Raw genomic sequence first — 111,718 nt, forward strand, 5'->3', positions numbered from 1 at the left:
CTCGCGAACGGGGCGGTTCTCGTTCCTCGTGCGCAAGGGACCGAGTCGCTCGATCGAGGTCCGCTACGCCGGGGCGCCGCAGGTCCGTGGCGCTACGCGGGTCGTCGGGCTCAACGTTCGAGCCAAGACCTCCGTGCGACCAAACCGACGGTCCTTCGTGAACGGGGAGTCGGTCCGCTTCCGCGGCGCGATCGCCACGGGGCGGATCCCGAAGGCCGGGAAGCTCGTCGAGCTCCAGGTGCTCGTCCGCGGACGCTGGCGGACATTCGCGACGACGCGCAGCGGGCCGAAGGGCACGTGGCGCTACGACTATCGCTTCGACGGCACGAAGGGCCGGGTGACCTTCCGCTTCCGAGCGCGCGTCCCGCGGGAAGCCGGCTACCCCTTCGTCACGGGGGATTCGAGGATCGTGAAGGTTCGAGTTCGCGGGTTGTAGGGGAGAGAATGTCGTCGTCGACGCTATGGGACATGGGAGGCATCACATGATCGATCGACTCAAGACAAAGCTGAGCTACGCCAACGTCACGGCAACGGTCGCGCTGTTCGTGGCGCTCGGTGGCTCGTCGTACGCGGCGATCACGCTGCCGCGGAACAGCGTCGGCGACAAGCAGATTCGTGCCGGGGCTGTGCGCAGCAGCGAGGTCAAGGACCGCTCGCTAGGGCTCCGTGATCTCAGCCTCTCGGCTCGTTCGTCGCTGCGGGGGCAGCGCGGCGATACGGGCCCGGCAGGTGCTCAGGGGCCAGCGGGCGCTGCCGCCGCGAAGTACTTCGCGGTGGTTCAGCCGAGCGGGACGTTTGTGCGAGGCAACGCGACGAGTGGCGGCAAGGGCTCGACGGTCGGGAGTTACACCGTCGGCTTCTCTGGTCCTGTTAGCGCGTGCGCCTTCTCGGCAACTCTGGCGTCAAGCGACGGCGCCCCGGCACCAGCAGGGCGGATCACCGTCGGGGATGTCGGCGGGGGCGTTGGTGTCCAGACCTATGACGCTGCTGGCAACCCAGCTGACCTCGGATTCCACCTCACCGTTCACTGCTGACGCTTACCGCCAGTCGAAGCGGAAGGCTGGGGAAAGACGGAGTAGTCGTCCTCGGACAGCATCTCGCCGGATTCGAGCGCGCGCGTCGCGATCAGTCTGAATGGTCCGCGCTCGTTCGTCCCGAACACCCGCCCGCTGACATGGTCAGCCATTCGAGCCAAGCTAGCGCGCAGCTCTCGCGCGTCGTCCGCCGACAACAGGAAGGGCCCGTCAAAGTAGGTCGCGGGGCCGCGTAGCCTCGTGATGGCGTTGAGGAGCTGAGCGAACTCGGCAGGGCAGTTCTCGAGATTCGCCCATTGGTTGTACGTTCGTTGGGTCGACTTATGCGACTTCCGGTTAAGCACGTGTCGAACGGTCGGGCCACCTCAATTCTCTACGTGGGTTGCTCTTCGGATGTGCGCGCACGCGCCCAGCCAACGTTGTGCTCATTGCTACAGAAGGATGGCGAAGCCACCGGACGGCCCTCTCGTCGATCCTGCGGCCGACTGGCGCTCTCTGCTCGGCCGGACAGTTCGCGTCTGCGGCCTTCACGGTGGAGGCTGGCGCCGGCGCGCACAACCCGGCTGACCCCCGCTCGGAGCAATCGGGTTGGGCATCTGCGCTGACCGTCATTCAGCGTTCAAAGTCCTTGAGCTAGCTGGTCCCGAGACCGGGGCAGCGGGTCACCGGAGAGCGGGTTAGCGAGGATGTCCCGGTCGCCGTGGAACTTCTCGGCGGCGGTTCGGTGATCAGTGAGCGGGTGCGAGCGTAGCGGCCGGCTCGGGGGTCGTGGTGGACATGGTCGGCGAGGCGGTTGCGGAGCGTCGGGCGGCGAGGTCGCGCTCGACGGCGATCGTGAGTGTGGCGAGGTGGTCGACGCCGATGATTTTCCGGAACTGCTGTTCGGCTTCGAGCATGCCGGCGGCGGTCCATCTGAGGCACATGTCGCCGGACTGCCAGCGCTTCACGTTCCTGGAGGTGCGGCGGACGAACTCGATCATCGACTCGATCGGGTTCGTCGAGGCGAGGGTGCGGCGGAGTTGCTCGGGGCAGCCGAGGCGCTGCAGTGTGAGCGTCTCGGGGAGGCCTTCGCGCAGCGACGCCGCGGCTCCGGGATGGGAGTGGGCGAGTTCGTCGGCGAGCCGGTTGAGGCCGTCGAGCGCGAGCTCGTAGTTGGACTGCTTCCAGGCGGTGCGCAACCTGCGCTTGACGAGGTCGCGATCGGCCTCGGGGAGGTGGTCCAGGACGTTCCTCTCCTTGTGGCGGATGCATCGCTGGACGGGGACCGGGCCGAGGACCTGGTCGACCGCCGCGCGCAGCGCCTTTCCGCCGTCCAGGACGACCAGGACGCCCTGGTCGAGGTCCAGGCCACGGTCGACGAGGTCGGCGAGGAGGTGCCGGGCGACCGTCTGGTTCTCGGTGCTGCCGTCCCAGAGGCCGAGCGGGACCTTCACCCCATCGGTCGTGACCCCGAGGGCGACGACGCAGCAGCGGCCTTTGAGCTCGATCCCGTCGAGCATCAGCGCCGCCAACCGCACGTCGCCCAGGTCGCGCGACATGAGCGCGCGCAGGTGCTCGGTCGTGCGCCCGACGAACTCGCGGCTGACCGCGCTCTTGGAGGTCGACCGCTCGGCCGCGGTCACGTGCTCGCCGACCGGCTCCCGGGTGCGCGCGAACCGTCGCGTGGAGACGCCGGCGAGCATCTGCTCGAGCACGACCCGGGTGAGTGGGTCACGGTCGGCGAAGTGCGCGTAGGTCTGAAGGCGGATCTCGCCGCTGCCGTCAGCGGCCCGCACCCGCGGGCGTTGCACGCCGACACGCCGGCCGCCCAAGGTGACCTCGCCCGGTTCGTGGCCGTGGCGCACCGCGACGCGGTCCGGGTCGCGTCGGCCTTTCGGGCCGACGACCTCGGTGACCTCTTCTTCCATCAGCGTGTCCAGCACGCCGAGCCCGACGCCGACGCTCAACGCCAGCAGCCCGTCCTTGGCGGCATTGACGAGCTCTCCGAGCGCCTCCTGCACAGCGGGCGGCAGCGCGAGCTCGCGGCCGTCGGGGTCCTGCTCTACGTTCCTCACGGCGGTTCTCCTGTCTCGGATGGACTTCAAGCACCCGTCACGCTCCCAACGGGAGCGGACGAGGCGGGAGAACCGCCGCCTACAAAGTTCTACGAGCTACGGGACAACCTCGGGTTAGCGATATGTCCGAACGAGGGTTAGGCTAGTCGCGATGCCGAAGCAGCAAACCGCCGCGATGCACTACGGGTTGAGGGTCCACGGGAAGCATCTGTTCCGGATTCGCGAAGAGCACATCAAGAACAACCTCATTCCGATGATCGCTGAAAGGAAGGTTGGAGCAGTCAAGCTCGACCTCCTGCTCCGAGGGATTGAGGTTGTCCCGTAGCTCGTAGAACTTTGTAGGTGGCGGTCCTTCCCGCCTCGTCCGCTTCCGTTGGGAGCGTGGCGAGTGCGAAGTCATCCACGACGAGGAAGGAAGAACCGCCATGAGGAACGTAGAGCAGGGCCGCGACGACCGCGAACTTGCGCTGCCCCCGGCTGTGCAGGAAGCGCTCGGCGAGCTCGTGAACGCTGCGAAGGACGGGCTGCTGGCCCTGTCGGTCGGGGTCGGGCTCGGCGTGCTGGACACACTGATGGAAGAGGAGGTCACCGAGGTCGTCGGACCGAAGGGCCGACGTGACCCGGACCGTGTCGCGGTTCGTCACGGCCATGAAGCGGGCGAGGTCACGCTCGGCGGCCGGCGCGTCGGCGTGCAACGCCCGAGGGTGCGGGCCGCCGACGGCAGCGGCGAGATCCGTCTTCAGACCTATGCGCACTTCGCCGACCGCGACCCGCTCACCCGGGTCGTGCTCGAGCAGATGCTCGCCGGCGTCTCGACCCGGCGGTTCGCCAGGACCCGCGAGCCGGTCGGCGAGCACGTGACCGCGGCCGAGCGGTCGACCTCCAAGAGCGCGGTCAGCCGCGAGTTCGTCGGCCGCACGACCGAGCACCTGCGCGCCCTCATGAGCCGCGACCTCGGCGATGTCCGGCTGGCGGCGCTGATGCTCGACGGGATCGAGCTGAAAGGGCGCTGTTGCGTCGTCGCGCTGGGCGTCACGACCGACGGGGTGAAGGTCCCGCTCGGCCTCTGGGACGGCTCTACGGAGAACGCCACGGTCGCCCGCCATCTGCTCGCCGACTTGGTCGACCGCGGCCTCGATCTCGACCAGGGCGTCCTCGTCGTCCTCGACGGCGGCAAGGCGCTCCGATCGGCGGTCGACCAGGTCCTCGGCCCGGTCCCGGTGCAGCGGTGCATCCGTCACAAGGAGAGAAACGTCCTGGACCACCTCCCCGAGCAGGATCGCGACCTCGTCAAGCGCAGGTTGCGCACCGCTTGGAAGCAGTCGAACTACGAGCTCGCGCTCGACGGCCTCAACCGGCTCGCCGACGAGCTCACGCGGTCGCATCCCGGGGCGGCCACGTCGCTGCGGGAGGGCCTCCCGGAGACGCTGACCCTGCAGCGGCTCGGCTGCCACGAACAGCTGCGCCGCACGCTCGCCAGCACGAACCCGATCGAGTCGATGATCGAGTTCGTCCGGCGCACCTCGAGGAACGTGAAGCGCTGGCAGTCGGGCGACATGTGCCTCAGATGGACCGCCGCCGGCATGCTCGAAGCCGAGCAGCAGTTCCGCAAGATCATCGGCGTCGACCACCTCGCCAACCTCACCCTCGCCGTCGAACGAGACCTCGCCGAACGCCGCGCGACAGCCACGCCACCGACCCCGTCCACCACGACCCCCGAGCCGGCCGCTACGCTCGCACACGCTCACTGATCACCGGACCGCCACCGAGAAGTTCCACGGCGAACGGGACATCCTCGAGGGATTGGGCTCCTGCCGGAGCACGCCCAAGGCCGAGCCCCGGGCACCGTGCTCCCCCGATACCGCTACACCGCGATGCACGACCTGCTCCGCGGCGACGCCCTCCTCGGCGATCGGCCTCCCGGCGCCGACGACAACGAGGCCACGCGCAAGCTAAAGCGCAAATGGGTCGGCGAGCAGCTCGCTGTGCTCGAAGCCAGGAACCTTGTGGTTCGCAGAGAGCGGCCGGGTCGCCGACCGCTGCTCACCGTTCTTCGAGATAACGGCTCAGGGGAGGCGCTCGACGATCCCGACGGCACTCGGGGAAACGAGTACGTCACGATTCTCGGCGGCGTTCTGGCCAAAGGAACGATTCGGGAATGGGGCGCTCCGGAGATCTGCGCGTACCTAGCCGCGATGATCGCCGAACGTCAGCACGACGTCTCCGGGGTCACGTCGGTAGAAGTGGTGTAGGAGGACACCGGGTCCGGACGTAGTCCGACCACCGTGGTGTCCATGCTCGTCGGTCCCTTCCACAGGATCGATGAATGGAGCACCACGATGGCCGAGGACCGGATGATGACCCCTGCCGATGTCGTTGCGCGAGCGATGAGCGGCGAGCACGGAGATCTGTTGCGCGACGCGGTCGCGCTGGTCGTGCGTGAGTTGATGGAGGCCGAGGTCGCGCAGCTGACCGGGGCGGGCCGCGGTGAGCGGTCCGAGGACCGCGTCGCGAATCTCAACGGGTACCGCCAGCGGGCGTGGGACACCCGGGTGGGGAGCATCGAGCTGGCGATCCCCAGGACGCGGTCCGGGCCGTCGTACTTCCCGAGCTTCCTGGAGCCTCGGAGCCGGTGTGAGCAGGCGATCGTGAGCGTGGTGATGGAGGCCTACGTCAACGGCGTCAGCACCCGCAAGGTCGATCGGCTGGTGGAGCAGCTGGGGATCGGGGCGATGAGCAAGGACCGCGTCAGCCGGCTCTGTCGTGATCTGGACGAGCTGGTGGCCGAGTTCCGTGAGCGCGAGCTCACGGACGCCTATCCGTACCTGTGGCTGGATGCCAAGCACGTCAAGGTCCGCGAGCGCGGCCGGGTTGTCTCGAAGGCGCTGGTGGTCGCCTACGCGGTCAATCAGGACGGGGTGCGGGAGGTGATCGGCCTGGATATCGGCCAGGTCGAGTCGGGCCCGTTCTGGGTGGCGTTCCTGCGCTCGCTGAAAGCCCGTGGGCTGCACGGGGTGCAGCTCGCGATCAGCGACCACCACGAAGGCCTGAAGGCGGCGATCGCGCAGGTCCTGGACGCGCCGTGGCAGCGCTGCACCGTGCACTTCGTCCGCAACATGCACGGCCACTGCCGCCGCAACGAGCGCGGCCTGATCAGCGCTGGCCTGCGCGAGGTCTTCCAGGCCGCCGACGGCACCGAGGCGCGCCGCCGCGTCGGCGAACTGCTCGATCGCCTCGCACCGGTCGCTCCGAAGGTCTGCGAGCTGCTCGATGCTGCCGAAGAGGACCTCCTGGCGTTCTACGCGTTCCCGAAAGCGCACTGGAGCAAGCTGCGCTCGACCAACCCGCTGGAACGGGTCAACAAGGAGATCGGCAGGCGTTCGGATGTCGTCGGGATCTTCCCCAACGACGCGTCCGCGATCCGGCTCTGCGGCGCCGTCCTGATCGAGCAGAACGACGAGTGGCTGACCTGCCGGCGCTACCTCTCCGAAGAGTCGATGGCGGTCGTCCTGGCGGGCCCCATCGAGGACGCCGACGAGGTCCACGACCTGGAGGTCGCGAGCCTTGCGGCCTGACCCCCTCCGCTGGAGGCTGCACGCGTTGGGGGTCTCGCCTCGGCTCGCCCTCCGGGCTCACCTCAGCGACACCCCCAACGCGATCCGAGAGGAGAAGAGCCCCCTCCACACGGCCTGACACGCCGCGATGTACCCGACGAGCGAGCTACACCACAACACGCGACTTGACTGTCTCCGGCCCGCTCCGCGGCGACCGGCGAGTCCACGGCTCCGGGAAGTGGTTCAGGCCACTCGCATGGTTCGCCGACGACGCCAACTTCTACTTGCCAGTCGAGCGGCGTAGGTTCGAGTTTTCCGTCTCGACGCTCCGTCGCGGACTCGATCGCCTCGGAGAAGCGGACCTCGTCAGGTGTACGAGCATCACCCGAAATCCGAGGACCGGCGAAGTGCTGTCTGGCCCCAGGAACCTCTACCAGAACAGGTTCGACACGCTGAACGATGCCGCCGGCGCAATGCCGCTCAGCGAGTACTTGAAGGCTATCTCGGAGGACGTCGAATGATCAACGCGGCGCACGCCTACCAGGGAGGACAAACGCGCAAACGACTCTCGAACCAGGGTCGCCGCCAGCCCAAGTCCGGCGGAGTGGAGTGGCCTTCGCTTGATCGTTGCCAGCGGCGGTTCTGTTCGTGGCACACGAGTCGTCGGCCCGGGAACTCAGGATTTCAGAGCCTTAGTCCTCGCGTATGCGTGAGAGCACGGCAGCGCTTTTGCCTTTGCCGCGAGTTCCGTCAGAGGGTTCCAAGCGGACATGCGACCACGAAGTCGCGCAGGGACCGTCCTCGCGACAACTCTTCCTGGAGCGACTCCCACAACGGGAAGCTCCCGAGGATCGCGCCGCAGACCACGCATCCATTGCTGAGGTGCGCGCCGCGGTGCCGGCTGCGGCGGACCTTGATGGGGCCGATTCGAACGGTGGCCAGGTCATCGGGTTGGAGCACCTGAGCCAGCGCGGCGGAGACGTCGTCGAACTCTCGGAATACGTGTCCGCGTGACGTCGGAGCCAACACACCCACGATCCCTCTGGTGAGCTGGCCACAGCGGTAGCACCGCTCCGGGATCGCGACGAGCTGGATCGTGTTCGGCTCCATGTCAATACTAGGGCGCAGCACCCGGATCTCGCCCCTCACGGCCCGAGATCCGGCCCGGCGTCGAGCGACGGTGCAACGTCCCGCGCCGGCGTTGACGGCTCCACGTGCTCGAGATCGACTGCGGCATCAGGCTCGACACCGAGGGACTGGCGGAGGAGCGCGTTGCGGACCCCGGATTCTTCGAGCCCGGCGTGCACCTCAGTCGCGTTGGCCCGCCAGCCGTCAACGAGCTCGCGCTGTCGCTCGATCGCGACGCGCAGCTCTGCCCGAGCCGAGACCTTCCGTCGTGGTGTGGCGTCAAGCGCGGCCTCCAACGCACCTTGCTGAAGCTCCGCGTCGCGTAGCCGTGCCGCCACACGCTCCGCTTCGACGGACGCGCGAAGGATCTCACGCTCGCTGTTGCGCAGCTCCGCAAACGTGCTCGGCGCAGCTTCCCGCGACTCGATCTGCCTGTCGCCGAGCGCATCGATCGCGAGGTCCTTCTGCCGGCTAGAGGCCAGGGCCTCGACGACGTCCTCGAGCAGCGGATCCGGTGTCGGTTCCAGCCCGGGCAGCGTCTCTTCCGGACGCCCGGCCGAGACCGCGTAGTAGCGGGCCTCGTCGCGGTGGCGAGACAACGCTGTGTAGCCCCACTCGCGGTAGAGGTCGTCGGAGCCAAGGACGAAAGCCTTGTCGACCGTCGCCCCCTGGGCGGCGTGAGCGGTCATCGCGTAACCGTGCTCGAGATGGCCGGCGTCCAGGTACCGCGAGCTGAGCGTGACGGAGTCGCCGCTGATCGTCTCGACGGTCACGGTGCGGTGCTCAGGGTCCACAGCGGTGACCTCGCCGCGCGTCCCGTTCACGATGTGGAGACGCCGGTCGTTCCGCCTCGCGAGGACAAGGTCGCCGGTCGCGAACTGTCGGCCGTCGGCCGTGACCTCGTCGGCTCCGAGGCGGCGGTCCTCGTGCATGAGCTCGCGTGCGCGTTCGTTGAGGTCGGCGACGTCGGAGCGGCGGTGGGCGATCATGATCGCGTCGGTCCGCGGCTCACGTGCGGCGACCCACCAGTCGCCGACAAGGGACGAGCGAGCACCCTCGGCTGTCGGGTGGGAGAAGATGCGGCCGCGCTGTCGGTACTCGCGCGCCCACTCGTCAACGCGACCGTGGCGGAGGTGGTCGAGCGCTTCGCGGTCCCACTCGTTTCGCTGACGCATGACGGTCCGGAGCTCGAGCGCGCCGATGCGCTTGGCGATGCCGCGGAACGCTCCTCCCGCGTCGATCTCGGGGAGTTGGTGGTCGTCGCCGACGAGGACGAGCTTGGTGCCCGCGCGCTCGGCGGCGCCGGCCAAGCGGTCGAGATGTCGGGAGCCGACCATGCCCGCTTCATCGACGACGAGCACGCCGTCCTTCGGGATCCCGGTACCGCGGGTCAGCTGTCGCTCGAGGCTTGCCACGGTGTCGCTGCGGATCCCGGACTGGGACTGCAACTCGACGGCTGCGCGAGCCGAGAGAGCGCACCCGATGACCGTCACGTCGCTCGCTTCCCACGCCTCCCGGGCGGCGTCGAGCGCGAAGGTCTTGCCGGTGCCGGCGGCTGCCCGTAGGACCTGGACTCCGTCGCCTGAGCGGGTGAGGCTGCGGATCACCACGGCCTGCTCGTGCGTCACGCTTGGCCGCTCGCGCAGTGACTGCTCGACGTCATCTCGCTGAGCGATCGCGACCTGCTCGCCGACTCGTCGACGACAGCTCTCGATGAGCCGCCGCTCGGTCTCAAGCATTTCCTTGGTGGAGAACCGCCGTCCCCCGTAGCCTGCCTCGCGACCCGGGAGACCGACAACGTCGGGCGTCTTGAGCCACGCGTCGGCCAGCCTCTCGATCTGGTCGACAGGCGCGCCGGAACGGTGACCCGCTGCCCAGTCGCGGATGACGTCGCGTCGGTCGAACGTGCTCGCCTGCTGGGTGATGCCGTGGGCTGCGCTCATGCGTTCTGCGGCGGCCGCGAGGTCCTGGTCGGGGGGACCGTCCAGCTCGTGGCCGACGAGGCGACTGATCGCCTGGCGGTCGAACCCAAACTCGGCGGCACGCGCTCGCCAGCTGTCGTGGAGGTGGGTGGGGGACACGGCGTAGTCCTTCCGCTTCCGCGACTCGAGGGCGGCGATCTCGCGCGCCTTGCGGCTGCTGCGGCCGACCTGGTTGAGGTGCTCCTCGAGCTCGAAGCTCCGGCGCGAGAAGTGCCGGAGCACCTCCTGCGGAACGCCGGAGATCTCCGCCATCCCGTTGTGGACCTCGAGCCACTGGACGCCCAGCTCGCGGGTCAGTCCGTCGCGCAGGGCGGCTTGGTAGAGGTAGCCCGCGGTCCGTGCGTGGGCGTACAGACGGCGTCCGTCGAGAGCGGACCACCGGCCGTCGGCGTGGCCCGTATTCGCGACTACGGCATGGGTGTGAAGCTGCGGGTCACCGGCCCGGGAGGAGCGGTGACGGAAGGCGGCGGCGACGACTCCGGAGGCCGGGAGGACATGGCGTCCGCGTGGGCCACGGCGGACGAAGGCTGCCTCCCGTTCGAGGTAGCCGAGAGCTTCCCGGACGGCGTGGTCGTGCACTTCTCGGGCGGCTCGGGAGACCTCGGGATCGCCGATGCCGTAGAGCAGGGAGACCGACTTCGGGGCGCTGAAGGTGAGGTCATAGCCGGTGACGCTGACGTTCGCCTTGGCGGAGCGCAGCTCACGGTCGCGGTGCTGTCCGCTGATGACGGCGGTGAAGTCGTCGGGCTTTACGTCACCGCTGAGGCCGAGTTCTGCGGCGCCCTTGCCGGTCCATTCGCCGGGCGTCTCGCCCTTGCCGGAGTAGTAGTCCTCCTGGCCCTGGGCGACGTTGTCGAGGTAGTACTGCTCCTTGCCGGCGGCGAGCTTTCCGATGGACAACACACCATCTACCTCGCGCCAGAACGCTCCGACTACCCCCCGGATGCACCTTGGTGCAACTGTGTGCCGGTGCTTGTCGTCCCTGAGGGGCGCGACGAGCTGCCGGGTCGGCGTCAGTGCTGGGCGGTGCTGCGGAGGGTCGTGCGGGCGCGTGCGAGGTGGCGGTCGACCGTGCGTCGGGTGGCGCCGGTCGCGGTTGCGATCTCGTCATAGCTGTGGCCCGAGATCAGGAGGGAGAGGTAGGTGCGCTGACGGTCGGGGAGGTCGGCAAGCGAGCGGAGAGCGTCGCGGGCGCGCATCCGGAGGTCGGTGTCGATCGGGTCGTGGCGCAGCTCGTCGTCCTCCGCGAGGAGGTCCGCGCGAAGGTCGCGGCGCTCGCGTCGCGCGAGGTCCCATGCCTCGTGGATCGCGACCTGCTTGAGCCAGGCGAAGACGGTCTCGCGCCTGGGCTGGCAGCGCAGGAGCTGCGTCCAGGCGTGGGAGCAGGCGTCCTCGATCACGGAGTCGGGGGCGATGACGCACGCGCGGATGGCGCGGAGCAGGCGGTAGCTGAGGTCGCGGTACAGCTGCGCCTCGTCGCCCTGCTGCGGCGGGATGCCATGAGCGGTCATCGCTCCGGCTCCCGCGTGGCTCGCGCGGCCTCGTAGAACGCGATGAGGTCGCGCATCTGCTGGACCGCCACGTGGCCGTGCTCGCCGGCGGCGGTGAGGAGGTCGAGGACCTCGGGGGTGGTGCAGGTCGCGCGGCGGGTGAAGTAGTCGCCGAGGAGCTGGGCGAACGCGCGGTCGGTCTCGTCGGCGGCGAGCCGTTCGGCGGGGTCGGGGTAGTCGAGCGGGGTCATGCGGCCGCCTGCTTGGGGGTGACCCACTCGGGGGCGTCGGGGTAGATGCGGCGGAGGTCCATCGGGACGAGGCCGCTGAGCTCGGTCTGGGCGAGGTAGTCCATGACGACGCCGCGGAGCTCCTCGACGTCGGGCAGGTCGGCCTCGACGAGGTAGGCCTGTCCCTCGCCCTGGGTGGCGGGGAGGTCGTTGAGGCGGAAGCCGCGCTGGCCGCGGAGCGCCTGGAGGACGCGTTCCTCGCCGGCGGCCGTGGTGTACGCGGCGACCTGCACTGAGGTGAGCGGGCTCATGCCTTGCGCTCCTTCCAGGCGGCCGTGCTGCCGTGGCCTTCGAGCTCGTGGTCGCGCACGCGCGCCGCGCCTCCGCGGGTCTGCATGTCGCGCTGGACGTTGTGGATCTCCCGGGTGCGGTCCGACCTGGAGTCGGGGGTGCGGGCCTTGAGCTGTCCGATCAGCCGGGAGGCTTCGGCCTTGGTCTTGGGGGGGCGTGAAGCTCACGCCTTTGCTGGTGGCCAGCTGGCGCAGGTAGCGCTGCTGCTTTGGGGTTGGGGGCGGCCCGTCCTTCTGGCCTGCCGCTGGGTGGTGGTTGGTCATGGCCGCTGGCACGCGCCCGAGCCGACGGGTGTCAAGCCCCGGTCCGACAGGACTCGCCGAAGGCGACTCCGCGGGGCTTGACACCCATAGGCGGAGGGTGCTCGCCTGAAGGACAGGACCGACCGCCACCCAGCTGCCGGCACTCCACGTCCTTCCTCGAGCCCCGAACTACCTCAAACCGTTGTTTTGATTCGGTTCTCGGTACCTTCGAGAGATGGGAGCGGAGACCCTGAGGTCCACGACGTACGCCGGGAGCTATGTCCACGGTCTCGACGGAAGCGAGCGCGCGCAGCTCACCTGCACCACGTCTGGGGCTGGCGGGGCCACCACCGGGATCGTCCTGGCGTCAGGTCCTCGCGCGATCCTTGACTGGGAGACGACCGCCGACAGGGCGACCATCGCGGCCGCGGTTCTCGGCCACTGGCTCGGCCGCCCGCCGTGCCAGGCCGACCTCCACGAGTTCCTCGACGAGGTCGCCGGAGACTGGGTCGCCGGCCAGCCGTGGCAGCTGACCGGCGAGCAGCTCGAGCAGGCCGGCTTCCAGCCCTGACCGCGTCAGCTACGCGGCGACCAGGGGCCCGGCCGGCGGGTCGCCGACGCAGTCCTCGATGCGCTTGGCGATCTGATCGACCCAAGCCGCGCAGCGCTCCACGATCTCCATCGGCGTGCGCTCGCTCCAGGAGGTGAGGTAGGGGATGGAGTAGTCGCTGGTGTCCAGCCCGATCGACCCGCACACGGTGTAGGCGACGGACTCGACGACGAGCTCTTCCTGGGAGTAGGTGAGCTCGACCTCACCCTTTTCGATGGACCAGCGCATCAGCGCGTGCCCGAGCTCGTGCACCATCGTCTTGACCTGGTGGTTCACCGAGTTGGCCTCGTTGAGCGAGATCACCCGGAGCTCCGGCATGAAGCACCCGCCGGTCCCGTCAGGCATCCGCTCGATCACCACGCCGCAGCCCAGCTCGCCAGCCAGCGCGCACAGCCGCGGGAACGCCCAGCCAAGCGAGTCACCCTCGGGCTCGACGATCGGCGGGTCCAGCGGCACCGGCTCCGCCGGCGGCGGGAGCGGCACGACCTGGGAGCGGTCGAACACCGGCCCCAGCCGGAACCGCACCCGCGGCTTCTCAGCGGCCGGCGCCCCGGCCTCCATCCACTCCTTCAGTTGCGCCTTCGAGGGCGGCATCGGGACCCACACGCGGATCGCGTGCTCACCCTTCGCTACGCAGTACCCCAGCCGCAGCCACGCGCGGAACCCCGCCACCCGTGAGGCCTGCGGCATCTGCAACGCGATCAGCAGCTGGTTGCTCAGCGAGTACCGGTGGAAGTGCCGGCGCAACCCCAGCCACCGCTGCCAGCCCTCGGTCGAACGCAGCGCCTCGACCGCCTCCTGCGCCCGCTTGCGGTCCGCCTCGCGGCGCGCCTGGCGCTCCTCCTCCGTCTCGCTGGACAGTCGCTTCTTCGTGCTCGTCGACATCCGACGCCTCCGATGGATCTCGGTGGCCCCGCCCGGTGCGGGACCGATCCCCAACGACCAGGCACGGCAGGGATGCCGTGCCACCCTCTCGGGGGTCTCGGTCCCGCACCGTGCACGCTTGGGGACTTGCAGACGGGTCGTCGCTCGTCAGAAGCGATCTACCGCTGGCTGTGCTTGGCGACTCGCTCGCGAGTCCTGACCGAGCGGCGCGGCGCGCCCGCGGACCCGGCGAGCACGATGTGCCCGACTCCGGATCCGGCGACCGAGATAACTGCCTGGCCGGTGCAGCGGGTGGGTCGCACGGCGAGGCCTTGAGTTCTTCGGTCAGCCAGGACCCGCCGCCCGTCATCCGCGTTCCCTAACTCCGCGAGCAGGACATCTAGATCGAACTCTCGCGCAGGCCGAACCGACCGTGAAGCCGGCGTAGAAGTCGCGGTGCCGCCCACGCGCGCTCACCCAGTACGCCCATGAGCGCCGGAAGCAACAGGGCCCGGACGACGGTGGCGTCGATGAGCACGGCGAACGCGGTGCCGATCCCCACCTCCTTGATGAAGACCACCTCTGAGGTGGCGAACGCACCGATCGCGACACAGAACAACACTGCAGCGGCGGTGACCAACGGCCCTGTTGTTCCCATCCCGGCCACGACGGCTTCTCGGCTCGGCATCCCGCTGTCGCGCGCCTCCTTGATGCGGCCCAGGACGAACACGCCGTAGTCCGTCGACAACGCGAAGACGAGGACGAACAGCAGCACCATCTGTGAGGCGTCCAGCGCGCCTTGGCTGGTGTACGCGAGGGTGCCTTCGAGGCGGCCGTCCTGGAAGATGAGCACGAGCACGCCGAAGGCTGCCGAGATGGTGAGGAGGTTCATCGCGAGTGCGCAAAGCGGCAGCAGAACGCTCCCACACATCAGGAACAGCAGCGCGACCGTGGTCACGCCGACAATGCCTAGAGCGACGGGGAGTGCCGCGTTCAGCGCAGCGCGGCTGTCGCGATAGCGCGCCGCTTCGCCCGTGATCTGTGCTGGTAGCCCTGTCAGTGCCTGGCGTGCTCCGTCGACCAGGCGCTGGCTTGGCTCGGCCAGTGGCGGACCGGTCGAGTAGACATCGATACGTGTAAGACCGTTCCCGACGCGCACGGGCTCACTCACAGCCGCGGCGTTCTCCACGCCGAAAAGGCGTTCTCGAGCTTCCGCGGCAACGAAGCGGTCGGTCGAACGGAGGGCGACGATCAGGGGGGCGGTCCGGTCGCCCGGGAACGACTCTGCGACGCGGTCGGCAACCTGGCGCGAGCTCGCGCTCTCGGGCAGCACGGTCGCATCGAAGCCGGTGAAGCGCACGTCGGCGAAGGGCAAACCGACGACGACCAGGGCGAGCCCCGTCACGACGGCGACGACGCCAGGCCGGCGCATGACACGGGCGCCGATGCGAGCGGAGTAGCTGCGCTCGGGGCGTCGCGGGCTGCGCCGAAGCGAGAGGGCGTCGATCCGCGGTCCGAGCAGCAGAAGGGCCGGCGGCAGGGCCAACAGCGCAGCGGCGCCGGCGACGAGAGCCACGAGAGCCCCGCCGACGGCCATGCTCATCAGGAAGCGCTGCGGAAAGACCGACAGCGCGAGTGCCACGGTCAGCGACGAGAACATGACGGTTCGCCCGGCGGTCGCGAGTGTGCGTGTCAAAGCCAGGTGCCCGTACCCGTGCTCTGCGGCTTCCTCCCGGTACCGGGCGATGATGAACAGGGAGTAGTCGATCGCCAGCCCGAGACCGAGGGCGGTGATGAGGTTCAAGGCGAAGACGCTGAGGTCGGTGATCTGCACCGCAAGGCGCAACGCCAGGAGCGTGCCCAGCACCGACAGCACGGCTACGAGCAGCGGCAGGAGCGCCGCGACAAGACCGCGGAAGACGAAGAGGAGGAGGAGGAACAGCAACGGGAAGGCCAGCAGTTCGGCCTTGCGCAGGTCCTCGCTGACCTGGTCCCTGATCTGTGCCGTGGTGAGGACGGGGCCGCCCACGCTGACGCCGGAGAGCCCGCGGAACTCCTCCGAGACGCGAACGGAGACGTCTTGGGCGGTCTGTGTCTCCATTGGCCGCAGGTAGCCGAGAATCACCGACGACCGCCCGTCTGGCGTCCGTAGGCGCCTGCCTTGCGGCTGGCGCGGTGAGACGGTCGTCGCGATTTCCGGGATTGCCGCCAGGCGCTTCTGCGTGTCGAGGACTCGCTGGTCAAGGGTACGCGCCGCCTCGACCAGCACGACGATGTCGGCCTCCGGACTGCGCCCGGCCGCTGCCACCAGGGCCTCGCGAGAAAGCGCGCTCTCGCTGCCCCGATCCTCGAAGTTGTCCCGGCCAGTCTTCAACAGGCCGGCCACCGGACCGCCGAGGACCAGCGCGACCACCGCAAAGATTGTTGTCAGCGTCAGCGTCAGACGCGGGTGCCGCAGGACCAGCGTGCTCACGCTCAGGTACTCGCTGCTGCCGGAGTCGACGTCGACCCCGCCGGGCGCGATGCGACGGAGCACCCACGAATCGCTCCGACCTTGCGGTTCATGCGATGTCGGACGACGTGCTGGAACAGCAGACGCCGCAGGCCCGAAAGGTTGTCGCCGTGGTCCCGGTAGAAGGCGTCGGGATCCTCGAACGTGCCGAAGTCCTGGTTGATGCCCGTCGTCTGGATGGCGGTGTCGGTGCCCCGCCACGAGATCGGCGGGTTGGCGAAGTCGTCGGTTCCTACGCCGTAGCCCAAGAATGCGCCCCCGCGGGTGCGCACGCTGGTCCGCAAGCCGTTCAGGTACTCGAGATCGAGGATCACACCTTCCAGGCCGACCCATCCGTCGCCTGACCGAACCTCTGCCCAGCTGTGGAGGATGTTGTCCGGCGCCAAGCGGTACGGGAGCCCGGTCACGACGCCCTTCTGCAGGCGCTTGTGAATGGTGGCGCCATGGAACCGGCATGCGATCCCGGTCCCACGCAACAGTGCCATGAGCAGCGTGGTCTTCGTGTTGCATTGCCCGTACCCGTCAGTGAGCACCGCCGAGGCCGGGATCGCGTCTGAGGCGTTGTAGCCGAAGCTGATCTCGTCGCGCACGAAGCCGTAGATCGCGCCGATGCGCTCGTACTCGGGCAGATCACGCCAGCCGTGACGGTCGATCAACGTCTGGAGGGTCGGGTGGTCGAAGTCGAGCAGCGGCGTCGACGAAAGGTCACTAGCGGGCATGACCATGACGGTAGGTCGGCCAGGCCCGTTTGGCTTGAACGATGCTGCTGTCTTCGGTCAGGAGGGCCAGTGCTCGCTCGCAACGCTCATTCGCAGCAGCGCTGACGGCGGGAGTCCGAACGACTGCCGGAAGACACGACTGAGGTGGGCGGAGTCTGAGAACCCCGCGCCGATCGCGGCCTCGGTCAGGTTGGCGCCTGCACTGACTGCTTGCACGGCGAGGCGCAGCCGCACCCAGAGCACGTACCGGCGGAAGGGCATCCCGACCTCGCTGGAGAAGAGATGCGTCAGGCGCGAGGCAGACAAACACGCAGCCTTGGCAGCCTCCTCGAGCCGGGGTCGTCCCACGACCGCGCCGTCGAGGTAGCCCAGCGCGGCCAGGACGGGCTCAGAAAGCACAGAGGTCGGCGGCCCCTGGCCGACAAGTCGCGCGAGGAGGCGTTGCCCCGTCACGTCGACCGGCTCGGTCTCGTCGAGGTGCAGGTCCTCGAAGAGGTCCGACAGATCTTGGCCTGCAAGCTTCTTCGCCTGCTCCTCGACCCCGGCCCCGCGCGCCCGGTGAGGCTCGATCAGCGCGAGCGCCATACGCTCGGCGTCGCAGTCGAAACTGTGCCGCACACCACTGGGGACCAGCGCGGACCGCGCGCTGACGACATCGCCGGCGAGGTCAAGCACGAAGGGTCCGTCGAAGGAGCAGACGAGCTGGACGGCATGATGAGCGTGGGCCTGCGCTGAGCCGCCCGGGCCCAGGTACAGAACAAGACCAGGGCTCACGTAGAGGGAGGTTGTCCCGTAGCTCGTAGAACTTTGTAGGCGGCGGTTCTCCCGCCTCGTCCGCTCCCGTTGGGAGCGTGACGGGTGCTTGAAGTCCATCCGAGACAGGAGAACCGCCGTGAGGAACGTAGAGCAGGACCCCGACGGCCGCGAGCTCGCGCTGCCGCCCGCTGTGCAGGAGGCGCTCGGAGAGCTCGTCAATGCCGCCAAGGACGGGCTGCTGGCGTTGAGCGTCGGCGTCGGGCTCGGCGTGCTGGACACGCTGATGGAAGAAGAGGTCACCGAGGTCGTCGGCCCGAAAGGCCGACGCGACCCGGACCGCGTCGCGGTGCGCCACGGCCACGAACCGGGCGAGGTCACCTTGGGCGGCCGGCGTGTCGGCGTGCAACGCCCGCGGGTGCGGGCCGCTGACGGCAGCGGCGAGATCCGCCTTCAGACCTACGCGCACTTCGCCGACCGTGACCCACTCACCCGGGTCGTGCTCGAGCAGATGCTCGCCGGCGTCTCCACGCGACGGTTCGCGCGCACCCGGGAGCCGGTCGGCGAGCACGTGACCGCGGCCGAGCGGTCGACCTCCAAGAGCGCGGTCAGCCGCGAGTTCGTCGGGCGCACGACCGAGCACCTGCGCGCGCTCATGTCGCGCGACCTGGGCGACGTGCGGTTGGCGGCGCTGATGCTCGACGGGATCGAGCTCAAAGGCCGCTGCTGCGTCGTCGCCCTCGGGGTCACGACCGATGGGGTGAAGGTCCCGCTCGGCCTCTGGGACGGCAGCACCGAGAACCAGACGGTCGCCCGGCACCTCCTCGCCGACCTCGTCGACCGTGGCCTGGACCTCGACCAGGGCGTCCTGGTCGTCCTGGACGGCGGAAAGGCGCTGCGCGCGGCGGTCGACCAGGTCCTCGGCCCGGTCCCCGTCCAGCGATGCATCCGCCACAAGGAGAGGAACGTCCTGGACCACCTCCCCGAGGCCGATCGCGACCTCGTCAAGCGCAGGTTGCGCACCGCCTGGAAGCAGTCCAACTACGAGCTCGCGCTCGACGGCCTCAACCGGCTCGCCGACGAACTCGCCCACTCCCATCCCGGAGCCGCGGCGTCGCTGCGCGAAGGCCTCCCCGAGACGCTCACACTGCAGCGCCTCGGCTGCCCCGAGCAACTCCGCCGCACCCTCGCCTCGACGAACCCGATCGAGTCGATGATCGAGTTCGTCCGCCGCACCTCCAGGAACGTGAAGCGCTGGCAGTCCGGCGACATGTGCCTCAGATGGACCGCCGCCGGCATGCTCGAAGCCGAACAGCAGTTCCGGAAAATCATCGGCGTCGACCACCTCGCCACACTCACGATCGCCGTCGAGCGCGACCTCGCCGCCCGACGCTCCGCAACCGCCTCGCCGACCATGTCCACCACGACCCCCGAGCCGGCCGCTACGCTCGCACCCGCTCACTGATCACCGAACCGCCGCCGAGAAGTTCCACGGCGACCGGGACATCCTCCGTAGAGGCGGCCGTTCCACTTGACGGTTGGCGGCGCGTGTGGCGCTCGAGTCATTTCGCAGCGACCGAAGCCGGTCCCTGGACGGACAGAGTGGGGAGTGAACTCAAGACGTAGCTTGGGCCGGGCTAGCCATACGCAGCACCCTACGCGCAGGCATCGACCCGGACACCCACCTCTGGAGCACGTAGACGAGGAAGAGTCCGGGCGCGAGTGTCGTCATGGGTCAGTCCTCCGCTTCGGCCGCGGGGATGCGGACCACCCCGCCCTTCGGGAAGACGACGTCGAGCAGGCGGCCGTCGTAGACGACACCGACGTGTGCGTCGGTCCCGAGCGCGATCAGCCGTTCGCGAGCGTCGGCATCGAAGCGCAGCTCGTCGCGGTCGTTGTCGCCGCTCACTCCGACGACGTCTTCGCCGGAGGCAATCGGCTCGGTCGCGTCGAGGGCGATCCAGCACTCCTTCCCCGCGGGACCGTCCTGCGTGCGGACCGCGGCGCGGCCGGTCTCGGCACGCGCGGCGTCCTCGGTGACGCACAGTGCCCGGGGACTGGCTCGGGCCCAGTCAAGGATGGTGAGGCGGTCCGAGCGCAGATCGCGGTCGGGAGCATCGCCGCCGCAACCGGCCAGCAACACGAGTCCGACGAGCGCGGCGAAGGTAGGAGCAGAACGCATACGAGCCAGAACGATACACACCAACGGACATTGGTACATTTCTGCCATGAGCGAACGCTGCGACCTGCTGTGCCTCGATCTCGAACTCGCCGAGCGCCTGCGTCAGACACTGCCTGCGGTGGAGGAGCTCGGGGCGATGGTGGAGCAGGTCCGCGCGTTGGCCGACCCCACCCGCCTCGGCCTGGCACTGGCGCTGCGTGACGGCGGTGAGCTCTGCGTCTGCGACCTCGCGTGGGTGAGCGGCCGACAGGAGCGACTGGTCTCCCATCACGTGCGCCAGCTTCGCGCCGGAGGGCTGGCGACCTCGCGAAAGGAGGGACGCATGGTCCTCTACTCGCTCACTCCTCGCGGGAGCGAGCTGCTCACGGTCGTGGCCTCGATGACGAGCGTGCACGCGGGTCCGAGTGACCGAGAGGCGCGGCTCACTGCACCACGAGATCGGTGAACAGCACGCGCTCGACCTTCACGTCGGTCTGAGCATTGACCGCCGCGCGGAGCCTGCGCTGGATCGTCGCGCGTCCTCGTGCGGTAGCAAGGGTCGTGGCGGGCTTGCCGGTCAGCGTCTCCGTGACGATCGCCCGCACAGCGGCCTCCTGCTCGAGGGCTCCGAACCCCGGAGGGGGCTTGACGGGAGCGCCCTTGGCTGCGGCTTGGGGCGCACTGCTGAACCCGTGCTTCAGCACCAAGCCCACAAAGAGCCTCGCGTACTTCCCGTCCTGCATCGTCAGGAGGAACTCGCGCGGCAGCACGTAGACCTCGCCCTCGACCTTGGACGGCGGGCCTGCTTCGGCGGGCTTGGCGAGCACGAACTTGTAGGCGCCGACGGCAAGGAGGAGCAGGAGCGGCAGAGCGATCTTCACGACCTTCACGGTGTTTGGATGATCGGCGGCCGGCCCCCGCACAGCAATGGAGGTGGACGCATCTCCTAGACTGCGTAGTAGGTGACGGATGGATCTCGCGAAATCGAGCGGGCCTGGGAGTTGGACCGCTCAGGCGGAACTCGGCCTGCGCCGTGGGAGTCCTACGGCTGGCTCCTCGACGCCGCCCACCGTCTCGAGCAGGACGAGATCAGCATCCTCGTCTCCAGCTACCGGGTCTTCCACCGCATCGGCCAGGGCCTCGGGTCGGCGGAGGCACGCGCCCTCTTCGAGGTGCCGCACCGCTACGCCTTCGGCGGGGTCGTGGTCCACGGTGTCTCCTGGCGTGGGGGCTGGCGGGTGCGCGGGCCCGTCTTGGTGGTCGGGGGCGACACGGCGAGGCTGACCGCCGTGGAGGACGCAGGCGCCCCGGCGGTCGCGGTCGTCACCGACGACCCTGCCGCGCTCGGGCTGTGGCGGTACGTCTACGAACCGCTGTCGCTAGGCGCGGCCCGCACGCCCGTGGAGCCGCCAACCGAGGCGCTCTCCGATCTTGCGGCAGCCGCTCTCCGGGCGGCGACGGACGCGGTGAACCCGCGGCGCGCGGTGCTCGAGCCGGCGCAGGTACGAACCTTGGCGGGGGCGCTTGTCGCTCTGCGCAACGAGGAGTTCCCAGTCCCCCCTCGGGATCTTGCGACGTTTCTGCTCAGCCTCGGGTGGAGCGCGCGTCTAGCGCTGCAAGGCGCCGAGATCGGGCACCGGGTGTGGAGCGGCCAGACGCCCCGGCACGATGTTTGGCGCTTCGGGCGCGACTCCGCCGTTCGATGACGCCGCCACGAGACAGACGTTCTCCTATGCTGCGTAGTACATGACGATCAGGACGGAATGCAGCTCGTGATCGGGATCGGTCTCGGCATCCTCGTATATGTCGCGCTCGCCACGTTCGTGCTGTGGCTGCGCCGGCGCGGGACCGACGACGGATCGGTCAGCTTCGCCGCAGTGATCGCGACGTGGCTGACCTATCTCGTGCACGCGGACACCGTCGTCGCTGCCGCCTTCCTCGATCCCTGGCGCATTCCGGTGAACGACCAGGTCGCACTGGGGGCGGGCGTGCTGGTCGGCCTGGTCGGGATCGTCCTCTTCGTCGTCTCCACCCGAACGCTTTTGGCCGGCGCGGAGATCGAGAACCTCCGTCCGTGGCGGCTGGTCACCGGCGGCCCCTACCGCCGCTCGCGCCATCCCCAGGACCAGGCGTGGGTCCTGCTGCTGCTCGCCGTCGCGCTCGTCGGCCGCTCCGCCCTCGCAGTGCTCGTCGTGCTCATCTTCTTCTGGTTCCTCTCCCGGCTGTGGGTGCACGAGGAGCAGCAGCTCGCGGCGTGGTTCGAAGACGATTGGACGCGCTACCGCGCCGACACTCCGAGCTTCGCGTTCCCGACCCGGATAGCGCGCTTGCTCCCCGTCACGCTGTCGAGTCGATGAGGACACGCCGGCTCACTCAGCTGCGGACTTCGGCCGTCGGGCTCGCGGCGGCCCTTGTCCTCGGTGCCTGCGGAACGGAGACGCCGACGGGGGGCGGTGCGATCCGAGGCGGCGGGAAGGCCGCCTTCGAGCGGCACCTTGGGCAGCTGCGCGGCTCACCAGTCGTGGTCAACCAGTGGGCCTCCTGGTGCACTCCGTGCCGGCAGGAGTTCCCGTACTTCCGCGAGCAGGCCAACGCGCTGGAGGGCAAGGTCGCCTTCGTCGGCGTCAACTCGATGGACAGCACCGACGACGCGGCCGACTTCCTGGAGGAGAGCCCGCTGCCGTTCCCGCAGTTCGCGGATCCCGACGCCGACATCGCACGCACGTTCCGCGGCGGCCGGGCCTGGCCCACGACGGCGTACTACGACGCTCGGGGCGAGCTGGTGTTCACCCACCAGGGCGCCTATCGGAGCGAGGAGGACCTGGCTGCCGACATCCAGCGCTACGCGGTGGACGGTGGTTGAGTCTCCGAGCATCGCCTTGGCGTTCGTGGCCGGCCTGGCGTCCTTCCTCTCCCCGTGCTGCCTGCCGCTCGTACCGGGCTACCTTGCCGCCGTCTGCGGTCAGGGCCCCGAAGACCGCCGCCCGACGCGCGCCGCAGTGCTCAACAGCCTGCTCTTCATCGCGACGTTCTCGTTCGTCTTCATCGCCTTCGGGCTGAGTGCAACCGCCCTGGGCGGATTCCTGTTCGACAACCAGCCACTGCTCAACAAGCTGGGCGGCGGCGCCATGGTGCTCATGGGCCTCTTCTTCATGGCTGCGCCGTTCGTCACCCGGATCAATCGTCAGTGGCACGTCGACGGGCTCGCGACGCGCGCGGGCAGCGGCGGCCCGATTGTCGCGGGAGCCGCCTTCGCGATCGCCTGGACGCCGTGCGTCGGGCCGACACTGGGGGCCATCCTCGGTCTCGCGGCGACGACCAGCGGCACGGCCGACGGCGCCGGGCTCCTCGCGGTCTACTCTGCCGGCCTCGGCGTGCCGTTCCTCCTGTCGACCCTCGCCTACGAGCGTCTGTCGAAGACCTTCGCCTGGTTCGCCCGGCACCACCGTGAGGTCCAGTTGCTCTCCGGATTTGCGCTCGCGGCTATGGGCGTGCTGGTGTTCACCGGTGAGCTGTTCCGCTTGAACATCGAGATCCAGCAGGCGCTCGACGCGCTCGGGCTCAACTTCTGGAACAGCATCTGAGCGATCAGCGTTCGGCCTGCAGGCGGCGGATGTCCGCCGCGATGCCGGGGCCGCGAGCGTCGGCGAGTGTGTACCCGACGCGTTGGAAGCCCCGGCGGTCGATCAGGACGAGGCGGGCGTGGTGCTCGGTCTCGTCCGTCTGCGGCTGCACGAAGAACCCCTCGTAGACGGGCGCAAGCCGCTCGAGATCTCCCAGCACGAAACGTGCGCGACCGAGCATCCGCTGCTCCAGCAGGAACCGCCGGGCGCGTTCGGGCGTGTCGGTTCGGGGGTCGGCGGAGATGGCGAGCGTCGGGATGTCCTGCCCGAGCTCGTCGAGTGACCGGCGGACCAGCTGCAACTGCGGGCCGCAGCTCTCCTCGCACGTGGAGTAGACGAAGGTCGCGAGGACCACCTGTCCGCGGAACCCGGACATGGTCACGGTCGCACCGCGCTCATCGGTCAGCCGGAAGTCTGGAGCGCGGACCCCCGCGGGGAGCAGCGCGCCGCTGAACGGGCTTCGTGGCGCCATGGGCGCGCCGGAGTCATCGCGCAGCAGGAGCAGCGTCACGAACATGACGGCGACCACGACGCACAGGCCGTAGAGGACCAGACGCAGGCGCGCCATCACTCACCGCCGGTCGCGCGGCGCACGGCGTCGCGCAGGAACGCGTCGTCGATCTGGCCGCGGCTGACCGCGACGACCCTGCCGCGCGGATCGATGACGAACGTCTCGGGCAGGTTGCGGGTGCCGAACTCCGCGGCCAGCTTCGTGTCGACGTCCCGGATCACCGGGAAGGTCAGGCCGAGCCGCTTGATGAAGCCGCGGGAGTCCGCGATCGCGTCCTGGTACGACGCGGCGAGCACGGTGCCTTGACCGGTGGAGGTCAACTGCCGGTGGATGCGCTGCAGGGCGGGCGCCTCGACCTCGCACGGGGCGCACCAGGATGCCCAGAAGTTCAGGACGACGACCTTGCCGCGGTAGTCCTCCAGGGCAGACGTGCCGGCGCCTTCGAGGCGGGGCGACTGCAGCGATGCGCCGGGCGCGGTCGGTCGCTCACCACGTTGGACCGCGTCGTCGAGGGTGGTGTTCGGTGACTGCAGCACGAGCCCGTAGGCGAGCAGGCCGACGAAGGCGACGACGAGCATCGGCCAGATGACGGGCGCGAGCCGCCGTCGAGATGTTCGTGTCGCTTGCACGTCAGGCACCGGGCTTCGTACTACGCAGTGTAGTGCATACTTCGCGCGTGCTCCTCGGCCGCGCCCTGCTGATCCTCGGACTGCTGGCTGCACTTGTCGGGGTGGCGGCGGCCGTCCGCGCGCACCAGACCGACGACACCAGGCTGCTGCAGGTGACGCGGCGGCTCGTCCTGGCGGTCACCTCGCTGGCGCTGCTCGCGATGCTGCTCCTCGAGGTCGCCTACGTCCGCGATGACTTCTCCTACGCGCTGGTCGCCGGGAACTCGAGCGCGACCACGCCGCTCTACTACAAGCTCACCGCCGTCTGGTCGACGCAGGCGGGCTCGCTGCTGCTGTGGCTGTGCGTGCTCTCGGTGATGAGCGCGTTCGTCGTCCGGGGTGCGGCGGTCGCCCATCGTCACCTCGAGCCGATCGTCCTCGGCGTCCTGCTCACGGTGTGCGCGTTCTTCCTGTTCCTGATGGTCACCTACGCCAGTCCCTTCGAGGCGAGCCCGCAGGGCACCACGGTCGGCGCCGGCCTGCAGCCGCTGCTGCGCTACCCCCTGATGGCGCTGCACCCGATCGCGCTCTATATCGGGTACGCAGGTGCCACGGTGCCGTTCGCCTTCGCCGTCGCGGCTCTTGTGACCGGCCGACTTGGCTCCAGCTGGCTGGTGGCGGTCCGCCGCTACGCCATGGTCGCCTGGGCGTTCCTGGCCGCCGGGCTGGTGCTCGGGTCCCGCTGGTCGTACGCCGAGCTGGGGTGGGGCGGCTTCTGGGGCTGGGATCCGGTCGAGAACGCGGCCCTGCTGCCCTGGCTCACGGCGACGGCGTTCATCCACAGCTCCGTGATCCAGGAGCGCCGCGGCATGCTGAAGGTGTGGAACGTCTCGCTCGTCGCGGCGACGTTCGTCCTCTCGTTGGTGGGGACGTTCCTCGTCCGCTCGGGCATCCTGGACTCCATCCACGCCTTCGGCGCCTCGACGCTCGGCGTGCCGTTCCTCGTCCTGATCGCGGTCGTGATGGGCGCGTCGGTCTGGCTGATCGCCTGGCGACGGCCGCTGCTGCGCAGCGACCACCGACTCGACGGGCTGCTGTCGCGGGAGATGGTGTTCCTGCTCAACAACGTGCTGCTCGTCGGTCTGGCGTTCGTCGTCTTCTGGGGGACGTTCTTCCCGCTGATCAGCGAGGCCGTCACGGGGACGAAGTCCGCGCTGGGGCCGCCGTGGTTCGAGATCTACACCGCGCCGCTGGGGATCGGGCTCGTCCTGCTGCTGGCGGTCGGCCCGAGTCTGGCTTGGCGGGCGACCGCCTGGCGGCTCTGGATGCGCACCTTGCGCGTTCCGGTGGCTCTCGGCCTCGCCGTAGGAGCGGTCGGCATCGCTGCCGGCGTGCGCACGCCCAGCACCGTTGTCGTGGTCCTTGGCGCGTTCGTGGTGCTCGCAACCAGCGCACAGGAGCTCTGGCGCGCTGCGAGGGCGCGCTCCGCGACGTCCGGGGCACGCCTGCCCAGCGCGGCCGCTGCGGTGGTCTCGCGCAACCGCCGCCGCTTCGGTGGCTACCTGACGCACGTGGGGTTCGTCGTGATGCTCGCCGGCGTCGCCGTGGCGGGCGCATCCTCGTCGGGAAAGGACGTGACGATGCGCCCGGGGGACAGCGTCAGCGTCGCGGGCTACCGCGTCCACTACGAGCGCCCTGTCGCAGAGGTGCGCAGCGAGAAGATCACCTTCGGGGCCCGGCTCGGCGTCTGGGAGAACGGACGAAGGCTGACGACGCTCTCCCCGGCCCGCGAGTACTACCCGTCGCTGGACAGCTCGAAGGGCACGTTCGGTCGCTTCTTCGACGGTGAGGCCACGAGCGAGATCGGGATCCGCGCATCGCTCGGACGCGACCTCTGGGTTGCTGCGTCTCCGGACCTCCAGACGCTCCGCTCGCCGATCGACGAGGCCAACCGTCGTTTCGCCACGGTCCCTCCGACCGCGCAGGCGCTGATCATCGCCGCCATCGCCGAGCGGTACGTCGTGCGAGCGCCCGCGGTGACCTTCCGGGTCATCGTGCGCTCGGGCGTCTCGTGGATCTGGATCGGCGCGGGCCTGATGGGAGCCGGCGCGGCCCTGGCGCTCCGGCGTCCGCGTCGGGGGCGCTTCCTCCCCGGCCGGCGGCGTCAGGTGGTCTCGCGGTAGGCCAGCAGCCGGAGGGCGTTGCCGACCACCAGCAGCGTCGAGCCCTCGTGGACGAACACCGCCGGTCCGATCCCGAGGCCCAGGAGCGTCGCCGGGATCAGGATCGCGACGATGCCGAGGCTCACGATCAGGTTCTGCCGAATGATCGCGTTGGTGGTCCGGCCGAGTCCTACGGCAAACGGGAGGCGGCGCAGGTCGTCGCCCATGAGGGCGATGTCGGCGGTCTCCAGCGCCACGTCGGACCCGGCTGCGCCCATCGCGATTCCCACCGTCGCGGAGGCGAGCGCGGGTGCGTCGTTGACGCCGTCACCCACCATGCCGACGGTCCCCTGCGCACGGAGCGCTGTGATCTCGGTGACCTTGTCGGCCGGCATGAGGTCGCCCCGCGCATCGTCGAGGCCGACCTCGCCGGCAATCGCGTTCGCGACGCGCTGGTTGTCGCCGCTGAGCATCACCATGCGCCGGACGCCCAGCTGTCGGAGATCATGGACGACCTCGGCGACACCGGCCCGCGCGGTGTCCATCACGCCGATGACCCCGAGGTACTCGTCACCGTGGCGCACCACCATCGTCGTGCGCCCCGCAGTCTCGAGCGTCTCGACGGCCGCGACGATCGTGGTCGGCGGCGCCGCCCCGTCGATCTCGGCGAAGAGTGCGAGCTTGCCGACGTGGATGGTCTGATCGTCGAGGGATGCACGGACCCCGCGGCCGATGATGCTCTGCAGCTCGGTGGCGGTCGCGGGCTCCTCGGCCAGGCGCGGGACGCCGTCCCGCACGATGGCCCTGGCGAGCGGGTGGTCGCTCAGCCGTTCGACCGCGACCGCGGCGCGCAGAAGCCGAGCCTCAGGAATGCCGTCACCCGCGACCACGTCCGTGAGCCGCGGCTTGCCCTCGGTGACCGTCCCGGTCTTGTCGAACGCGATCGACTGGAGCTGGCCGAGATCCTCGAGGGGTCCGCCGCCCTTCACCAGCACGCCGCTGCGCCCGGCGCGGGCGACGGCGGAGAGGACGGCGCTGGGCGTGGCGATCGCCAGCGCGCAGGGACTCGCGGCGACGAGCACGGCCATGGCGCGGTAGAAGGAGTCGCCGAAGTCCTCGCCGGTGAAGACCGGGGAGACCGTCAGGCCGAGGACGAACAGGATCACCGCCGGCACGAAGTACCGCTCGAACCGGTTGGTGAACTGCTGGGTGGGTGACTGCCCCGTCTCGGCCTCGCTCACCAGCTGGACCACGCGGGCCAGCGTGTTGTCCGCGGCGCGGCGCGTCACGTAGATGTCCAGGGCCCCGGTGCCGTTGATGGTCCCCGCAAAGACCCGGTTCGACGCGTCGAGGCTGTCCGATGCCTGCGCAGCATGGGTCCGGTCCTCGACCGGCTGCTTGTCGACCGGCACGCTCTCTCCGGTGATCGGCGCCTGGTCGACGCTGCTCGTCCCGTCGAGTACGAAGCCGTCCGCCGGGATCCGGCTGTTCGGTCGCACGATCACCGTGTCCCCGACGGCCAGGGCCTCCACCGCGACCTCGAGCTCTGCACCGTCGCGGCGGACGAGCGCGGTCTTCGGCGCGAGCTCTGCGAGGGCCTCGATCGCCCGCTTGGCCCTGCCCATCGCGTAGTGCTCCAGGGAGTGGCCCAGGCTGAAGAGGAAGAGCAGCAGTCCGCCCTCGAAGAACTTGCCGAGCGCCGCCGCGCCCACCGCGGCGACGAGCATGAGGAAGTCGATTTCGAAGCGTCCTGCGCGGACGCTCTGGTACGCCTCGCGCAGCGTCAGCGATCCGCCGAAGACGTACGCGGCGAGGAACAGGACGGTCGGAACGGCTCCCTCGACGTCAGCGACGGTCTCCAGGATCCACCCGGTCAGGACCGCGGCGCCGGCGAGCAGCGAGAAGGCGATCTCGGTGCGGGCACCGAAGACGTCCAGCAGTCCGTCGTGGTCGTGGCCGTCGTGCTCGCCCCTCGGAGCACGGTCGGCTGCGTCGAGGATCGGCTCGGTTCCCAGGGTGGCGCTCACTCCCGGAGGCTAAACTACTACGCAACATAGTAATGAGTCTCAGCACCGTCTTATCAGGCGCCACGAGCCTGATGCCTCACTCCTGGGACCACCAGATGCCGCAGACGCGGGACGGACGGTCCGGTCCAGCGCGGCGAGCCTGCGCACACGGGCGGTGGCCGCCACGAGCGCCAGGCCGTCGGTGGGGCCGCGGTACAGCCGGATCGTGGCGGCACGCAGCCCGAGCGTGCGGGCGACGACCGGCACCTGCCGGTGGCCTTCGACAAAGACCGGGCGGCAGTCGGCGAACGCCCGTGCGGAGCGGGCCGTCGCCTCGAGATCCCGCTCGATCGTGGTCTGGGCGCGCAGCGCCGTGCGCAGCGTCGACAGCCGGTCCAGCTGGGCGGGGATCGTTGCTACCGCGACCGCCCCGAACGCGACCGCCGCAACTGCGACGGCACCGCGGACGTCGCGCCGCAGCCTGCCGGCCGCGCCGCCCACGAGTACGATGAGCACGACCGACGGCAGAAGGAGGTACCGGCCGATCACGGGCGATCCCGCCAGGACCAGTCCGGCGAAGGACAGCAGGCTCAGTCCGCCCAGTGCGACGAGAACGAGTTCCGGGCGCGCTGGTTGCCGGCGCAACGTCAGCAGCGCCAAAAGGCTTCCGACGAGGACCGGTTCCCGGACGATCTCCCCGATGCGCCGGGGTGCCGTGGTGAGCAGCGACCCCAAGCCGGTGTCGCGACCGAGCGCCTGGACGTTCGCGCGCGTGCCTGTCAGCGACCACAAGGGATCGCCGGTGACGGCGAGGTCGCAGAGGAGCCAGACGGCCACCGGGCTCGCCGCGAGGACCATGAGGCCGCGGGGCACGCGTCGGTCCACGCGCCACACCCACGCCAGGTGCGCCGCGGCGAGCACCCAGGCCTCCGGTCGGATGAGACCGGCAATCGCCAGAGGGCCGGCCACACGCGCGCCGGAGGCGTCCCGCGCGAGGCTGCGCGCGGCCGCGAGGGCCAAGACGACGAACAGCACGTCGAGGTACCCGCGCGTCCCGAACGACAGCAACGGGACCGACCCGAGGACCAGCACGACGGCGAGAACGCCCCCGGCACGCCCGCCGATGCTCCGTGCGCAAGAGAAGCACACCACGGCGAGCGCTCCGAGGGTGACGAACGAGAGAACCCGCAGTCCGGTGGCGGCCCCGTCCCCGAGAGGAGAGAGGACGACACCGAGCAGGAGCGCGAGCGGCTTCGGCGTCGGTGCAAGCGGCACGACGAACTCCGGCGCCGACCCGGCCGCGACCTGATAGCCCCAGAGCAGCCCATAGGCGGCGTCGTAGTTGACCGAGCCGCCGGCAAAGAGCGCCCAGAGTGCCGCTGCAACGGTCGCTGCCGCGATCGGTGCGGCCCAGGCGGTCGAGTGCGGGGGCACGGAGCGTGAATCTACTACGCTGTATCGGAGGTCGGCCCGCTCCCGCTTTCCCGCACAAGGACCCCATGAGCACCAATCTGAAGATCAGCCTCGGCCTCGTCGTCGTCGCGCTCGCCGTCATCCTCGGTCTCGCGCTCGGCAACAGCGCGTCGGACCAGCCGACAGCGGCGACGCCCGCACCCGAAACCGTGGCGTCGACTCCGGTCATGCGCGCTGACACCCACAAGCTGGACGTCGCCGCCGACGGGAAGGTGACGCTCGTCGAGTTCCTCGACTTCGAGTGTGAGGCCTGCGCCGCCGTCTACCCGCTGATCGAGGAGCTGCGTAAGGAGTACGCGGGTCGCATGACGTTCGCCATCCGCTACTTCCCGCTCCCGGGGCACCGCAACGGCAAGATCGCTGCGCAGGCGGTCGAGGCGGCGTCCAAGCAGGGCAAGCTCGAGCCGATGTACAAGCGCATGTACGAGACCCAGAAAGAGTGGGGGGAGTCCAAGGACTCCAAGAAGGACGTCTTCATCGGGTACGCCGAAGACCTCGGGCTCGACATGACGAAGTTCCAGGCGGACCTCGAATCGCCGGCGACGATCGCGCGGATAGAGAAGGACATGCAGGACGGCGCGAACCTCGGGGTCGTCAGCACCCCGACGCTCTTCCTCAACGGTGAGATGATGAACCTCCAGTCGGCCGACCAGCTGCGCTCCGACATCGAGTCCGCCTTCACCGCCAGGTGAGCACCGAGCCGCAGCGCAACGCGCCGGCGTTCCTGGATCGGGTCGTCGGGTGGGTGTTGCTCGTTCCCGGGGCGGTCGCGCTCGCGGCCGCGGTCATCCTCATGGTCGAGAAGGTCCGGGTGCTGGAGGATCCGACCCATGTGCCCGCCTGCACCATCGACGCCGTGCTGGCGTGCGGCTCGGTCCTGACGTCGGACCAGGCGGAGGCGTTCGGCTTTCCCAACCCGCTGATCGGGATCGCCGGGTTCGCGGTCGTCTTCGCGTTCGGGCTCGTCCTGGTCGCCGGTGGTCGGCTGCCCCGTTCCGTGTGGCTGATCGCGCAGGTCGGCCTGGGATACGCCGTGATCTTCGTCCACTGGCTGATCTTCCAGAGCGTGTATCGCATCGAGGCGCTCTGTCCGTACTGCATGGTCGTCTGGGTCATGACGATCTCGATGTTCGTGTACGTGACGCTCGCGAACGTCAGCTCCGGGCGGCTCCCGGTCCCGGCACGCTTGGAAGGGCCGGTCGCGCGGCTCGTGAGTCTCCACGGCGTGGTGCTCACGGTCTGGCTGCTGGTGGTCGGCGCCGTCCTGGCGCAGGGGTTCTGGGACTACTGGATGGACAAGATCTGAGCGAGTCTCACGACTGGCCGTCGAGTGCGTGACGTTCCGCGCGCTCATCGGCCCGGTCGGCCTCCCCGAGCGCGCGGATGAAGAGGAAGGCGAGCGCGATCCCCATGACCACCGACTGCTCGATCGCCATGATGGCTCCGGCCAGGGCCTGGTCGTCCAGGGCACTCAACCCCCAGTAGCGGGGCCCGTTCGCGTAGACGTCGTACAGGGGGCGAGGGGCGAACGTCAGGAAGATCCCGAGGATTCCGACGAGCACCTTCGTGACGACCATGCAGACGACCGGTCCGAGGCCGGCGAGTCCGTGGCGGGCTCGGATCGGGGAGAGCAGATGCCACCAGTAGAGCGCGCCTCCGAAGGTGAACGAGACGTGTTCCAGGATGTGGATCGCTGACGATTCGACCGCCGAGTCGTAGAGCGCCGGGATGTGCCACACCCACATGACGCCGACGTAGAGCAGGATCGCGAAGACCGGACCGGCCCACCAGCCCGCCTGCCGTTCCAGCGGCTGGAGCAGGCGCGTGACGGGGCGCAGGAGGACCTTGGTCAACCCGAGGATCAGCAGGATCGGGACGACGTCGAGCAGCAGCACGTGCTGCACCATGTGCATCGCGAAGAGCTGCTCGCCCAGCGCGTCGAGCGGGGAGAACAGGGCAGTGCTGAGGCTGACGATGCCGCCGAGGAACACGAGCAGCCGCCAGATCGGCGCGTCGCGTGCACCCGACGGCGTCCGTCTGACCGCTCGCCAGCGCCACACGTAGCCCCCAAGCAGCAGTGCGACGAGCAGCGCCGGGCCGGGAGCGAACGTCCACGAGGTGTCCGGTGTCATCGCTGCCGGGCCGAGGTGTCCTCGTCGGCGCTCAGCTGAAGCTGTCCCACCGGCGCAGCTCCGGCAGCGGATCGATGCCCTCGCCGCCGGTGTACCAGCCCGGGGCGGTCCACAGCTCGAAGTGCAGGTGGCACCCGGAGGCGCGTCCGGTCTGGCCCACGTACCCGATCCGCTGGCCGGCCCGGACGCGTGCGCCCTTCTTCACGAGCGCGCGGTCGCGCATGTGCATATAGGTGTAGGAGCGGCCGGTCTTGTCCTGCAGGACGACGTAGTTGCCGGCCCGGGACTGCACGGCCTCGAACTGCACGGTACCCGGGCGGGCCGCCACCAGTGGGGTGCCGCAGCGCGCGAACATGTCCTGCCCGCCATGGCCCCGTCCACCGCCGAAGTCGTTGGTCGCCGACTGGCCGAGGTCGTGCTTGCCGCGGATCGGGAAGATCGCGTCGTGGACCTGCACGGCGGCGGAGCTCGCCTGGGACGCCGTCGGCTGTCCGGCGAGGCGCAGGACGTATCGCCCTTCGGGGACAACGGCGCCGTCGACCGTGCCGTCCCACCGCTGCTCGCCGGGGCCCGCGGCTACGGGCCAGGACCGCATGACGGCACCGTTGTCGACGCGGGCCGCCTCGACGGTGCCCGCGACGGAAGCGGTGTACTGCAGCAGCATCCGCTTGCGCGAGCCGGCGATCAGGGCCTCACCAGGTGCGAGATCGGTCGTGCCGCCGGTGACGTCGGCCTGGGGGACGGGCGTGGTGAGGATGCGCAGGCGCGCGGTCCGGCCGGACCCGCCGGCTGGGCTCACGAGGCGCAGCGGACCGCTGCGCGCGCCGCGCGGCACGGTCAAGGCCAGGGCGGTCGGCGATGCGGACGTCGGCGTGGCGGTCCGGTCGTCTTTTGAGTTCTTGCCGCCGAGGAACACCACGCGGGTCACTCCGTCCAGGCCGGTGCCGGCCACGGTGAGCGACTGGCCGTGCCGACAGGCCCAGCTCTCGCCCGACGCGCATGTCGCTGCGGTTGCGCGGGCCGGGTCGGGGATCGTCGCGCCGCCCGCGTTGGGAGCGCCGGTGGCGCCGGCGGGCGCCAGGAGCGCCACGGTGGGCGCGAGTACGACGAGGAACAGCCTGGTGTAGGTCAACGCGAATCTCTTTTCGTCTGCCTACGGGGTTAGCTGACGGACTCGCGCGGAAAAGTCGCGCTACGACACGAGGTCGATTCGCCCCAGGAGTGGGTCCCCCGCTCGCCGTGACCGGTGCCACGACGACTCGGCGCTGCTATGACGCCACAAGCGTACTACGATCCGTCGTAGACGATGACTCGATACCTCGCGATTCTCGGCGTCTGCGCCGCACTCCTCGTCGGCTGTGGAGGTGATTCGGCGTCGGACGGCAGCTCAGCGGAACCCCGTGGGCCGTCGTCCTCGGCGCTGCGCACAAAGCTCACCGAGGCGACGGCGGTCGACCTCGCCCGGTTCCCGAAGCCGGGGCAGAAGACGCTCGACGAGCTCAGCCGGTCGCTCGACGGAGCCGGCCCTCAAGTCGCACTGGGAACCAGCATCCACCCGTCGACTCGCACCCGTCTGGCGTTCGGCCTGATCGACGAGAAGACCGGATTCGTCTACGCGCCGTCCGTGGTCTACCTGGCGAAGGGCAGGAAGGCACGCGTCCTCGGGCCGTTCGCCGCGCCGGCGGACCTCCTGGTCACCGATCCGCCGTTCCGCTCCCGGCAGGCGGCCAGCGAGAAGGACCCGTTCGCGGCGATCTACGATGCGCGCGTGACGGTCGACGGCCCAGGCACCTACAACGTGCTGGTCGCCAGCGACATCAACGGCAAGCTCATCGGGTCCGGCACACAGATCAAGGTGGTCGACGGCAAGGCCGACGCGGTGCCCGACGTCGGCGAGCCGGCACCGCGGACGCCCACCGACACCGTCGAATCCGCCGGCGGCGACCTCGAGTCCATCGACACGCGACTGCCGCCCGACGACCTCCACGAGGACAGCCTTGCGGACGTCCTGGGCAAGAAGCCGGTCGCACTGGTCTTCGCGACACCGCAGCTCTGCGAGTCACGGGTGTGCGGACCCGTCGTCGACATCGCAGCTCAGCTCGAGTCCGAGTACGGGGACCGCGTCAGCTTCATCCACCAGGAGGTCTACGTGGAGAACTCGTTCGACAAGGGCCTGCGCGCGCCGCTGAAGGCCTTCAACCTGCCGTCGGAGCCGTGGCTGTTCACCATCGACGCCCAGGGGCGCGTCGCCGAACGACTCGAGGGCTCCTTCGGGTTCCGCTCCTTCGAGGGCGCGATCCGCAAGGCCCTCGACCAGTAGCGGACCTACGCGCCGCCGGCCGGCTTCTTGCCCGCGAGCCGCCGCAGCTCCTTGCGACGCTCGGGGTCGAGCTGCTGGATCGAGCGGGCGAAGTGGACCAGGACGGTGTCGCCGTACTCGTCCACGAGGTTGGCCACCTCACCGGCGGCGCGGCGCTCCTCGTAGTCCGCCCGTGTCATCGCGGCCGAGTAGTGGTCGGTCTTGCCCGAGCGGCGGCGCACGAGCAGCTCCTTCTCCGCGAGCCGGCTCATGACGGTCATCACCGTCGTGTACGCGCGCGTCTTGTCGGCGCGGGCGTTGAGCCCGTCGAGGACCTCACGGACCGTCGACTCGCGACGCGACCAGATCTCGAGCATCACCTCACGCTCGAGCTCGTGCAGTTCCGGGAGTCGCTTCTGGGGCACGGACGGAGTCTACTGCGCCACTCCAAAGCACTACAGGGCGTAGTATTGCCGGGTGCTCGTCCCCGCGCGTCTGCGTGCTCCCGCGCTCCTGGCGGCCGCCATGTTGCTCCTGCTGCCGACCTCGGCGGCCGCCCACGGGCTCGTCATCCGGGCCGACCTTCCGATTCCCGAATGGCTGTTCGGCTTCGGGGCCGCGACGGTGGTCCTCGTGACCTTCGTCCTGCTGGCGATCGCGTGGCGGACGCCCCGCTTGGAGGGTCGTGGCGACCCGCGCTGGCTGCCGACGCGGGTCGGCGCCGCGCTGACGTCCCGCGCGATCGAGGCCGTGGGCGGGGTCGTGGGAGTCCTGACCCTGGGGGTGGTGATCTGGGCGGGATTCGCGGGGACAGACACCCCGACCGCCAACATCGGCCCGACCCTCGTCTACATCACCATGTGGCTCGGGTTCGTGCCGCTCAGCATCGTCATTGGCGACGTCTTCCGCCTGGTCAATCCGTGGCGGGCGATCGGTCGCGGCTTCGGATTCGTCACCGGGCGACTCGAGATGCCAGAGCCGCTCCCGTACCCGGACCGGCTTGGAAATTGGCCGGCGGCAGCAGGCCTTCTGGCCTTCGCGTGGCTCGAGCTGGTGGCGACGGACGGCGACCTCCCGTCGAACGTCGCGCTTGCGACCTGCATCTACACGGCGGTCCAGTTCGTCGGCATGTCGCTCTTCGGCGTCCGGGCGTGGTGTGACCGGGCGGAGGCGTTCGGCGTGTACTTCAACCTGCTGTCCCGCATCTCGCCCTGGGTCCGTGACGGTCGGCGGATCGGCCTGCGGCCCCCGTTGGCCGGGTTGGCCGCACTGCCGGTTCGCTCGGGCACCGTGGCGCTGCTGGCGGTCATCATCGGGTCGACATCCTTCGACGGCTTCAGCGGTGGAGCCACCTGGCAGGACTGGACCCGGTCCCTGCTGGACACGTTCGACGGCCTCGGGCTCAGCGCTCGCTACGACCTGGAGCTGGCCTACGCCGTCGGGCTCGTGGGGGCGGTGCTCGCTGTCGCGGCGTTCTTCTTCCTGGGTGCTGCGCTGACGCGGTACGCGGCGAAGGATGACCGGAGCGTCGGGGAGATCGCGCGGCTCTTCGTCCACGGCCTGGTACCCATCGGCGCGGCGTACATCGCCGCCCACTACGTCAGCCTGCTCCTGCTCCAAGGACAGTCGCTGGGCTATCTGGCGAGTGACCCGCTGGGCGACGGGTCCGACCTGCTGGGTACCGCCACCTGGACCATCGACTACGGGTGGATCAGCCCCGAGCTGTTCTGGTACTCGCAGGTCGCGTTCGTCGTGCTCGGCCACGTTGCCGCCCTTGCCGTCGCGCACGATCGCGCTCTCGTGCTGTATCGCGACGCCGGTCGGGCGACCCGGTCGCAGGCGGGCATGCTCGCCGTCATGGTCGGCTTCACGATCCTCGCGCTGTGGCTGCTCTCCGAAGCGGCCAAGGGATAGCCGGCCCGCATGGTCCTCGCCCACGCCGGGGACGTGCTGGTGTCCATGATCTACCTCGCTCCCGTGGTCATCCTGGTCGGGGCCCTGGTCGTCGCTCGTCATCGCGACAACGGCGACGAGCTCCGCGAGTGGGACGACGAGGACGACGACCTGCTCGACCTCGGCGACGATCAGCCCTGAACGCCGGCGGGCAGCGGGCGCCGGTCGCGCCCTGACGGCGACGTCCCACGCCTCGTAGCGAGGACCCAGACGCACAGCAGCATCACGGCGCCGACCGGGAGCCCCACGCTCGCCGGGCTGTCGAGTTCGGCGGTGGTGCTGAACGCCAGCGCGTTGTTCAGGACGTGCAGTGCGATCGGTGCGGCGAGTGACCCCGTCCGCTCGTACAGCACGCACATCAGTGCGCCCAGCACGACGAGCAACGGGATCAGGGGCAGCACGTCCGGGTCCCCGAGATGGACTGCGCCAAAGAGCACACCGACGAACAACGCAGCCCCGACCGGTCCCAGCCCGTTGCGCGCGGCGCGGTAGACGAAGCCGCGGAAGAAGAACTCCTCGACCACCGGCGCGAGCACGATCACCACGACCGCCGCCGCCAGCAGACCAGCTCCGCCGCGGTCGGCTCCCAGGCGTTCCAGGGTGTCCTGGTCGCCGCCGTCGCTGATCACCAGGCCGTAGAGCCAACTGAATCCGTAGAACAGGACCGCCGCGACCGCGACGGCCACGGCCAGGTTCGTCCGCGTGACCCGGACGAGCCCGAAATCCGCCGGCCGCGGGGGGGATGGCGCACCGACAGAGCGAACACCAGAGGCACCGCGACGAGCATGAGGTCCTGCCACACCGTCGCCAAGATCGCCCCATCGGCCGACAGCCCACCCTCTGGATCGGTGACGCCGGCGGCCACGAGAATCCCTGCGCCGACACCCGCAATTACGAAGGCCGCGAACGGCGCGACGAGGCTCCACCACACGGGCCACGAATCTCGATTCACCGCCCCTACGGTACTACTACGCGCGATAGGAGATCAGGTTGGTGCGGACCATGGGCGCCGCGGGCGAGGCCACAGCGCGAGAACACCGATGGCTGCCGCGATCCCCGCGATCACCGTCGGGTGCGGGTGGCCGTCGCACCCGACGCCCGGGGCGCAGGCCGTGCTCGTCAAGATCAACGCTGCGGCCGCCGCCAGCCCGCAGACGGCGACCGCGATCCGCACGAGCTCCGCCACGGGAAGCGCACGTCGCCGGCGCCCGAGCAGGCCGTCGACACGTGCGGCGTGCACGCCGCCACCCGGCCACGTATCTCCCTCCAAGAGCGCGCCGGCGAGTGCCTGTGGGCTGGCGGTGAGCAGCGCAGCCCGGTCGGCCGCCAGTTCCCGGCGCACCTCGCACGCGTCGGCCAACCGGCGGGCGCCGCCGACGGCAAAACCCTCGACCAGCGCCCGGGCGAGCATCGCGCGCACAGGGTCACGGCGGCGCGCATGATGGCGCTCGTGCTCGAGCACCGCGACCAGCTCATGACGCGACAAGGCGTCGATCGTCCCGGTCGACAGGATGACCTTCGGGGACAAGACGCCCACGCAGCCGACGAACGGCCGTTCGTCGTCCAGCACACGTACGGCGATGCCGGCGACGGTCCGTGCTCGCGATCCACGAGCGAGAGCGGTCATCACGGCGCGCGACTCCGTCATGCAACGCTGCAGCTCGCGGCCTGTCCGGATCAGGACGACACCACCGGCTGTCGCGAGCGCCGCAGCCAGAAGGCGTACCGCGGTCGACGGATGGTGGAACGCGATGGCATCCATCGCGACGGCGACCGCCGCGGAGAACGACGCGAGCAGCAGAGCAGAAGCGGCGCCGGGCCGCAGGAGGAGGCGCGATCCACGCACGGCTGAAACTGTACGGGGTCTACGTGCCGACGGCGGACAGCAGCCACAGGCCCAGACAGGTGTACCCGACCATGACGGCCAGCATCCAGTACTGCGACCGCACCGCGTCCCGATGGCTGCGGAAGATCACCAGCGACCGGTCGTGCGCGAGGACGAGGCCCGCGACGTGGCCGGCGATCAGGGCCCCGACCTGCACGTACCAGATCACCGACGTCGACACGGCGTTCAGATCGACACGGGCGTCCGCGGTCCCCAGGAGGTCCGAGCCGGTCGCCAGCGGGTCGGAGATCATGAACGCCAGCGCCTGACCTTGGAAGATCACCAGGCTGAAGTAATGCGCCACGACGTAGGCCAACGCGATGGGTACGAGACTGTGGGCGAAGCGCTCGCCGAGCTTCCCCTTGTCGACCCCGGGTCGCAGGGCGGCCATGCCCGAGACTGCAATCGCGTACAGCCCGGCGATGAGTGCGACGCAGAAGGCGAGACCGAGCGTGTCCACCACGGCGCGCGCGACCTCGGCGCCGAGCCCGACGTCTCCCAGCCACGACACGACGTCGGGTGAGATGGTGGTCCACAGGCCTCCCTGGGAGGCGCCGTCGAAGCTGGTCGTCCCGATCATCGCGCAGAGCACCGCGAGGGTCCCCCGGGGAGTGGCGACCTGTGCGAGCCCGGCGAGCGGGAGCCGGAAGCCGACCCGTCCGTCCTTCCACCAGACGGGAGCCATCGCGGCGATGAGCGAGAACGCGACGGCGAATCCGTCGGCGTTGCGCAGCCAGTGCTCGATGCCGTAGCGCCGCATGCCCCACAGCTGCGCCGCGAAGTACCCGACCGCGAGGAGCGCGACGACGCGCGGCTCGTCGCCGAAGGGTGCGACCAGCTCCACCCACGCGAAGAGCACGATCGTCGCAGCCGCAGGGAACCGTCCCAGGCGCGGCGGATACACGTGCGTGGCGCTCACCTCGCTGAACCGCAGCGCTCGAGCCACGGCGCGCCACGGACTGATCGCGCGGAACACGTCGCCCAGAAGCAGCGAGAGGGCGGGCGTTGCGACCCAGAAGACGACGTAGACAGCGGTCGGAGCGAGGTTGCGTGCCGCATCTTGCTCGCCGAAGACCCCGGCCACGACCACCAGCATGAACGCGAGGACGCCCGCGGCTCCGGCCGCCGCCTCCAGCCAACGCGGGACGGTCAGGCTGCGCGTCGGCGTGGGCACCTCGCCTTCGAAGCGCGTCCGGCTCCATCCCACCGACAGTCCGGCGAACGAGACGACGAGCACGACCGCGGCAGTCCACGCGAAGAGCCACTGCGGAACCGGAAGGTCCAGCCGCCCGACCAGGCCATGGGCCGAGGCCACCGGCGGAACGGTCAGGGCGACCGCGCTCAGCAGCAGAGCGCCGACGATGACGCCACGCGTCGGCGTCACGGATCGATTCGCAGCTCGGCGATCGGCACGGCGGAGTTCTCGAGCTCGAGCTCAAAGATCCCGGTGATGTCGGCCTTGAACGTGAACCGCGCATCACGGCCCGGCGCGACGGCCTTCTCGATGTCGTAGCCGTGAAGGTGCGCGTTCTCGCCGCGGTCGCTCTTGACGACAAACCGGACCGTCTCGTCCTTCTTCGCGCGGATCTTCTGGACGCCGCCGACGGGGGCGAGGTTCTTGACCTCGACGACTTCCGGCTCCGGAGTCGGTTCCGGGGTCGGGGCAGGTGTCGCTGCCGACTCCGGTGCCACCGTGCCGCTCGGCTGCGGTGTGGTGACGGCGGGTTGCGTCGCCGACGTCTCCGACGCGCCGTCGTCGTCGGAGGGCCGCAGCGCCACGAAGGCGCCGATCAGCGTCGCGAGGGTGAGCATGACGACAAGGAGGCGTGAGGAGCGAGACATGCAGGACCCTTCGGTCGAAGACGCCCTGAATGTACTACGCAGCGTCGTTCGGAAGCGCGAGCCCGGTCGCCCGACGAGCAGTCCGGCGTGCGCTCAGCTCGGCGGACCTGCGGCGACGTCGGTGCACAGTCGCCGCACCTCTTCCAGGAGCACGGACAGTCCGGGCTGCTCCATCGGCCAGTGCTCGCAGCCCTCGAGCCCGGCGAAGCGCTTCGCACCCGGGATCTCGTCGAGCACGGACCGCGACCAGACCACAGGAGTCCACCGATCGGCCAGGGGATGGGCGAGCAGTACGGGACAGCGGTCGAAGTGCGCCGGTTCGACGGCCGGCTGGAAGGTCATCCACGACCGCATCAGCCCGAGGGCGACGCGGCGGCCGCCGCCCTGCGGGTCACGCCGGCAGAGCGCATTGATCGCTGGGACCGACGACATCCGCTCGATGGGAGCCAGCAGCGGCATCGGCATCCGGACGGGATCGGCCGCGGGTAGACGCAGCGCCCAAGCCGGCGTGGGGAAGCGACCGGCGCCCCGGCGGACCTCCGCGCGGCGTGGATCCATGAGCGTCGTGGCCGCGACCCCGTCGATGACGCCTGGGGGCGCTGCGGCGGCTGCATGGAGGGCGAGCATCCCGCCCATGCTCAGACCAAAAAGCACCACTCGTCGCCCCTTGGCGTGCTCCACCGCAGCGAGGTCGGCGGCCAGGGCGACCCAGTCGTCGTACCGCACTGAGCGGGCGTCGCAGTCGGTCAGCCCATACCCGGGCAGGTCGGGCAGCACGACCTCGTGCTCGGCGTCATGCAATCCGCGGCCGAGCGGGGCGAGCATGCGCCCGTAACCACCGCCGCCGTGCAGCACGATGACCGCCGTCTTCGCCGTCGCCGCTGGAAAGCGGTCGATGTGGATGTCACGCCCACGCCAGTCCCACCGTGCTTCCTCCGGGCCGTCAGGCCCATCCACGCGAAGCTCCGGGGGAGGTGCGGTTGGTAGCGGCGCCAATGCGACGCGTCGGTTGCGTAGGTGCGAGTCATGAGGTGGGCGAGTGCCGCTTAGGGAACGAACTCCGGTCCTTTGTCGGTGTACTTCGCGCGAAACGCACGGATGGCGTCAAAGCTGGCATCGGTGAAACGCGCGCACGTCAGCTGCTGGGTCCACGCGGTGGCGGCGACGGTCGCCTTCATCCTCGTGCGGTTTCGGAACAGGAGCACGTGGTACCCGTCGTTCTCCGACGCGATCGTTTCCAGTTGCGCAACGCGTCGAGCAGGAACGCCGGCCGTGTACTGGATGTTCACGCGGCCGTGCTCGAGCGAGTGCACGGACGCCTCCGTGGTGGGTGCGTCGCCCACCTCGTAGATGCCGTCCTCGGCCGGCACCTGGGCGTGGTCCCCCGAGGTCGGCGGGCTGTCGCGATACGTGACGGGGCCTTCGACATGGGACGAACCCCGGTCGGGCGTGGACGCGAGTTCGCACCCTGCGGCCTTTGCCGCCTCGTCGAGGTCCCCGAGCTTCACCGCGGGGACGGGCGCTGCGTTCGCGCTGCGCGTGCCTCTCTCGGGGTCCACGCCCGTCTCCCCGCCGGAGCTCAGCGCGAGGACGACCGCGATGACCGCGAGGACGCCCGCTGTCGCCGCACCGCCGAGGATCCGAACGTTCCGCGCGCGTCGCCGCTGCTGCTCTTCGGCTGCCGCATGCGCAGCGGCGCGCTCTTGACGACGGCGTTCTTTCTCCTCAGCACGGCTCGACATGAACGCAACCTACTATCTCCCGTAGGAGGATGGATCGGGGAATGCGCCGTCGACGCTGCGTAGGCGAGCGTTTCAGCGGGAGCGGCGCAGGCGTCGGGTCGCGACGAGCAGGAGAAACGCCCCAGCCACTACGGGGATCACCGTCATCGCCACCATGCAGGCTTGCGCGGCCAGCGTCGACGCACTCACAGCGCCGGGGGGGGATGGCGCTCGCGGTGCCCGCGGCGAGCAGAGCGAGACCCGTGACGGTCACCAGTCCGCCCGCGAGCAACGAGACGGGAAGTTCCCAGGACGGTCGTTCGCCGAGCAGGTGATCGACGCGCTCCGGTGCGATTCCTACGACGACGCCCGGGATCGGCGTCTGACCGAAACGCAGCAGCGCCGAGGCCAGCGGTTGCGGGCCGCCCGAGGCGGCTACTGCAGCCTCGTCGGCGGCGATCTCCGCGAACGCCGCGTAGCGCTTGCGCAGGTGCCGCAGGACCGGCACGAAGAACATCGCCTCGCCGAGCACCTTGACCACGAGTAGCCGTAGCGGGTCGCGGCGATCGGCGTGATGGGCTTCGTGCGCGACAACAGCCTCGAGTTCGCCACGGTCCAGATGGCCGAGCGTCCCGGTCGACACGTAGATGGCCGGACGCCACCATCCCGCGCAGTACGCCCGCGGGGTGTCGTCCTCGACCACCAGGACTCGGCGACCAGCGACCATCACTGTGCCCTGCGGGCACTCCGTGCGTTGGAAGCGGCGCAGTGCACGCCACTCGCGCACCAGGGCTCGTACTGCGAGCACAGCGACGGTGACGCTCAGGCTGCCGAGCGCCGTGACCGCGAACGGGCCGGCCCCGGGGTCGGGGGTCACGTAGCGGAGGCACAGATCCATGAAGGCACCGATCGACGCGTCGAACTCGACCGCCCGAACGGCAGCGAATGCCCCGAACGCCGTCGCGAGGACGGCGAGGGCTCCGACGGCCACGGACAGGCGCCAGAGGCAGGCGGCGCTACGCACGCTTGCGCGCCAGTCGGCGCAGCGACTCGCGGCGCGCCGGATCGAGTTTGGCCATCTCGGCCGCGAAGTGCTGCAACGCGACGTCCCCGTACTCGGCCACGAGCTCGCTGACCTGCTCCTGCGCGCGCGCCACGATGTACACGTCACGGGCGACTGCCGGCCGGTACAGGTCGGTCTTGCCCCGGCGCTCGCGCTCCAGCATGCCGCGGTCATGCAGCCGGCGCATCGTGGTCATCACCGTCGTATAGGCGCGCTCGTGATCTGAGCTCTCGTTGAGTTCGCCCAACACCTCGCGGACGGTCACCTCGCCGCGCCGCCAGATGACTTCCATGATCTCCGACTGCACCTCGTGAAGGTGGGGAAGTGGGTCATCCGCGGCCATGTATGACGCACAGTAGTAGGTCGGTCTGCGACCGCGCCGCGGGGCAGAAGTCCCAAGGCGCCAAGTCCGCGCTCTGGTTACTACTAAGGCCTATAGTAGATCGGACCACGAGCTGCAGGGAGAGGACGGGATGCAAGACATGGAGATGGGAATGGAGATGGGGACCGGACTTCCGGCCTGGCTGACGACCTTGTCATGGATGTGGATCGTGGCGGCCGTCGTGTCGAGCGGCTTCATCGTTCGCGACATCCGCAACGGACACCGACAGTCCGCGAAGGCCATGGAGTACGTGTGGCCGCTCGCTGCGCTGTACCTCGGCCCGCTTGCGTGGCCCGTCTACCAGCGCTTCGGGCGTTCCACGGACCAGAGCCCCGCCGCCGACGCAGTGCGCTCGGGGCTCCCGGGAGGCGTGTCGTCGGGCCTCGCGCACATCGTGGCCGTCCCCTTCGTCGTCGCAACTGGCCTGACCCTCTTCGGCCTGGACATGTGGGCGATGGTCGCGATCATCACCGTCCTCGCGACCGGCGGCATCTTCCTGTTCGAGTACGTCTTCTTCACCAAGCGCGACCTTCGGGTCCCGGGCTTTGCCGGCGTGCGCCCCGCACTGATGATCGCGGTCATCGCCGTCGTCGCGTTCGACGTCGGGATGCTCGGCTGGATGCTGATCCTGCACCACACCGAGAACATGCCCGCAGCCGGTGACATCCGGTTCACGTTCCTCATGCAGATCGGTCTGGTGTTGGGAACCCTCACCGCGCTGCCGGCGATGCGCCTCCTGATCGCGCGAGGGATCAAGCCCGTCGCGTAAGCGGCACCACCGACGCGAGAAGGAAGCTCCGGCTCGCGGTCAGGTAGAGACCCGGACGGGGTCGGCTCGGGATAGCGCGGCGCAGCGGTCCGAGCAGAATCGCGCGCTGCTCCCGACCGCCCGCTCGACCTGGCGGGGGTCGGGAAGCAGTCGCAAGCGACACACAGGGTCGACCTGCCGCCCGCTGATTGCACGGCCATCGAGCCGCGACGCCTGGAACATCGGAACGGGCGCGCGAAGGTTCCGTAGTGCCTCGAGGCCGAGATCGTCGAACTCCACGCCGTCCAGGCCGGGTGCCTGCTCGCGTGTGGCCGCGGTCAGCAGTACCTGCCCGCCGCGCGCCCGTCCGGCGACGCGGGCGGCGATGTTCACCGCGTGTCCGAACCAGTCACCGCCGTGCTGAACGGCCGGACCAGTGTGCATCCCGACGCGCACCTCCGGGAACGGCCGATCGGCGGCTGCTTCGTCCACCAGGCGCAGGCCGAAGCGGATGGCGTCGGCGGCATCTGGGATGAGGACCATGCAGGCGTCGCCCAGTGACTTGAGGTCCTCGCCGCCGGCAGGCATGAGCCTGTTGAGCTCGGCGCAGAAGGCCGCAGCGACCTCGGCCGCCACGGCGTCGCCGTGCACCTCGGTCATGGCGGTGAAGCCGGCCAGGTCGGCGAAGATGAACGTCTGGTCCATGTCAGTCCTCTCGTCCTTCGGCTTCGTCGAGCGCCTCGCGTCCTTCGTGGACCGCAATGCCCGCGATGAGGAGCGCAACCACGGGGTCGGCCCACCACCACGCGAACAGGACGTTGAGGCTCAGGCCGACGAGGAGGCTGAGCGACAGGTAGTTGCTCAGCCACGTTTCCTGGGCTTGCGCGACGAGCACCTTGTTTTCCAGGGCCTCGCCGGTTCTGCGCTGCGCGATTGCCATGGGGACCATGACGACCAGCGCGACGATGTTGAGCACGATCCCGACGACCGACTCGCCGGCCCTGTCGGCGGTGATGAGGTCGCGGATCGCCTCGAAGCCGATGTAGGTGGCGAGGACGAAGAACGTGTAGGCGATGAGGCGCAGCGCGGTGCGCTGTCGGGCGTGGGCGCCGCCGCGGAGCTGCCAGATGACGATGCCGGCGGCGACGACCTCGATGCCCGAGTCGATGCCGAAGCCGATCAGCGCGATCGAGCCTGCGGCCAAGCCGGCGGTGACCGCGACGACGCCTTCGACGACGTCCCAGACGACGATGAACCACGCCAGCCCGAGGCCGCGCCGGCGTAGCGCCTCGGTGTCCATGGTCGCGAGACTCACGCGTCAGGGCCGTCCGAGCAGCACCCGTCCGAGCACCCGGACGCCGCGGGCTCGGCGGCTACGACGGGGTCCTGACGGCGGGTCTGGAGCAGGCGCACGCCGTTGAGGGTGACCAGCAGCGAGACGCCCATGTCGACGGCGACGGCGGCGATGAGCGAGACGAAGCCCAGGGGTGCGAGGACGACGAAGACCGCCTTGGTGGCGAGGGAGACCACGACGTTCTGGCGCATGATCCGGACCGCGCGCCGGCTGTGCTCGATCGCTTCTGGCAGGCGCTCCAGCTCGTCGCCCATGAGCGCGACGTCAGCGGACTCCAGCGCGATGTCGCTGCCGGCGGCGCCCATCGCCACGCCGACGGTGGCACCTGCCAGCGCGGGAGCGTCGTTGACGCCGTCGCCGACCATCGCAATCGCTTGACCGGTACCCAGCGAGCGGATGGCCTCGAGCTTGTCCTCGGGCAGCAGGCCGGCCCGCCACTCACCGATGCCGGTCCGCTGGGCGACGGCGCGCGCCACCCGTTCGCTGTCGCCGGTCAGCATCACGATGCGCGCGACGCCGGCCGACCGAAGCCGCACGATCGCGGCCGGCGCCTCGGGACGTAGCTCGTCGGCCAGGCCGAAGACTGCGAGCACGGTGTCGCCCTCGCCGAGCATGACCGCGGTCTCCCCGCGCTGCTCGGCCTCGTCAAAGCTGGCCGGCAGCGCCGCGGCGTGGTCGGCCGCCATCCGCGGGCCTCCGGCCCAGAGCGCGCGGCCCTCGACGTGGGCGTGCGCTCCTCGTCCCGGTACCGCCTCGAAGTCGCTCGTCGCGAGCGGCCGGATGCTTCGGATCTCGGCCGCGCGCAGGATCGCGGCAGCGAGCGGGTGCTCAGAACTGCGCTCGATCGAGGCCATCAGCCGCAGCACCGCCTCCTCGGTCAGACCGTTGACGGGGACGATGCTGGCGACCTCGGGCCGTCCCTTGGTCAGGGTGCCGGTCTTGTCGAGTGCCACGACACTGACGCGCCCGAGGTCCTCGAGTGCCTGGCCGCCCTTGATGAGCACGCCGCGGCGCGCCGCTCCGCCGATGGCCGACACGACGCTGACGGGCACCGAGATGACCAGCGCACACGGGCAAGCCACGATCAGCAGGGCGAGCGATCGGTACAGCCACGTGTCGAAATCGCCGCCGGCCGCGGTAGGCACGATCGCCAGCAGCACCGCGGCGAGGAAGACCAGCGGCGTGTAGTACCGCGCGAAGCGGTCGACGAACCGCTCGGCGGGCGCCTGGCTGCCCTGCGCGTCGGCGACCAGCTCGGCGATCCTGGCGAGCGTGCTTCCGGCCGCCGACGTCGTGACGTGGACCGTCAGCGCTCCCTGGGCGTTCAGCGTGCCGGCGAAGACCTTGTCGCCCGGCTCTTTGTCGACCGGAACGGACTCGCCCGTCAGGGCGGACTCGTCGACGCTGCTCCGCCCGTCGACCACGGTTCCGTCGAGGGGCAGGCGTTCGCCGGGACGGACCAGGACAGACGCGCCGATCGCCACGTCATCGACCGGGACGAGCTCATCGCCGTCGTCGGTCACCACCCGGGCCTCGGGCGGCGCGAGGTCCATCAGCCCTTCCACCGCGCGGCGGCTGCGGTCCAGCGCGAACGTCTCGAGCGTCGTGCCGATGGCGAACAGCACAAGCACCCATGCCGCTTCGGCGAAGTCCCCGATAGCGACGGCGCCGGCCGCGGCCATCGTCATGAGGACGTTCATGTCGAGCACGCGGCGACGCAGCGCTGCGGTCGCTGCGAGCGCGATGGGCCAGCCACCGGCGGCCATGGAGGCAAGGAACGCGCCGTCGGCGACCGCGTCGTTCGCGCCGAGGAGCGACAGGGCAACCGCGACGAGCAGCAGGGCCACTGAGGCCGTCGTGGACATGGTCCTGCGGTTGCGTCGCCAGAACGGAGCCTGGGGCCCGCGCACCGCACCCGGCACGTGTGCGACGTAGCCCGCGCGACGGACCGCAGCGGCGACCGTGTCGTTCGCGACATCGCCCCGGAGGACCAGGGTGGAGTTGCCGAACGAGACACGGACGGTCTCCACGCCGTCGAGTCCGGCGACGACCTGCTCGACGGTCCGCGCGCAGGAGGCACAGTCCATCCCGTCGACGATGAAGTGGCGCGCGTCCTGCGCGTCCTCCTCGACAGCGGGCGATGCCGACGGCGGGGCCATGGGGAGCGACGTCATGCCGTCACCTCATGCGCCAGGACGTCCGTGAGAAGGGCCGCGCCGAGATCGGTGAGGGCGTACAGCACCATGCGCCCGTCCTTGCGCGATCGCACCAGGCCCGCATGGCGCAGCAGCCGGAGGTGGTGCGACACGATCTTGTCCTGCCGCTCGGCAAGCCACGCGAGATCGCACACGCATAGCTCGCCGCCGTCACGCAACGCGATCGCCAGCCGCAGGCGGCTCGGGTCAGAGAATCCCTTCAACCGCGAGGCCACCCGGTCGAGGTCCTCGACTGACGGGAGCGCCTGCCGCAGGCTCTCGGCGACGGTGACGTTCATGGCCAGCAGTTCGCATCGGTCGTCTGCGCTCATGGCGCATACTCTAACGAAGATGAGAACATCAGGACATAGCCGCTTGCTCCTCATGGCGGGCATCGCTGTAACGACCGACCTGTCGACGAAGGTCATCGCCGAACGCATGCTCTCGCCCGGGGTCGGCCTTCCGTTCGGCGCGCGGCTCGAACTCAGCCACAACACCGGCGTGGCCTTCGGCGGATTTGCGGGCGCGCCGAACGCCGTCGTCGTCGCCGTCGTGATGCTGGGTGTGGCCGGCCTGGCCTGGGCGATCCTCAGCGACACTCTCCCCGGCGGGACGTCCGGCGGGATGCTTCTCGGAGGTGCAGTTGCCAACCTGGCCGATCGTCTGGAAGGTGGGGGTGTCACCGACTTCGTCGACGTCGGCGCTTGGCCGTCGTTCAACCTGGTCGACGTCTACCTCACCGTCGGCGTATTGCTCATGGTCTTCAGCCTGGTGCGGGGCGAAGACCGTTCCACACCGGATCCAGCACCGCCCGAGCCGCACGATCCGGCGACCAGCGATGACCCGTCCGCAGATGCACGTAGGTCCAGCCGACCAGGTTGAACAGCGTGGTCGCCGTCTCGAGCGGGTCGACGTCCCGCACCGACCCGTCCGCGACCCCGTCACGGAGCAGCCGCTCCAGCGGCTCAGTGAAGACCGATCGCGTCGGGACCTCGCCCCCGTCGTCGTCGCCGTGAAAGATCCCGTCGCTCTGCGCGCGGAGGGCGACGAGCAACGCCAGTCGACGCTCGGCCATCTCGCACAGCGCTTCGAGTGCCGCCGCAAGTCGGTCGGCCCCGGTTCCCTCGGCCGTGAGCGCCGGCCACATCGCCCGCCGGTAGTCCTCCGTCGCCTCGGCGACGAGATCTCCGAGCAGGACGTCCTTCGTCAGGCCGCGACGGTGCAGCGTGACACGGGAGACGCCGGCCTCCTCGGCGATGCGGTCGATGGTTGCGCCGGCGTAGCCGTGACGCTCGAAGACCCGCTGCGCCGCGAGCAGTACGTCCTCCTTCGGGGTCAGCGCCTTCGCCACGAGTGCCAGACTATGCCACGTTCAACGCAACGTCGAGTTGCAGTGAGCGGGATTGGCAATTACATTGCTAGTCATGTCGACGACGAAGCAGGTCACCGTCCCGCCGTGGGTGGTCGCGATCGCGTTCGCCGGAGCGATGTCCGCTTTGGCCGGCGGGTATTGGGATGACGCCTGGCACACCGAACGCGGCCGCGACGACTTCTTCATTGCACCGCACATCGCCATCTACGCCGGCATCGCCACCGCGGGCGCGGCGCTGACGCTCTGGGCGCTGCTCGTCGCCAGGGATCACGGGACGCAGGCGGTGTGGGGGCACAAGCCGCTCGCGCTGGCGTTGCTGAGCGTCGCGGTCACGCTCGTCTCCGGGCCCATCGACAACGCCTGGCACGTGGCGTTCGGCCGGGATGCGGTGATCTGGAGCCCGCCGCACATGCTCGGCATCGCCGGGACCCTTGCGCTGGGCGCCGCGATCCTCGCCGAGCTCGCCGGGCGACGGGAGCCGTGGGCCCGGCCGGCGACCTCCGTCGCCGGTGCGCTGGTACTCGCCTCGGCGTGCTTCGCCACGGTCGAGTACGACACCGACGTCCCCCAGTTCGACGTCGTCTTCTACCTGCCGGTCCTGGGCTTCGCCGCAGCTGCCGCGCTCGTCCTCATCCGCGCCGCCACGGACGCGAGGTGGGCGGCGACCGCCGCCGCTGCGACCTACACCGTCTTCATCGCCGTCGTCAGCGGCTTCCTCGGACTCGTCGACTTCCCGCCGCCGGCCCTGCCGCTCATCGTCCTCCCGGCGCTGGTCCTCGACCTCGGCTCGCGTCGCGGCTGGCCCCCCATACTCGTCGCGTTCGGGTTCACCGTGGCGCTGCACCTCGTGTACGTCCCTGCGCGCAACCTTCTCGGCGACGGCGTGCGCTTCGACACCGAGGACGTCGTCCTGGGCGGCCTGCTCACCCTCGCCGCGACTACGGTGGTCTTCGCCGTCGTCGCCGGCCGGTCGATGCAGGCCGTGCGCGTCGCCGCGGCCGCGATGCTGTGCGTCACGATCGCCCTGTGGCTCACACCGCCGCCGGCCAATGCTCACGACCCGGGGCAGGGCGAGGACGCCGGCACCCTCGCGCTCGACATCCGGGTCAAAGGCGGCCGCGCGACGCTGGTCGGCCAGGTGCCCGATGCCTCGTGCTCGCGGACCGAGGCGGTGGCCGTCGTCGCGCGCCGCGGCGGCGTAGAGCTCCGCGGCCCGCTTCGCAAGCAGGGCTGCTCGGTGAGCGGGACACTCGCGCTGCCCACCCGCGGACGGTGGTTCCTGTACGCCGAGTTGCGCCGCGGTCGTGACTCCGTCGAGAGCTGGCTGCCGGTCTCCGTCGAGGACGGTCGCGGCCGGGCCTCTGCCGAGGACCGCTACGCCTACATCCCGCCCCCCGCGATCAGAGAGCATCTTCAAGCTCCTCGGCGGCATCGTGCTCTACGCAGGAATGCTCGCCCTGCTCTACGCCACCCTCCGACTCATCCAAGCCGGGCGACGCGATGTTCAGGCGACGGAGGTCACCGCATGACGACGTCGACGGTCATCGTCCTCGCCAGTGATGGGTCCTTCGGCGTCTCGATGCTCTTCTTCGGTCCTGTCGCCCTGCTGCTGCTCGCCCTCGGCGCACTCACACTCCGCGACCGTCGGCGGCCGCGCGAGGATGTATGACGAATTCGGGGGGATGGCGGCACCACGGGCAAGCCAGATGCGTTACGTGCGACAGCGCTCGGAGCCGACACCCGCGACGTCTGGTTGAGGCGGGGTAGCGTCCTTGACTTTGGTATGCCAAACTCTGTGGTGTGGACCAACTGACAAGACGCCGACTCTTCACCCGCGCCGCCCCAGCTGCCGGGGCGGGTGCCATCGCCGGGGCCGCGCTGCTGCGCGCCCCTGGAGCCGCCGCCGGCAGCGGCGCAGCGACCACCCACGGCGCCACCCATGAGACGGCAGCGACCACCGGTGCGGCCGGCAAGGCGCCGCAGCCGGGACACGGAAGCAGGCACGCCGCCTTCCGCGGCAAGGTCGACCACCGCAAGAACGGGTTCGACCCGCACGAGATCCTCCGTGACTTCGACTGGGGCACGACGCGAAAGGGCCCCGACGGGCGGACGATCCGCGAGTGGGAGATCGTCGCAGCCGACAAGGAGATCGAGGTCGCCCCCGGCGTCGTCTTCCCCGCGTGGACGTACAACGGCCGCATCCCGGGCCCCACGTTGCGTGCCAACGAGGACGATCTGCTGCGCATCACGTTCATCAACGGGTCGGCCCACCCACACACGATGCACTTCCACGGCATCCACCCGTCATCGATGGACGGGGTCGCCGGCCAGGGCGCAGGGGACATCCAGCCGGGCGATCGCACGGTCTACGAGTTCGACGCCACACCGGCCGGGCTCCACCTCTACCACTGCCACGTCCGTCCGCTGGCGGAGCACATCGCGAAGGGCCTGTACGGCGCGTTCATCGTCGACCCGAAGGGGGGTCGTGAGGACGCCGACGAAATGGTGATGGTGCTCAACGGGTTCGACACGAACTTCGACCGGGCCAACGAGGTCTACGCGGTCAACACCATCGGCTTCACGTACATGGACACGCCGATCCAGGTGGAGAAGGACAAGCTCGTCCGCATCTACCTCGTCAACGTCCTCGAGTACGACCTGATCAACTCGTTTCATCTGCATGGCAACTTCTTCGACTGGTACCCGACGGGGACCGGCAAGACCCCGAGCGAGTTCACGGACACCGTGATGTTCTGCCAGGGGCAGCGCGGCATTGCCGAGATGCGAATCCCGAACCTCGGCAAGTTCATGTTCCATGCGCATCAGTCGGAGTTCACCGAGCTCGGTTGGCAGTCGCTGTTCGAGGTCTGCGAGCGCGGCCGTGACGGCAAGCTCGTCTGCGACCTGTCTGCCTCGACCGACCGGCAGGGCTGAGATGGAGGCCTCGACGCTCTACCAGAGGCCCGGCGCGGGCCTGCCCCGTTGGGCTCTCGGCCTGATCCCTCTGCTGCTGGCGCTCGGCCTGATCGGCGGCTTCGCCGCTCTCGGCGGCCCCGGCCTCGGCGAGCGCAACGGTCCTCCTCTGGAGGAACTGGCGATCGACCGCACGGTCCTCGAGCCCGGCGTGATCGAGCTGACCATTCGCAACGACGGGCCGGACGCCGTCAGCGTCGCCCAGGTAACCGTCAACGACGCGTTCGCCGCGTTCACCGGGGCCGAGCGTCAGATCGGCAAGCTCGGCTCGGAGAAGGTTCGCATCCAGCACCCGTGGGTGGAGGGTGAGAACTACGAGATCGGCCTGCTGACCTCGACCGGCGGGACGATCCTCCACGCCGTGGACGCGGCCACCGAGACGCCCGACGCCGACCTGTCCTTCTACGGGCTCATGGCCCTGCTCGGCATCTACGTCGGCGTCATCCCGGTGGCGCTCGGCATGCTCTGGCTGCCGTGGCTGCGGCGCGTCAAGCCGCAGGTCATGCGCATCGTCATGGCCGTCACCGTTGGTCTGCTCGCGTTCCTCGGTGTCGACGCGACCCTCGAGGGCATGGAACTCGGCGCGACCGGCTCCCAGGCGTTCGGCGGCACCGCACTCGTGTTCATCGGCGCGATCACCATGTACCTCGCACTCACCGGTGTCAGCTCGTGGCTGAACGCGCGGCGCGCGCGGGCCAAGGCGGCGGGCGCCGACGGCGGGCATCTGGCGTTCCTCGTCGCGTTCGGCATCGGCATGCATAACCTCGGCGAGGGCCTGGCGATCGGCTCGGCCTACGCCACCGGTGCACTAGCTCTGGGCACGGCGCTGGTCGTCGGCTTCGCGCTGCACAACACCACCGAGGGCCTCGCCGTCGTCGCGCCGATCGCCAACGACAAACCCTCCCTCGCACGTCTCGCCGGCCTCGGCCTGCTCGCCGGCGCGCCCGCGGTCCTCGGGGCCTGGATCGGTGCCTCGGCGTTCAACGCGTCGCTGGCCGCCTTCCTCTTCGGAGCGGGCGCCGGCGCGATCGTCCAGGTCATCGTCCAGCTCGCACCGACGCTTCGCGACGGTGACCGCGGCCACCTCACCCCGCGCGTGGTCTGGGGGCTCCTGGCCGGCATCGCGATCATGTTCGTGACCGGCCTCGCGACCTGATGGCGACCTCGTCCGCCCACGACCACCACAGCAAGGCCGTCGAGAACTACGCCAAGGCGATCTACGCCCTGCAGCAGCGCGACGACGGCACGGTCGGCACCAGAGATCTCGCCAACCGCCTCGGCGTCACCGCGGGCTCCGCGTCGGCGATGGTCAAGCGGATGGCCGACCTCGGCCTCGCGACCCACGCGCCGTACAAGGGCGCCAGGCTCACCGAGGCAGGGGAGAAGGTCGCGCTGGAGGTCATGCGCCACCACCGCCTGCTTGAGCGCTACCTCGTCGAGTTCCTCGGCGTGCCGACGGAGCAGGCTCGGCAGGAGGCAGAGGCGTGGGAGCACGTCATCAGCGAAGACCTCGAAGCGCGGATCGCGGCCAAGCTCGGAAACCCGACGTACGACCCGCACGGCGACGCCATTGCTGGTGTCGACCTGCGTCGAGACGACGGGAGCAGAGCGTTACGGCACCGACCTTTGCGGAGGTAGAAGCGATCTCAAGCACCTGATCGCCAACAGGGTCAAGGGTCGGGGAGCTCGGCGTCCCAGAGCACATGATGGGCATATCCGGAGACGAGACCGCCCTCGAGACAGCGAGTCCGTTCGATCGTGAGTTCATCGACATGCTGGTTTCCTCACACCAGTTGTCGCGAACGTCATGGCGCGCGGGCGCCCGAGAAGAGTGAGAGCTGCGAGCGGCTGACGACCCATCGCGCACAAAGCTCGCGTGCGCAACGAGATGGACGGCTCGGTGGAGCTCGTGAAGACGATCGGCGACGCGGTCTTGCTTCGTGCGGACCGTCCCGGGATGTTGTGGCCCTCGCGCTTCGGCTCTGTGACTGTGTCGGCAGCCGCGAGCGATGGCCGCAACTCGCGGTCGGGATAGCTCACAGTCCGGTCCTGACGCGTGGGACAGAGTCCTTCGGCGCGTGGTTGAATCGGGCATCCCGGATCTGCGCGTTTACGCGAGTGGACGAAGTGCTCGCCGACTAAGCAGCGTTTGGGGGTGCGAAGTCGCTCGATGGGTGGCGTGGATCGAAGTCGCCGAGGTGCCCCTACGCACCATCGCGAGCCCGATTCATTCGTAGCGCGAGCACGCAAGTAGGCCCGCTGGTCCGCGGGCCCGTTGATCCGGTGTGTCGGATGACAGTGAGCTCCAGCCATGAAGTCGTCCTGCAACGCACGATGTCAGCATCGCCTTCTGCTCTGGGTAGTGCGCGCGCAAGTTCGTCGTCGATCCTGTGCGCTAGGGGCACCCGGAGACGTCCGGTGCCGCGTAGCCGGCCAACACCCGCGTCGGCTCATCATGCACGGAGCTCGTCGTGATCCCCGGACTGATTTTCGCACCCCTTGTCGGCCTTATCCCGCGGCTGGCGCTGCCCCCGCCGCGCGCTCCATACTTGATCGCGGCCGGCGCCGGTGTGGCCGGCATGGTCGTGGAATCACCGGTCGCTCATCGGACCAGCGGTGGACATGAGTTCCACGCATGTCAGCGGAGACCTTGATCGCGGGTTTTGTGGGGCCCCCGGGTCATCCGATCCTGTGTGTGACGCGGAGCAATGCGTGGCGGTTGGCTCCGGACGACCGGAGGCCGTTCTCCTACATGAAGGGCGGTCCAAATTGTCTTACGCTCTGTAGGACATGTCACCACACGCCAGCAGCGAGAGGTCGTATCGCGTCCGAGCGGCGGTGCGCCGGCTGAACCGCATTCGGTGGAACGCGAAGGCAAAGAGCCTTCGGACCTATGGACGGAACGGCGCGCCCTTTGGCGTGCGGGCGAAGTACGTGCTCTCGGACCCCGAGGTCGGGGACTTCTCCTTTCACATGGCCGACCTCGACGCCGCTGCGGCATTTCTCGCGGACGGCTTCGGGGTATCCGCCGCTCGAGCACGGGAAGTGCTTGACGAGCCGGCGTCCGATGAGCAGCTTCTCCGCGACTACAGCCAGCTGCGTCGCTGGTCTCAGCTGCGATCGGACATGGCTCTCGGCCATCGACCGTTGCTCTGGGCGCTCATCCGACTCCGCCGCCCGAACCTCGTCGTTGAAACCGGTCTCTGGTACGGCCTCGGGGCGATGGTCATGTTGCGGGCCCTCGAGCGCAACGTGGAGGACGGGCACCTCCGCGGCAAGCTGATCTCTTTCGACCCCGACCCGACCGGCGGCTGGATGGTGCCGCGGCGGCACGCCCCGCACTGGACTTGGGTCCAAGCCACCACGCAGAGCGCTCTCGAGGCCAACCTCCGTGGACGGCAGCTCGACCTGTTCGTGCATGACACTCCCTCGGAGCCGGAGTTGGAGCGCCATGAGCTGAAAACCGCGTGGGCAGCCGCTGCGTCGGGCGCAGTCATCTGCTCGGGCAACGGGAGGAATACGCCGGCGCTCGAAGAGTTGTGCTCCGCGCGCGATCTCCGACATCTTCATCACGACTACTCGGCTGCCGGCCACTTCTATCGAGGTAACGGCATCAGCTTCGCCGTCGCGCGAAGCGTCAGCTGAACGAGTCCCAGCGACGAAGCTCAGGCAGGGGGTCCACGGCGTCGCCCCCCGAGTACCAGCCCGGCGCGGTCCACATCTCGAAGTGCAGGTGGCAGCCGGAGGCGCGACCGGTTTCGCCGACGTACCCGATTCGCTGACCCGCTTGGACGCGCGCGCCCTTCTTGACGAGTGCCCGGTCCCGCATGTGCACGTAGGCGTACGACTGGCCGGTTGCGTCCTGGAGCACGACGTAGTTTCCGGCGCGGTCCTGCGTGGCCTCGAACTGCACCACGCCCGGGCGCTCGGCGACGAGCGGCGTTCCGCACGCGGCGAACATGTCCTGCCCGCCGTGACCGCGGCTGCCGCCGAAGTTGTTGGTGTCCGACTGCCCGAGGTCGTGCTTGCCGCGAATCGGGAAGATCGCGTCGTGGACGAGCACCGCTGCGGTGCTGGCCTTCGACGCAGTCGCCTGGCCTGCGACGCAGTCGCCTGGCCTGCGAGCCGAAGTTCGTAGCGGCCGTCCGGGACGACGGTGTTGTCGACGGTGCCGTCCCAGCGAACCGCGCCTGCTCCCGCAGCGACCGGCCATGATCGAACGGTGACTCCGTCGCTCAGTCTGACGGCGTCGACGCTCGACGGCGCCTCGACCGATTATTCGAGGACCGCGCGCTTGCGCGAGCCCGCGATCAGCGCCTCTCCCGGACGAAGGTCGATTGCGGGCCCGGTGACGTCAGCCTGGGGCGGGGTCCCAGCGAGGCGCAACCGCGTCTTGGTCGCACCATTGCCGCCTGCCGGACTCACCAGGCGGAGACGACCGCTGCGGCTCCGCGAGGAACCAGGACGGTCAGCGCGGTCGGGCTGGCGCTCCGGGGCGCGGCGCGCCTATCGTCCTTCGCGCCCTTGGCGCCGAGGAAGATCATCGTCTCGACGCCGTCGAGGCCACCGCCGCTCAGCCGCAGCTCCTGGCCAGCCCGGCACTCCCAGGCCTCGCCGCTTGCGCACGTCGCGCCCGTCGCCGAGGCAAGTTTGGGAACGGCGGCGCCACCCGCTGAAGGAGCGGCCCAGGCACTGCCCGGGAACGTCAGCGATACGAGAACGGGTACGGCAAGACCAGCGAACTTACGGTAGGCCAACGAAACTCTCTTTCGTTGGCCTACGGGGCTAGCTGACGGGCTCGCGCTGAAAGAGTCGCGCCACAACCGGAGATCCGGGCGATTCGCCCCGCGAGTGGGTCCCCCCGCTCCCCGTTGCTCGACGAGGACTCTATGACGTGTAGGCGAATAGGGGACGGCCCGGACCACTGTCGAGTCATGAAGTCCGCCAACCTCTGGGCGACGCTCGGAGAGAGGGCAAGCTCCGACAAGCCGTAGTAGATTCGCGGGATGCCGTCCCTGAGGATCTCGCTCGTGGTCCTGGCCTTTGTCACCGGGCTGCTTGCCGGCTGCGGAGGTGACGACGGTCAGGTGCCGGGAGCAGTCGTGTCCGATCCCGTCGGTCACGTCCACGCGCTCGGGTACGACCCGGCGGACTCCTCGATCCTGGTGGCCGGTCACAACGGCCTGTTCCGTGCGGCAGCGGGTGCGACGCGTGCCCGACCGATCGGTGAAGAGCGTCGAGACGTCATGGGGTTCTCGGTAGCGGCGCCCGGGAGGTACGTCGGTTCAGGGCATCCAGATCTTCGCCAGGGGGACCGACGTCCGTCGGCTACATCCGCTCGTCCGACGGAGGGCGCTCATGGCAGTCCGTGTCCCTCGAGGGGCGTGCCGACCTCCACGCGATCGTGGTCTCCGGCCGCAGGGTGTACGCGTTCGACGCCCTCAGCGGGAAGCTGCTGCGAAGCCGCGATACCGGCACGACCTGGGCCTCGACCAGCGTGCCGCCCATCGTCGACATGGCGATCGACCCTGCTCAACCGAATCGTCTCGTCGCGTCGACCGAGATGGGGCTCATCGTGTCCTCTGACGGCGGTCGCGGCTTCAAGCCCTTGGTGCGTCTGCCGCCGAGTCACCTCGAGTGGGACGGCGAGGGCATCCTCGCGGTCGGTGAGGATCGCGTGGCGCAGCGCATCGACAAGGATCTCCGCACCATCAACCAGGTCGGCACGGCATCGATCGTGCCCGCGGCGATGACGCTGTCTGACCGCGGTCCGCTGCTTGCGGCGGACGACGGGGCCGTGTACGCCAGTTCTGACCAAGGCCGGACCTGGTCGCGCGTCCTGAGCGCGATCAGGTAGACCCCAAACTCTGCGGCCGAAACGCCGGCGCGCATGATGGTTTTCCGGGACCGGAACGACGAGTCGAACCAGGAGCGTGTGATGGGCACCGCGCAGCATGCAGAACACCACGAGCTTCCGACCTCCGGCCGAGAGCTCACGTCGGTCGCCATCTCGGCGACGCTGCACTGTCTGACCGGGTGTGCGATCGGCGAGATCCTCGGGATGGTCATCGGGACCGCTCTTGGCCTCGGCGACATCCAGACGATCGCGCTGGCCGTCGTTCTGGCCTTCATCTTCGGCTACGCGCTGACGAGCCTGCCGCTCGTCCGTGCTGGCATGACCATCGGAGCCGTTGTCCCCGTGGCCCTGGCGGCCGACACCTTCTCGATAGCGGTGATGGAGATCATCGACAACGGCGTCATGGTGCTCATCCCGGGCGCGATGGAGTCCGGCCTCGATTCGCTGCTGTTCTGGGGAGCGTTGTCGTTCGCGCTGGCGGTCGCGTTCGTCATCGCACTCCCGGTGAACCGGTGGCTGATCGGGCGAGGCAAGGGCCACGCGGCCGTGCACGCGACCGGGGTTCACGGCGGGCCCGATCCCAAGCTGGTGGGGGCCGTGCTCATCGCCGGGTTTCTATTTGGCACGGCGGTTCTGATCGCCGAGGCGGCCGGATAGAGCTGGGGAGCGGCGCGCACTCGGCGTATCCGCTCTGATGCTGATCCCGTTGGGTCCGATTGGGTCCGAAACCCCGGTCACGGTGAGTACAATCAGGTCATGTCCACGTCACTGCGCTCACGGCGCGGCGGCGAGATTGGGCCGGTAACGCTAGGGTTCGGCGCCCTTGCCGACGTAGCTCAGCTGGTAGAGCACTTCACTCGTAATGAAGGGGTCAGCGGTTCGAATCCGCTCGGCGGCTTGGGTGGCGTTCGGCCGCAACGCGGACCTACCGGCGCCCCAGGCGCACGGTCACGGTCCGCTCGCGACCGTCCCGCAGGACCTGGACGGGGACGCGCTGCCCGGGGCGGCGCGCAGCGACGGCGCTCGCCACGGCGCCCTCGACCGTGGTCGGTCGGTCGCCGATGCGGGTGATCACGTCACCGTCCTGGAGCCCGGCGCGATCGGCGGGGCCGCCGGCGGTCACCGACGCGATGCGCGCACCGCGGTCGGTCACGGAGCCGACGGACACGCCGAGCACCGCCTGGTCGGCACGACCGTCCTCGATCAGCTGCGGGACCACGCGCCGCATCGTGACCGCGGACACGGCGAAGCTCACGCCGGCCGCACGCCCCTGCGAGTTGACGCCGACGACCCGTCCGCGCTCGTCGACCAGGGGGCCGCCGGAGTTCCCGGGGTTGATGGCGGTGTCGGTCTGCACGGCGTCCGGGATGGAGAACCCGGTCAGTCCCCGGATCTCCCGTCCGACCGCGGAGACGATGCCGGCCGCGGCGCTGCTCTGCAGGCGGTACGGGGTGCCGACGGCGAGCACCGGGTCGCCGACGCGGACGGAGCCCGCGGGCGCGAGCTCGAGCGGGGCGTCGGCGCCCAGGCGACCCGGGTCGACGCGCAGCACGGCGAGGTCGGTCGCGCGGTCGACGCCGACGATCTCGGCCGTGACGCGCCGGGCGGTGCGACCGAAGCGGACGGTGACCGACCGGGCGTCGTCGACGACGTGGGCGTTGGTCACCATGTGGCCCCGCGCGTCGACGACGAAGCCGGCGCCGATCGCGTCGCGGCGCCCGTTGCCGAACGGCGGATCGTCCGGGCCCCGGCGCGCGTCGACGCGCGCCACGACGCCGTCGACGCGCTCGTACAGCTCGCGGAAGCTCGGCAGCTCGCCCCTGGTCGTCCCGACCGCCGGGGCCGGGATGTCGGCCTGGGCGGACGGCTCCGCGTCGCGCCCGAGCGCGATGATCGCGAGGACCAGGGCCGCGACACCGGGTGATGCGACCAGCAGCAGCTTCATGGCCCCAGGGTGCACACGGATCCGTCACGCCCGCGTAAGCGTCGCCGGCCCCGCCGACCGCGCCCTTGTCGCCCGCCCGTGCGGTGCAGTAGAAGAGCGCCATGGCGATGCTCGAGCTCACGCAGGACGATCCCGACTGGCTCGGCGCGCTGTCGGTCGCGCTGACGCGCCCGCCCGGCGTGCCGGAGCGCCGCGCCGGCGAGGACCCGTGGGCCCCGGACACGACCGGTCGGCCGCGGCGGATCGCCGACGACCTCGCCTGGTTCCGGGTCGCGCTCGACGACCCGGCCGCCGCAGGCCTCGCGCCGCTGCCCGCGTCGGCCGCCGTCAGCACCTGGGAGGCCGCGGACGACGACGTCACCGCGAAGCTCGCGCGCCTGCGTGACCGTGGCGTGCTCGGCGCCGCCGGGTTCCTGCTGCACGACGACGGACCGGCCCCGCTGGTCTGACGCTCCGCGCGACGCCCTAGGCGCCACGGACCGCGTCCGCGGTCCGTGGCGCCGCGGCGCCCGCGAGCTCCGCGGGGCACGGCCGGCCGAAGAGCCAGCCCTGCCCGGCGGTGATGCCGATGTCGCGCACGGCGTCGAGCTCCGCGGTGGTCTCGATGCCCTCGGCGACGATCTCGCAGCCGCTGTCGTGCGCGAACTGCGTCAGGCCCGCGACGAGCGAGCGCCGCAGCGGGTCCGCGTCGATCCCGTGCACGAGCCCGCGGTCGAGCTTCACGAAGTCCGGTCGCAACTCGATCACGTGCCGCAGGCTGGCGAAGCCGCCACCGGCGTCGTCCACGGCGACCCGGACCCCCGGCAGCGCGTCCAGCTGCGTGCGCACCGCGGTGTAGTCGGTGATCCGCTCGTGCTCGGTGATCTCCAGCACGATCGCGCGGCGGGCCGAGCGCAGCAGCGAGCGCACGAGTCCCGGCTCCTGCACGAGCGCGGCCGAGACGTTGACGCTCACGAACGCGCCCCGCGGCAGCAGGGTCGTCGCCCAGAGGGCGCGTTCGAGCGTCGCCAGTTCGAGATCGGGTCCGAGGCCGACGCGCGACGCCGCGGCGAAGCGCAGGTCCGGTCGCGTGCCGTCGTCGAAGCGCGTCAGCGCCTCGAACCCGATCGCATGCCCGGTGGGCAGCTCGACGATCGGCTGGAACACGGGACGGAACGCCCCGTGCTCGATGATCGCCCGAATCTCGTGCCGCTCCGCGCGCAGCCGCGCACGGTGCTCCAGGCACGTGCTCAGCGCGGACGCCGCGTGCCCGGCGACCTCGGTCGCCAGCGCGATCGTCCGCGCGCGCTGCGCGTCGTCGGCGGGCGGCTGCGCCGTCCCGCAGACGAACCAGCCGGTCGGTGCGCCGCGGTGTGCCGGGAGCGGCACCGCGACGCTCTGCCCGTCCGCCGCGCCGAACAGCTCCGCAAGGGGGCGCTGCGGATCACCGGGCTCCTCCGACCAGACCTCGCGCTCCGGCAGCGTCGGGGCGACGCCGCGCGCGAGACCGCGGTGCAGCGCACCCGCGGTCGCGAGGACCTCCAGCTCGTCGCGGTCCCCGAACGTCAGGACCGTCGCCGCCGCGAACCCGCGCGCCGCGCACGCGAACGCGCACAGCTCGGCGGCCATCGTCGCGGGGCTGCCGCCCGCCGTGGACCCGGCGAGCGCCAGCGACGCGTCCGCGCGCTCCTGCAGGTCGCGGCGCAGCAGCTCGCTGCGGCCGGCGGCCGCACGCAGCTGCGCGCGGATCCGGGCCAGCAGCTCCGGGCCCGCCACCGGCTTGACGAGGTAGTCGTCGGCACCCGCCTCGAGGCCGGCGACGCGCTCGGTCGTCTCGCCGTGCCCGGACACCATGAGGACCGGGACGGTGCGCGTGGCGTCCCGCTCGCGCAGGGCGCGGGCGACCGCGATCCCGTCCAGGCCCGGGAGGCCCACGTCCAGCAGGACCGCGTCGGGGCGCCGCTGCGCGACGAGCTCGATCGCCTCCGTGCCGTCCGCGGCCTGCACCGCGTCCAGCCCGCCGTGCTCGAGCACGGCGACGCTGTGCAGGCGCTCGACCGGGTCGTCGTCCACGACCACGACCAGCGGGCGCGAGCGGATCGGTGGCGCGGTGCTCATCGCAGCGACTCCAGGAGCCGCGCGAACGCGCGGGCCTCGACGGCGAACCGGTCGACGTCCTCCTCGACCGTCCGGGGGAGACCGTCGAGGCCCGCGTGCTCGATCGCGGCGGCCCGCGCCCGCAGGTCGTGCGCGCCCAGCAGTGCGCACGTGCCCTTCAGGCGGTGGGCCGCCGCGGCGAGCTGCCCGCCGTCGCCGTGGCGGGCACCCAGTCGGAGATCCTCGAGCAGGGACTCAAGCTGATCGACCCACAGGCCGACCATCATGCGCAGTGGGCCGTCCCCGCCCATCTCGCCCCGCAGCTTGTCGATCGCGGTCTGCACCGTGTCCGGCAGCTGGGCGAGCGGTGTCTCCGAAAGTGCCATGTCAGCGATGCTAGGTCCGCTCCTCCCAGGTTCCGTCAAGCCCGATTCAAGATCGACTCACGATCACGGGAGCGCGTCGTGAGCGCCGCCCGGATCCTCATCGTCGACGACGCGCCCGAGTACGTGGCGATGATCGCCCACGCCCTCGAGGCCGACGGCTACGCGGTCGCCACCGCGCCGAGCGGCGAGGACGCGCTGACCGTCGCGCGCGAGCAGCGCCCCGACCTCGTGGTCCTCGACCTCGGCCTCCCGGGGATCGACGGGATCGAGACCTGCCGGCGCCTGCGCGCGTTCAGCGACGCGTACGTCCTCATGCTCACCGGGCGCGGTGACGAGACCGACCGCGTCGCGGGCCTGACCGTCGGGGCCGACGACTACGTCGTCAAGCCGTTCTACCCGCGCGAGCTGCGCGTCCGCGTGCAGGCGCTGCTGCGCCGCCCGCGGCTCGTCGCGGTCCCCGACCCGCCCGCGGACGCGGGGCAGCCGCCCGCCGTCACGGACGGCCCGGCCGCGCCGTCGGTGCGCCGCTTCGGCGCCCTGACGATCGACGTCGGCCGCCGCGAGGTGTCCGTCGCCGGCCGGCCCGTCGAGCTGTCGCGCACCGAGTTCGACCTGCTCGACGTGCTCAGCGACCACCCCGACCAGGCGCTCTCGCGCAGCCAGCTGATGGACGCCGTCTGGGGCGCCGACTGGTTCGGGGACGACCACGTCATCGACGTCCACCTGTCGAACCTGCGCCGCAAGCTCGGGGAGCCCCGCCGCGGCCAGGAGGGCCCGCGCTACATCGTCAACGTGCGCGGCTTCGGCTACCGGATGGAACGGCGCCTCGCGTCTTGACGGCATCTTGAGTCGGGCTTGACCGACCTCAGACGGCACGGCGGGACGCTTGTCGCATGGTCCCCCGTTCCGCGTTCCCCGCCGTCCTGGCCTCCTCGCTGCTGCTCCTGACCCTGCCCGGGTGCGGTGCCGAGCCGCGCGCCCGCGCCGCCGCCCCGGCCGCCGACCACACCGTCGTCACCGCCGGCACGCTGCGTCCCGGCCAGGCGATCCCCGCGCCGACCGGCACGGTCGTCCTGACGCTGCGCGGCGCGATCACCCGGCACAACGGCCCCGACGGCACGCTGCGCTTCGACATGCGCACGCTCGAGCGGATCGGGCTCGCGGAGTGGACCGGCTCGGACGCGGTCGCGACCGGCCGCACGCGCGTGCGCTTCCGCGGCGTGCTGCTGCGCCGCCTGCTGCAGGTCGCGGGCGCCCGTCCGGGTGCGCGGACGCTCCGCGCCGCCGCGCTCAACGACTACAAGGTCACGATCCCGATCGCGGACGCCACGCGGCTCCCGGTCCTGCTGGCGACGACCGCCGACGGGCGGCGCATGTCGGTCGCGCGGTACGGCCCGACGCGCGTCGTGTACCCGTTCGGGAAGGTCCCCGGACTGCAGCCGACCGTGTACGACCCCCGCTCGATCTGGCAGGTCGCCTCGATCGAGGTGCGGTGAGGCGCCCGCGTGCCCTCGACCCGTGAGGTGCCGCGTCCCGGGGCGCGCGCGTGGCGCCGGGGCCTGCTGGCGTGGGGCGTCGTCGTGCTCACCGCGGCGGCGCTCGGGCTGCTCGGGCACGCGCTGTTCGGGCAGACGTCGCGACTGCGCGCGAACGTCGCGGTGACCCGGTCGCTCGTCGACGCGAACGTCCGCACCCTCGGGCAGGCGCAGCGCGAGATCCTGCGACTGCAGCTGCAGCTGGGCCGCCGGCCGCTGGACCGGGAGGCGGCGGAGCTGCACGCCGCGTTCGTCGACCAGCGCATGCAGGAGATCTCGCTCGACGCGTCCGCCGCGCTCGGCGGCCGGGCGCTGCTGCGCCGCGCGCGCGTCCTGGCGGGCGAGTGGTCGTTCGCGGTGCGGCCCGCGGTCACGCGCGCGCTGCGCACCGGCCGTCCGTCCGCCGGGCTGCGCGCGACGCTGCGCCGCCTGGAGCTCGCGATCAACGACCTTGCGTCGACCGCGGAGATCCACCGGCGCACCCGCGCGCACGACACCTACGTCGGGGCCGAGCGGCTGCAGGCCGGCGCCCGGCGCACGATGGCCGCGATCGGGGTCGCCTGCGTGCTGTTCCTCGTCCTCGCCTGCCTGACGCTGTGGTTCGTGCGCCGCCACGACCGCGAGCTCGACCGCTACTCCGACCGGCTCGCGGGCCTCGACTCGCAGCTGCGCAAGCTCTCCCTGGTCGCCGCGAACACGCGCAACCTCGTCGTCATCACCGACGCCGACGGCCGCGTCGAGTGGGTCAACGAGGCGTTCGAGCGGACGACCGGGCACCCGCTCGCCGCCATCGCCGGCCGCCGGCCGGGCGACGTGCTGCACGGCCCGCAGACCGATCCGCAGGTCGTCGCGACGATGCGCGAGCGGCTGCGGGCCGGGCAGGGGTTCGACGTCGAGATCGTCAACTACACCGCGGCCGGCGAGCCCTACTGGGTGGCGATCGAGGTCCGGCCGGTCCGCGACGCGCACGGCACGATCCAGAACTTCCTCGCGGTCCAGACCGACATCACAGGACGCCGACGGGCCGAGCGCGAGCTGCGCGACGCGAAGGACGCGGCGGAGGAGTCGGTGCGCGTCAAGGCGCGGTTCCTGGCGAACATGTCCCACGAGATCCGCACACCGCTCAACGCGGTCATCGGGCTGACGGGCCTGCTCGACCAGACCGAGCTGACCGTCGAGCAGCGCGAGTACACGCAGACCGCGCGCAACAGCGGCGAGCTGCTGCTGGCGATCGTCAACGATATCCTCACGTTCTCGGCGCTGGAGGACGGCGCGGTCGAGCTCGAGCAGCGGCCGTTCGCGGTCACCGAGCTCGTGTCGGGGACCGTCGAGCTGCTCGGCCCGGAGGCGCGCCGCCGGGGCCTGGAGCTGCGCACGACCGTCGCGCCCGAGGTCCCCGCCCGCGTGGTCGGCGACCCCACCCGCATCCGCCAGATCCTCGTGAACCTGCTGGCCAACGGCCTGAAGTTCACGCCGTCCGGCGAGGTGCATCTCGCCGTCGGCTGCGTCCCGGCAGAGGCGGGGCGGCCGTGCCGGGTGCGCCTGACGGTCACCGACACCGGGGTCGGGATCCCGGCGGATCGGCTGGACCGGCTCTTCCGCCCGTTCAGCCAGGTCGACGCGTCCACCACGCGCCGCTTCGGCGGCACCGGGCTCGGGCTCGCGATCTGCCGGCACCTCACCGACCTGATGGGCGGGGAGATCGGCGTGCGGTCGGTCCCGGACGAGGGCTCCTCGTTCTGGGTCGAGCTGCCGCTGCGCGCCGCGGCCGCCGCCGCGGACCCCGACGCCGACCCGGCCCCGGAGCGGTCGGCGCAGGCGACGCCGCCGCTCGACGTGCTCGTGGTCGAGGACGACCTCGTCAACCAGATGGTCGCGCGCGAGGTGCTGCGCACCCTCGGCTACGCCGCCGAGGTGGTCGCGAACGGCCGCGAGGCCGTCGACGCCCTGCGCGACCGGTCGTTCGACGTCGTCTTCATGGACGCGAACATGCCGGTGATGGACGGGGAGACCGCCACGCGGGCGATCCGCGCGGAGCTGCCCGCGGACCGCCAGCCGTGGATCGTCGCCATGACCGCCAACGCGCTCGCGCAGGACCGCCAGCGGTACCTCGACGCGGGCATGGACGCGTACCTCGCCAAGCCGTTCTCCGCCGACGGCCTCGCGAGCGAGCTCCGACGTGCCGCGGACGCCCGACGGCCCACGGTCGACGGAGACGACGGCGCCGCCCGTGCGCGGTTCGCGGCCCGCGGGGCGCTCGTGCGCCGCACGCTCGGCGCGTCCGCGTACGTGGACCACCGGGCGCGGGCGGTGCAGCTCGCGCACGACCTCGCGCAGGACGCGACGGCGACCGCGCTCCCCGAGCTGCAGGGCATCGCCGGCCAGCTCGGGACCGCGTCGGACACGATGAGCGCGCACGAGCTCGAGGCGCTCGTCGCGCAGCTCGACACCGTGCTGTCCCGGCTGCACGCCGGGACCGGAGATCCGTCTCCGTAGTTTCCCGCAACCGTCTCCGCACTTGCCCGCAGACCTGCGCCGCGGACCTTCAGCCGGCCGCCCGGTCGGCCGACCCACCGGGCACCGTTCCTCCGACCCCCGGCGGCCCCATCACATGTACGCACCCATGGCCACGTCCACCGTCAACGTCGGCGATCGCACCTGGCAGGCGATCGTCGACTACACCGGTCTCACGACCGGGCACCTCGAGGCGCTCGCGCGCGCCCGCCCGCACCTCGAGGATCTCGGGGCCGACATCGCCGAGGAGTTCTACCGCCACGTCCTGGCGCAGCCGGGCCTCGCCGCGCTGATCCACCGGCACTCGACGGTGGAGCGGCTGCGCGAGACGCTCGTCGGCTACGTCGGCACCCTGTGGTCGGGCCGCTACGACCGCGACGTGGTGGCGCACCGCGTGCGGATCGGCAAGGTCCACGACCGCATCCAGCTGCCGCTCGGCGCGTACCTCGGCGCGTTCGTGCAGATCGACCAGGTCGTCACCCGCCGCCTGGTCGACGTCTACGGCACCGAGCCGGAGACGCTGCTGGAGGCGATCGCCGGCTGGCGCACGCTCACCCAGACCGACATGGCGATCGTCGCCCAGGCGTTCATCGACGCGCGGGACGAGCGCCTCACGACGCTGCTGGAGACGCTCAGCGCCGCGAGCCAGCAGGTGGCCGCCCAGACGACGGAGACCGGCGAGTCGGTCACCGCGTGCGTGCAGGCGGCGGAGTCCGGCACGGCGAGCATCGGCGAGGCGTGGTCGGCCGTCGAGCACATGAACGAGGCGATCGTCGAGGTCGGCGAGCAGGCCGCCCGCCTGGCCGAGCAGCTCAAGCGGATCGACGGGATCGTCGCGACGATCGGCTCGATCTCCGACCAGACGAAGCTGCTGTCGCTCAACGCGCGCATCGAGGCCGCCCGCGCCGGCGACCACGGTCGCGGCTTCGCCGTCGTCGCCGAGGAGGTCGGTGCGCTCGCCGAGCGCACCGCGCAGAGCCTCGTGGTCATCAGCGAGCACAACGCCGCCTCGGCGGACGTCATCGCCGGGGTGACGACCGCGATCGACTCGGCGACGGCGGACGTCGGCGCGGTGCGCGCCGCGACCAACGGCGCGCACGCGAGCTTCGAGACGACGCGCGAGCAGGTCATCGAGGTGTCGCGCATGATCGGCGAGATCGCCGCCGGCATGCACAGCATCGTCGATCAGTCGACGTTCAGCGCGGAGGGCTGAGCCCCCCGCGCGACCGGGCGTTCAGCGCCGCTTCTTCGCGGCGCAGAGCGTGTAGGTGACGGTCCGGCGCACCGTCGCGCCGCTGCTGAGCGTGGCGGTGACGAGCACCTTGACCTTGCCCCTGGGCCGCCCGGTCAGCGCGATCCTGACCGGGGCCTTGACCGTCCGCGTGCGACCGCTGCCGACCTTCACGGTGACCTTGCGGACCGTGAGCCCGGCGGGCCGCCGGACGGTCAGGCGCACGCGCCGGCTCGACACGCAGCGGCGCGCCGACGAGAGCACGAGGACGCTCGTGGCGCTCGGCGGCCGCGCGACCGTCGGCGTGGGGGTCGGCGTCGGGACGGTGACGGTCGTCGTGACCGTGACGGGCGCCGGGGGCGCGGGCGGCGGCGGGTCGTCGACCGCGAGGTGACGCGCGATCCGCGTGGACACCTTGCCCGTGGACGGGTCGGCCTGCCAGCCCGCGGTGACGGGACGGCCGGCCGCGTCGAGCACGATCGCGGTGGTCACGACGAGGTCGCGATCGTCGCGGATCGCCTGGCCGTCCCCGGAGAACCCGGTGTCCAGCGCGCCGTCGGTCGTCATCCGCAGGAGGACCGAGCGGCCCCGCACCTGCATGCCCTCGAAGCGGGCGTCGCGCGTGCCACCGACCCAGAGCCGGTCGCCGCCCAGGGTCATCGAGCTCAGCAGCGTGCCCGCGCCAGGCGACAGGTCGTAGACGCGCTGCCCGCCCGGGCCGACCGCCGGGTCGGGCCCGCCCGTGGCGGTGTACCCGTTGAGGATGCCGCGGGTGGCCAGGAGGTCGGTGTCCGGGGCGCTGGAGGCGAGCTGGCGCACGCGACCGTCCGGCAGCTGCACGACGTCGCTCGCGGACTGCTGGACCGCCACGGGCGAGCGGGCGATCCCGGCGACGCCGAAGGCGGGATCGAGGGTGCCGTTCGGTCGCACGCGGGCGACGAACGCCGCCGCCGGGGTCGACGCGTTGGCGGGCTGGTCGTTACCGGAGACGAGCAGGTCGCCGGACGGGGTCAGGGTCCCGCGCTCGGCGTCCATCGTCACGGCTCCGAAGACCACGGAGCCGTCCCCGGCGAAGGTCGGGTCCGGGGCGCCGTTCGCGTTCAGCCGCACGACGCTCGCGCGCTTGTTCGCGTCGCTGCCCACGGTGCCGACGAGCACGATGCGCCCGTCGGGCTGCACGAGCACCGCCTGGGCCGTCTCCGTCTGCGCGGCGGTGGTGGTGACGTCGACGTCGACGATCCCGTCGCTGCCGCCGAAGCTGACGTCGCGGCTGCCGTCGGGGTTGAGTCGCAGGACCGCCATGCGGTCGGTCTGCCCGCCGCCCGGCTGGAAGGAGCCGGCGATCAGCGTGCGGCCCTGCCCGTCGACCGCGACGCCGGCGGCGTTCTTGAGGTCGGTCGGCGCGCTGTCGGGCAGCGGGACGATGCCGCCGACCCCGAAGGACTGGTCGGGCTGGCCGGCGGGGGTGAAGCGCAGCGCGCGCACCCGGCCCCCGGTCTGGATGCGCCCGTCGGGCAGGATGGCGAGGGCCACGTCGTCGGAGAGGTCGAGTCCGCGGACGAGCTGGACGCCGTCGGTGCCGAAGCTCGGGTCGAGGTCGCCCGCGCTGCCGGCGAGCGCGACCGTGGCGATCGCCCCGCAGGCGACGGCAGCGGTCGGGATGAGCAGTCTGCGCCCGCGGGGGCGCCTGGACCAGGAAGCGCGCATGGCGTCGCATTCTGCCCGCTGCGGACAGAAAACGCGACTGGTGGTGCACGCCGCGGTGGCGCGGGCGGCCCGTCGGGCGCCGCCCGGCCGGGTGCCGCGTCAGCCCAGCGGGACGGGCACCCCGTCCTGCGCCTCGTACTTCGTCAGCTGCGGCGGGCCGCTCAGCCAGCCCGCCAGCTGCTGCAGCGCGCCGGTGAGGTGCGGGGTCTGCATGTGGGCGCCGAACGCGGCCTCGTCGACGTACTGCTCGACCATGAGGAACTCGTTCGGGGTCTCGGCCGACTCGTAGAGGCGGTAGTCGAGCACGCCCTCCTCGGCGTTGCTGGCCTCGACGAGGCCCGGGACGACGGCGAGGAACTCGTCGCGCTTCTCGGGCTGGATGGGGATCTTCGCGGTGACGATCAGCATGGTCGGCCGACCCTATCCGCGGCCGGGCGCCGCGCCCTTGTCGCGCGGCCACGGACGCGCGTCGAGCACTCGGTCCGGCGCCCCTGTCGTCGTCAGGCGGCGACCCGTGCGCCCGAGGCGAGCGACCGGACGGCGAACGTGGCCGCGCGACCGTCGAACGCGTCGCGGTGGCGCAGCATCGCGTGCTTGCCGCCCGGCACGACCTCGAACCGCACGTCGGCGATCCGGGACAGGCGCCGCGCGAGCTCCTGGGCGCGGACCGGGCTGGCGACGCGGTCCCGGTCGCCGTGGACGATCAGCACCTGCTTGCCGCGGATGCCCGGCTCGACGTCCTCCGGGTAGACCCACGGGGCGAGCGCCGCGACCGACCGCACCGCCGGATGCCCGGCGGCCAGCAGCGCGGCGCGACCGCCGAGCGAGTGGCCGACCAACGACACCGGCAGCTCGCCGAGCCGCTCCTGCAGCTGCTCGAGCGCCCAGTGGGCGTCGTCGACCGGCGAGTGCTCCCCGTCCCAGCCACGGAAGCGGTTCAGCAGCCGCACGACGGCGACGTCGTCCCCGCCCTCCCGCGCGATCCGCCGGGCGATCGGCACCATCCGCAGCACCGAGAGCTGCGACGGGCTGACCCGGGCGCCGGCGCCGCGGCTCGCACCCCCGTGCAGGACGAGCACCGCGCCGCGCGGGCGTTCGGGGACGTGGACGTCGATGAGCGTGGGGTCGAGGGGCATCGGAGTCGGTACGGGCCCGGAGCCCCGTCGGACGACCCCGGCGGGCGGGCATCTGGGACGATCCGGGCACGCCATGACCTACGTGATCATCCAGAACTGCTGCAACGACGCCGTGTGCGTCGAGGTGTGCCCGGTGGACTGCATCCACCCGCGCCCGGACGACCCGGCGTTCGCGGAGGCCGAGCAGCTGTACATCGACCCCGCCACCTGCGTGGACTGCGAGCTGTGCGTGGAGGCGTGCCCCGTCGACGCGATCTACCCCGACCACCTGCTCCCCACGGAGTACGCGCGGTTCCTGGAGATCAACGCGGGCTACTTCGAGCTGCCGGTGGTGCAGTCGTGAGCGCGCTGCGGGTCGCCATCGTCGGCGCCGGCCCGGCCGGCGCCTACGCCGCCGAGCACCTGTTGCGGGCGGGCAACGAGATCGAGATCGAGCTGATCGACCGGCTTCCCACCCCGTGGGGCCTCGTGCGCGCGGGCGTCTCGCCCGACCACCAGGACACGAAGGCCGTCACCCGGAACTTCGAGGAGATCGTCGCCTCGCCGCAGATCACGCTGCGCCTCGGCGTCGAGGTCGGCCGGGACGTCTCCCACGAGGAGCTGCTGGCTCACCACCACGCCGTGCTCTACACGGTCGGCGCGCCCGGCGGGCGGCGCCTGGGCGTCGACGGGGAGGACCTCCCCGGCTCGTTCACCGCCACGGACTTCGTCGGCTGGTACAACGGCCACCCCGACCACCAGGACCTGCCGGTCGACCTCGGGACCGAGCGCGCCGTGATCGTCGGCAACGGCAACGTCGCGTTCGACGTCGCCCGCATGCTCACCCTCCCCGCCGACGTGCTCGCGGCGACCGACATCAGCGACACCGCGCTCGCCGCCCTGCGCGAGAGCCGCGTGCGCGAGGTCGTCGTGCTCGCCCGCCGCGGCCCCGCGCAGGCCGCCTTCACGAGCCCGGAGCTGCTGGCCCTGATGGCGCTCCCCGGGGTCGACGTCACCGTCGAGCCCGCGTCGGCGCTGGACGAGGAGGTCGCCACGCCGCGTGCGGGCGACGCGCGCGGCTACGGCCGCAGCGTCTCGCTCGGCCTGCTGCGCGAGCTCGCCGCCCGCGAGCCGTCGGGCGCCGAGCGCCGGATCGTGCTGCGGTTCCTCGGCTCCCCGGTCGCCCTCCACGGGGAGGACCGCGTCACCGCGATCACGATCGGACGCAACGAGCTGGAGACCGGCATGGACGGCCGTACCGTCGTGCGGCCGACCGGTGACGAGGAGCAGCTCGAGACCGGCCTCGTGCTCAAGGCGATCGGCTACCACGGCCGGGCGGTGCCGGGCGTCCCGTTCGACGAGGCCGCCGGGGTCATTCCCAACGACGGCGGCCGCGTCACCGAGACCGACGGCGCGCAGGTCCCGGGCGTCTACGTGTCCGGCTGGATCAAGCGCGGGCCGTCCGGCGTCATCGGCACGAACAAGCACTGCGCCGGCGACACCGTCGAGGCGCTGCTCGCCGACCACGCCGCGGGACATCTCGCCGCGCCCACGGGTGACGGGGCGGCGTTCGCCGCGCTGCTGGGCGAGCGCGTCGCCACGGTCGTCGACCTCGACGGCTGGCAGGCGCTCGACGCGCACGAGCGCGCCGGCGGCGCCGCGCAGGGCCGGCCGCGCGTGAAGGTCACCGACGTCGAGCAGATGCTCGCGGTCGTCTCGGGCGGCTGACCGGCCGTCCGTCGGCCCGGCGCCTCAGGCGTCGGGCAGCAGGTCCGGCTCGCCGGCGGGCAGCACGAGCTCGCCGGCCTCGTCGAGCTCGAGCTCGACCCACACGAGCGTGCGGCCGTGACCCTCGACGCCCCAGCGGCGCGCCAGCTTCGACACGAAGTGCATGCCCCAGCCGGAGCCGCGGTGCTGGTTGGGCGTGCGCGGCCGCACGACGAAGCCCCCGCCCGCGTCCTCGACCTCCAGGCGCAGGGTCTGCTCGTCGCGCACCAGGCGGACCTTGACCTCGGGCGCGTCCGGCGTCGTGCGGCCGTGACGGATCGCGTTGGTGACGAGCTCGGACAGCAGCAGGCGCAGCGCGAAGGTGTCCCGGGGCCCGAGCGGCGGGCGCACCTCGTCCGCGATCTCGCGGGCCTCGGCGATCGAATCGGCGGTGGGCGCGTACGCCCTCTCCACGGTCCAGGGAGTCATCTCTCGGGACGTATAGTTCCACGTGTGGAGGCGCAGAAACTCAGCATCGAGCAGAAAGACGATTCCCGGCGCACCCGGGTCACCGTCCGCGGCACCCTCGACCTCGCGGGCGTCGGGGCGCTGGACGACCATCTCGACGGCGTCACCGCGCCCGAGGTCGTGCTCGATCTGCTGGGCGTCCCCTTCATGGACAGCTCCGGTCTCGCGCTCCTGCTGGACCGCACCGCCGAGTTCCGGGGGCAGGATCGCACGCTGACGCTGGCCCCGAGCGCGGCGGTGCGCGCGGTCCTCGACCTCGCGCAGGTCGACGGCGAGCTGGACCTGGTCGATGGCTGAGCGCGACGCGATCGTCCTCGACGCCGATCCCGACCGTCGCGGGGCGGTCACCGCCGAGCTGCAGCGTCACGGGCACGCCGTGCGCGAGGTCGACGACCTCGCCACGCTGCTGCCCGCGACCGTCGGGACGCCGCTGTTCGTCGTCGGGGTCGATGACGACGCCGGGGTCGAGGCGGTCCGCACGATCCGCATGACGCCGGGCGGGGAGGAGGCGGTCATCGTCGCCGTCCAGCGCGCCGCCGACGGGTACCTGTCGGCGCTGCTGCGCGCCGGGGCCTCCGACGTCTGGGTCCTCCCGGACCGCGAGTCGACGATCCCGCAGGTCGAGGTCCGGCTCGTGCTCGCCGAGCACTACGCCCGCCTGCAGGTCGAGCACGCGCGCGTCGGCGGTGAGCTCAACGTCCTCAAGCGCGCGCTGGACCTCAGCGGCACCGGCTTCGTGCTCACCGACCCGCGGCTGCCGGACAACCCGATCGTCTACGCCAACCGCAGCTTCGCCGAGGTGACCGGCTACCCGCTCGAGGAGACCCTGGGGCGCAACTGCCGCTTCCTGCAGGGCGAGTACCGGGACCAGCCCGCGGTCGCGGAGATCACCGAGGCGATCCGCGAGCAGCGCAGCGTGTCCGTGACGCTGCGCAACGTGCGGCGCTCCGGTGAGGAGTTCCTCAACGAGGTCCACATCGCTCCCGTGCGCGACGACGACGGCACGATCTCCCGCTTCGTCGGCGTGCAGATCGACGTCACCGAGCAGCAGAACACCGGGGCGCGTCTCGCGCTGGAGCAGGAGGCGCGGCGGCGCGCGGAGCGCGAGCGTCGCCGCATCGCGATCGTCGCCGCGGGCACCGCGTCGATGGACCGGGCCGAGAGCCGCGAGGCGGTCCTGCGGGCGCTGCGCGGTGCCGTCGGCGACCTGCTCGGGCCGGCGTCGGTCGTCGACCTCGCCGACGGGGAGATCGAGCAGGACGACCGCACCTGGGTCATCCACGACGCCGAGCACCCGACGAGCAGCCTCGTCCTCGACACGACCCCCGACGACGTCGACGACCGGTCGGCCGTCGACCTGCTGGTCGAGCGCACCGACGAGGCGCTGACCCGCGTCGGCCGACGGCTCGCCGAGCGCGGCCTGATCCGCGCGATGCGCGAGAGCCTCGAGCCGCTGCGCCCCGTCGCGATCGATGGGCTCGACGTCGACGCGCAGGTCGAGCCGGCGGGGCCGGGCCTCGCGGTCGGCGGCGACTTCGTCGACAACGTCGTGTTCTCCGACGGCACGTCCGGGGTCGTGCTGGGCGACGTGACGGGCAAGGGGCCGCGCGCCGCCGCGCTCACCGGTCTCGTGCGGCACACCGTGCGCGCCTGCGCGCGCCTCAGCGCGTCGCCGTCGCAGGCGCTGGAGCTCGTGAACCTCATGCTGCTGGACGTGCCCGACCGGCGCCGGTACTCGGCGCTGACACTCGGCCAGGTCCTCGGTCCGGCCGACGGCGCCGGGCTGCGGGTGCGGTTCGCGCTCGCGGGCAGCCCGCCGCCGGTCGTGCTCCGCGACGGCGGCGACGCCCGCGTCGAGGGTGCGCCCGGCACGCTGCTCGGCGCGACCGACACGCCGACGTTCACCGACTCCGAGGTCACGCTCGGCCCCGGCGAGGTCGTGGCGTTCTTCTCCGACGGCGTCTCCGAGCCGCTGGGCGGTGGCGTGCAGGCCAGCGAGCGGCTCGCGGAGCTGCTGCGCGGCGTGCCGACCGGGGCGGTCGAGGTCACGGCCGCGATCCTGCGCCACGGCAACGCGCTCGAGGGCCCGGCGACCGACGACCGCGCCGTGATCGCCCTCGGCCCCGGCCGATAGGCGGCTCGCGCGCCACGACCCGGGCTGGATCCCGACCAACCCCGCTCGGTCGCGATGGCCTTCGGATAACGTCGGGTGTCAGATGCATGTCCGCGCCGAAGCCCTGCGCCCCGACCGGGTGCTCGTCAGCGCCTCCGGGCCACTCGACCTCGCCACGGCGCCGCGCCTCGCGGACGTCCTGCGGGCCGAGTCGCCCGGGCGCAACGTCATCGTCGACCTCAGCGACGCGACGTTCATCGACTCGACCGGTCTGGCGGTGCTGCTGAACGCGTCCCGGCGCGCGGTCGCACGCAGCACCTACCTCGTCGTCGTCTGCCCGCAGGGACCGGTGCTGCGCATGTTCGAGCTGGCGCTCCTGCTCGAGACGCTGCGGGTCGTGGACTCCGTCGCCGCGGCGCTCGACGCGCTCGACGCCACCGAGAACGGGCCGTACCGCGCGGTCTGAGCGGCGCGGCGCGGCCTGATCAGCCCTCCTCCTCCTGGGCGCGCCACTGCAGCAGGAAGCCGGCGGCCATCAGGAGGATGATCAGGAAGCACAGCAGCGCGGCGGCGCTCGCGCCTGCCTCGACGCGGAAGAACGTGCGGCCGAAGCCCAGCGCCTCGACCGCGCCCGGGGTCGAGCTGATGCGGCCGTCCAGGTCGATCGTCGAGCCGAGCCCGGCGTACGCCCAGCGCGCGTAGACCGCCTGGGCGAGGCCGTTCGCGAGCCCGGGCATCCGCTCCAGCGGGATCACCGCACCCGCGAACACGAGCTGGGGGATGAGGACGAGCGGCACGACGCCCGCGGCCTGGTCGACCGAGCGGGCGAGGGTGGACACGACGAGGCCGAGCCCGACGCTCACCCACGTGGTGAGGACGAGCAGGCCGACCAGCACGAGGATGTCGCCCGCGTCGACGTCGAGGCGGTGCACGATCAGGAGGACCGCGACCATCAGCAGGGTCTGCACGGCGGTCAGCGCGAACAGGACCGTCGCCTTCGCGAGCACGTACGCGTCCGAGCGCAGCCCGACGTCGAACTCGCGCTCGATGATCCCGCGTTCCTTGACGATCTCCCGGCAGGAGGACGTGATCCCCAGCCAGATCGCGCCGGTCATGAGCAGGAACACGACCATGACCGCGTTGGCGGGCTCGCCGCCGGGCCGGTCGAACGCCCCGCCGTGGAAGAGCAGCGTGAGCAGCAGGCCGATGATCGGCGCCTGCAGCAGCAGGATCCGCAGCGTGCGGGTGTCGCGGACGAGCGTGCGACGGTAGCGCGCGACGAGCACCGCGTACTCGAGCCAGAAGCCCCGCCGGGCGACGCCGCTGCGCGGCGGGTCCAGCTGCGCGGGCACGTCCGGGGCCTCGTCCTGCCCGCCCGCGGCGCGGCGCAGCGCGTCCACCGCGGTGTCGGCGCTGCGCGTGATCGACAGCGACCCGCGGTCCATCACCGCGACCTGGTCGCAGAGGTCGAGGCTCGCGGTGGCGTGCGTGGAGACGACGACCGCGCGGCCCTGGTCGGCGAGGTGGCGGAGCATCAGCATCAGCCGCCGCTCCAGCACGGGGTCCAGGCCGCTCGTCGGCTCGTCGAGGAGCAGCACGCGCGGATGGCCGACGAGCTCCATCCCGCAGGCGGCGCGCCGCCGCTCGCCGCCGCTGAGGTCCCCGACGCGCGTGTCGGCCTGCTCGACCATGTCGAGCTCGCGCAGCACGAGCCGCACGCGCTTCTCGACGTCGGCGTTCTCGTCCAGGCGCAGGCGCGCCGCGTAGCGCAGCGCCTCCGCGACCGTGAGCCGCCGGTGGACGGTCTCGCGCTGGGGCACGTAGCCGAGATCGGCGGTGCGGCGCACGGCCTCGTCGCCGTCCAGGGACACCGATCCGGCGGTCGGCTCGACGATGCCGGCGAGGATCTTCAGCAGCGTCGTCTTGCCGGAGCCGCTGGGCCCGACCAGGCCGGTCAGGGTGCCGGGGACGACCGCGAGCCCCGCCGGGCCGAGGATCCGGCGACCGTCGGGAAGGACCATCTCGACGGCTTCCGCGCGCAGCACGCGGGCGAGCCTATCGGCGGCGCCGCCCCGGACGCGGCACGCCACGCCGCCGCGCCGCGAGCGGCCGACCCGTGGGCGCCCGGCCGCTCAGCGCGCGAGTCGCCGCTCGTGCTCGCGCCGCGCACGGAGCTGCTCGGCGCGCGCCAGCACGTCCGGCCGCGCGCGCCCGGCGCGCTCGCGTTCTTCGATCCGCGCGAGCTCCTCGGCGTCGAGCGCTTCGAGGCGCGGCAGGATCTGGCAGGCGTGCAGGTCGTCGTAGCCGGGGATCGGCACGGGGATGGCCGCCGCGGCGGCCGCACGGGCGGCGTCGGGCTGGGGATCCATGTGCTGCGCGTACCCGGTGGGACGCACGACACACCTCACCCCACCCGGGTTTGCCGCTCGCCGCCCCGGCGATACGGGGGCCATGCCGTCCGACACCGCCGATCCCGCTCCGTCCGCCGCGGAGCGGTCCGTCAGCGCTCGCCGGGGACCGGCGAGCAGCTCGCCGCGGAGACCGGCGTGCGCTCGGACGGCCGACGAGCTCCACCACGTGCGCGAGGCGACGCCCGATCCGGGTGGCCTTCGCCGGCGCGTCGCGGGCGACCCAGCGAGGGCGGGCATCGTCGCCGCTCCCGCGGCAGGGGTCGTCGTCGGCGTCCGTCGCAGGCGGCGATGAGCCTCCCGCACCGTCCGGCCGGCGCCTCCGACGACGCCGTCGAGGCCGCCGGCCGGATGACGGAGCGGGGCGCTCAGGCGTCGGCGGCGAGCGCGTCGGCCGCCGCCTGACGCGCCTTCTTCCAGCTGCCCGCCGTGGCGAGCACGGACGCGAGCGCCGGGAGCTCCGCGTCGGCGGCGCTGAGCCGCTCGTAGTCGAGCATTCGCAGCCGCGCCACGGGGACCTCCACGCGCGCCGCGACGGTGCGCAGCGCCCCGGCGATCACGAGCGGGTCGGCGGCCTCCGCGTCCTCGCGCCGCGCCGCGTTGGCGAGCACGCCGGCCGCACTGCCCGAGCTCACGGTCGCGGGGTCGACGTCGGTGCGGGCACGGCCCGCGGCGATCCCGAGCCGGCAGTGCGGGCAGCGCATCCGCTGGGCCGGGAACGGGCCGTCGGCGTCGTCGCCGATCGGCAGCAGGCAGTGTGGGCAGTGCGCAGTGGCCACGGACGCGGGGGTGCCCGCAGCGGCGTGGGGCAAACATGGATTCACGAGACGCCCTTCGCGGGAGCGAGCACGACGATCATCGCGTCGTCGTCGAGGTCCTCGCCGGCGGCGTCGCGGATCGCGCCCTGGATGAGGCTGAGCGTGCGCGCCGGGCTCGCACCGCGCGAGCGTCGCGCGAGCTCGCGCAGGGCCGCGGCCGAGAGCGGCGCGCCGCCGAGCCCGCTGACGCCGTCGGACAGCAGCAGGATGCGCTCGTCCGGCCGGACGACCCGGTGCGAGGTCGGGATCGTCTCGGGCAGCGGGTCGGTGGCCAGCTGCGGCAGCGCGTGGTCGCGCAGGGTGGTCAGCCGGCCCTCCGCGTCGGCGAGCACGGGGTGCAGGTCGCCGGCGGCGACCCAGAACAGCGTCGAGGTGGTGGCGTGCCAGCGGGCGACGAACGCCGAGCAGCGGACCTCGTCGCCGCCGATGCCGCGGATCGCCGCGTCCATGTGCTGGATCGCGTCCCGCGGCGTGGAGCCGACGGTCCGCGCCGCGCGCAGCGCGCCGAGCGCGACGGCGCTCGTCGCCGCCGCCCGCGCTCCCGAGCCGAGCGTGTCGACCGCGGCGATCCACGCCCCGTCCTGGTTCTCGGCGTGGTCGAACCAGTTGCCGCCGTTCTCGTAGGCGGGCAGGACGTCCCCGGCGAGGCGCAGCCCCGAGAGCCGCGCGAGCCGCGGCGGCAGGCACAGCTGCTGGGTCTCGGCGGCGGCGGTGGTCTCCTTGCGGCGCCGGGACGCGGCGATCACGTCGCTGAACGGCTCGCTCATCGCCAGGGCGATCCCGGCGTGCCGGGCCATCTCCTGCAGCAGGCCGGCGTCCTGCGCGTCGAGCGCGAGCAGCGCGCCGGTGGCGCGGCCGCGCACGACCATGGGGGCGATCGTGACCGACGGCAGCGTCGCGGAGACCGCCTCGTGCAGCGCCTCGACGCCCTCGGCGGGGATCTCGGGGCCGGCGGCGAGCCGGACCACCATCTCCTCCGGGAACTCCAGCGAGCCCGCGGCGCGCAGCAGCCGCGTCCCGCCGATGTCGACGAGGTACAGGGCGACCGCGCGCGCTCGGCTGTAGCGCTGCGCCTCGCCGACGATCTGCTCGGGCAGCTGGGGCGGGGCGACGCGGTCCAGCAGCGCGGGGATGTCCAGCGGGGCGGGGGAGGGGGCGTCCGCGGCGGGCGGGCGGACCTGCGACGCGCGGGTCTCCTCCGCCTCGGTGACGAGCGCGGCGATCGTCGGGTAGTGCCGGTACACCGTGGCGCGCGCGACGCCCGCGCGCCAGGCGACCGCCCCGGCCGTCGGCGTCTCGCCGTCGTCCAGGAGCGAGATCGTGGCGTCGAGGATCGCGGAGCGGTTGCGCACGACGTCGCGGCGGTCGGAAGCCGTCATGGAAACCCTCATGCCACGCTCCTGGCGCCTGAAACGTGGACCTGTCACATTTCGGATCGCACGGCGTCTCAGTTCGCACGACCGCGGACGAGGTGCGCTTGCATGGAACGTGTCGTGGGTCCCCAGGTCTGGTTTTCCGTCACCGCCGCCGCGCCCCGGGAGGGCGAGGTCGAGCTGCGCCTGGCCGGCGACCTGGACCTCGCGACGACCGCCAGGCTCCGCGCTGCGGTCGACGAGGCGATCGGCGACGGCGGACGCGGGATCGCGCTCGTGCTCGAGCTCTCCGACCTGCGGTTCGTCGACTCCACGGGCATCCGCGTGATCCTCGATCTCCGTACCGAGCGGCTGGCCGACGGCGGCCGCCTGATCCTCCGCGCGCCGACCCCGGCGGTCCTGCGCGTGCTCGAGCTGATGGCGCTCGACACGGTGCTCGAGATCGAGCGCGGCAGCGCCCCGGCGACGGACTGACGTCCGCACGCCCCGGGCCCGCCCGCGAAGCGCCCAGGGTCAGACGACCCGCAGGTGCAGGCGCTGCCGGCCGTCGCGGCCCGTGCGCACCTCGGTCGCCGCGAGACCGGCGAGCACGCGACCGTCGCCGGCGTCGAGGTCGAGCAGCCGGTGCGGCACGCCGGTGTCGAACGGCCCCGCGAGCAGCTCGATGCCCCCGTCGACGATCCGCACCGCCAGCTCCAGCGACCCCCCGGGCAGGACCGCCTCGCAGTGTCGGCCCAGTGCCTCGCCGACGAGCACGGCCTCCTCGACGCGGTCGATGCCCAGCGTCGTGTGCGCGGCGAGCGCCCGGACGAACCGCGGCACGAGTGCGTCCGCGAGGGGACCGCACGCGACCTGCAGGCGCGCGCGCGAGATGGTCGGGTCGGTCACGTGGGCCGCCGCGGGAAGCGCATGCGGACCTCGTGCGCCCCGTCCGGGGCGACGCCGATGTGCAGGTCGTCGGTGAGCGCACCCATGAGCGGGAGCCCGACGCCGAGACCGGGGGAGTCGGTCCGCGGGACGATGCCCGTGCCGTGATCGCGGACCGCGATCGTCGGGTGCCCGTCGTCGACGCCGCCGTGCACCTCCAGCAGGCCGGGCTCGCGGTCGCGGTAGGCGTGGATGACGACGTTCGTGCACGCCTCGATCGTCGCGATCTGGATGTCGTCCAGCTGCTCGCGGGTGACGTCCCAGCGGCCTTCCAGACCTTCGAGCAGATGCCGCACGCACGTGATCGCGTCGGCGTGTGCCGGGAGCGTCAGCTCGAAGGCGGTGCGGGACTCCACGGGATGCAGTGTGCCCGGTGTCGCCGAAACGAGGCATCCGGTCCGCCGGGGTTTCGCCCGGACCTCCCCGGGAAGGGTGTAACCAGGCCTACCGGAGACCAGGAGCGACGACGTGCACGAGACCAGCGCAGCACCCCGCGGACACGGCCGCGCCCGTGAGCAGGACCTCCTGCGTCGCTACCACGAGCACGGGGACTTCGCGGCCCGTGACGCGGTCGTCGAGCGCACGATGCCGCTCGTCCACCACGTCGCCCGGCGATACCAGAACCGCGGCGAGCAGTACGACGACCTCGTCCAGGCGGGTGCCGTCGGCCTCGTCAAGGCGGTCGACCGCTTCGACCCGTCGCGCGGCATCTCCTTCACCTCCTTCGCGGTGCCGAACATCGCCGGCGAGATCCGCCGGCACTTCCGCGACAAGGGGAACACCGTCCGGCTCCCGCGCGACATCCAGGAGCGCTCCGCCGCCCTGCACAAGGCCGGGCAGGAGCTCGAGGGCACCCTGCAGCGTCCGCCGACGACCGCCGAGCTCGCGGAGGCCGCCGGCATGACGATGGCCCAGGTGCTCGACACGCTCGTCGCGCAGCAGCGCCAGGACGTGCAGAGCCTCGACCGCGAGATCGGGGAGGACGCCAGCGGTCACGACCGTCACGGCGAGACCGAGACCGGCTACGCGCGCGTCGAGGACCTCGAGGCGCTCCGGGGCGGCATGCGCGTCCTGCAGGAGCGCGAGCGGCGCATCGTGCACCTGCGCTTCTACGACGGCCTCACCCAGTCGGAGATCGCCGAGCGGGTCGGCATCAGCCAGATGCACGTCTCGCGCCTGCTGCGCCAGGCGCTGAAGGACATGCGCCGGGCGATGGCCGAGCCGCAGGCGCCGGAGCGGGTGCTGCGCGAGGCCTGACCTGGCCCCGGCGACGCCCGTCGCGCTCGTCGCGCGGCTGCGCGGGCCGGCGCCGCGCGCCGCGCTGCTGCTCGTGCCCTACGCCGCCTGGGTGGCGTTCGCGACCGTCCTGACCCGGACGATCGCGGTCACCGACCGACGTCGCCGCCCGCCCGCAGGAGGCACGTCTCCGACGCCACCGGGTCGGCGGCACGGATGCGCTGCAGGTTCAGCCCGCCGCGCGCGAAGGCCGCGAGCACCGCGGCGGGGACCGTGTCGTGCGGGACGGCGCGCGGCGCCCAGCCGGTCGCTCGCACGTGGTGGATCCCGCACCGGTCGGCCGCCGGCGCCGTGACGTACCGCCACGGACCCGTGACGCGTCCCACGCGGAACGTCCCGTCGACGTCGCGCGTCCACACGAGGTCCCCGTCCGGCAGCGCCGCGAACCGCGCGAGGCGCTGCGCGGCAGCGGCGCCGTCCGTCGCGGTGAGGGCGAGCACCGCCTCGACCAGGGTCGACGGTGGCGGTACGAGCCAGCCGCCGATCCCCACCAGCCCGTGCCGCAGACCGAACGCCGCGCCCGCCCCGCGGGGCACCTCCGGGCGGTCGCGGGCCCGCATCGGTGCGCGGTGCACGCCGACGTGTGACGTGGGTGCACCGGCGACCGGTCGCGGCGGACGGTCGCCGGCCACCGCTCACGCCCGCGTCGGCGCGGTCCCGGCCCGCGTCTCGACGATGCGCTTGAGGCGACGCAGTGCCTCGACGTTGCGTCCACGCAGCAGCAGGTCGGCGAGCGGGTTGAAGACGAGCCGACTGGCCAGGTCCCCGGGGCCCTCGTCCATGACGACCCGGGTGCCGCGCGCGGTCGCGTTCGCGCCGACGACCCACTCCGGGTAGAGGTGCGCGGTGCTGAGGACGCGGAACGTGTCGGCGACGGTGGCGTCGACGACGGTCTCGGTCGTCGCCACGGGCTACCGCCCGATGAGCATGCGGCGGACGTCGTCCCAGCGCACGTGGGACGGACCGGCGAGGCCGAGCGCGGTCAGGTACACGATGCGGTTCATGGGGGGCGGGTGCCCGGTCCCGCGCCCGACAAACGCGGCCGGGCGCGACGCCGATGGACGACTCAGCTCAGCCGGCGTCGGCGTCCAGCGTCTCGCGCATGTCCTCGATCGCGCGTCGCAGCAGCCGCGAGACGTGCATCTGCGAGATCCCGACGCGCTGCGCGATCTCGGACTGCGTCAGGCCGTCCTCGTAGCGCAGCCGCACGATCAGCCGCTCGCGATCCCGCAGCGCCGCCAGCCCGGTCCGGGCGAGGGTCCGGACCTCGGCCACCTCGTAGCCGTGGTCGACGTCCCCGATGGTGTCGACCCGGGCGACGGCGTCGGCGTCCTGCGTCACCGCGGCGTCGAGCGAGGTGACACGGACCTCGTGCGTGGCGGCCTGCACCTCGAGGACGACGGCGGCGGGGAGCCCGCTGGCCTGCGTGAGCTCGGCGAGGGTGGGGCGCCGTCCGTGCGCGGTGGTGAGCGCCTCCGCGTGGCTGCGCAGCTCGTCGGCGTGCTCCTGCACGTCGCGCGGGAGCCGCAGGGCGTGGCTGTGGTCGCGGAACCATCGGCGGATCTCCCCGGCGATGTTCGGGACCGCGAAGCTCGAGAACGCCAGGCCCCGGTCGGGGTCGAAGCGGTCGACGGCCTTCACGAGGCCGACCGCACCGACCTGCACGAGCTCCTCGTGGTCGACCCCGCGGTTCGCGTAGCGGGCGGCGACCGTGTGCACGAGCGGCATGGCGCCCTCGATCACGGTGTCGCGAGCACGGAAGTCCCCGGTGTCGCAGTAGCGGCGCAGGAGCAGCAGCTCCTGGCGCCGGGCGGTGGCGGTGTCCATGGTCGTTCCCCTCGGTGGTGGGTGTCCCGAGTGCGACCCTCCGGTGACGGCGGATCGTGCCGGGTGGCACATGTCGAGGCTCGCACACCGCGGGGGAGACGCTCCAGCGGTGTCTCGTTTCGGCCGCGGGGTCGCGGGGCGACCGGACGCCCGGACCCGAGGTCGCGACGCGCTCGGGCCGACGTGGGCGGGGCCGCGCGCGGGGTCGGGCCTCCCGGGAGCACCGCAGCGCGAGAGCGACCCCGACCCGACTCAGTGGTCGCGCAGCGCCTCGATGAGCTCGTCCTTGCGCATGTCCGAGCGGCCCTCGATGCCGAGCTCGGCGGCGCGCTCGCGCAGCTGCTCGACGGCCCGGTCCTCGTAGTCCTGCGCCGCTCCGCCCTTGCGGCTGACGTCGGTGCCCGTCGCCTTCGCGTTCGCGATGCGGGCGGCCTTCTCCTTGCTGGCGCCGTCCTCGCGCAGCGCCTCGTACAGCTCGTCGTCCTTGACGCTGGCTCCGTGGTCCTTGGCCATGGGTGCTCCTCGGTCGTGGGGTCGCGATCGGCGGTCGGCTACCCGGGCCGGTGGCCGCCGACGCGCGGACGCGGGTGTGCGCGGGTGTCTCGACCGACCGACGCGTTCGCGCGGCACGAGCGCCCGCTCACGGACGGGGTCGAGGACGAGCTGCTGCTCCCGGACCGGGCACGGCCAATCGCGTGTTTGCGGTCCGCGCCGCCGGGCACCCGTCCGGCGCCGCCGCGTGGATCCGGTGGAGTCGGCCGCTTCCCTCCCCGGCCGGCGGCGAGACCTCAGGGAAGGTGTCGCGAAGCTCGTCCCACGCGAACGTCGCGACCGGTCGCCCACCGGGTCACGCGGCGGCCCTCCTCCCGGTGCGCGGGGCGGGGTGGTCAGGCGGCGGTGACGACCGGGGTCGTGCACGCGTCGAGCAGGGCGGCCCGCAGCTGCTGCCCGCGCGCGGTGACGTCCTGCTGCAGGCGCACGTACTCGGCGCGGCCCTCGGTCGTCTCGATCTTCACGGGCGCGAGCCCGAGCGCCGTGAGGTCGTACGGGGAGGCGCGCATGTCGAGCTCGCGCACCTCGCGGGCGAGCGCGAAGCAGCGGGCGGTCAGCGCGCTCGGGACGAGCGGCCCGAGCTTGTACGCCCACTTGTAGAGGTCCATCGTCGCGTGCAGGCAGCCGGGCTGCTCGGTGTCGACCTGGGTGGCGCGGGTCAGCTCGCGGTCGTTGCGCGGTCGTGCCGTGGCGGTGAAGAACCGGTAGGCGTCGAAGTGCGTGCAGCGCAGGCGCGACTCGCGCACGACGCGGTCGGTGCCCTCCTGGCCGAGGCGCAGCGGCCAGCTCGCGTGGCGGCGGCCCTCCGCGCCCGGGGCGTGGACCATCGCCCACTCGTGCAGGCCGAAGCAGCCCAGGCGCGGCGGCCGCCCGGCGGTGGCCTGCAGCAGCGCGACGATGTGGTCGCGCGCCCCGCCCCGGTCGGCGAGGTAGGCGTCGAGGTCGAGGGTCACGCCCGTCATGCCGTCGACCTCGACGCGGTGGTGCCAGCGCCAGCCGGCGCGCTCGCGCAGGGCCGGGAGGTCCGGGGGACCGATGAGGACCACGCCCGCTCCCGGGTGCCAGCGACGCAGCTGACCGGGCCGCAGCGAGTAGTACGTGAAGAGGAAGTCCTCGACGGGGTGGGCGCGACCGGCCGCCGCCCGCTGTCGGTGGGCGGCGGTCAGGCCGTCGACGCGCGTGGCGTGCGCGTCGGCGAGCGCGGTCCAGGTCGGGTGCGCGAGGACGGTCGGCACCGTCCCAACGATAGGCCGACCGGCGTCAGTGCAGCAGCCCGCGGCCCTCGCGGATCGCCGCGGCGATCTCGGTGCGGGTCGCGCCCGCCTCCTCCGCCGCGCGCCGCAGGCGCGTGAGCTCGTGGTCGTCGGCCGCGGCCGCGCGGATCTCGTCGAGCGCCACCTCGACGGCCACGCCGTAGCGGACGGGGTTCTCCACTTCGAATCCGTAGGTGAGCATGACCCGAATCTACGACGGGCAATAATTAGGAGTCAAACGATCGGGGGGCAGAGCGTCACCGGTCCCGACGGTCGGGGGGCTCAGCAGCCCGCGCCCGGCACGATCACCGCGTCCGCCGCCGTCCGGGCGGTCCAGCGGTTGATGCTGATCCGCAACGCGCATCCGGGACCCCGCAGGCGCAGATGGATCCGTGCCTCGGTGGTCCGCGTCGCCATCGTCCGCAGGGGCGTGCTCGTCGTCGCCCGCACCCGGCGGTCGAGGTCCGAGACCCATGAGGCGACCTCGGCCGCGCTCACCGGCGTACTTCGTCGTGGCGGGCCGGGCGACGGCTCGAGCACCGCCCCGAGGGCCCCGAGACCGGCAACGAACAGGCACAGGTCGACGGCCAGTCCTCGGCGGCGCCCGCGGCCCCGGGCGCGGCGCCGCGGAGTCGAGCTCTGCGGGCTGCCCGACCGACGCGCCCCGCGAGCGGGGGCATCCGCCACGCGCGGCGCCGACGCGCCGCGCAGGCAGGCGCTCGGGGGCCGCGCGCCGCCGCGTGCGGGCATCGAAGCGTCGAGCGCGCGGAAGACCTGCGTGATCCCCTCGTCGGTCAGCGGGCCGTCCGCCACTGTGAGCTGTGCAACAGCCGCCCGCCCGCCGACCAGGACGCCGTGAACGCGCAGCAGCTCCCCACGTGGCGTGCCCGGGTTGTCGTCGACGAGACACAGGACGCCCGTCACCGGCGTGTCGCCCGCTCCGGCCGCCCGCAGGGCTCCGTGGACGACGGCGACCTGCTCGCGGATGCCCTCGAGCGCGCGACGGTGGCTCCATCGTCCGGTCCAGACCCCGGTCGCCCGGATGTCGACGGCGCCGGCCCACGCCTTGGCGTCGATCACGAACGCTCCGCCGGGTCCCACCACGACGTGGTCGATGTTGGCGCCGCCACGTCCGGGGATCACCAGATCGTGCAGCACGCCGGTGCCGCATGTGCCCGCCCAGTCGCCCAGCAGCGCGCCGAGGCGCTCCTCCCCCTCGTCACCGCGTCGCCATGCCCGCTCCGAGGCCGGTTCGTCGTCGAGCGCGGCGCGCAGCTCCTCGGGGGAGGCGCCTGCGGCCTGGAGGCGACGGAGCCGTGCGGCGACCCGACGATGGTGCTGAGCGCGCGCTCCGCGTCCCGGAGCGAGATCCGTCATCTGTCGCAGATCGGCGCCGTGCGGTCGGCCCTGGACCGGACATCCGTCCGGCGCGGAGTACGCCTGCGCGAACCTGACCGACCGGTCGGCAGCGGTGCGCCACGGTGCAGGCGGACCGCCGTCGGCCGTAGGATGCTGCGTCCAGTGACGTCCACCGATGCCACCACCACCCAGGTACGCCCGCGCGTGTATGTGTCCGGCCACCGCAACCCGGACACCGACTCGATCGGGGCCGCGCTCGGCTACGCCGAGCTGAAGTCGCGCCTCGACCCGGCGACCGAGTACGTGCCCGTCCGCCTCGGCGAGCTGAACCCCCAGACGACGTGGGCGCTCGAGCAGAGCGGCGCCGAGTCCCCGCGCCTGCTCGAGCACATCTCGGTGCGCGCCGGCGACGTGATGCAGACCGAGTTCCCCTGTGCCGACGCCGCCACGCCGCTGCGCCGCGCCGGGCAGATGATGGTCGAGGCAGGCCTGGACCTCGTGCCGGTCGTCGACGACGACGGCATCCTCCAGGGCGTCCTCACCGAGCGCGCGCTCGCGCGCCGCTACCTGCGCGAGTCCAGCGACGCGTCGCACCTCTACGGCGCGACCGCGGTCGGCACGCTGGCCGAGGTGCTCGAGGGCCAGCTCCTCGCCGGCCCGGCGGACCGCACGGTCCACGGCCGCATCTGGGTCCTGGCCCGCGACCTCGGCTCGATCCTCACCCGCCTGTGCGAGGGGGACGTCGCGGTCGTCGGTGACCGCCACGACGCGCAGCTGCGCGCGCTGGAGCTCGGGATCTCGGCGCTCGTCGTCACGAACGCCACCGAGGTGCCGGACGCGACGCTCGCGCTCGCGACCGAGCGGGACATCCCCGTCATCGCCACGCCGCTGGACACGTACGTCGCCGGGCGGATGATCGGGCTCTCCTCGCCGTGCCAGGCGCTGGCCGATCCCGACCCGCTCACGATCAACACCGGCGACGTGCTCGGCGAGGTCGCCGAGGACATCAAGGACGTCAGCTACCGCGCCGCCGTCGTGGTCGACCGCGCGAACCGCCCGGTCGGGCTCGTCACCCGCGCGGACCTCGTCGACCCGCGCCCGCGCCGCGTGATCCTCGTCGACCACGCTGAGCGCTCGCAGAGCATCCCGGGGATCGAGGAGGCCGAGATCGTCGAGATCCTCGACCACCACCACATCGGCTCGATCGAGACGACCCTGCCGGTGCGCGCGATCTTCGACCCGGTCGGGTCGACCAGCACGCTCGTCTACGAGCAGTTCCTGCAGTCCGGCTACGAGCCGTCCCGGCCGGCCGCCGGCATGCTGCTCGCCGCGATCCTCTCCGACACCGTGATCCTCACGTCGCCGACGATGACGTCGCGCGACGAGGCCGCCGTGGAGGGGCTCGCCGGCCTGCTGGGCATCGACGCGCGGACGTTCGGCCGCGAGATGTTCCAGGCGGGCAGCGACGTCGCCGGCCTCGCGGCGGCGGAGATCCTCGGCCGTGACCTCAAGGCCTACGAGCTCCCGACCGGTCAGACGCTGTGCGTCGCCCAGATCGAGACGGTCGGGGACGTCCTGTCGGGCCGCTTCGCCGAGCTCGAGGCGGAGGCCGCGGCGTGCGCGCTGCGCGACGGGCACCGGCTGGTCGCGCTGATGGTCACCGACGTCGACGCCAAGGGCACCCACCTCGTCGTGGCCGGGGACGTGCCGCTCGCCGAGCGCGCGTTCGGCGCCTCCGTGGAGGGCGGGGCGATCCCGCTGCCGGGCGTGATGAGCCGTAAGAAGCAGGTCGCGCCGAAGCTCCTGCAGGCCGCGTAGCGCGGCCCGGCGTCCGGGCTGGATGCGAACATCTGTTCGTGTCCGTCCCGTCCGTCCTGCACGCCGACCTCGACGCGTTCTTCGCCTCCGTCGCGCAGCGCGACGACCCAGCACTGCGCGGCCGGCCGGTGAGCGTCGGCGGCGGGGTCGTGATGGCGGCGAGCTACGAGGCGCGCGCCCGCGGCGTGCGCTCGGGCATGGGCGGCGCGAAGGCCCGGGCGCTGTGCCCCGACCTCGTCGTCGTGCGCCCCGACTTCGACGCGTACGTGCGCGCCAGCCGCGCGGTGATGGCGATCCTCGACCGCTTCGGCGCCCGGGTCGAGCAGGCGTCGATCGACGAGGCGTTCCTCGACGTCCACCCGCGCGACGGCCGGACGGTGGCGGCCGAGCTGCGGTCTGCCGTCCGCGAGGAGGTCGGGCTGCCGATCAGCGTCGGGGTCGCGCCGAGCCGGACGGTCGCGAAGGTCGCCAGCGGCATGGCCAAGCCCGACGGGCTGCTCGTCGTCGAGCCCGACGGCCTGTTCGACTTCCTCCACCCGCTCCCGGTCGGGCGGCTGTGGGGGATCGGCCCGGCGACCGAGCGGCGCCTGCAGCAGCACGGCATCCGCACCGTGGGGGACGCGGCACGGGTCGGGGACGGGGTGCTCGTCACGATCCTCGGCCGCTCCGGTGGGCGGCGGCTCGACGCGATCGCCCACGGCCGGGAGGTCCGGACCGTCCGGCCGCGCCGCGGCCGCCGCTCCTACGGCGCGCAGCGGGCGCTGTCGCGCTCGCGGCCGACCGACCTCGACGACGCGCTCGTCGCGCTGGTGGAGCGGATCGCCCGGCGGATGGCGGGCCGCGGCCAGGCCGGCCGCACCGTCGTGCTGCGGCTGCGCTTCGGCGACTACAGCCGCGCCACCCGCTCGCGCTCGCTGCCCCGCCCGACCGCAGACGCCGACGCGATGGTCGCGCTCGCCCGCTCGCTCCTGCAGGAGGCACGCCCGCTCATCGCCCAGCGCGGCTGCACGCTCATCGGCGTCGCGCTGACGAACATCGAGACCCACGACGACGCGCAGCTCGCACTGCCCTTCGACGAGGTCGGCTGAGCCGCGCCGCGGCGCGCGTTGGAGGAGTCCACCACGGCGTCGCGATCCGGCCCGACAGGCGGCCGGCCCGCGCGGGAGGCTCGATCCCATGCACGTCGGGGTCTACGTCGATGCCCATCCCGCGGTCGCCGAGCAGGCCCGGCTGCTCGAGGCCGCCGGGTTCGACCAGGTCTGGGTCTACGACAGCCCGCTCGTCTTCAGCGATCCGTACATGGCGCTGCTCGAGGTCGCACGGGCGACCGACCGCGTGCTGATCGGACCCGGCGTCACCCAGCCCGACGCCCGGCCGGCCTACGCGACCGCCCAGGCCCTGGGGACGCTCGCGAAGGTCGCCCCCGGACGGGTGGCGTTCGGCATCGGGATCGGCAACTCCGCCAGCTGGTCGGTCGGGCGGCAGCCGGCGACCCTCGACGAGATGCACGAGCACGTCCGGATCGTGCAGGCGATGCTCCGCGGCGAGACCGTCGAGCACGACGTCGGGGGCGGTCGCCGCGCCCCGCTGCGCTTCATCCACCCGGAGGGCCGCTGGCTCGACCTGTCCCGGCACGTCCCGACCTGGATCTCCGCCTTCGGTCCCCGCGGCCAGCGACGCGCGGGCGCGGTCGCCGACGTCGTCCTGATCCGCTGGGAGGGGGAGCAGCGCGTCCGCGAGGCCCGCGAGCGGCTCGCCGAGGGCGCGCGCGCCGCCGGTCGGCCCGGCGCCGGCGAGGACATCGGGATCGGCACCGTCTACTGCGTGTACCCGATCGAGGGCGAGGCGGAGCTCGAGACCAACGAGGCCCGCGCCGCGCTCGGTCCGATGGTCGTCAGCCGCCTGCGCTACCTCACCGCCAACCACGCGCACGCCGACGAGGTCCCCGCGCACTTCCGTCCCGGCTTCACCGCCTACCAGGCGCACCGCGCCACGCTCGACCCGGTCGAGCGGCACCTCGACAACTACCGCGGCTACCTCGTCCACACCCCGCCCGACCTCGAGTCGTTCGTGACGCCCGAGACGATGCGCACGGTCGCGACGATCGGCAGCGCGGCGGAGATCGCGGACGAGCTCCTCGCGATGCGCGACGCCGGCGTCGACCACGTCACGCTCCAGCTCGCCGGGCCGCCGGCGCGGTGGTGTCGGCGGATGGGCGAGCAGGTGCTGCCGCTCCTGCGCTGACCGTGCTCTTGGAGGTTTCTACGACTCCCCGACCGAAGATGCGTCGAAGCGTCGCGGAAGTGCCTCGCCCGGGTGGTACGTTGCCTCCCAGGAGAGAGAGGAGACGGTCCTGTGGGTCACGACGGTGGAACGACCGGCGCCGTGCCGGCGGAGCCCTTGCTCGACCTGGGCGACATGGGGAGTGACGTCGACTCGCGGGCCTACCGCGAGGCGATCCGCGCGTTCGCGGACGTGGCGACCGCGCTGCTGGAGACGCGGGACCGCGACGACCTGCTGCGGCTGATCGGCCGCAAGCTCTGCGAGCTCGTCGGCGCGCCGCGCTGCAGCGTCTACCTGCGCGACGACGCCTCCGGGCTCTACCGCGGCCAGGTCGGCTACGCCGACCACGACATCGACGCGATGGTCAAGAAGCTGACCTGCGGCACCGACGCCGACGGCTTCACCCGCGAGATCGTCGAGACCCAGGCGCCGGTCCTCGTCGAGAACGCGGCCACCGACCCGCGGCCCGTCCGGTCGACGATGCGCGCCTGGCACGTCGTGACGATGCTCGGCGTCCCGATGGTCCTCCAGGGCGAGGTGATCGGGATCGTCTTCCTCGACGGCGAGGACCAGGCGATGACGTTCACGGCGCTCGACCGGGCGCTCGCCTCCGCGTTCGCGGAGCTCGCCGCCGTCGTCCTCGCGCAGGAGAAGCTCAACGCCGACCTGCGCTCGACGCTCGACACGGTCGCCCGGCAGAACCAGGTGCTGCGGCGCGTCTCCGCGGTCGACGACAAGCTCACGGGGCTCGTCCTCGACGGCCGCAACCTGCGCGAGATCGCCCAGGCCGTCACCGACCTGACGCACAAGCCGTGCTCGATCCACGACGCGCAGAACCGGCGCCTGGCGTGCGCGTCCCCCGAGACGCCCGAGGGCGGCGCGCCCGTCCGCCCGCGACTCCTGGACCCCGACATGGTGCAGGTGCCGGAGATCGCCGACGCGCTCGCCGCGCTGTCCTCGAAGAAGGCCGCGGTCGTCGGCCCCTTCCCCTCGGCCGGGCTGCCCAACCGCTTCCTCGTCGCGCCGGTCACCGTCCGCGACGACCAGTGGGCGACGCTCGTGCTCATGGAGCACGGTGCGCGCCTGAGCGGCTTCGACATGATCATGAGCCGACGTACCGCCACGGTCATCGCGCTGGAGATGAGCGCGGAGCGGCGCGCCGCGAACGCCGAGTGGAACGCCCGCGCCTCGCTGGCGGGCGAGCTCATCCGCGGCAACGCGGACACCACGCAGATCGAGCACCGCGCCCAGTTCGTCGGCATGGACCTCGACCAGCCGCACGTGCTCTGCCTCGTCTCCTCGCGCAGCGGCGACGCCGCCTCGCTGCCGGACGTCCGCGCGGTCGGTGACGCGTTCCGCGACGCGGCGCCCCACCACGGGGTCATCGCGACCGGCGTGGCCGAGGGGATCGTCGTGATCGTCGAGGCGCCCGCCGACGGGCCGACCCTCGCCGGCGTGGCCGCCGTGAAGGAGGTCGCCGCCGCGGCCCTCGCCGCCCTCGACCCGGACGGCCGGCTGATCGCGGGGATGTCGACCGTCTGCCGGCGGCCGACCGACTACGTGCGCGCCTACACCCAGGCGCTCCAGGTGGTGCGCTGCCTCGACACCTTCCATCGGGCGGGATCGGTCGACCTGCTCGCCGCCGACGACCTCGGCGCCGGTCGCATGTTCCTCGCCAACGCGGACGCCGACGAGGCGGAGCGCTTCGTCGAGGAGACCCTCGGCGGGCTGCTCGACGACTCGGTGGCGGGCGACCTGCTGCTGACGCTCTGCTCGTTCTTCGAGCACGGGCGGAGCATCCGCTGGTCGGCCGCGGACCTCGGGGTCCACGAGAACACGATCCGCTACCGCCTCGCCCGGATCGAGGAGCTCACCGGCCTGGCGATCGCCACCGGCTCCGACGCGCAGCTGAGCGCCCAGCTGGCCCTGCTCGTCCTGCGCCTGCAGGGCCGCCTGCCCGCCCCGAAGGCCGCGCCGGCCACCGAGTAGCCGGCCGGCCGTCCGTCGGTGCGCGCCGGCGCTGGAGAAGTGCACAAGGCCACGCGCGGCACGCGCGCCGCGGGCCGGGCGCGCACAGCAGGCTTGTCGGCATGGGTCTGAGTCGGAACGTCTTCGGCGTGCTGGAGCGCACCGCGCAGTCGCACGCCGGCGAGCAGGTCGCCTTCGTCCACGAGGGGGAGCAGCGCAGCTTCCGCGAGGTCCGCGACCGCAGCCTGCGCCTCGCCGAGGGCCTGCGGTCGGCGGGCGTCGCCCCGGGGGACCGGGTCGCGGTCTTCCTCACCAACGGCCACCCGTGGACGGAGGTGTTCTTCGGCCTCGCTGCGCTCGGGGCGGTCTGCGTGCCGGTCAACGTGCTGCTGCAGCCGCAGGAGATCGACCACGTCTGCCGCGACTCCGGGGCGCGCTGCCTGATCGCCGACGCGCGCGGTGCCGACGCCGTCGCGGCGCTCGCCCGGCTGCCCGAGCTGGTCGTCACCGTCGGCGACATGGCCGTGTCCCACCCGGGCCGGACCGTCGCGTACGAGACGCTGCTCCGGACGCCGCTGCCCGGGGTCGACGTCGCCGGCCCGGCTCTCGACGACCTCGCGTCGCTCTACTACTCCTCGGGCACCACCGGCCTGCCCAAGGCGGCCGCGCACACGCACGACGGGATCCTCTGGAACAGCTACCACCAGATCCACGACCTCGGCCTCGACGCGACGACCCGCTACCTCGTCGTCCCGTCGCTGTCGTGGGCGGCCGGCTTCCACAACCTGACCCTCGCGCTGGTGATGCTCGGGGGCCGCTCGGTGATCATGTCGACCGGGGCGACCTCGCCGGAGAACCTCGTCGCCACGATCGAGCGGGAGGACATCACCCACACGTTCTTCGTCCCCGCCCTGCTGCGGCGCTTCCTCGAGGAGCCCGCGCTGCTGGAGCGCCTGCGCCGGACCCGGCTGCGCTGGCTCGTGTCGGGCTCCGAGCCCGTGCCCCGCGCGGTCATCGAGCGGCTGGCCGCCGAGCTGCCGGACTGCAGCATCGTCCAGGGCTACGGGCTGTCGGAGTTCCCCACCATGGCGACGATGCTCCGGGCCGACGAGGCGATCACGCACGCCGGGTCGGCCGGGCGGCCGCTGTCGGTCACCGACCTCGCGGTGCAGCGCCCCGACGGCACGATCGCGCGGCGCGGCGAGGGCGAGATCCTGCTGCGCTCGCTGGCGACGATGCGCGAGTACGCGGGCCGTCCCGAGGAGACCGCCGCGGCCTTCGCGGACGGCTGGCTGCACACCGGTGATCTCGGCGTCGTCGACGACGACGGCTTCCTCACGATCACCGGCCGCAAGAAGGACATGATCATCTCGGGTGGGCTGAACGTGTACCCGAAGGAGATCGAGGAGGTCCTCTACCGGATCCCCGGGATCCGGGAGGCGGCGGTGGTCGGGGTGCCCGACGACCGCTGGGGGAGACGGCGGTGGCCGTGGTCGTGGGAGACGACCTCGACCCCGAGAGCATCCGCGAGCACTGCGCCGGTCAGCTCGCGTCCTACAAGCGCCCGCGGGCCGTGCTGCTGCACGCCGACCCGCTACCGCGCAACCCGACCGGCAAGGTGCTCAAGCGGGAGTTGCGGCCCTGGGCCGCCGACCGGATGGCCGCCGCACGCTGACCAGGCAGGAACCAGGAGAGAGAGGAACCCCATGACGAACCCGATGGCCGACCCGAAGTGGAAGCTGCCCGAGTCGAGCACGCTGTCCCGGCTCACCCGCGAGGCGCTCTTCGCGACCGTGCGGCGCAACCTCGAGGCCGCCGGCCCCGACGCGCCCTGGAAGGACTTCACCGGCCCGCGCACGCTGGAGCTGCTGTCCGAGGAGGACGGCAGGCGGATCGCCGAGGAGGTCTTCGAGCAGTTCCAGATGATCGAGGGACGCAAGCTCTTCGCCGGCTGCGAGATCGCGCTGAAGGAGCGCCCGGACCTCTACGTGCTGCGCTCCGAGGCGCAGGAGCTCGAGCCGCGCACCGACTGGCCGGAGGGCGTCGTCGCGGACGGCGACAACGTCTTCCAGCACGACGACGTCGAGGGCACCGTCCTGGTGGTGCGCGAGGTCGGCGAGGTCGACCGGCTCATGCGCGAGGGCGTCCCGGAGGGCACGATCGGCGTGATCGACGACGCGGGCGGCACGATGACCGCCCCGATCCTCGAGGAGTTCGACGGCGTCGTCTGCCTGGCGGGAACGGTGCGCTCGCACCTCGCGATCATCTCCCGCGAGTTCGGGGTCCCGGTGCTGATGGGCTCGCGCACCCGTCGGCCGCTGCGCACCGGCGAGCGCGTGCGCGTGACGTACTCGGTCGAGGCGCAGAACGTGGACGCGTACTTCGGTGACGCGATCAAGCCGCGCGCCGAGGTCGTCCTCCTCGACGGGGAGGCGTGATGTCGGACTTCCGCCTGGACGAGCAGCAGCTGCTGCTGCTCAACGCGCAGCTGCAGCGCACGGACGACGTGCTCATCCACAACTGCCTCACCCGCACGGCCCAGGAATCGAAGCTGTTCCCGATCATGCCGTACCTGATGATGTGCTTCTACGACGCCTACTACCGGTTCCCGGACCTGCTGCGAGAGGCGTCGCAGATCATCTCGCCGGAGGACATGGGTGCGCGCGCCCGGGAGGTCGTCTGCGGCGCCACCCAGGTCACCTCCTGGGGCACGCTGAACTTCTACCTCAACGGCCGCACGAACCTGATCCGCGCCGGGATGCTGCGCCCCGAGGACAACCTCGAGGACCTGTGGTTCATGGTGGACTTCCACCACCGCTTCATGCGCTCCTACCACCGCGCCTCCGGGCAGGTCTGGGCGCTGGACTCCGGCGACATCGCCCAGTCCCACGAGGAGCGCCAGCTGCAGGTCTTCGAGGCCGACGCGTTCGAGGCCGACGACGCGCTGCGCGCCGCCGCGGCGAAGTTCACCGCCGCCGGGACGCAGTACTCGTTCCTCGTCCACTGCGAGAGCCGCGTCGGCCTGCAGGCCTCCGGCCCGTACGGCCTGGGCGACCGGCGCCTGATGCACACGCGCGACTTCACGAAGCTCGGCGAGTGCGACTTCAGCTGGCTCGACGGCGTCGCCGACGGCGTCACGCACAACCAGCTGACGCTCGTCCTCATCACCGACGGGGTCGGCATCGAGGTCTCGGACTTCGGCACCGCCTACACCTCCCCCGAGGCCTACCAGGACCAGATCATCGGGGTGGGGCTTTACACCTCCGACTTCCTCTGCGACCGCTACGTGCCGGTCGGGATGGACAACGCCAAGGACCTGACGGACACGCTCAACCAGCTGACCGAGGAGCTGAAGGTCGCGACCCGCAAGCTCTACTCGCGCTTCGCGGAGATGACGAACGACCAGATGGTCGAGGCCGGCATCTACACGTACTTCCAGGCCGCGACCGTCGGCCCGCACCTCGCGGGCACCTACCGCCAGCGGGACTGGGAGTTCATCGACGAGCGCACCCGCCGGTTCTGGCCCGTGTTCACCGAGGAGTACGCGCTCGACGCGTACGTCGACAACTTCGCCGCGCTGCTCGGCGAGAACGCGGCGGACACCGACTACTACCTGCACCCCGTCGCCTACGGCGTCTGGCGACGCGGCGGCGCGGTCGGCCCGCTGCCGACCCCCGGGCGCAACGCGTCGCTGGTCCCGCAGCACGTCCTGCGCGACCACGACTACTCGCTGCGCGTCAACGCGGGCGGGCTCGCCGACGCCGTCGGCACCTCGTCGCTGCCCGCGAAGTCCACGAGGTACTCGTTCGTCCGCGGCAAGCTCAGCGAGGACGAGATGAACGCGGCCGCCCGGGAGTACGCCTCGCCGCTGTTCGAGGAGCCGTGGCGGTCGATCGACGAGCGCACGGTCAAGTTCCACTGGCAGGAGGAGGAGGTCCAGGCCTTGTACCGCTACAACCAGGAGCACTCGCGGCTGCTCGCCGGGCAGGGCTCGGCGCTGCGCCGCGCCGACATCGACCGGCTGCGTCGCGACGCCGGGGAGCGGGCGTGGAGCGACGTCTCGGAGCTCGGCGCCCGCGGGGAGGTGACGGCCTGATGTCCTCCTTCCGGCTCACCGAGGAGCAGCTGATCCTCGTCAACAGCACGATCCAGAAGTCCGACAACGTGCTCGTCCACAACTGCCTGACGCGGACCGCGCAGGAGTCGAAGCTGTTCCCGATCCTGCCCTACCTGGACATGGTCATGATCGACTCCTACTACCGCTGGCCGGACCTGCTGCGCAAGGTCGCGGCGGTCATGTCCCCGGAGGACCTCGGGCACCGGGTCCGCGAGGTGTCCACGACGTTCTCGCGCATCCACTCGTGGTCGTCGCTGGCCTACTACCTCAACGGCCGCGCGATGCTGATCCGCAACGGGCTGCTGCGTCCCGAGGACAACCTCGAGGACCTCTGGTTCATGGTCGACTTCCACCAGCGCGTGACCCGGACCTACAACCGGGCCTCGGGCAACCACTGGATGCTCGACGCGGGCGACATCGCCCAGATCCACGAGGAGCGCCAGCTGCAGGTTTTCGAGGCCGACGCCTTCGAGGCCGACGCCGCGCTGAAGACCGCGTCGCAGCGGTTCGCCGCCGCCGCCACGCAGTACAACTTCCTCATCCACTGCGAGAGCCGCTCGGGGCTCGCGTCGTCGGGCCCCTACCAGCTCGGCGGGCAGCGCCTGATGCACGTCCGCGACTTCCTCAACATGACGGAGTGCGGTCTCTCCTGGATGGACGGGGTCGGCACCGACCTGCCGTTCGCGAACCTGTCGATGGTGCTCATCACCGACGGCGTCGGGATCGAGATCACCGACTGGGGAACCGCGTACACGACGCCCGAGGCCTACCAGGACAAGGTCATCGGCGTGGGCCTCTACACGTCCGACGTGCTGACCGACCGGTACGTCCCGGTCGGGATGGGCTCCCGCAAGGAGCTCGTCGACACGTTCGACGAGCTGACGCTCGCGGTGAACCGGGCGACCCGCGAGCTGTACTCGAAGTTCGCGTCGATGGACAACCAGCAGATGGTCGAGGCGGGGATCGCGACGTACCTGCGCGCCCCCGTCGACCTGACGATGATCGCCGGCGTCTACGACCACACCGAGTGGGACTACGTCGACGACCGCACGCGCCGCCTCTGGGAGATCTACAACGAGGAGTACTCCTACGACGCGTACGTCGACAAGTTCGCGACGCTGTCCGGTCTGCGCGGCGGGCAGAGCGAGTACTACCTGCACCCCATCACCTACGGCGTCTGGCGCCGCGGCGGCCGCGTCGGCGACCTGCCGGCGCCCGGGCGCTCCGGGGAGTTCGTCCCCGGGGACGTCCTGCGCGATCACGACTACTCGCTGCGCGTCAACCCGGGCGGGCTGTCGGACTCGACCGGATCGTGGTCCCTGCCGCCCAAGACGGGGGCCCTGACGGTCTCGTCCGGGCGCCTGACCGAGGACGAGCTGAACGCCGCGGCGCGCGCGTTCTCCTCCCCGCTGCACACCGCGCCCTGGCGGCACCTCGACGAGGCGTCGGTGAAGTGGCGCCACGACGACCCGGAGGTCGACGCGATGTACCGCTACGCCCAGGAGCGCTCCCGGCTGCTCGCCGGGCGCGGCTCCTCGCTCGTCCGCGCGGACCTCGACGAGATCCGCCGCGAGGCGGGGGAGCGGCCGTGGTCGGAGGTCTCCGCGGCCGGACCCGTCACGCCGATGGGGGTGGTGTCGTGAACGCGGTGCTGCACGCCGTGCGGGTCAAGGGCATCGCGTCCGAGGCCGCGATCGTCGACGCGACCGGCCTGTCCCTGGGCGAGGTCGAGCGCGAGCTCGCGACGCTCGAGGGGGACGAGCTGGTGCTGCGACGCCCCTCGCGCAAGCGCCCGGGCTGGGTGCTGACCGAGGAGGGTCGCATCCACCACGGAGCGCAGCTCGCCGCCGCCCACGACGACGCGGAGCTCGCCGCGATCGCCGAGCACTACGAGGGCTTCCTCGCCGTCAACGCCCAGGTCAAGACGGTCTCGGCGAAGTGGCAGCACGCCACCGACGACGCCGCGCGGTTCGAGCTCATCGACCGCATCGAGACGCTGCACGGCCGGGCCGCGCCGGTGCTGGAACGCGCCGGCGCGGCGGCCGAGCGGTACGGGCGCTACGGCGCCCGGCTCGGCGCCGCGCTCGAGAAGCTCGAGAACGACCAGCGGTTCTTCGTCTCGCCGCTCGTCGACAGCTACCACACGGTCTGGTTCGAGTGCCACGAGGACTTCCTCCTGACGCTCGGCCGCACCCGGGCGGGGGAGGGGTCGGAATGAGCTTCGTGCGCACCGTGCTCGGGGACATCCCCCCGAGCAGCTCGGCGTCACCAACGCCCACGAGCACCTGATCTGCGAGGCGGGCCCGCATCTCGCGTCGAGCCCGGAGGGCCTCGAGGACCTCCGGCTGGACAGCGTCGAGAAGGCGGTCGAGGAGCTCCGCCTGTTCAAGCAGTCGGGCGGGAACGCGATGCTCGAGGTGTCCTGCCCGGAGTACGGGCGCGACGCGGCGAAGCTCGCGGAGATCTCCCGGCAGGCCGGCGTCCACGTCGTCGCGGCGACCGGGCACATCATGGAGGGCTACTGGCGTGGCGTCGTCGACGTCGGAGCGATCTCCGACGAGGACCTCCACGCGGAGATGACCCGCGACCTGCTGCACGGATTCCCGGAGGCGCCCGACGTGCGCGCCGGTGTCATCAAGGTCGGGACCGGCCGCGAGGCCGTCCACCCCGACGAGGAGCGCATGCTCCGCCTCGCCGCCCGCGTGCAGCGGGAGACCGGCGCCCCGATCACCACGCACACCACCGCGGGCACGGTGCCGCTGGAGCAGGTGCGGATCTTCCTCGACGCGGGCGCCGACCCGGCGCACGTCGTCATCGGCCACCAGGACCGGCGGCTCGTCTGGGAGGACCACCTCGCGGTCGTGCAGGCGGGCTTCCGGATCGGCTACGACTGCATCTCCAAGGACCGCTACGAGCTCGACCTGCACCGCATCGAGTTCCTCGCGCGGCTGTGCGAGGAGGGCTTCGCCGACCGGATCGTGCTCGGCTCCGACATCGCGCGGCGGTCGTACTTCACCTCCTACGGTGGCGGTCCCGGCTTCACGTACCTGCTGTGGCGGTTCGTGCCGTGGATGCGTCAGGAGGGCATCGCCGAGGAGCACATCCAGCAGATGCTCGTGGCCAATCCCGCCGCGACGTTCGCGTTCGCGCCGGTCCCGGCGACGGCGGGCGCTTGACGTGCGCGCCGCCGTCCTCACCCCGTCCGGCCTGTCGGTGCGCGACGACTGGCCCGAGCCCGAGCCCGGACCGGGCGAGGCGCTGATCTCGCTCTCGAAGGTCGGGATCTGCGGGTCCGACGTGCACTTCGTGCTCGACGGCACCGCGAAGACCGCCTACACGCCGATCGTGCTCGGGCACGAGCCCGCCGGACGGGTCGAGGCGCTCGGCCCGGACACCGACGGGCCGGCGGTCGGGACGCGCGTGGCGATCATGCCGCTCGTCACCTGCATGGCGTGCGACCGCTGCCGCAACGGCTGGTCGTGCATGTGCAAGGAGCGCCTGTGCATCGGCGCCGACGTCGAGGGCTGCTGGGCGGACCTCACCGTCGTCCCGGTCCGCAACCTCGTGCCGCTCCCCGACACCTTGAGCGACGAGCTCGCCGCGGTCGCCACGGACTCCGTCGCGACCGCCTACCACGCGGTCGCCAACCGCGGCGGGGTGACGTCCGGGTCGCGCGTCGCCGTCTGGGGCGCCGGCGGCCTGGGCCTCAGCGCCGTCGGGCTCTCCAGATGGCTGGGTGCGTCGTCGGTCATCGCCGTCGACCCGCGACCCGAGGCACAGGCGTGGGCGCTGGAGACCGGCGCCGACGAGGCCCTGCACCCGGACGTCGCGCTGAAGCGCATCGCCGAGCTCGGCGGCGTCGACGTCGCCCTGGAGTTCGTCGGGCGCGAGGACTCCGTCGAGGGCGCGGTGCGCTCGCTGGACGACCGCGGCCGTGCCGTGATCGTCGGGCTCTCCGACGCCCGCGCGATCGCCGGACGGCTGATGACGTTCGTCCTGCGCGAGCGCGAGATGGTCGGCTCCTACGGCAACGAGCCCTCCGACGTGCGCGAGATGGTCGAGGCGATGGCCAGCGGCTCGCTCGTCCTCCCGCGCGTGGTCGGCGACGTCATCCCGCTCGCCGACGTCGTCGAGGGCGTCTCGCGCGTCCAGCGCGGCGACACCGGCGGCAGCCGCATCGTGGTCGACATCACGGGCTGAGCACCGGCGCGGCGTCCGGCGAGCCGTCGCCCGCCGGACGCCGCTCACCGGCGCCAGCGGCCGACGTCCTCGACGACGTCGAGCGCCAGGGCGTCCCGGAACCGCGCGTCGTGCGTGGCGACGACCAGCCCGCCGCGCCAGCCACGCAGCGCGAGCTCAAGCACCTCCAGCGCCTCGACGTCCAGGTGGTTCGTCGGCTCGTCGAGCACCAGGCACGCCGCGCCCGCGTGGGCGAGCAGCGCCAGCTCCGCCCGCGTCCGCTCGCCCGGCGACAGGGTGGCGACCGGGCGCACGGCCGCCGACGGCCCCAGGCGGACCGCGGCGAGCGCGGCCCGGGCGGCCTGCTCGTCCAGGCCGCTCACCCGACGGAGCTCCCCGACGAGCGTCGCCGCGGACGGGTCCAGCGCCCCCCGCTCCTGCCCGAGCGCCGCGACCCGTCCGCCCGTCCGCCGACCGCGCACCGGCGCAAGCTCCCCCGTCAGGGCGCGCAGCACCGTCGTCTTCCCCGAGCCGTTCGGCCCGGTCAGCAGCACGCGCCGCCCCGGGGGCACGTCGAGGTCGACCGGGCCGAGCACGACGTCGCCGACCTGCAGCACCGCGCCGACCAGGGCGACGCCCGTCCCGCCGTCGGCGGCGTCGAGCAGCAGCCGGGTGGCGGACTCCTCCCACGGCTTCTCGGGCACCTCGACCTGCTGCGAGCGCCGGCCGAAGGCGCCCATCCCGTTCTCGGCGCTCTCGGAGAACAGGTGGCGCAGCGACCGGTCCGGGTTCGTCGCGGCGCTGTTGCGGGCCCGCGCCGCCCCGGCGCGCGCGGCCTCGCGGCGGCGGACCTCGACGGCGCGCAGCCGGTCGCGCTCGGCGACCGCGGTCGCGTGCTCCTCGACCGCCCGCGCCCGGGCGCGGGCGCGCTCGCGCTCGTAGACCGCCCAGCCGCCGTCCCAGACGGTCGCCTCGCCGCGGTCGAGCTCGAGCACGCGGGTGGTGAGGGCGGCGAGGAACGCCCGGTCGTGCGAGACGATCACCGACGCACCGCGGTGCTCCAGCACCAGCGCCCGCAGCAGCTCCAGGCCGTCGGCGTCGAGGTGGTTCGTCGGCTCGTCCAGCAGCAGGACCTCCTGACGCGTCAGCGCCAGCGCCGCGAGCCCCGCCCGGGCGGCCTGCCCGCCCGACAGCGACGCGATCGGCCGCTCGAGCAGCGAGGCGGGCAGGCCGACCCGCTCCATCGCGACCGGGATCCGCGCGTCGACGTCCGCCGCCCCGACCGCCATCCAGGACTCGAGCGCCGCGGCGTGCGCGTCGACGACCGACAGGTCGCCCGCGGCCAGCCGCGCGTCGAGGCCGTCGAGCCGGGCGGCCGCCGCCGCGACCCCGCTGCGCGCGAGCAGCAGCGCCCGGACCGAGGGGGCGTCCTCGATCGTCTGCGGCAGCAGCCCGGCCTGCGGGCAGCGGGTGGCGAGCTCGCGCAGCAGCGTCGACTTGCCCGAGCCGTTCGGGCCGACCAGCGCGACGCGATCGCCGCGCGACAGGGAGAGCGAGACGTCGTGCAGCAGCACGCGCTCGCCGTACGAGACGGTGACGCCGTGGGCGTCGAGCAGGAACGACAAACCGGACCTCCGGAGGATGCGGCAGCGGACGGGACGGGCCATCACGTCGGCCACCCGGGTCGGGCGGCGAGGTCAGGGTGATGGCGAGGTCAGCTGCGCATGGAGCGGGCCGCAGGCCCACGACCACGGTCGCACATCCTCAGCGATGCTGCAACACGTTCACGACGGCGCCGCCCTTCGAGCGGACGAAGAACCGCCGCACGCCCCACGGCTCGTCGGTCAGCGGGTGGACGATCTCGTAGCCGCGCTCGACGGCGCGGGCGTGGCAGCCGTCCACGTCGTCGACCTCGACCGACAGCACCGGGATCACCGGCGCGGTGGCGTCCTCGCGGATGACGCTCACCTGGGGGCGGGCTTCGGTCACCGGCCCGGCGGCGTAGGTGACGATCCAGCCGTGGTCCATCGCGACGTCCAGGCCGAGCACGTCGACGAACAGCTCGCTCGCCGCGGACGGGTCCCCGGCGAGGTTCGGCACGATCCGGCGCACGGTCATCCGTGCACCGTACGCGCCTACGGGCGGGCCAGCGCCACGATCTCGCCCGGGGTGTCGACGACGTGGTCGGGGTGCTCCTCGCGCATCTCCGCGGGGTGGAAGCCGAACGACACGCCCACGGTGATGGCGCTCGCGCCCTTCCCGGCGATCACGTCGTTGGGCCCGTCCCCGACGTAGAGCGTGCGACCCGGCTCCACGCCGAGCCCCGCGATCGCCCGGGCGACCGCCTCGGGCGCGGGCTTCGCGTCCTGGACGTCGTCCCCGGTGACCGAGAAGTCGACCAGGTCGTTGATCCCGGTGCGCACGCCCTCCAGGTCCATCCGGGCCCGCGCCTTGGACGTCGCGATCCCGATCTTCAGGCCCGCGTCCTTGAGCGCCCGCAGCATCTCCATCGTCCCCGGGAACGGCTGCGTGGTCTGCGCGTTGCGCCGGTACGCGTCGTGGAACGCCTCCGCGACGCGGTCGTAGACCTCCTGGTCGCCCCTGGCGATGATCGTGAACGACTCCAGGGCGCGCAGCTGGACGATCTGCTCGATGTCCGCGTGCTCCACCGGGAACGGCTCGCCGAGGACCTTCGTGGTCGCCTCGTGGTAGCTGGCCAGCAGGGCGGCCTTGGAGTCCATGAGGGTGCCGTCCCAGTCGAAGACGACGGCCTGGATCGTGGCTTGCGCGGTGGTCATGACGCGCATGCTGCCGCGACCGTCGCGCCGGGAGGAGCGGTCCCCGCGCGAGCACTGGAGGCTTCGACAACGCGCGTCGGCCGGCCGTCCCCGCGCGTGACACGACCCCGCTCTGATGGGGGCATGCAAGCAGTCGAATGGCGTGCCCCCCACGAGCTCGCGGTCGTCGAGCGCCCCGACCCCGTCGCCGCCGACGGCCAGCTCGTGCTCGAGGTCAGCACCTGCGGCATCTGCGGCTCGGACCTCCACAGCTACAAGCAGGGCTTCGCCGCCGTCCCCGGACAGGTGCTCGGCCACGAGCTCTCGGGCGTGGTGCTCGAGGCCCCGGGCGTCGCCGGCGTCGCCGTCGGGGACCGCGTCACGGTCCGTCCCCTGACCCCGTGCCTGAACTGCGACCGTTGTCGCGCGGGTGACGTGCACCTGTGCGAGTCCGGAGCCCAGGACAACATCGGCTACGGCACCCCGGGCGGGTTCGCGGAGCGGGTCCTCGTGCCGCGGGCGGCGCTCGGCGACACGGTCTTCCTGCTGCCCGACTCGGTCAGCGACCGGGCGGGGGCGCTCGTCGAGCCGCTCGCCGTGTCGCTGCGCGCCGTCCGGCTCGCCGACGCCGGCCCGGACGACACGGTCCTCGTGCTCGGCGGCGGCATGATCGGCCTCGGCGTCGCCCGGTTCCTGCGGCTGCGCGGCGCCGGCACGATCGTCCTGTCCGACCCCTCGCCGCTGCGCCGCGAGGCGGCGCGCAGGCTCGGCGTCGACATCGTCGTCGACCCGCTCGCCCAGGACGTCACGCAGGAGATGCGCGCGCTGACCGGGCCGGGCGGCATGGGCCTCGGGGCGCGCGTGGACGTCGTGATCGACGCGGCCGGCGTCGCCGCGGGCTTCAAGGACGCGCTGAAGTCCGTGCGGCACGGGGGCACCCTGGTGCTGGCGGCCATGTACGGGGCGCGGATCGAGCTCGTGCCCGACCGGATCGTCGAGAAGGAGCTGCACGTGCGCGGCTCGTTCGCCTACAAGGACGAGTTCCCGATGGTCCTGCAGGCCCTGCAGGACGGGGACGTCGACCCGGAGCTCTTCATCTCGCACACGTTCCCGCTGGAGCGCACGCCCGAGGCGTTCCTCGCCCAGCTGGACCGCGACACGTCGCTGAAGGTCCTGGTCGGGTGAGCGGCCGATGAGGGCGCAGTGCTGCGTCGCGCTCGACGGCCCCGAGGGCCTGCGCCTCGAGGAGGACCTGCCGACGCCCGACGACGAGCAGGGCACGCGCATCCTCGTCGACGTGACGGCCGCCGGCGTCTCCTTCCCCGAGCTCCTCTACTGCACCGGCCGCTACCAGGAGCGCCCGGCGCTCCCGTTCATCCCGGGCGTGGAGGTCGCGGGGACCGTCGCGCGCGCGCCGGAAGGCGGGCGCTTCGCGGTCGGGGACCGCGTGGTCGCCGCGACCTTCTTCGGCGGCTGGGCGACCCAGGTCGCGGCCGACCCGACGACGACCTTCCCGCTGCCGCCGCAGCTCGACGACGCGCAGGGCGCGGCACTGGTCATGAACTACCAGACCGCCTACTTCGCGCTGCGCCTGCGCGGGCGGCTCGCCTCGGGGAGACGCTGCTGGTCCAGGGCGCGGGCGGCGGCCTGGGGACCGCGGCCGTCCAGGTCGGCGTCGGCCTCGGGGCGCGGGTCATCGGGCTCGTCAGCAGCACCGACAAGGCGGACGCCGCGCTCGCCGCCGGCGCGCACGAGGTCGTGCTGGTCCGCGAGGGCTGGGCGCGCGCCGTACGCGCCCGGACCGCGGGGCGCGGGGTCGACGTCGTCTTCGACGTGGTGGGCGGCGACCGCTTCGTCGACGGCCTGCGCTGCCTGGCCGTCGACGGGCGCGTGATCGTCGTGGGGTTCACCGGCGGCCCGATCCCCGAGGTGCGCGTGAACCGCCTGCTCCTGACGAACACCGAGATCGTCGGCGCCGCGTGGGGGCCGTACACGCGGGTGGACCCGTCGATGCCGCAGGCCGTCCACGCCGCGCTGCTGCCGCTGATCACCCGCGGCGTCGTGCGGCCGGTGGTCGGCCCGCGCTTCCCGCTGGAGGGCGCCCCCGACGCGCTGCGGGTGCTGCAGGACCGCGCGGCGGTCGGCAAGGTCGTCCTCGAGCTCTGACCCGGCCGGCCAGCCGGCCGCCGGTGCGGGTTCTGGGTGATCTGCGGCCCGTATGTGGTCGTGCGGTCACCCAGTTCGGCGAGCGGGCCGGGGCCTCGGCGACGCTCCCCGCGGTTCTGGGTGATCCGGGGCCCGTATGTGGTCCTGCGGTCACCCAGTTCGGCGGGCGGGCGGCACATGTGGTTCCTCCGGGGCGGCGGGTCGCGCTGCGGCGTCCGTCGCGCTGCCCGAGGCGTTCTGGGTGAGCCGGGGCCCGTATGTGGTCCGCTGATCACCCAGTACGGCGGACGCGGTCGGCCGGGGCCCTCGGCCGACCGCGCGGCGCGCACCGGCGGCGCGGCGCGATCCCGGGGCGGGCGCCGCGGCGGGCAGACGGATCACCGCGCCGAGGCCCGCGAGGTGTGCGCGAACAGCACGGCGACGCCGAGCGTCAGGACGGTGAGGGCCGCGAACACCTCGCGCACCGCGCCCGCTTCGACGGCCGGCCCCAGCGCGGCGATCGCCACGAGGCCGCCGAGCGTGCCGGTCGTCCCGACGAACCCGACCGCCGCCCCGGGCGTCGCGGGCGAGCGACGGGCCGCCGCGTCCACCACCGCCGCGAACGGCAGCCCGGCGGCCAGGCCCAGCGTGACCATCGCCACGACGAGCAGCTCCGGGGAGGACGCGACCGAGAGCAGCGCGGCACCGGAAGCCGCCGCCACCAGCGCGCCGAGGACCAGCCCGCGCGCGAACCCGCGCGGCCGTCCCGTCACGAGGACGCCGCCGAGCGGCCGCGTGAGGACCGATCCCGCGAGGACCGTGGCCCCCGCGACCCCGGCCGCGACCGGTCCGAACGCCCCGACACGGTCGAGGATCGTCGCGATCCAGTTCCCCAGCGAGAAGCTCAGGACGATCGTGATCCCGAGCACCGCCCCGAGCGGCAGCAGCGCCCGTCGCCCCGGCCCGATCCCCGCAACCGCCCGGCCGCGACCCCCGGCCGGGCGCGGACCCGCACGTCGATCGGTCAGCGCCGCGACGAGGGCGAGCACCGCGAGCACGACCCCGCCCACGTACGGGGCGCGCCACCCGACCACGTCGACGAGCGCCGGTCCCGTCGCCACCGCGAGCGCGCCGCCCGCGCTCACCGCGCCTCCGACCGCGCCCTGCCCGCGCGCGCCCGCAGCGCGGACGCGCAGCGACGCGCAGACCATCGTCGCCCCGCACCCGGCACCGGTGAGCAGGCGCAGCAGCGCGACCGCCGCCACGCCCTCGACGAGGAGCGCCGCGAGGTTGCCCGCCAGCAGCAGCCCGGCCGCTCCCGCGGCCACCGGTCGTGCCCCGACCCGGTCCACGAGCGCGCCCGCGGGCGCCTGCAGCAGCGCATGCGTCGACCACAGGGCGGACCCCAGCAGGCCGATGGCCGACAGCGACGCGTCGTAGTGCGCGGCCAGCGGGTCGGCGACCGCGCCGACCGCCGTGATGTTCCAGCCGGCCGCCACCGACACGACGCAGGCCGCGGTGACGTTTCCCCACGCGGATGCGCGCACTCTGCGATCCTGCGCGCCGCAGACGGACGTGCCGCAGACGGCGCGTGCGCGTCCTTGGAGGTATCGCCAACGGTCCGATGGGTACGAGGCGACCACCCGGGACGCAGCCGCGACGATGCGCTCATGTCCAGAGCGGGAACCCACACCGTGCGCCGGTTCATCCACACCTTCGAGTCGCCCGTCGAGAACCCCGCGCTCCTCGGCGGCAAGGGCGCGAGCCTCGTGCGCATGCGCGCGCTCGGCCTGCCGACGCCGCCCGGGTTCACGATCTCCACCGACGGCTGGCGCGCGCGCCGGGAGGCGGACGCCGACGGCATCCCCGCCCAGATCGCCTCCGAGCTCGCCGAGTGCGTGAGCTGGCTGGAGTCCGATCTGGGCCGGCGCTTCGAGGACCCGCACGACCCCCTGCTGGTCTCCGTGCGCTCCGGGGCGCCGGTGTCGATGCCCGGCATGATGGACACCATCCTCAACCTCGGCCTCAGCGACGAGACCGCCGCCGGCCTCGCCGCCGCCACCGAGGACGAGACGTTCGCCTACACGCTCTTCCGCCGCCTGCTGGAGACCTTCGCGACCGTCGTGCGTGGCATCGACGGCGAGCTCGTCGCCGCGGCCGCCCCGAAGGACCTCGCCCCGCGCGACGCGTGCGCGCGCCTGCAGGAGGCGATCGCGCAGCACAGCGGACGCCCGTTCCCGCAGCGCGCCTGCGAGCAGCTGTCCGAGGCGATCCAGGCGGTCTGGCGGTCCTGGGACAGCCGGCGCGCCCAGCGCTACCGCCGCTACGCGGGGATCCCCGACGACCTCGGCACCGCGGTCACCGTGCAGGCGATGGTGTTCGGGACCTACCCCCAGGAGTCCGGGACTGGCGTCGTGTTCACGCGCGACCCCGCGACCGGGTCCCCGCAGGCCTACGGGGACTACCTCGCCCGCGCACAGGGGGAGGACGTCGTCGCCGGAGGCCACGACACCGAGCCGCTCGACACGCTGCGGATCGAGATGCCCGCCGTGTACGCCGACCTCGAGGCCGCGCTCCCGCGCCTGGAGGCCGCGTACCGCGACATGTGCGACGTCGAGTTCACGGTCGAGCGCGGCACCCTGTGGATCCTGCAGGCGCGGGCCGGTCAGCGCTCGGGGGCCGCCGCCGTGCGCATCGCGGTCGACCTCGTCGACGAGGGCCTCATCGCCATGGAGGACGCGATCGACCGCGTCCCCGTCGCCGCGATGACGCAGCTCCAGGCCCCGGTGTTCGCGCGCGAGCAACAGCTCGACGTCCTCGGTGAGGGGACGCCCTCCTCCCCGGGGGCGGCCGTGGGGATCGCGGTGTTCGACACCGCCCGCGCGACCGAGCTCGCCGACGCGGGCCAGAAGGTCGTGCTGATCCGGCCCGAGACCTCACCCGAGGACATCGCGGGCATGATCAGCTCGGTCGCGATCGTCACCGCGGTCGGCGGCCGCACGAGCCACGCCGCGGTCGTCGCGCGCGGCATCGGCCGCCCCGCCGTCTGCGGCGTGAAGCAACTCGACGTGGATCCCGCGGCGGCCGTCGCGCACTTCGACGGCCGCACGATCCGCGAGGGCGAGCTCGTGGCGGTCGACGGCGTCGCCGGGATCATCGCCGCGGGCGACGTGCGCCTCGTGCCGGCGCAGCCGGGCCCGCGCGTCGCGCGGCTCCTGGCGTGGTGCGACGAGCGTCGCGCCCTGCCGATCTCCGCCGAGATCCCCGACGGCTACACGACCATGGGCGGTCCGACCGACCCCGTGTCCGAGCGCGTCCTGATCGACGTCGACTGGGAGGGCCCGGAGTCCTCCGGGGTCGTCACGCGCACCGTCACCGCCGCCCTGGACGGCGGCGCGAGCGAGCTCGCGCTGGTCCTTCCCGAAGGCCTGGTGGAGGGCGACCTGCGTCCGGCCGCCGGCCCCTGGACGCAGCTCGTGGCCGACCCCGACAGCTGGTCCGCGCGGCTCCTCGCCGCGCGCCTCCAGCCGCAGGAAGTCCCTGCGTACAGCGAGGTTTCGGGCGGCCTTAGAAATGTCCACAAGCCTGCCTGACGGCTCCTGAACAGGCGGTCAGTAGACCGCCTAGCGTCGGTCTCGAACAAGGCCGCGGCCGGTCGGTCAGCGGCGGTGTCGAGTCAGGAGAGGTTTCAGATGGGTTCCACGTTCCGTGGGCGAGCAGCGCTTGGCGCTGCGCTCGCCGCACTGGTCTTCGCCGCCGGGTGCGGCGACGACGACGACAGCAGCAGCACGCCGGCGTCGTCCGGCGACACGACGACGCAGGCCGCGTCGCCCGACACCGCCGGAGGCGACGCCGCCGCCGAGGTCGCGAAGTACACGAAGCTCACCGGCGTCGAGTTCCCGCAGCCCGACGAGCCGTTCGACCCGGGGACCGGGAAGGTCGCGGTCATCAGCTGCGGCAACGCCGGCATCAACTGCCTGCAGGGCGCGAAGGACGTCCAGGCCGCCGCCAAGGCGATGGGCTGGACGCCGTCACCGATCTTCGACGGCGAGTTCACGCCGGCCAAGCAGGCGGGCTTCGTCCAGCAGGCCGTCCAGGAGAAGTACGACGCGATCGTGCTCGTCTCGATCGACGCCCAGTCGATCAAGGCCGCGGTCGACGCGGCGGCGGCCGCCGACATCCCGATCTCGTGCGTGATGTGCGTCAACCCCGCCTTCGCGGGCACCGTCACCGACGTGACCTCCGGGGGGGATCTCCGAGGGCAAGGCCATCGGGGCCTGGATGGCGGCCAACGCCGAGGGCGGCAAGGCGAAGATCGTCGCGTACGACGACAAGTCGTTCCCGATCGTCGCCGCGCGCCGCAAGAACATGACCGACGAGCTCGCCCGGCTCTGCCCCGACTGCGAGGTGGAGAACGCGGACTTCCCGACCTCCGACCTGCAGAAGGCCGGTGCCCCGACGTTCACCGGCATGCTCGCGAGCAACCCGGCAGGCCAGCTCGACTTCGTCGCCGGACCGTACGACCCCGCGTCGATCCCGTTCGCCAAGGCCGCGCAGCAGCAGGGCCGCGACGACTTCAAGCTCACCGGCTACGACGCGTCGCCGGACTTCGTGAAGCTCATCGCCGACGGCAGCGGCGTCGCCGCCGCCACGACCGCCGCCCCGTTCCCGTACGCCTCCTGGGGCGCCATGGACCAGGTCGCGCGGATCAAGGCCGGCAAGCAGCCGTGGGAGTCCACCGAGCTCCCCGTCGCCCTCGTCACCAAGGACAACGCCGCCCAGGTCACCGACGGGTTCTTCGCCCCGGCGGACTTCGACTACGAGGCGATGTTCAAGGAGCAGTGGGGCAGGTAGCCCGCTGACCGTCCCGGGATCACCACCATGAGCACGCACGACATCGCCATCAGCGGGCTGCGCAAGAGCTTCGGTCGCAACGAGGTCCTGCGCGGCATCGACCTGCGGATCGAGGCCGGCGAGTTCGTCGGGCTCATGGGACCCAACGGGGCGGGCAAGTCGACCCTGATCAAGATCCTCGGCGGGGTGTACCAGCGCTCCGCCGGGGAGATCACCTACGCCGGCGAAGCGGTCCGCAGCCTCGCCGAGCGCCCCGAGGTTGGCTTCATCCACCAGGACCTCGGGCTCGTCGACGCGCTGCCGATCGTCGACAACCTGCGGCTGGGCGAGGCGCCGATGCGGCGCCTCGGCCCGCTGCTGGACCGCGGCCGGGAGCGGCGCGCCGCCGAGGCGGCGCTCGCCCGGGTCGAGCTGGACCGGCCCGTCACGACGCTCGTCGGGGACCTGTCCCCGGGCGAGAAGACCCTGGTCGCGGTCGCCCGGCTCCTCGACCGCGGCGCGCGCGTCCTCTTCATCGACGAGACCACGTCGACGCTCCCGCCCGGCGATGCCCAGCGGCTGATCCGGACGCTGCGCGACACGGTGGCCGCCGACGGCGCGACCGTGATCATGGTCAGCCACAAGCTCAGCGAGATCCTCGACGCCACGAAGCGGATCGTCGTGATCCTCGACGGCGTGATCGCCGCCGACGTGGCGGCCGCCGGCCTCGACCGCCCGCGACTGGTGGAGCTGCTCGTCGCGCACGAGCGACCCGACGGCGGGCCGGTGCTCGCCGCCCACGACCGCGGCGAGGAGCGGCTGCGCCTGGAGGGCGCGTGCGCCGGGCGCTGCGGCCCGGTCGACCTGACGGTGCACGCCGGCGAGGTCGTCGGGCTGACCGGGCTCGCGGGCTCCGGGCTGCACGACGTCGGCTACCTCGCCCACGGCGCGCTGCGACCGACCGCCGGCCGCGTGGTCCGCGCGCCCGGCGTGCGCAGCGCGCTCGTGCCTCCGCACCGCGAGTCCCAGGGCGGCTTCGCGGAGCTGTCGGTCCAGGCGAACCTGACGATCTCCGCGCTGCCGTC

General features: G+C 72.0%; 111 protein-coding genes, 1 tRNA gene, 6 pseudogenes and 2 riboswitches (2 of these 120 cut by a window edge). Of the genes and pseudogenes, 60 read left to right on the top strand and 58 right to left on the bottom strand.

All coding sequences use genetic code 11. The annotated features are described in order from the left end of the window. Both GKE82_RS18825 and GKE82_RS18830 read left to right on the top strand, forming a co-directional pair. Positions 1 to 436, top strand: the 3' end of a protein-coding gene (locus GKE82_RS18825; RefSeq protein WP_154734358.1) for a hypothetical protein. 1,748 nt of this gene lie to the left of the window's left edge; only the last 436 of its 2,184 coding nucleotides appear in the window; its start codon lies beyond the left edge, outside the window; the stop codon is at positions 434 to 436. Positions 437 to 482: 46 nt separating this feature from the next. After that, positions 483 to 1,034 (top strand): hypothetical protein, encoded by a 552-nt coding sequence (locus tag GKE82_RS18830; RefSeq protein ID WP_154734359.1) that lies wholly within the window; start codon positions 483 to 485, stop codon positions 1,032 to 1,034. On the opposite strand, the gene GKE82_RS18835 is transcribed toward GKE82_RS18830, so the two are convergent. Both GKE82_RS18835 and GKE82_RS18840 read right to left on the bottom strand, forming a co-directional pair. Continuing rightward, on the bottom strand, positions 1,025 to 1,378 hold the full coding sequence (locus GKE82_RS18835) for a hypothetical protein (protein WP_154734360.1): 354 nt from the start codon (positions 1,376 to 1,378) through the stop codon (positions 1,025 to 1,027). The genes GKE82_RS18830 and GKE82_RS18835 overlap by 10 nt on opposite strands. 384 nt (positions 1,379 to 1,762) lie before the next feature. Further along, positions 1,763 to 3,088: an IS256 family transposase gene (locus GKE82_RS18840; protein ID WP_196189050.1), complete on the bottom strand. Its 1,326-nt coding sequence runs from the start codon at positions 3,086 to 3,088 to the stop codon at positions 1,763 to 1,765. A 151-nt stretch (positions 3,089 to 3,239) separates the two neighbouring features. Here GKE82_RS18840 and GKE82_RS18845 point away from each other — a divergent pair, with 151 nt between their 5' ends. The 5 genes from GKE82_RS18845 to GKE82_RS18865 all read left to right on the top strand — a co-directional run bounded on the left by GKE82_RS18845 (position 3,240) and on the right by GKE82_RS18865 (position 7,163). After that, positions 3,240 to 3,413 carry a hypothetical protein gene (locus GKE82_RS18845; RefSeq protein ID WP_154734361.1) on the top strand — a complete coding sequence of 58 codons (174 nt, stop codon included), beginning with the start codon at positions 3,240 to 3,242 and terminating at the stop codon, positions 3,411 to 3,413. A 100-nt stretch (positions 3,414 to 3,513) separates the two neighbouring features. Next, positions 3,514 to 4,839 carry an IS256 family transposase gene (locus GKE82_RS18850; RefSeq protein ID WP_154732000.1) on the top strand — a complete coding sequence of 442 codons (1,326 nt, stop codon included), beginning with the start codon at positions 3,514 to 3,516 and terminating at the stop codon, positions 4,837 to 4,839. 123 nt (positions 4,840 to 4,962) lie between these two features. Then, a complete protein-coding gene (locus tag GKE82_RS18855) occupies positions 4,963 to 5,340 on the top strand; it encodes a hypothetical protein (protein WP_154734362.1) in 378 nt (125 codons plus the stop codon). Between the two features lie 87 nt (positions 5,341 to 5,427). Beyond that, entirely contained in the window at positions 5,428 to 6,663 is a 1,236-nt protein-coding gene (locus GKE82_RS18860) for an IS256 family transposase (RefSeq protein ID WP_154735015.1), read from the top strand. 164 nt (positions 6,664 to 6,827) lie between these two features. Further along, positions 6,828 to 7,163, top strand: coding sequence for a hypothetical protein (locus GKE82_RS18865; RefSeq protein ID WP_154734363.1), 336 nt, complete (start codon positions 6,828 to 6,830; stop codon positions 7,161 to 7,163). A gap of 229 nt (positions 7,164 to 7,392) precedes the next feature. Here the strand turns inward: GKE82_RS18865 and GKE82_RS18870 are convergent, their stop codons facing one another. The 5 genes from GKE82_RS18870 to GKE82_RS18890 all read right to left on the bottom strand — a co-directional run bounded on the left by GKE82_RS18870 (position 7,393) and on the right by GKE82_RS18890 (position 11,783). Beyond that, the gene (locus GKE82_RS18870; protein ID WP_154734364.1) at positions 7,393 to 7,752 is read right to left on the bottom strand and encodes a hypothetical protein; all 360 of its coding nucleotides are present in this window, start codon (positions 7,750 to 7,752) and stop codon (positions 7,393 to 7,395) included. 35 nt (positions 7,753 to 7,787) lie between these two features. After that, complete coding sequence (mobF, locus tag GKE82_RS18875; protein ID WP_154734365.1) at positions 7,788 to 10,655, bottom strand: MobF family relaxase; 2,868 nt, start codon at positions 10,653 to 10,655, stop codon at positions 7,788 to 7,790. 110 nt (positions 10,656 to 10,765) lie between these two features. Then, positions 10,766 to 11,263, bottom strand: a complete 498-nt coding sequence (locus tag GKE82_RS18880) for an RNA polymerase sigma factor (protein WP_154734366.1) — start codon at positions 11,261 to 11,263, stop codon at positions 10,766 to 10,768. Then, positions 11,260 to 11,493: a hypothetical protein gene (locus GKE82_RS18885; RefSeq protein WP_154734367.1), complete on the bottom strand. Its 234-nt coding sequence runs from the start codon at positions 11,491 to 11,493 to the stop codon at positions 11,260 to 11,262. The genes GKE82_RS18880 and GKE82_RS18885 overlap by 4 nt, the downstream gene beginning before the upstream one ends. After that, entirely contained in the window at positions 11,490 to 11,783 is a 294-nt protein-coding gene (locus tag GKE82_RS18890) for a hypothetical protein (RefSeq protein WP_154734368.1), read from the bottom strand. The genes GKE82_RS18885 and GKE82_RS18890 overlap by 4 nt, the downstream gene beginning before the upstream one ends. Before the next feature lie 517 nt (positions 11,784 to 12,300). Between GKE82_RS18890 and GKE82_RS18895 the strand changes: the two genes are divergently transcribed. Then, positions 12,301 to 12,636 (top strand): hypothetical protein, encoded by a 336-nt coding sequence (locus tag GKE82_RS18895; RefSeq protein ID WP_154734369.1) that lies wholly within the window; start codon positions 12,301 to 12,303, stop codon positions 12,634 to 12,636. Positions 12,637 to 12,645: 9 nt separating this feature from the next. Here the strand turns inward: GKE82_RS18895 and GKE82_RS18900 are convergent, their stop codons facing one another. From GKE82_RS18900 to GKE82_RS30050, 4 genes are all read right to left on the bottom strand, one after another. Continuing rightward, a complete protein-coding gene (locus GKE82_RS18900) occupies positions 12,646 to 13,560 on the bottom strand; it encodes an ArdC-like ssDNA-binding domain-containing protein (RefSeq protein WP_154734370.1) in 915 nt (304 codons plus the stop codon). A 379-nt stretch (positions 13,561 to 13,939) separates the two neighbouring features. After that, entirely contained in the window at positions 13,940 to 16,075 is a 2,136-nt protein-coding gene (locus tag GKE82_RS18905) for an MMPL family transporter (RefSeq protein ID WP_196189317.1), read from the bottom strand. Further along, a complete protein-coding gene (locus tag GKE82_RS18910) occupies positions 16,015 to 16,776 on the bottom strand; it encodes a transglutaminase family protein (RefSeq protein ID WP_375337009.1) in 762 nt (253 codons plus the stop codon). Before GKE82_RS18910 ends, GKE82_RS18905 begins: the two co-directional genes overlap by 61 nt. A gap of 51 nt (positions 16,777 to 16,827) precedes the next feature. Beyond that, positions 16,828 to 17,445, bottom strand: coding sequence for a helix-turn-helix transcriptional regulator (locus GKE82_RS30050; RefSeq protein ID WP_309233701.1), 618 nt, complete (start codon positions 17,443 to 17,445; stop codon positions 16,828 to 16,830). Between the two features lie 217 nt (positions 17,446 to 17,662). Between GKE82_RS30050 and GKE82_RS18920 the strand changes: the two genes are divergently transcribed. Then, positions 17,663 to 18,988 carry an IS256 family transposase gene (locus GKE82_RS18920; RefSeq protein WP_196189050.1) on the top strand — a complete coding sequence of 442 codons (1,326 nt, stop codon included), beginning with the start codon at positions 17,663 to 17,665 and terminating at the stop codon, positions 18,986 to 18,988. A 270-nt stretch (positions 18,989 to 19,258) separates the two neighbouring features. Here the strand turns inward: GKE82_RS18920 and GKE82_RS18925 are convergent, their stop codons facing one another. Next, positions 19,259 to 19,753, bottom strand: coding sequence for a hypothetical protein (locus GKE82_RS18925; RefSeq protein ID WP_154734374.1), 495 nt, complete (start codon positions 19,751 to 19,753; stop codon positions 19,259 to 19,261). Here GKE82_RS18925 and GKE82_RS18930 point away from each other — a divergent pair. After that, positions 19,752 to 20,150, top strand: a complete 399-nt coding sequence (locus tag GKE82_RS18930; protein ID WP_154734375.1) for a metalloregulator ArsR/SmtB family transcription factor — start codon at positions 19,752 to 19,754, stop codon at positions 20,148 to 20,150. The two genes, GKE82_RS18925 and GKE82_RS18930, sit on opposite strands and share 2 nt — an antisense overlap. On the opposite strand, the gene fliL is transcribed toward GKE82_RS18930, so the two are convergent. Further along, positions 20,128 to 20,574, bottom strand: coding sequence for a flagellar basal body-associated protein FliL (gene fliL, locus GKE82_RS18935; RefSeq protein ID WP_154734376.1), 447 nt, complete (start codon positions 20,572 to 20,574; stop codon positions 20,128 to 20,130). The two genes, GKE82_RS18930 and fliL, sit on opposite strands and share 23 nt — an antisense overlap. Positions 20,575 to 20,646: 72 nt before the next feature. Here fliL and GKE82_RS18940 point away from each other — a divergent pair, with 72 nt between their 5' ends. Genes GKE82_RS18940 through GKE82_RS27310 form a run of 4 tightly spaced genes read left to right on the top strand, consistent with a single transcriptional unit; the run spans position 20,647 to position 23,268 of the window. Next, on the top strand, positions 20,647 to 21,390 hold the full coding sequence (locus GKE82_RS18940) for a hypothetical protein (RefSeq protein ID WP_154734377.1): 744 nt from the start codon (positions 20,647 to 20,649) through the stop codon (positions 21,388 to 21,390). 57 nt (positions 21,391 to 21,447) lie between these two features. Further along, positions 21,448 to 22,041, top strand: coding sequence for an isoprenylcysteine carboxylmethyltransferase family protein (locus GKE82_RS18945; protein WP_154734378.1), 594 nt, complete (start codon positions 21,448 to 21,450; stop codon positions 22,039 to 22,041). Continuing rightward, positions 22,038 to 22,547, top strand: coding sequence for a TlpA disulfide reductase family protein (locus tag GKE82_RS18950; protein ID WP_154734379.1), 510 nt, complete (start codon positions 22,038 to 22,040; stop codon positions 22,545 to 22,547). Before GKE82_RS18945 ends, GKE82_RS18950 begins: the two co-directional genes overlap by 4 nt. A gap of 25 nt (positions 22,548 to 22,572) precedes the next feature. Next, positions 22,573 to 23,268 carry a cytochrome c biogenesis CcdA family protein gene (locus GKE82_RS27310; protein WP_309233821.1) on the top strand — a complete coding sequence of 232 codons (696 nt, stop codon included), beginning with the start codon at positions 22,573 to 22,575 and terminating at the stop codon, positions 23,266 to 23,268. Between the two features lie 4 nt (positions 23,269 to 23,272). Here GKE82_RS27310 and GKE82_RS18960 read toward each other — a convergent pair whose 3' ends face one another. Together GKE82_RS18960 and GKE82_RS18965 are read right to left on the bottom strand one after the other, a co-directional pair. Continuing rightward, positions 23,273 to 23,875 (bottom strand): SCO family protein, encoded by a 603-nt coding sequence (locus GKE82_RS18960; RefSeq protein WP_154734381.1) that lies wholly within the window; start codon positions 23,873 to 23,875, stop codon positions 23,273 to 23,275. After that, positions 23,875 to 24,456 (bottom strand): TlpA disulfide reductase family protein, encoded by a 582-nt coding sequence (locus tag GKE82_RS18965; RefSeq protein ID WP_154734382.1) that lies wholly within the window; start codon positions 24,454 to 24,456, stop codon positions 23,875 to 23,877. The genes GKE82_RS18960 and GKE82_RS18965 overlap by 1 nt, the downstream gene beginning before the upstream one ends. Positions 24,457 to 24,494: 38 nt before the next feature. On the opposite strand from GKE82_RS18965, the gene GKE82_RS18970 reads away from it, so the two are divergent. After that, positions 24,495 to 26,609, top strand: a complete 2,115-nt coding sequence (locus GKE82_RS18970) for a cytochrome c-type biogenesis CcmF C-terminal domain-containing protein (RefSeq protein ID WP_196189320.1) — start codon at positions 24,495 to 24,497, stop codon at positions 26,607 to 26,609. Here GKE82_RS18970 and GKE82_RS18975 read toward each other — a convergent pair. Both GKE82_RS18975 and GKE82_RS18980 read right to left on the bottom strand, forming a co-directional pair. Beyond that, positions 26,591 to 28,615, bottom strand: coding sequence for a heavy metal translocating P-type ATPase (locus GKE82_RS18975; protein WP_309233702.1), 2,025 nt, complete (start codon positions 28,613 to 28,615; stop codon positions 26,591 to 26,593). The genes GKE82_RS18970 and GKE82_RS18975 overlap by 19 nt on opposite strands. A gap of 39 nt (positions 28,616 to 28,654) precedes the next feature. Further along, entirely contained in the window at positions 28,655 to 30,028 is a 1,374-nt protein-coding gene (locus tag GKE82_RS18980) for a hypothetical protein (RefSeq protein WP_154734384.1), read from the bottom strand. 65 nt (positions 30,029 to 30,093) lie between these two features. Here GKE82_RS18980 and GKE82_RS18985 point away from each other — a divergent pair, with 65 nt between their 5' ends. Further along, positions 30,094 to 30,759: a thioredoxin domain-containing protein gene (locus GKE82_RS18985; RefSeq protein WP_154734385.1), complete on the top strand. Its 666-nt coding sequence runs from the start codon at positions 30,094 to 30,096 to the stop codon at positions 30,757 to 30,759. Then, positions 30,756 to 31,373: a vitamin K epoxide reductase family protein gene (locus GKE82_RS18990; RefSeq protein ID WP_309233703.1), complete on the top strand. Its 618-nt coding sequence runs from the start codon at positions 30,756 to 30,758 to the stop codon at positions 31,371 to 31,373. The genes GKE82_RS18985 and GKE82_RS18990 overlap by 4 nt, the downstream gene beginning before the upstream one ends. A gap of 7 nt (positions 31,374 to 31,380) precedes the next feature. On the opposite strand, the gene GKE82_RS18995 is transcribed toward GKE82_RS18990, so the two are convergent. Then, positions 31,381 to 32,199: a cytochrome c oxidase assembly protein gene (locus tag GKE82_RS18995; protein WP_154734386.1), complete on the bottom strand. Its 819-nt coding sequence runs from the start codon at positions 32,197 to 32,199 to the stop codon at positions 31,381 to 31,383. Between the two features lie 31 nt (positions 32,200 to 32,230). Next, positions 32,231 to 33,331: a M23 family metallopeptidase gene (locus GKE82_RS19000; RefSeq protein WP_154734387.1), complete on the bottom strand. Its 1,101-nt coding sequence runs from the start codon at positions 33,329 to 33,331 to the stop codon at positions 32,231 to 32,233. 2 nt (positions 33,332 to 33,333) lie between these two features. Beyond that, positions 33,334 to 33,474: riboswitch (cyclic di-AMP (ydaO/yuaA leader) on the bottom strand. 31 nt (positions 33,475 to 33,505) lie between these two features. Here GKE82_RS19000 and GKE82_RS19005 point away from each other — a divergent pair. Then, a complete protein-coding gene (locus GKE82_RS19005) occupies positions 33,506 to 34,519 on the top strand; it encodes a hypothetical protein (RefSeq protein WP_154734388.1) in 1,014 nt (337 codons plus the stop codon). 5 nt (positions 34,520 to 34,524) lie between these two features. Here the strand turns inward: GKE82_RS19005 and GKE82_RS19010 are convergent, their stop codons facing one another. After that, complete coding sequence (locus GKE82_RS19010; RefSeq protein WP_154734389.1) at positions 34,525 to 34,923, bottom strand: BlaI/MecI/CopY family transcriptional regulator; 399 nt, start codon at positions 34,921 to 34,923, stop codon at positions 34,525 to 34,527. Positions 34,924 to 35,248: 325 nt separating this feature from the next. Here GKE82_RS19010 and GKE82_RS19015 point away from each other — a divergent pair, with 325 nt between their 5' ends. Further along, entirely contained in the window at positions 35,249 to 36,412 is a 1,164-nt protein-coding gene (locus GKE82_RS19015) for a fenitrothion hydrolase (protein WP_309233704.1), read from the top strand. A 9-nt stretch (positions 36,413 to 36,421) separates the two neighbouring features. Next, positions 36,422 to 36,592, top strand: a complete 171-nt coding sequence (locus GKE82_RS19020; RefSeq protein ID WP_154734390.1) for a hypothetical protein — start codon at positions 36,422 to 36,424, stop codon at positions 36,590 to 36,592. On the opposite strand, the gene GKE82_RS19025 is transcribed toward GKE82_RS19020, so the two are convergent. The 8 genes from GKE82_RS19025 to GKE82_RS19060 all read right to left on the bottom strand — a co-directional run bounded on the left by GKE82_RS19025 (position 36,583) and on the right by GKE82_RS19060 (position 43,269). Further along, positions 36,583 to 37,137, bottom strand: a complete 555-nt coding sequence (locus GKE82_RS19025) for a CPBP family intramembrane glutamic endopeptidase (protein ID WP_196189321.1) — start codon at positions 37,135 to 37,137, stop codon at positions 36,583 to 36,585. The two genes, GKE82_RS19020 and GKE82_RS19025, sit on opposite strands and share 10 nt — an antisense overlap. Before the next feature lie 299 nt (positions 37,138 to 37,436). Then, positions 37,437 to 38,297 (bottom strand): M56 family metallopeptidase, encoded by an 861-nt coding sequence (locus GKE82_RS19030; protein ID WP_154734392.1) that lies wholly within the window; start codon positions 38,295 to 38,297, stop codon positions 37,437 to 37,439. A gap of 19 nt (positions 38,298 to 38,316) precedes the next feature. Continuing rightward, positions 38,317 to 39,720 (bottom strand): fenitrothion hydrolase, encoded by a 1,404-nt coding sequence (locus GKE82_RS19035; RefSeq protein ID WP_309233705.1) that lies wholly within the window; start codon positions 39,718 to 39,720, stop codon positions 38,317 to 38,319. Continuing rightward, positions 39,717 to 40,148 carry a hypothetical protein gene (locus GKE82_RS19040; RefSeq protein ID WP_154734393.1) on the bottom strand — a complete coding sequence of 144 codons (432 nt, stop codon included), beginning with the start codon at positions 40,146 to 40,148 and terminating at the stop codon, positions 39,717 to 39,719. The genes GKE82_RS19035 and GKE82_RS19040 overlap by 4 nt, the downstream gene beginning before the upstream one ends. 123 nt (positions 40,149 to 40,271) lie before the next feature. Next, entirely contained in the window at positions 40,272 to 41,135 is an 864-nt protein-coding gene (locus GKE82_RS19045) for an alpha/beta fold hydrolase (protein ID WP_309233822.1), read from the bottom strand. 89 nt (positions 41,136 to 41,224) lie between these two features. Continuing rightward, the gene (locus GKE82_RS19050; RefSeq protein WP_154734395.1) at positions 41,225 to 41,920 is read right to left on the bottom strand and encodes a DUF3105 domain-containing protein; all 696 of its coding nucleotides are present in this window, start codon (positions 41,918 to 41,920) and stop codon (positions 41,225 to 41,227) included. After that, the gene (locus GKE82_RS19055; RefSeq protein WP_154734396.1) at positions 41,904 to 42,890 is read right to left on the bottom strand and encodes a M56 family metallopeptidase; all 987 of its coding nucleotides are present in this window, start codon (positions 42,888 to 42,890) and stop codon (positions 41,904 to 41,906) included. The genes GKE82_RS19050 and GKE82_RS19055 overlap by 17 nt, the downstream gene beginning before the upstream one ends. 25 nt (positions 42,891 to 42,915) lie before the next feature. Next, entirely contained in the window at positions 42,916 to 43,269 is a 354-nt protein-coding gene (locus tag GKE82_RS19060) for a BlaI/MecI/CopY family transcriptional regulator (protein ID WP_196189323.1), read from the bottom strand. 244 nt (positions 43,270 to 43,513) lie between these two features. On the opposite strand from GKE82_RS19060, the gene GKE82_RS19065 reads away from it, so the two are divergent. Further along, entirely contained in the window at positions 43,514 to 44,113 is a 600-nt protein-coding gene (locus tag GKE82_RS19065; RefSeq protein WP_196189324.1) for a DUF4396 domain-containing protein, read from the top strand. Between the two features lie 39 nt (positions 44,114 to 44,152). Here the strand turns inward: GKE82_RS19065 and GKE82_RS19070 are convergent, their stop codons facing one another. The 4 genes from GKE82_RS19070 to GKE82_RS19085 are packed head-to-tail and all read right to left on the bottom strand — an operon-like array spanning position 44,153 to position 47,973. Next, positions 44,153 to 44,797, bottom strand: a complete 645-nt coding sequence (locus GKE82_RS19070; protein ID WP_154734399.1) for an adenylate/guanylate cyclase domain-containing protein — start codon at positions 44,795 to 44,797, stop codon at positions 44,153 to 44,155. 1 nt (position 44,798) lies between these two features. Further along, positions 44,799 to 45,392, bottom strand: coding sequence for a cation transporter (locus GKE82_RS19075; protein WP_154734400.1), 594 nt, complete (start codon positions 45,390 to 45,392; stop codon positions 44,799 to 44,801). 11 nt (positions 45,393 to 45,403) lie between these two features. Next, entirely contained in the window at positions 45,404 to 47,620 is a 2,217-nt protein-coding gene (locus GKE82_RS19080; protein ID WP_154734401.1) for a cation-translocating P-type ATPase, read from the bottom strand. Then, entirely contained in the window at positions 47,617 to 47,973 is a 357-nt protein-coding gene (locus GKE82_RS19085) for a helix-turn-helix transcriptional regulator (protein ID WP_154734402.1), read from the bottom strand. The genes GKE82_RS19080 and GKE82_RS19085 overlap by 4 nt, the downstream gene beginning before the upstream one ends. Positions 47,974 to 48,025: 52 nt before the next feature. Between GKE82_RS19085 and GKE82_RS19090 the strand changes: the two genes are divergently transcribed. After that, on the top strand, positions 48,026 to 48,523 hold the full coding sequence (locus GKE82_RS19090) for a signal peptidase II (protein ID WP_230317076.1): 498 nt from the start codon (positions 48,026 to 48,028) through the stop codon (positions 48,521 to 48,523). Here the strand turns inward: GKE82_RS19090 and GKE82_RS30055 are convergent. Beyond that, positions 48,405 to 48,992: a TetR/AcrR family transcriptional regulator gene (locus GKE82_RS30055; RefSeq protein WP_196189326.1), complete on the bottom strand. Its 588-nt coding sequence runs from the start codon at positions 48,990 to 48,992 to the stop codon at positions 48,405 to 48,407. The genes GKE82_RS19090 and GKE82_RS30055 overlap by 119 nt on opposite strands. A gap of 73 nt (positions 48,993 to 49,065) precedes the next feature. Between GKE82_RS30055 and GKE82_RS19100 the strand changes: the two genes are divergently transcribed. The 5 genes from GKE82_RS19100 (at position 49,066) to GKE82_RS19120 (ending at position 55,631) form a co-directional block, all read left to right on the top strand. Next, entirely contained in the window at positions 49,066 to 50,682 is a 1,617-nt protein-coding gene (locus tag GKE82_RS19100; RefSeq protein WP_154734405.1) for a hypothetical protein, read from the top strand. Positions 50,683 to 50,813: 131 nt separating this feature from the next. Further along, on the top strand, positions 50,814 to 51,947 hold the full coding sequence (locus GKE82_RS19105) for a multicopper oxidase domain-containing protein (protein WP_309233706.1): 1,134 nt from the start codon (positions 50,814 to 50,816) through the stop codon (positions 51,945 to 51,947). Position 51,948: 1 nt separating this feature from the next. Further along, the gene (locus GKE82_RS19110) at positions 51,949 to 53,142 is read left to right on the top strand and encodes a ZIP family metal transporter (protein ID WP_154734406.1); all 1,194 of its coding nucleotides are present in this window, start codon (positions 51,949 to 51,951) and stop codon (positions 53,140 to 53,142) included. Next, on the top strand, positions 53,142 to 53,624 hold the full coding sequence (locus GKE82_RS19115; protein WP_154734407.1) for a metal-dependent transcriptional regulator: 483 nt from the start codon (positions 53,142 to 53,144) through the stop codon (positions 53,622 to 53,624). The genes GKE82_RS19110 and GKE82_RS19115 overlap by 1 nt, the downstream gene beginning before the upstream one ends. A gap of 1,152 nt (positions 53,625 to 54,776) precedes the next feature. Further along, positions 54,777 to 55,631 (top strand): class I SAM-dependent methyltransferase, encoded by an 855-nt coding sequence (locus GKE82_RS19120; RefSeq protein ID WP_154734408.1) that lies wholly within the window; start codon positions 54,777 to 54,779, stop codon positions 55,629 to 55,631. Here GKE82_RS19120 and GKE82_RS30060 read toward each other — a convergent pair. After that, positions 55,624 to 56,049 (bottom strand): M23 family metallopeptidase, encoded by a 426-nt coding sequence (locus GKE82_RS30060; RefSeq protein ID WP_196189328.1) that lies wholly within the window; start codon positions 56,047 to 56,049, stop codon positions 55,624 to 55,626. The genes GKE82_RS19120 and GKE82_RS30060 overlap by 8 nt on opposite strands. Before the next feature lie 696 nt (positions 56,050 to 56,745). Continuing rightward, a riboswitch (cyclic di-AMP (ydaO/yuaA leader) is annotated at positions 56,746 to 56,882 on the bottom strand. Between the two features lie 472 nt (positions 56,883 to 57,354). On the opposite strand from GKE82_RS30060, the gene GKE82_RS19130 reads away from it, so the two are divergent. The 3 genes from GKE82_RS19130 to GKE82_RS19140 all read left to right on the top strand — a co-directional run bounded on the left by GKE82_RS19130 (position 57,355) and on the right by GKE82_RS19140 (position 58,741). Next, a complete protein-coding gene (locus GKE82_RS19130) occupies positions 57,355 to 57,843 on the top strand; it encodes a hypothetical protein (protein ID WP_154734410.1) in 489 nt (162 codons plus the stop codon). Between the two features lie 81 nt (positions 57,844 to 57,924). Further along, a complete protein-coding gene (locus GKE82_RS19135) occupies positions 57,925 to 58,500 on the top strand; it encodes a DUF4396 domain-containing protein (protein WP_154734411.1) in 576 nt (191 codons plus the stop codon). A 168-nt stretch (positions 58,501 to 58,668) separates the two neighbouring features. Beyond that, positions 58,669 to 58,741 (top strand) — tRNA-Thr (locus GKE82_RS19140). A gap of 27 nt (positions 58,742 to 58,768) precedes the next feature. Here GKE82_RS19140 and GKE82_RS19145 read toward each other — a convergent pair. Next, positions 58,769 to 59,788: a S1C family serine protease gene (locus GKE82_RS19145; RefSeq protein WP_154734412.1), complete on the bottom strand. Its 1,020-nt coding sequence runs from the start codon at positions 59,786 to 59,788 to the stop codon at positions 58,769 to 58,771. A gap of 101 nt (positions 59,789 to 59,889) precedes the next feature. Between GKE82_RS19145 and GKE82_RS19150 the strand changes: the two genes are divergently transcribed. Further along, a complete protein-coding gene (locus GKE82_RS19150) occupies positions 59,890 to 60,237 on the top strand; it encodes a hypothetical protein (protein ID WP_154734413.1) in 348 nt (115 codons plus the stop codon). A 16-nt stretch (positions 60,238 to 60,253) separates the two neighbouring features. Here the strand turns inward: GKE82_RS19150 and GKE82_RS19155 are convergent, their stop codons facing one another. Next, on the bottom strand, positions 60,254 to 61,885 hold the full coding sequence (locus tag GKE82_RS19155) for an EAL domain-containing protein (RefSeq protein ID WP_154734414.1): 1,632 nt from the start codon (positions 61,883 to 61,885) through the stop codon (positions 60,254 to 60,256). Then, positions 61,882 to 62,250: an Hpt domain-containing protein gene (locus tag GKE82_RS19160; protein ID WP_154734415.1), complete on the bottom strand. Its 369-nt coding sequence runs from the start codon at positions 62,248 to 62,250 to the stop codon at positions 61,882 to 61,884. Before GKE82_RS19160 ends, GKE82_RS19155 begins: the two co-directional genes overlap by 4 nt. Positions 62,251 to 62,328: 78 nt before the next feature. Between GKE82_RS19160 and GKE82_RS19165 the strand changes: the two genes are divergently transcribed. The 4 genes from GKE82_RS19165 to GKE82_RS19180 all read left to right on the top strand — a co-directional run bounded on the left by GKE82_RS19165 (position 62,329) and on the right by GKE82_RS19180 (position 67,512). Continuing rightward, complete coding sequence (locus GKE82_RS19165; protein WP_309233707.1) at positions 62,329 to 63,087, top strand: response regulator transcription factor; 759 nt, start codon at positions 62,329 to 62,331, stop codon at positions 63,085 to 63,087. Between the two features lie 56 nt (positions 63,088 to 63,143). Continuing rightward, positions 63,144 to 63,746, top strand: a complete 603-nt coding sequence (locus GKE82_RS19170; RefSeq protein WP_154734416.1) for a molybdopterin-dependent oxidoreductase — start codon at positions 63,144 to 63,146, stop codon at positions 63,744 to 63,746. Between the two features lie 9 nt (positions 63,747 to 63,755). Then, the gene (locus GKE82_RS19175) at positions 63,756 to 66,281 is read left to right on the top strand and encodes a PAS domain-containing hybrid sensor histidine kinase/response regulator (protein WP_154734417.1); all 2,526 of its coding nucleotides are present in this window, start codon (positions 63,756 to 63,758) and stop codon (positions 66,279 to 66,281) included. Positions 66,282 to 66,408: 127 nt separating this feature from the next. Beyond that, positions 66,409 to 67,512 (top strand): globin-coupled sensor protein, encoded by a 1,104-nt coding sequence (locus GKE82_RS19180; RefSeq protein ID WP_196189329.1) that lies wholly within the window; start codon positions 66,409 to 66,411, stop codon positions 67,510 to 67,512. A gap of 21 nt (positions 67,513 to 67,533) precedes the next feature. On the opposite strand, the gene GKE82_RS19185 is transcribed toward GKE82_RS19180, so the two are convergent. From GKE82_RS19185 to GKE82_RS19195, 3 genes are all read right to left on the bottom strand, one after another. Next, a complete protein-coding gene (locus GKE82_RS19185; protein WP_154734419.1) occupies positions 67,534 to 69,237 on the bottom strand; it encodes a hypothetical protein in 1,704 nt (567 codons plus the stop codon). 99 nt (positions 69,238 to 69,336) lie between these two features. Next, on the bottom strand, positions 69,337 to 69,645 hold the full coding sequence (locus GKE82_RS19190) for a putative quinol monooxygenase (RefSeq protein ID WP_107568615.1): 309 nt from the start codon (positions 69,643 to 69,645) through the stop codon (positions 69,337 to 69,339). A gap of 92 nt (positions 69,646 to 69,737) precedes the next feature. After that, the gene (locus GKE82_RS19195) at positions 69,738 to 70,373 is read right to left on the bottom strand and encodes an alpha/beta hydrolase (RefSeq protein ID WP_154734420.1); all 636 of its coding nucleotides are present in this window, start codon (positions 70,371 to 70,373) and stop codon (positions 69,738 to 69,740) included. A gap of 73 nt (positions 70,374 to 70,446) precedes the next feature. Here GKE82_RS19195 and GKE82_RS19200 point away from each other — a divergent pair. Next, positions 70,447 to 72,080 (top strand): annotated as a pseudogene (locus GKE82_RS19200) (FAD-dependent oxidoreductase). 24 nt (positions 72,081 to 72,104) lie between these two features. On the opposite strand, the gene GKE82_RS19205 reads toward GKE82_RS19200, so the two are convergent. Further along, complete coding sequence (locus tag GKE82_RS19205; protein ID WP_158276776.1) at positions 72,105 to 72,548, bottom strand: ATP-binding protein; 444 nt, start codon at positions 72,546 to 72,548, stop codon at positions 72,105 to 72,107. A gap of 24 nt (positions 72,549 to 72,572) precedes the next feature. Here GKE82_RS19205 and GKE82_RS19210 point away from each other — a divergent pair, with 24 nt between their 5' ends. The 3 genes from GKE82_RS19210 to GKE82_RS19220 all read left to right on the top strand — a co-directional run bounded on the left by GKE82_RS19210 (position 72,573) and on the right by GKE82_RS19220 (position 75,166). Further along, a complete protein-coding gene (locus GKE82_RS19210; RefSeq protein ID WP_154734422.1) occupies positions 72,573 to 72,884 on the top strand; it encodes an STAS domain-containing protein in 312 nt (103 codons plus the stop codon). Then, on the top strand, positions 72,877 to 74,721 hold the full coding sequence (locus GKE82_RS19215; RefSeq protein WP_154734423.1) for a SpoIIE family protein phosphatase: 1,845 nt from the start codon (positions 72,877 to 72,879) through the stop codon (positions 74,719 to 74,721). The genes GKE82_RS19210 and GKE82_RS19215 overlap by 8 nt, the downstream gene beginning before the upstream one ends. A gap of 82 nt (positions 74,722 to 74,803) precedes the next feature. Further along, positions 74,804 to 75,166 carry an STAS domain-containing protein gene (locus GKE82_RS19220; protein WP_154734424.1) on the top strand — a complete coding sequence of 121 codons (363 nt, stop codon included), beginning with the start codon at positions 74,804 to 74,806 and terminating at the stop codon, positions 75,164 to 75,166. 19 nt (positions 75,167 to 75,185) lie between these two features. Here GKE82_RS19220 and GKE82_RS19225 read toward each other — a convergent pair whose 3' ends face one another. From GKE82_RS19225 to GKE82_RS19240, 4 genes are all read right to left on the bottom strand, one after another. Then, positions 75,186 to 76,745 (bottom strand): ABC transporter permease, encoded by a 1,560-nt coding sequence (locus GKE82_RS19225; RefSeq protein WP_154734425.1) that lies wholly within the window; start codon positions 76,743 to 76,745, stop codon positions 75,186 to 75,188. An 87-nt stretch (positions 76,746 to 76,832) separates the two neighbouring features. After that, complete coding sequence (locus tag GKE82_RS19230; protein WP_154734426.1) at positions 76,833 to 77,069, bottom strand: hypothetical protein; 237 nt, start codon at positions 77,067 to 77,069, stop codon at positions 76,833 to 76,835. 407 nt (positions 77,070 to 77,476) lie between these two features. Further along, complete coding sequence (locus GKE82_RS19235) at positions 77,477 to 77,887, bottom strand: hypothetical protein (RefSeq protein ID WP_154734427.1); 411 nt, start codon at positions 77,885 to 77,887, stop codon at positions 77,477 to 77,479. A 41-nt stretch (positions 77,888 to 77,928) separates the two neighbouring features. Further along, positions 77,929 to 79,305 carry a PP2C family protein-serine/threonine phosphatase gene (locus GKE82_RS19240; RefSeq protein WP_196189330.1) on the bottom strand — a complete coding sequence of 459 codons (1,377 nt, stop codon included), beginning with the start codon at positions 79,303 to 79,305 and terminating at the stop codon, positions 77,929 to 77,931. A 102-nt stretch (positions 79,306 to 79,407) separates the two neighbouring features. Here GKE82_RS19240 and GKE82_RS19245 point away from each other — a divergent pair, with 102 nt between their 5' ends. Beyond that, positions 79,408 to 79,773: an STAS domain-containing protein gene (locus GKE82_RS19245; protein WP_154734429.1), complete on the top strand. Its 366-nt coding sequence runs from the start codon at positions 79,408 to 79,410 to the stop codon at positions 79,771 to 79,773. 39 nt (positions 79,774 to 79,812) lie between these two features. Here GKE82_RS19245 and GKE82_RS19250 read toward each other — a convergent pair whose 3' ends face one another. Together GKE82_RS19250 and GKE82_RS19255 are read right to left on the bottom strand one after the other, a co-directional pair. Then, complete coding sequence (locus GKE82_RS19250) at positions 79,813 to 80,187, bottom strand: hypothetical protein (RefSeq protein ID WP_154734430.1); 375 nt, start codon at positions 80,185 to 80,187, stop codon at positions 79,813 to 79,815. Then, positions 80,184 to 80,582, bottom strand: coding sequence for an ATP-binding protein (locus GKE82_RS19255; protein WP_196189331.1), 399 nt, complete (start codon positions 80,580 to 80,582; stop codon positions 80,184 to 80,186). The genes GKE82_RS19250 and GKE82_RS19255 overlap by 4 nt, the downstream gene beginning before the upstream one ends. A gap of 112 nt (positions 80,583 to 80,694) precedes the next feature. Here GKE82_RS19255 and GKE82_RS19260 point away from each other — a divergent pair, with 112 nt between their 5' ends. Both GKE82_RS19260 and GKE82_RS31610 read left to right on the top strand, forming a co-directional pair. After that, a complete protein-coding gene (locus GKE82_RS19260) occupies positions 80,695 to 81,483 on the top strand; it encodes a SigB/SigF/SigG family RNA polymerase sigma factor (RefSeq protein WP_309233709.1) in 789 nt (262 codons plus the stop codon). Between the two features lie 37 nt (positions 81,484 to 81,520). Next, positions 81,521 to 81,595 (top strand): annotated as a pseudogene (locus GKE82_RS31610) (tryptophan-rich sensory protein); the annotation flags it as partial. A 16-nt stretch (positions 81,596 to 81,611) separates the two neighbouring features. Here GKE82_RS31610 and GKE82_RS19270 read toward each other — a convergent pair. The 7 genes from GKE82_RS19270 to GKE82_RS19300 all read right to left on the bottom strand — a co-directional run bounded on the left by GKE82_RS19270 (position 81,612) and on the right by GKE82_RS19300 (position 86,531). Next, entirely contained in the window at positions 81,612 to 82,082 is a 471-nt protein-coding gene (locus tag GKE82_RS19270; protein WP_154734432.1) for a GAF domain-containing protein, read from the bottom strand. Between the two features lie 75 nt (positions 82,083 to 82,157). Next, positions 82,158 to 82,430 carry a hypothetical protein gene (locus GKE82_RS19275; protein WP_154734433.1) on the bottom strand — a complete coding sequence of 91 codons (273 nt, stop codon included), beginning with the start codon at positions 82,428 to 82,430 and terminating at the stop codon, positions 82,158 to 82,160. A 163-nt stretch (positions 82,431 to 82,593) separates the two neighbouring features. Further along, positions 82,594 to 83,349 (bottom strand): SigB/SigF/SigG family RNA polymerase sigma factor, encoded by a 756-nt coding sequence (locus GKE82_RS19280; RefSeq protein ID WP_196189332.1) that lies wholly within the window; start codon positions 83,347 to 83,349, stop codon positions 82,594 to 82,596. 252 nt (positions 83,350 to 83,601) lie between these two features. Continuing rightward, complete coding sequence (locus tag GKE82_RS19285) at positions 83,602 to 83,862, bottom strand: Rho termination factor N-terminal domain-containing protein (protein WP_154734435.1); 261 nt, start codon at positions 83,860 to 83,862, stop codon at positions 83,602 to 83,604. Positions 83,863 to 84,236: 374 nt separating this feature from the next. After that, positions 84,237 to 85,136: a hypothetical protein gene (locus GKE82_RS19290; RefSeq protein WP_230316230.1), complete on the bottom strand. Its 900-nt coding sequence runs from the start codon at positions 85,134 to 85,136 to the stop codon at positions 84,237 to 84,239. A 25-nt stretch (positions 85,137 to 85,161) separates the two neighbouring features. Continuing rightward, entirely contained in the window at positions 85,162 to 85,356 is a 195-nt protein-coding gene (locus GKE82_RS19295; protein ID WP_154734436.1) for a hypothetical protein, read from the bottom strand. Between the two features lie 80 nt (positions 85,357 to 85,436). Further along, positions 85,437 to 86,531, bottom strand: a complete 1,095-nt coding sequence (locus GKE82_RS19300; protein ID WP_154734437.1) for a nuclease-related domain-containing protein — start codon at positions 86,529 to 86,531, stop codon at positions 85,437 to 85,439. Between the two features lie 144 nt (positions 86,532 to 86,675). Here GKE82_RS19300 and GKE82_RS19305 point away from each other — a divergent pair, with 144 nt between their 5' ends. The 11 genes and pseudogenes from GKE82_RS19305 to GKE82_RS19350 all read left to right on the top strand — a co-directional run bounded on the left by GKE82_RS19305 (position 86,676) and on the right by GKE82_RS19350 (position 100,899). Then, positions 86,676 to 88,331 (top strand): putative manganese-dependent inorganic diphosphatase, encoded by a 1,656-nt coding sequence (locus GKE82_RS19305; RefSeq protein ID WP_196189333.1) that lies wholly within the window; start codon positions 86,676 to 86,678, stop codon positions 88,329 to 88,331. A 38-nt stretch (positions 88,332 to 88,369) separates the two neighbouring features. Then, a complete protein-coding gene (gene dinB / locus GKE82_RS19310; protein ID WP_196189334.1) occupies positions 88,370 to 89,419 on the top strand; it encodes a DNA polymerase IV in 1,050 nt (349 codons plus the stop codon). Between the two features lie 88 nt (positions 89,420 to 89,507). Beyond that, on the top strand, positions 89,508 to 90,575 hold the full coding sequence (locus tag GKE82_RS19315; protein ID WP_154734440.1) for an LLM class flavin-dependent oxidoreductase: 1,068 nt from the start codon (positions 89,508 to 89,510) through the stop codon (positions 90,573 to 90,575). A 174-nt stretch (positions 90,576 to 90,749) separates the two neighbouring features. Beyond that, entirely contained in the window at positions 90,750 to 92,603 is a 1,854-nt protein-coding gene (locus tag GKE82_RS19320; protein ID WP_196189335.1) for a GAF domain-containing protein, read from the top strand. A 101-nt stretch (positions 92,604 to 92,704) separates the two neighbouring features. Beyond that, positions 92,705 to 94,257: pseudogene (locus GKE82_RS19325) on the top strand (class I adenylate-forming enzyme family protein). 457 nt (positions 94,258 to 94,714) lie between these two features. Then, on the top strand, positions 94,715 to 95,020 hold the full coding sequence (locus GKE82_RS31615) for a PEP-utilizing enzyme (RefSeq protein WP_375337050.1): 306 nt from the start codon (positions 94,715 to 94,717) through the stop codon (positions 95,018 to 95,020). Further along, positions 95,020 to 96,678 carry a hypothetical protein gene (locus GKE82_RS19330; protein WP_154734443.1) on the top strand — a complete coding sequence of 553 codons (1,659 nt, stop codon included), beginning with the start codon at positions 95,020 to 95,022 and terminating at the stop codon, positions 96,676 to 96,678. Before GKE82_RS31615 ends, GKE82_RS19330 begins: the two co-directional genes overlap by 1 nt. Further along, complete coding sequence (locus tag GKE82_RS19335; protein ID WP_154734444.1) at positions 96,678 to 98,342, top strand: hypothetical protein; 1,665 nt, start codon at positions 96,678 to 96,680, stop codon at positions 98,340 to 98,342. The genes GKE82_RS19330 and GKE82_RS19335 overlap by 1 nt, the downstream gene beginning before the upstream one ends. Beyond that, positions 98,339 to 98,917: a hypothetical protein gene (locus GKE82_RS19340; RefSeq protein ID WP_154734445.1), complete on the top strand. Its 579-nt coding sequence runs from the start codon at positions 98,339 to 98,341 to the stop codon at positions 98,915 to 98,917. The genes GKE82_RS19335 and GKE82_RS19340 overlap by 4 nt, the downstream gene beginning before the upstream one ends. A gap of 43 nt (positions 98,918 to 98,960) precedes the next feature. Beyond that, positions 98,961 to 99,875: pseudogene (locus tag GKE82_RS19345) on the top strand (phosphotriesterase); the annotation flags it as partial. A 1-nt stretch (position 99,876) separates the two neighbouring features. Then, complete coding sequence (locus GKE82_RS19350) at positions 99,877 to 100,899, top strand: zinc-binding dehydrogenase (protein WP_154734447.1); 1,023 nt, start codon at positions 99,877 to 99,879, stop codon at positions 100,897 to 100,899. A 44-nt stretch (positions 100,900 to 100,943) separates the two neighbouring features. Here GKE82_RS19350 and GKE82_RS19355 read toward each other — a convergent pair whose 3' ends face one another. From GKE82_RS19355 to GKE82_RS19365, 3 genes are all read right to left on the bottom strand, one after another. Beyond that, positions 100,944 to 102,503: an ATP-binding cassette domain-containing protein gene (locus tag GKE82_RS19355; protein ID WP_196189336.1), complete on the bottom strand. Its 1,560-nt coding sequence runs from the start codon at positions 102,501 to 102,503 to the stop codon at positions 100,944 to 100,946. A 139-nt stretch (positions 102,504 to 102,642) separates the two neighbouring features. Then, positions 102,643 to 102,996 (bottom strand): VOC family protein, encoded by a 354-nt coding sequence (locus GKE82_RS19360; protein WP_154734449.1) that lies wholly within the window; start codon positions 102,994 to 102,996, stop codon positions 102,643 to 102,645. 17 nt (positions 102,997 to 103,013) lie between these two features. Then, positions 103,014 to 103,676: an HAD family hydrolase gene (locus tag GKE82_RS19365; protein WP_196189337.1), complete on the bottom strand. Its 663-nt coding sequence runs from the start codon at positions 103,674 to 103,676 to the stop codon at positions 103,014 to 103,016. 123 nt (positions 103,677 to 103,799) lie between these two features. On the opposite strand from GKE82_RS19365, the gene GKE82_RS19370 reads away from it, so the two are divergent. The 3 genes and pseudogenes from GKE82_RS19370 (at position 103,800) to GKE82_RS29055 (ending at position 105,821) form a co-directional block, all read left to right on the top strand. Then, positions 103,800 to 104,840 carry a zinc-binding dehydrogenase gene (locus GKE82_RS19370; protein WP_107568677.1) on the top strand — a complete coding sequence of 347 codons (1,041 nt, stop codon included), beginning with the start codon at positions 103,800 to 103,802 and terminating at the stop codon, positions 104,838 to 104,840. A 7-nt stretch (positions 104,841 to 104,847) separates the two neighbouring features. After that, positions 104,848 to 105,090 (top strand): annotated as a pseudogene (locus GKE82_RS29050) (alcohol dehydrogenase catalytic domain-containing protein); the annotation flags it as partial. 260 nt (positions 105,091 to 105,350) lie between these two features. Continuing rightward, the gene (locus tag GKE82_RS29055) at positions 105,351 to 105,821 is read left to right on the top strand and encodes a zinc-binding dehydrogenase (protein WP_309233823.1); all 471 of its coding nucleotides are present in this window, start codon (positions 105,351 to 105,353) and stop codon (positions 105,819 to 105,821) included. A 377-nt stretch (positions 105,822 to 106,198) separates the two neighbouring features. Here GKE82_RS29055 and GKE82_RS19380 read toward each other — a convergent pair whose 3' ends face one another. Continuing rightward, a complete protein-coding gene (locus tag GKE82_RS19380) occupies positions 106,199 to 107,347 on the bottom strand; it encodes an MFS transporter (RefSeq protein WP_154734451.1) in 1,149 nt (382 codons plus the stop codon). Positions 107,348 to 107,470: 123 nt separating this feature from the next. Between GKE82_RS19380 and GKE82_RS19385 the strand changes: the two genes are divergently transcribed. The 4 genes and pseudogenes from GKE82_RS19385 to GKE82_RS19400 all read left to right on the top strand — a co-directional run. Beyond that, a complete protein-coding gene (locus tag GKE82_RS19385) occupies positions 107,471 to 109,393 on the top strand; it encodes a pyruvate, phosphate dikinase (RefSeq protein WP_154734452.1) in 1,923 nt (640 codons plus the stop codon). A 423-nt stretch (positions 109,394 to 109,816) separates the two neighbouring features. Beyond that, positions 109,817 to 109,936 (top strand): annotated as a pseudogene (locus GKE82_RS31620) (hypothetical protein); the annotation flags it as partial. A gap of 133 nt (positions 109,937 to 110,069) precedes the next feature. Further along, positions 110,070 to 110,654, top strand: coding sequence for a substrate-binding domain-containing protein (locus GKE82_RS19395; RefSeq protein WP_309233824.1), 585 nt, complete (start codon positions 110,070 to 110,072; stop codon positions 110,652 to 110,654). Positions 110,655 to 110,681: 27 nt separating this feature from the next. Continuing rightward, positions 110,682 to 111,718 carry the 5' portion of an ATP-binding cassette domain-containing protein gene (locus GKE82_RS19400; protein ID WP_154734454.1) on the top strand. It continues 406 nt past the right edge of the window, so 1,037 of the gene's 1,443 nt are visible here — the first part of the coding sequence; it begins with the start codon at positions 110,682 to 110,684; its stop codon lies beyond the right edge, outside the window.

Source organism: Conexibacter sp. W3-3-2 (assembly GCF_009707605.1).
GTDB classification, from domain to species: domain Bacteria; phylum Actinomycetota; class Thermoleophilia; order Solirubrobacterales; family Solirubrobacteraceae; genus Paraconexibacter; species Paraconexibacter algicola.

Excerpts from the sequence above, each read along its gene's own strand:
- GKE82_RS18830 (WP_154734359.1), top strand. The coding sequence starts at position 483 with ATGATCGATCGACTCAAGACAAAGCTGAGCTACGCCAACGTCACGGCA.
- GKE82_RS18845 (WP_154734361.1), top strand. The coding sequence starts at position 3,240 with ATGCCGAAGCAGCAAACCGCCGCGATGCACTACGGGTTGAGGGTCCAC.
- GKE82_RS18850 (WP_154732000.1), top strand. The coding sequence starts at position 3,514 with ATGAGGAACGTAGAGCAGGGCCGCGACGACCGCGAACTTGCGCTGCCC.
- GKE82_RS18855 (WP_154734362.1), top strand. The coding sequence starts at position 4,963 with ATGCACGACCTGCTCCGCGGCGACGCCCTCCTCGGCGATCGGCCTCCC.
- GKE82_RS18860 (WP_154735015.1), top strand. The coding sequence starts at position 5,428 with ATGGCCGAGGACCGGATGATGACCCCTGCCGATGTCGTTGCGCGAGCG.
- GKE82_RS18870 (WP_154734364.1), bottom strand. The coding sequence starts at position 7,752 with ATGGAGCCGAACACGATCCAGCTCGTCGCGATCCCGGAGCGGTGCTAC.
- GKE82_RS18880 (WP_154734366.1), bottom strand. The coding sequence starts at position 11,263 with ATGACCGCTCATGGCATCCCGCCGCAGCAGGGCGACGAGGCGCAGCTG.
- GKE82_RS18885 (WP_154734367.1), bottom strand. The coding sequence starts at position 11,493 with ATGACCCCGCTCGACTACCCCGACCCCGCCGAACGGCTCGCCGCCGAC.
- GKE82_RS18890 (WP_154734368.1), bottom strand. The coding sequence starts at position 11,783 with ATGAGCCCGCTCACCTCAGTGCAGGTCGCCGCGTACACCACGGCCGCC.
- GKE82_RS18895 (WP_154734369.1), top strand. The coding sequence starts at position 12,301 with ATGGGAGCGGAGACCCTGAGGTCCACGACGTACGCCGGGAGCTATGTC.
- GKE82_RS18900 (WP_154734370.1), bottom strand. The coding sequence starts at position 13,560 with ATGTCGACGAGCACGAAGAAGCGACTGTCCAGCGAGACGGAGGAGGAG.
- GKE82_RS18910 (WP_375337009.1), bottom strand. The coding sequence starts at position 16,776 with ATGGTCATGCCCGCTAGTGACCTTTCGTCGACGCCGCTGCTCGACTTC.
- GKE82_RS18930 (WP_154734375.1), top strand. The coding sequence starts at position 19,752 with ATGAGCGAACGCTGCGACCTGCTGTGCCTCGATCTCGAACTCGCCGAG.
- GKE82_RS18925 (WP_154734374.1), bottom strand. The coding sequence starts at position 19,753 with ATGGCAGAAATGTACCAATGTCCGTTGGTGTGTATCGTTCTGGCTCGT.
- GKE82_RS18945 (WP_154734378.1), top strand. The coding sequence starts at position 21,448 with ATGCAGCTCGTGATCGGGATCGGTCTCGGCATCCTCGTATATGTCGCG.
- GKE82_RS18950 (WP_154734379.1), top strand. The coding sequence starts at position 22,038 with ATGAGGACACGCCGGCTCACTCAGCTGCGGACTTCGGCCGTCGGGCTC.
- GKE82_RS18960 (WP_154734381.1), bottom strand. The coding sequence starts at position 23,875 with ATGGCGCGCCTGCGTCTGGTCCTCTACGGCCTGTGCGTCGTGGTCGCC.
- GKE82_RS18985 (WP_154734385.1), top strand. The coding sequence starts at position 30,094 with ATGAGCACCAATCTGAAGATCAGCCTCGGCCTCGTCGTCGTCGCGCTC.
- GKE82_RS18995 (WP_154734386.1), bottom strand. The coding sequence starts at position 32,199 with ATGACACCGGACACCTCGTGGACGTTCGCTCCCGGCCCGGCGCTGCTC.
- GKE82_RS19005 (WP_154734388.1), top strand. The coding sequence starts at position 33,506 with ATGACTCGATACCTCGCGATTCTCGGCGTCTGCGCCGCACTCCTCGTC.
- GKE82_RS19020 (WP_154734390.1), top strand. The coding sequence starts at position 36,422 with ATGGTCCTCGCCCACGCCGGGGACGTGCTGGTGTCCATGATCTACCTC.
- GKE82_RS19040 (WP_154734393.1), bottom strand. The coding sequence starts at position 40,148 with ATGCTCACCCTCGCGACGCTGATCGGCGCCTTCGTGGCGCTGCGGCCC.
- GKE82_RS19050 (WP_154734395.1), bottom strand. The coding sequence starts at position 41,920 with ATGTCGAGCCGTGCTGAGGAGAAAGAACGCCGTCGTCAAGAGCGCGCC.
- GKE82_RS19070 (WP_154734399.1), bottom strand. The coding sequence starts at position 44,797 with ATGGACCAGACGTTCATCTTCGCCGACCTGGCCGGCTTCACCGCCATG.
- GKE82_RS19075 (WP_154734400.1), bottom strand. The coding sequence starts at position 45,392 with ATGGACACCGAGGCGCTACGCCGGCGCGGCCTCGGGCTGGCGTGGTTC.
- GKE82_RS19080 (WP_154734401.1), bottom strand. The coding sequence starts at position 47,620 with ATGACGTCGCTCCCCATGGCCCCGCCGTCGGCATCGCCCGCTGTCGAG.
- GKE82_RS19085 (WP_154734402.1), bottom strand. The coding sequence starts at position 47,973 with ATGAGCGCAGACGACCGATGCGAACTGCTGGCCATGAACGTCACCGTC.
- GKE82_RS19090 (WP_230317076.1), top strand. The coding sequence starts at position 48,026 with ATGGCGGGCATCGCTGTAACGACCGACCTGTCGACGAAGGTCATCGCC.
- GKE82_RS19100 (WP_154734405.1), top strand. The coding sequence starts at position 49,066 with ATGTCGACGACGAAGCAGGTCACCGTCCCGCCGTGGGTGGTCGCGATC.
- GKE82_RS19110 (WP_154734406.1), top strand. The coding sequence starts at position 51,949 with ATGGAGGCCTCGACGCTCTACCAGAGGCCCGGCGCGGGCCTGCCCCGT.
- GKE82_RS19115 (WP_154734407.1), top strand. The coding sequence starts at position 53,142 with ATGGCGACCTCGTCCGCCCACGACCACCACAGCAAGGCCGTCGAGAAC.
- GKE82_RS19120 (WP_154734408.1), top strand. The coding sequence starts at position 54,777 with ATGTCACCACACGCCAGCAGCGAGAGGTCGTATCGCGTCCGAGCGGCG.
- GKE82_RS19135 (WP_154734411.1), top strand. The coding sequence starts at position 57,925 with ATGGGCACCGCGCAGCATGCAGAACACCACGAGCTTCCGACCTCCGGC.
- GKE82_RS19145 (WP_154734412.1), bottom strand. The coding sequence starts at position 59,788 with ATGAAGCTGCTGCTGGTCGCATCACCCGGTGTCGCGGCCCTGGTCCTC.
- GKE82_RS19150 (WP_154734413.1), top strand. The coding sequence starts at position 59,890 with ATGGCGATGCTCGAGCTCACGCAGGACGATCCCGACTGGCTCGGCGCG.
- GKE82_RS19155 (WP_154734414.1), bottom strand. The coding sequence starts at position 61,885 with ATGAGCACCGCGCCACCGATCCGCTCGCGCCCGCTGGTCGTGGTCGTG.
- GKE82_RS19160 (WP_154734415.1), bottom strand. The coding sequence starts at position 62,250 with ATGGCACTTTCGGAGACACCGCTCGCCCAGCTGCCGGACACGGTGCAG.
- GKE82_RS19170 (WP_154734416.1), top strand. The coding sequence starts at position 63,144 with ATGGTCCCCCGTTCCGCGTTCCCCGCCGTCCTGGCCTCCTCGCTGCTG.
- GKE82_RS19180 (WP_196189329.1), top strand. The coding sequence starts at position 66,409 with ATGGCCACGTCCACCGTCAACGTCGGCGATCGCACCTGGCAGGCGATC.
- GKE82_RS19185 (WP_154734419.1), bottom strand. The coding sequence starts at position 69,237 with ATGCGCGCTTCCTGGTCCAGGCGCCCCCGCGGGCGCAGACTGCTCATC.
- GKE82_RS19190 (WP_107568615.1), bottom strand. The coding sequence starts at position 69,645 with ATGCTGATCGTCACCGCGAAGATCCCCATCCAGCCCGAGAAGCGCGAC.
- GKE82_RS19195 (WP_154734420.1), bottom strand. The coding sequence starts at position 70,373 with ATGCCCCTCGACCCCACGCTCATCGACGTCCACGTCCCCGAACGCCCG.
- GKE82_RS19205 (WP_158276776.1), bottom strand. The coding sequence starts at position 72,548 with ATGACTCCCTGGACCGTGGAGAGGGCGTACGCGCCCACCGCCGATTCG.
- GKE82_RS19215 (WP_154734423.1), top strand. The coding sequence starts at position 72,877 with ATGGCTGAGCGCGACGCGATCGTCCTCGACGCCGATCCCGACCGTCGC.
- GKE82_RS19220 (WP_154734424.1), top strand. The coding sequence starts at position 74,804 with ATGCATGTCCGCGCCGAAGCCCTGCGCCCCGACCGGGTGCTCGTCAGC.
- GKE82_RS19230 (WP_154734426.1), bottom strand. The coding sequence starts at position 77,069 with ATGGATCCCCAGCCCGACGCCGCCCGTGCGGCCGCCGCGGCGGCCATC.
- GKE82_RS19240 (WP_196189330.1), bottom strand. The coding sequence starts at position 79,305 with ATGACGGCTTCCGACCGCCGCGACGTCGTGCGCAACCGCTCCGCGATC.
- GKE82_RS19245 (WP_154734429.1), top strand. The coding sequence starts at position 79,408 with ATGGAACGTGTCGTGGGTCCCCAGGTCTGGTTTTCCGTCACCGCCGCC.
- GKE82_RS19270 (WP_154734432.1), bottom strand. The coding sequence starts at position 82,082 with ATGCGGGCCCGCGACCGCCCGGAGGTGCCCCGCGGGGCGGGCGCGGCG.
- GKE82_RS19280 (WP_196189332.1), bottom strand. The coding sequence starts at position 83,349 with ATGGACACCGCCACCGCCCGGCGCCAGGAGCTGCTGCTCCTGCGCCGC.
- GKE82_RS19285 (WP_154734435.1), bottom strand. The coding sequence starts at position 83,862 with ATGGCCAAGGACCACGGAGCCAGCGTCAAGGACGACGAGCTGTACGAG.
- GKE82_RS19295 (WP_154734436.1), bottom strand. The coding sequence starts at position 85,356 with ATGCTCACCTACGGATTCGAAGTGGAGAACCCCGTCCGCTACGGCGTG.
- GKE82_RS19300 (WP_154734437.1), bottom strand. The coding sequence starts at position 86,531 with ATGACGGATCTCGCTCCGGGACGCGGAGCGCGCGCTCAGCACCATCGT.
- GKE82_RS19315 (WP_154734440.1), top strand. The coding sequence starts at position 89,508 with ATGCACGTCGGGGTCTACGTCGATGCCCATCCCGCGGTCGCCGAGCAG.
- GKE82_RS19320 (WP_196189335.1), top strand. The coding sequence starts at position 90,750 with ATGGGGAGTGACGTCGACTCGCGGGCCTACCGCGAGGCGATCCGCGCG.
- GKE82_RS31615 (WP_375337050.1), top strand. The coding sequence starts at position 94,715 with ATGCGCGAGGGCGTCCCGGAGGGCACGATCGGCGTGATCGACGACGCG.
- GKE82_RS19330 (WP_154734443.1), top strand. The coding sequence starts at position 95,020 with ATGTCGGACTTCCGCCTGGACGAGCAGCAGCTGCTGCTGCTCAACGCG.
- GKE82_RS19335 (WP_154734444.1), top strand. The coding sequence starts at position 96,678 with ATGTCCTCCTTCCGGCTCACCGAGGAGCAGCTGATCCTCGTCAACAGC.
- GKE82_RS19360 (WP_154734449.1), bottom strand. The coding sequence starts at position 102,996 with ATGACCGTGCGCCGGATCGTGCCGAACCTCGCCGGGGACCCGTCCGCG.
- GKE82_RS19365 (WP_196189337.1), bottom strand. The coding sequence starts at position 103,676 with ATGACCACCGCGCAAGCCACGATCCAGGCCGTCGTCTTCGACTGGGAC.
- GKE82_RS19370 (WP_107568677.1), top strand. The coding sequence starts at position 103,800 with ATGCAAGCAGTCGAATGGCGTGCCCCCCACGAGCTCGCGGTCGTCGAG.
- GKE82_RS19385 (WP_154734452.1), top strand. The coding sequence starts at position 107,471 with ATGTCCAGAGCGGGAACCCACACCGTGCGCCGGTTCATCCACACCTTC.